Source organism: Macrococcoides bohemicum (genome assembly GCF_003259675.1).
GTDB lineage: Bacteria > Bacillota > Bacilli > Staphylococcales > Staphylococcaceae > Macrococcoides > Macrococcoides bohemicum.
Genome location: NZ_PZJG01000002.1, coordinates 57,672 through 173,014, shown reverse-complemented (window position 1 = coordinate 173,014; position 115,343 = coordinate 57,672). Strand labels below are relative to the sequence as shown.

The following is a 115,343-nucleotide window of genomic DNA, read 5'->3' as shown; positions in this document are numbered from 1 at the left end:
ATTAATGAAAGAAGGATATATATGAATCGATTAGAAGGTAAGAAGATTACCATTAATTATGGCGAAAGGGACATCATTAAAAATTTAGATGTTTCCATTCCTGATAAAAAAGTGACATCTATTATAGGGCCGAATGGATGCGGAAAATCAACGTTATTAAAAGCACTGTCAAGAATATTAAACGTAGCGCATGGTGAAGTGATATTAGACGGAAAGAATATTCATCAGCAACCAACTAAAGAAGTTGCTAAAAAGATTGCAATCCTACCACAATCACCTGATGTGGCAGATGGATTAAGTGTTTATGAACTGATCAGTTATGGCAGATTTCCTTATCAGAAAGGATTTGGTAGACTTACTCAGCTTGATCATCAGGAAATTGAATGGGCGATGCGTGTAACAGGTACAACAGATTTCAAAGATAAGAATGTTAATGATCTAAGTGGTGGACAAAGACAACGTGTATGGATTGCTATGGCTTTAGCCCAGAAGACTGATATTATTTTCCTTGATGAACCAACAACATATCTAGATATTTCGCATCAATTAGAAATTTTAGAACTTGTTAGAGATTTAAACGAACAGGAAAATTGTACGATTATAATGGTTCTCCATGATATTAATCAAGCAGTTCGATTTTCTGATCATATTATTGCAATGAAAGATGGGAATATCATTAAGCAAGGAGATACGATGAATGTTTTGACTAAGGATGTCTTAGAAGAAGTGTTTAATATAGATGCCGAGCTCAGCGTAGATCCACGAAATGGAAAGCCGATGCTTGTAACCTATGATTTATTATGCAAGCACTATAGCAGGGATACAGATGAATAAACAAAGTACATCTACAAATAAACGATATATATTTTCCGGGAAATTATACATCGTCATTCCATTGCTTCTTCTTTTATTGCTGACAATGTTAATTGTTTCATTTATGTTGGGAGTAAATAACTATAGTTTTAAAACAATTTATGATGCGCTATTTCATTATCGAGATATTTCTGAACATAATATTATTCGTGATATACGTATGCCTAGAGAAATAGCTGCCATGCTTGTTGGGATGAGTCTTGCTTGTACTGGTGCAGTCATGCAGGGAGTAACTAAGAATCCTTTGGCAGATCCTGCTTTAATCGGACTTAATTCAGGAGCAGCTTTAGGTATCAGTATATTATTTGCATTTACGAGTGGAGCGAACTTTTTTGCGATTATACTGGCTGGATTTATAGGTGCAATTGTTGGAGGAACCATTGTATTGGTGCTCGGTTTAAGTAAAAAAGGTGGCTTTAATACGATGCGTATTATATTAGCTGGAGCAGCTGTGAGTAGTTTGTTATTAGCAATTGCTGAAGGGATTTCGTTATATTTTAGAACGAATCAAAGTTCGATGCTTTGGTCTAGTGCTGGTGTTGCTGGTACGACCTGGACACAACTAAAATATGCATCCCCGATAATATTAATTGTTATCATCTTCGTACTGCTTATCGGTCATCAGCTTACTGTGTTATCTTTAGGTGATGAAATGGCACAAGGTTTAGGGGTCAATTTAACGTCGATAAGAATTATATTCTCATTATTAACGATGATTTTAGCCGGTGTCGCAGTGGCAATGGCAGGTTCCTTAGCATTTGTAGGATTGATGATTCCACATATTGCACGTCTTTTAGTTGGCGTAGATTATAGAAAGTTGCTACCTGTCGCAACACTTTTAGGTGGAATATTTCTTGTTTGCGCTGATATACTGGCACGCATGATGGGAGAGTCTCCTGTAGGTGCAATCATTTCAATTATAGGTGTGCCTTTCTTTATTTATCTCGTAAGAAAGGTAGGAATTTCATAATGCATACTAAAACTAAAAATGTGTTTATATCAACTATTTTAATTATTATTTTGTTTGCAATCATTACAGTGAGTATGACTGTTGGAGATTTTAAGATGTCACCATTACAATTTTTAAAAACATTATTTGGTATGGGAAAAGAAACAGATACGATGGTGCTCTATGAATTTCGTATGCCAAGATTACTTGTAACGATATTATGTGGTGCTGCACTTAGTTTAAGTGGTGCACTACTGCAAAGTATTACTAAAAATCCACTGGCAGATCCAGGTATTATAGGGATAAATGCAGGCAGTGGATTCTTTATCGCATTGCTTATGATATTCATGCCGGTCGACAGCAGTAATTTTGTATATGTACTGCCGCTATTTAGTTTGATTGGTGGTCTGATTACAGCAGCGACAGTATTTCTGTTGAGTAGTTCTAAACGTGGTTTAAATCCGATGCAAATGATTCTTATCGGGGTTGGGTTGTCTACTGCATTGAGTGGTGCGATGATTATGATGACATCGACATTTAATAAAGAAGATGTTGAATTTATCTCTAAATGGCTAGGTGGTAATATATGGGGTGATACATGGCCATTTGTTTGGATGATTATTACAGTGTTAATTATCACGATACCTATCCTTTTGCTGAAACTAGATATACTAAACATTCTTAATACACATGAACATATTTCAACAGGTCTTGGCATAAGGATTAATAGAGAAAGATTAGTAATTCTGATTATTTCTGTAATGTTGTGTGCAAGCGCGGTTTCAATTTGTGGTAGTATAGCATTCGTGGGTTTGATTGCACCTCACATTGCAAGACAATTAGTTGGCCCAAGACATCAGGTTTTTATTCCGATTACAATATTGTTAGGTGCGATACTTTTAAGTTTTGCTGATACTTTAGGTCGGCTTTTAATAGAACCTGCCGGCATGCCGGCAGGTATCATAGTTAGTATTATTGGAGCACCATATTTTCTTTATTTAATGCGTAGAGGATTGTAGTACAATGAAAGGTACATTTTCTGACTGGAAATGTGCCTTTTTATGCTTGCTATGAAAAGAAACGGGAATAAGAATAGAAATAATGTGGAAGGGTGACAGTTATGGAGAAGCATCCATTAATCAGAGCATACGAAACGTTTATTAGAAATAAATCGCTGAATAAAATAGGAATTATAGGACAACCCGATGCAGGGAAAAGCGCATTGATTAATGCGGTGTGTCCAGCTAAAGCACATACATCTGTGCATACAGATGCTACTTTAGAAACTACGACTTATCCATTTAATGATTATGGATTTTTGGTGGATTTCCCTGGTGTTGGAACAGAAGAAGTGACTGTTCAAAAATATAAAAAGATTATTCAGAATGAATCGGCAATAGAACATTACTTTTATATTTTTTCAAGTAAAATCAAAGAAGTAGATATTGAGATGATTAAATATCTAAGTAAACAAGATAAGATGATTACGTTTATCTACAACAAAGTAGATGCACTAATCGATGTGAACGGAAAAGATGACAAAGAAATATTAATGCGTGACAAAGACACTGAACTTAAAGTGACGCTAAAGCCTTATATTAAGACACCACTTAACTACCATTTTACAAGTGCTTTAGATGGTACTGGGATAGAAACGCTTAAATTACATATTGAAAGTATATTTGAAGAAGAACAAAAAGAATATTTTCAAAGATACAATGATGCTTCTTATCTCGATAGTTATTTGAATTACAAAGTAAACTCATCATTTCCTAAACTGTTCACACCGAGCTTTAAAAAGATTGTCTTAAAAGAAAATTTTAAAGTTATTGAACGTACTATAATGACACATTTTAAAATCCAGGAAGATGACATAATGGAGCGTCGAAAAGAATGGATTGATATAGATAAATATATCCGCGAATTTGAAGAGATGAAAGAAAAAGATAAAAATAATGGACTAACGCAACTTATGGAGTTTAGAAAAATTGTGCAATTAATTAGAACATCATTTAAAATGAAAAGTATCAATCCGGTAACAGTTGCAGTATCTTCAATCGTTGAAATGGGACTGAACAACACTTTCCCGATATTTCAAGCGATTGCTAAATATGTTGAAGAAATTAAACAGATTGCCCGTGAAGTGATAGAAGATGACAAAAACAAAATATGAATTCACATTAGGAGGTCACTATGACAATCGAAAGAAAATGGTGGAAAGAAGCAGTATGTTATCAAGTTTATCCAAGAAGTTTTAAAGATTCCGATGGTGATGGTATAGGTGATATTAATGGTATTACTGAGAAGTTGGATTATCTGAAAGACTTAGGTATCGATGTTATATGGGTGAGTCCTATATTTGAATCGCCAAATGATGATAATGGCTATGACATTAGTAATTACCAGGAAATTATGCGTGACTTTGGAACAATGGAAGACTTTGACCGATTATTATATGAAGTACACAAACGAGATATGAAGCTTATTTTAGACCTCGTCATCAATCATACAAGTGATGAACATCAATGGTTTGTTGAAGCGAAGAAGAGTAAGGACAACGAGTTTCGTGACTGGTACATCTGGAAAGATGGTTTAGAAGGTAAGGAACCGAATAACTGGGCAAGTATATTTGAAGGTTCGGCATGGGAATATGATGCGACAACTGATCAATACTACATGCACGTATTTAGCAGAAAACAACCTGATTTAAATTGGGAAAATAAAGATATGCGTCAAGCCATCTATAATATGGTGAACTGGTGGCTTGATAAAGGGATTGATGGCTTTAGAGTAGATGCTATCAGTCACATTAAAAAAAGTTTCGAAAAAGGTGACTTACCAGGTGCTGATAAGCTAGGTTATGCTGAATCATTTGAAGGACATATGAATCAACCGGGGATTCAAAAGTATTTACAGGAATTGAAAGAACATACATTTGATAAATATGACATTATGACTGTCGGTGAAGCAAATGGTGTTACAACGAAAGATGCTGATGAATGGGTAGGCAAAGACAATGGTAAGTTTAATATGGTCTTTCAATTTGAACATTTAAATCTATGGGATCATAATGTCGGAAAAAGTTTTGATATTTTAGGCTATAAAGAAGTATTGAATGCCTGGCAAAAAGGTTTAGAAGCAACTGGATGGAATGCATTATTCATTGAAAACCATGATCGACAACGTGTATCATCAACTTGGGGTGACGATGTAGATTATTGGTTTGAAAGTTCGACGAGCCATGGCGTTGTATATTTCTTACTGCAAGGTACGCCATTTATTTATCAAGGACAGGAAATTGGGATGACCAATTATCCTTTTGAAACTATAGATGATTTTGATGATGTACATGCTAAAAATATTTATAACCAGGAACTTAAAAAAGGAATGACAAAAGAAGCGGTGTTAGAAATGTTAGGACGTATTTCAAGAGATAATACGCGTACACCGATGCAATGGGATGATACAAAAAATGCTGGATTTACAACAGGGACCCCTTGGTTAAAAGTGAATCCAAATTATGAAGAGATTAATGTCTTCGTACAGGAAAGAAAAGAAGATTCGCTATTAAATTTCTATAAAAAATTGATTCAGTTAAAGAAGGATAACTTAACATTAACATATGGATCATTTGATTTGATTTATCCGGAAGATAAAAATGTTTTTGCATATACGCGTACATTAGAAGATGAACAATTTATTATTTTAGGAAATTTAAGTCACAACAAAGTTACTTTAAAGACAGATGATAAGCTCAATCTTGCTAAAGAAAAACAAGTATTGAACAACTATCCAATTGATAAACAATCAGCAGATGTATTTACACTGATGCCGTTTGAGGCGAGAGTTTATAAAGTGCAAAGATAAAGGTAATGACGAAGTAGATTCAGATATTATCAATGGGGAAGTCAAAGTAGAGATTAATGAACTTGATAAACAAAATATTTCAGCTGGATACACAAAACCGGTCCGAAAAATGAAGCATAAATAATATTGCTAAAGACAGGGTAATTACCTGTCTTTTTTATTTTTAAAAACCTCACACTTAACTTATCCTTTGATATAATAGCACCAATAGGGCATATCGGAGGAATGAATGTGGTAAGAATTGAAAAGAAGAAATTATATGAAGAGATTGCAGATCGCATTATTATGCAAATCAAAGAAGGTGAATTTGAAATCGATGAAAAACTGCCATCTATTCAAAAATTGGCTCAGGATTATGGCGTAGGACAAGCGTCTATTAGAGAAGCTTTAAATGCTTTGCGTGTAATGGAACTCGTTGAAATCCGTCATGGTGAAGGAACGTTTGTAAAGCATATTAAACCTAAAGTCTTTTCTAAAGAGATGTCAGTATATACTAAAAAAGATATTATTGATTTATTAGAAGTACGTAAAATTATAGAAGTTGGCGCTGCAGGTCGTGCTGCTGTGAAGCATTCAGAAGAGGATTTACAGAATATTAAAGATGCACTCGAGCAGATGAAACTAGCAGTACATAATAAAGCAATTGGTGAACAAAGTGACTTTACTTTCCATTTAGCGATTGCTAAAGCTACTAAGAATGAGTTGTTAGCTCAACTATTAGTAGAAGTATCAGATAAAGTGAAGACAACAATGAAAGAGACGCGTAAAATCTGGATTTATACAGAAACGAAATCTATCGAAAAGTTATATAAAGAGCATCTTGAGATTTATGAAGCAATCAAACAAAAAGATATAAAACTTTCTGAAGAAAAGATGCTTAAACATTTAGAAGAAGTGGAATATGTATTATTAGAACATTTAGAAACTAAGTAAGATAAATAAATTATGGAATTTTGTCACTTGCATTTAGATTATCATTCCAATAAAATAGTACTGTTAGAGATACAGTCATCCGATGACTGAAAATTTTATCAATATTGGGCGATATTGATAACTAGAGGGGTGTTTGATTATGAAAGTAAGTTTATTTAGTACATGTTTAGTAGACGTTTTTGAAAAAAGAGTAGGTATTGCAACTGTAGAATTACTTGAAAAATTAGGTTGTGAAGTGGACTTTCCTGCGGCACAAGTATGTTGTGGGCAACCGGCATATAATTCTGGATATCATGAAGAAACGAAAAAAGCCGCACAAAACATGATCAAAGCTTTTGAAAATTCAGAGTATGTTGTAGCACCGTCTGGTTCATGTATTACAATGTTTAAACATTATCCAGATTTATTTAAAGATGATATGGTGTGGCGTGATCGCGCACAACGTTTGGCGGATAAATCTTATGAAGTAACACAATTTATCGTTAATGTTCTTGGTGTTACGGATGTAGGTGCCAAGTTAGAAGGTAAAGCAACAATGCATCCATCATGCCATAATACACGTTTATTACATAACTCAGAGCCACCGAAGAAGTTATTATCTGCAGTAGAAGGATTAGAGATTGTAGAGCTACCTGAATATTACAATTGTTGTGGATTCGGTGGAACATTTGCTGTTAAGATGAATGATGTTTCAGGTGAAATGGTCGATGAAAAAGTAGATTGTATCGTAAAAAGTGGTGCCGATTATTTAGTTGGAGCAGATGCAAGTTGCTTAATGAATATTGAAGGACGTTTAAAACGTCGTGGTGAAAAAGTTAAGGTTTACCACATCGTAGAAATCCTGAATAATAATACAGAGGCGGTGACTGTATAATGAGTATGAAAATTGGTAATGAAACATTTAAGAAAGCTGTAAAAACAGAACTTAAAGATGATTTTATGCGTGGTGCGGTCTCTAGTGCCCAAGATAGATTGCGTGAACGAAAAATAAAGTCTCAGGAATCACTAGGTAACTGGGAAGAGTGGAGAAGTCACTCTGAAGAGATCCGTCAGCATACATTAGCGAATTTAGATTATTATTTAAATATGCTCGCAGAAAATGTCGCAGCAAAAGGCGGACATGTATTTTTTGCTGAAACTGCAGAAGAAGCAAATGAGTATGTTCAAAAAGTATTAGTAGAAAAAAAGGCGAAAAAAGTAGCAAAGTCAAAATCAATGGTTACAGAAGAGATTGATTTGAATAAGGCGATGGAAGCTGTTGGTTGTGAAGTAATCGAAACAGACTTAGGTGAATATATTTTACAAGTTGATGATCACAATCCACCATCACATATCGTTACACCAGCTTTACACATGAATAAAGATCAGATTCAAAAAGTTTTTACTGAAAAACTAGGTTACACTAAATCAAATAGTCCTGAAGATTTAGCTTTATTTGCACGTAAAAAGCTTCGAGAAGAATTCTTGTCAGCAGATGTCGGTATTACAGGTTGTAATTTCGGTGTTGCTGAAAGTGGTTCTTTCACATTAGTAACTAACGAAGGTAATGCACGTATGGTAACAACATTACCAAAAACACAGATTACTGTGATGGGTATGGAACGTATTGTGCCTACGCATGAAGAATTGGAAGTATTAGTTTCTATGTTAACGCGTGCCGCTGTCGGACAAAATTTAACAAGCTATGTGACAACTTTAACAGGTCCTCGTGCAGATGATGAAATCGATGGACCAGAAGAATTTCATCTGGTTATTGTTGATAATGGACGTTCTAAAATATTAGGAACACAATTCCAATCTATTTTACAATGTATTCGTTGTGCAGCATGTGTTAACGTTTGTCCTGTATATCGTCAGGTAGGAGGTCATTCTTATGGTTCTATCTATCCAGGACCAGTAGGTGCTGTATTGACGCCTTTATTAGGTGGTTATAAAGATTATAAAGAACTACCCTATGCATCTACGTTATGTGGTGCTTGTACGGAAGCATGTCCTGTTAAAATCCCGTTACATGACTTATTGTTAGAACATAGACGTGTCATAGTGGAAGAAGAACACATGTCTCCTGTAGCAGAACGATTAGTCATGAAAGGATTTAGTATGGGAGCTTCTCACTCTACTTTATTTAAATATGGTACTAAGATGGCTCCATCAATGATGGCTCCATTTGAAAATAAACAAGAACATATGATTACAAAAGGACCAAAACCTTTACATGCCTGGACAGATACACGTGATTTCCCAATGCCGGATGAAGAAAATTTCCGTGACTGGATGCAAAACAGATTGAAAAGAGGTGCGAAATAATGAAGGGAACAATCCAAAATAAAGATTCGTTTATTAGTAACATCTCAAAAAATCTTAATCGTGCAATGCCTGAAAAGGTAGAAATCCCTGAGTGGAAATTTAGACCACAAGATAAAACATTAACAGGACTTTCTCAAGATGAATTATTGGATGTTTTAAAACAGCAATGTGAATTTATCCATACTGATTTAGTTGTGACTAATTCAAATGAAGTAAATAAAACTTTATCAGATATTATTGCGAAATATGGGAATGGTGAAGTAATTGCTACAAATGATAAACGCTACGCGGAATATGGTATTGATTTAGCTGCTCAAGATGCTTTTATCTGGGATGAAGCAAAAGGCACTGAAAATTTACATGTAGCAGAACGTGCGAATGTCGGAATCACTATTAGTGAATCAACATTAGCTGAAAGCGGAACAGTTGTGTTATATGCAGATAAAGGGATTGGTAGAAGTGTCAGTCTTTTACCTGCAACGTATATTGCAATTGTACCGAAATCTACTATTGTACCAAGATTTACACAAGCTGCTCAAGAAATGAATGAAATGATGAAAGACGCAGCTAACTTTCCAACTTGCATTAACTTAATTACTGGACCATCTAACTCAGCAGATATAGAGATGAAACTTGTAGTAGGTGTTCACGGTCCAATTAAAGCAACATATATTGTTTTAGATGATAAATAAAATTGCAGCCTGGAGCAATAGCTCCAGGTTGTTTGTTTTGATACGGCTATTGCTTTAATAAATATTATGTTTTGTATAGAATGGTGTTAACGTTCATAAAATAAATTTTTATGGAGGCATGAAATGACGATATTTAATGATAAAGTTGCAAATAAGTATGATGCATATTTTGACACAAAAAAAGGGCGTTATGTTTGGCAAGTTGAAACTGATTTAATGAATCAATTGATTGATATTGAAAGTGGTATGCGTGTGCTTGAAATTGGTAGTGGTACAGGGATCTATAGCGTTCCTTTTGCACAACAGGGGTGTATTGTAACAGGTATCGATATATCAGATGAGATGTTAGAGATTTCACGTCAGAAAGTAATTGATCAGCAATTAAATTTAGATTTTATACATATGGATGCTAATGCGCTTCATTTTTCTGAGCATACTTTTGATCGTATTTATTCGATGGGTGTATTAGATTTTGTAGATGATTTAGAATATGCTTTTGAGCAAGCATATCGTGTGTTAAAACCAGGTGGTAAAATCTCCATTGCTGTTGTTAATCGAGATAGTGCTTGGGGGAAACGTTATATGGACCCGGAATATAATAAAGGCAAAGTGTATGAACATGCCCATTTTAAAAATTTAAATGAGCTGATGCGTATTCATCCGGAAGAAATAATAGGCTCAGGAGAGTGTTTATTCGTACCGCCCGATGCTGAGGAAAGTGAATTTACTTTAGAGAATGAAAGATTGATGAGTGACAATGTGGGTGGATGGATTAATGTAGTCTGGCAGAAGGAAGAAGGATAATTAATGAAAGAAAAAAATATAGATATTCAATTCGATCATATTATACATTATATAGATGGCATTGAAGACTTTCGTTTTCCGGGTAATAAATTAAATATTATCCCAGGAGGAAAACATTTGTCGTTAGGTACTAAAAATAGTTTAAGCAGAATAGATTTATCTTATATCGAATTTATCGATGTATTTGATAAACAATTAATTGAAGTTGCGATGAAAGATGATAAAGAATATTTAGGTTTCGCGAGTACATTAGGAAGAACTAATTATACTGAAGGATTTAAACGATTATGTTTTAGAACGCATGATATTAATGCCCTAAATCATCACTTTAAATCGTTAGGTTTAAAGACATTAGGACCATTAAAGATGGAAAGACTCACACCTCAAGGTAAACTGATACAATGGGAACTTTTATATATAGATGACGAACGTAATTTTGAGTTACCTTTCTTTATACAATGGGAAGAGTCGGATAAAGAAAGACAGAAAGTATTAGAAAGTGAAATGCAATTGCACCTTCATATCGACACGATTGTTATCGAAACGCATGACTTTGATAGCATTGCAGAAATATTTGTATCGTGGCTTGATTATGAAGTAGTAGGTGGGGTTATCAATACATATTTTCTATTAAAAAAGGAAGGATTACCTCATATTAAGTTAGTCCCTGGAAACGAAAACAAAATCAGAAGATTAGAAATAAAAACACAAGATGACAGCCTTAAAGACGAACATCTTGTGCATGATGCAGTATATGTATTTATTTAACGTAAACATAATTGTAGATTACCATAACGATTAAATAGATATGATAAGAAGTAATAATAATTGTTAAAGCTGCAAGTATTTTTGTAAATGATGTAACGCGCGTAATTAAAAATAATATAGACAAAATAACTGCAAAACCAGCAGAGATGATATGGACACTCAATAAATTAATAGAAGCATCGGTTGACAAAGTATATATAAAATATGCATTGATAACCGCAAGTAACACTAATAATATATTTTTCAGCATATAAAAAACCTCATTTTTTATAGAATAATGATAAAATAATAAAGTAACATTAACATTAGTTCAATTGTAACAATAAAATAATAAAAATTGTTGCGTGACGAATGAAAGGATTCTTATTATGACAATTTCAAAAATTAATATAAGTAATGAGGTACATGATCATTTCGTAAAAACACATGACAACGGAGATCTATTACAACTAACGGATTGGGCAGCTTCTAAATCTCGTTCAGATTGGTATGCACGCCGTATTGCTGTTGGTCGAGATGGTGAGGTTGTCGGGGTAGGACAATTACTATTCAAGAAAGTTCCGAAATTACCATACAAACTTTGCTATATCTCTAGAGGATTTATTGTTGATTACAAAGATAAAGAAGCGGTAGAAGCATTAGTAAAGGATGCAATCAAAGTTGCAAAATCAGAAAAAGCATATGCGATAAAAATCGATCCTGATGTTGAAGTAGAATCGATGGGTGATATGGTACAACAATTAGAAGCTTTAGGCTTTATCCATCGAGGATTTGGAGATGGCTTAAGTTCAGATTACATTCAACCTCGAATGACGATGGTTACAGATATTAGTGTTGACGATGAAACTTTGCTTAAATCATTTGAAAGAAACAATCGTTCAAAAGTGAAACGCAGTTTGAAGATGGGAACTGAATGTATTAAAGGTGATAGAACGGATTTAGGTACTTTCGCTGAATTGATGAAAGAAACAGGAAAGCGTGATGGCTTTCTAACGCGTGATGTTTCCTACTTTGAAAATATTTATGATGCATTGAATCCAAATGGTGATGCTGAATTATTTTTAGTGAAATTAGTACCAGACAAAGTCCTTCGAAACTTAAATCAGGAACTTGCTGATATTGAAGTACAGAAAGAAAAACTCACGCAAAAGAAAGATCAAAAGAAAGCGCAGAATCAGCTAAATGATTTAAATATTAAACGAGAGAAAATTCAAAAACAAATTGCAGCGTTAGAAACTTTAAAACAAACGCACCCTGAAGGAAAAGTATTATCAGGTGCTTTACTGACTTTTGCGGGTAAAAAGTCATACTACTTATATGGCGCTTCAAGCAATGAATTTAGAGATTACTTACCTAACCATAATATGCAATTTAGTATGATGCAATATGCACGTTCAGTAGGTGCTACAAGTTATGACTTTGGTGGAACGAGTAAAGAACCTGATAAAGACTCTAAGTATTTTGGACTATGGCAATTTAAGAAAGTCTGGGGTACTAGGTTAAGTGAAAAAGTTGGAGAATTTGACTATGTATTAAATCAACCAATTTATAATTTGATAGAAGTTGTTAAACCAAAAATGACAGATCTTAAGAAGAAGATTAAAATAAGAACAAAGTAAAAAGTTATTATAATTATTGAGGTGACAGCTTTTGAGAATAGCATTTATCGGTGGCGGTAAAATGGTCACAGAGATGGTTAAAGGATTAAACAGAAGTGGACTTACTAGAACTTATTTAGGTATTTGGATGAGAGATAAAGATAAGCTTCAAAATTTTAATGCCAAACATAATATTACACCACTTACAAAAATGAGCGATATTGTACAATATGACGTAATAGTGTTGGGTATAACACCTAACAATTATCGCGAAGTTACTTCAAAAATAGCCAGATATTTATGTGAACATCATATTCTAATTTCTATCGTTGGGGGATTATCTATTCAGGAGATTGATGATGAATTTGATGAACATCCAAAAATTATTCGACTTATGCCTAATACGCCGGTAGGGGTTAATGCTGGTGTGCTTGCGATGAGCAAGAATGAATTTGTGGAGAAAAAAGAAGCAAAGCAAATAGAAGAAATAATGAAGCGTTTAGGCTATACACACTGGATTGATGAATCATTAATGCATATCATGCCTGCTGTGACCGGATCAAGCCCGACGTTTATATATCTCCTCATTGAAGCGATGGCAGACAATGCTGTGAGTGAAGGTTTAAATCGTGAGCTTGCATATCAAATGGTTAGTGAGATGATTATTGGTGCAGGAACGATGGTACGTCAAACGAAAGAACATCCCGGTGTATTAAAAGATCAGGTAACAACACCAGGCGGATCAACGATACAAGGTGTAAAAATGTTAGAAGAAAAAGGTTTCAGAGATGCTATTTCAAAAGCGATGGATGCAATCAATGCTTTTAATAAAAGTTAAGAGGCTGACACGAAAGTGTGCAGTCTCTTAATTAGTTAAAGATGCTAAAAATTGATTGTTTTGTATTCATATATAGAAACGGATTTACAAATGTAACGTATAATATAAATAGGAAGTTAAAGACGCTAAATGAAGTTAAAAATATCGCAAGTAATCTGTAGGTAATATTTTTAGAAAGACTCGGATCATTAGAAAAATGATAATGTATGCCTATCAGAAAAGTAACGATACAAAATATTAACCAAAAATATATAGTTAAAAATATAATGCCACTATGTATAAAGTAACTCAAAAAAAATACGATATGCATGACAATTAACATGGTCATCATTACTCTTTGCATTGTTTAACCTCCATTCACTTATATTGTAATATATATCAACGGATAAAAATATAAAATTATAAAAATATTAAGGAGTTGTGATTATGAAAATAGGATTTATCGGAACAGGTGTTATGGGAACAAGTATGGCAAGACATTTAGGAGAAGTGTTATTTGTATATAACAGAACGAAAGAGAAAGCGGCGCCTTTATTAGAAGCTGGAGCTGTGTGGTGTGAATCATCAAAATCTGTAGCTGAACAAGCCGACATTGTTTTTACGATACTTGGCTATCCAAAAGATGTAGAAGAGACATATCTTGCTGAGAATGGATTAATTACAAACGGTAGCAGCGGTCAAATATTCATTGACTGCACTACGAGCAGTCCTGAACTTGCTAAGCAATTATTTGAAGCAGGACAAACAAAAGGAATTGAAGTGCTCGATGCTCCAGTCAGTGGAGGAGATATCGGTGCCAAAAATGCCACACTTTCTATTATGGTAGGTGGTAATGAAACAACGTTTGATCAAGTGTATCCACTATTTGAACGCATTGGTAAATCTATTTCATATTTTGGAGCTGCAGGAAGTGGACAGCATACGAAGATGGCGAATCAGATTGCAATTGCTTCTAACATGTTGGGTGTTGCAGAAAGTCTTTATTACGCAAAGTCAGCTGGGTTAGATGTTGAACGTGTACTTGAAACAATCTCGAAAGGTGCTGCAGGAAGCTGGTCGTTATCAAACCTTGCACCACGTATGTTAGTTGACGACTATGCGCCTGGATTTTATACGCATCATTTCTTAAAGGATATGAAGATTGCTTTAAATGAAGCAGAGAAACTGAATATTCAATTGCCAGGTTTAGCACTTGCATATGAAATGTATGACACATTGTCTGATGAGCTGAAGCAGACGACGGGCACACAGATTATCTATAAAAGATATTAATAAAAGATTTCAATAAAAAATATAAAGAAATAGCGAATATTAATATTTAATGAAGTTGTGTGATATTAGGTGCTTTATTTGAATAAATCATGTAAAATTGCCTATTGTTAAGAAGTTCATAAATGAATGGAGGAAAAGTCTTGATTAAGAAAATAATTGATTTTTCTTTGTATAATAAACTTGCTATCTGGTTGATGACATTAATTATTTTAGCAGCCGGGGTTTATAGTGCAACGAAGATGAAGATGGAAATGTTACCGAGCATGTCAACTCCGGTAATATCGATTACAACACCTTATCCAGGTGCTACACCTGAGGATGTTTTAGAAGGTATAACCGATCCGATTGAAAAGAAAGTTAAGAATTTATCTGGTGTAGAAAAAGTAACAAGTCAGTCTCTTGAAAACGCTTCTGCTGTAACGGTGCAATATAAATTTGGTACAGATATGGATGAAGCACAAAATGAACTGGAAAAGCAGATTGATAAAGTTGAGATGCCTGAAGGTGCTATGGATAAACAAGTATCTCAAATGTCGATGTACACTTTCCCGATTATCAGCTATTCAATATCTAGTGATAAATCAGATATCAAGACTTTAACAGAAAAGATTAAAAAAGATTTAGTACCTGAAATTGAAGGTATTGAAGGTGTAACAAACGTTACATTTTCAGGACAGGAAGTTGAACAGGTTGAACTTCAGTTTGATGACAAAAAGTTAAAAGCGAAAAAGTTAACTGAAGATAGTGTATTACAGTTTATTAAAGGTGCTACAATGGAGGCGCCACTTGGATTATATACTTTCGGTAATGATTTAAAGAGTATTATCGTAAATGGTCAGTTTACAAATGTGGAAGCATTAAAATCGCTTAAAATTCCGGTGACAGATAGTAGTGCTACTCAAAGGCAAACAGCCCAAAGTCAGTCGGCACAAATGCCACAAGATCCAGCGGCACAGAAGGCTATGATGGAAGCGATGAAAAATGCCAAAGTGCCAACTGTGAAGTTATCAGATGTAGCAGATATAAAAACAGTGCAAAGCCGTGAATCAATTTCTAAAACAAATGGTAAAGACTCATTAAGCGTGCAGGTTATCAAATCAGATGATGCGAACACTGTAACTTTGGCTAATGCAGTAAAAGAAAAAGTTAAACAATTTAAAAAAGACAATCCTGATATGAGTGCCGTACTTATGATGGATCAGGCAAAACCTATTGAAGATTCAGTTAAGACGATGGCGGAAAAAGCGATCATCGGTGCGATATTTGCGGTTATTATGATTTTGATCTTCCTAAGAAATATTCGTTCAACTTTAATTGCAGTTGTTTCTATTCCGATGTCTATTTTAATGGCGATGCTTGTTTTAAAACAGATGGACATTTCACTTAACATTATGACGTTAGGGGCAATGACGGTTGCAATTGGACGTGTTATTGATGATTCGATTGTTGTTATTGAGAATATATTCCGTCGTATGTCGCTTAAAGGTGAGAAGTTAACAGGATTTGAATTAATCAGCAGTGCAACGAAAGAAATGTTCATTCCAATCATGAGTTCTACGATGGTTACAATCGCTGTATTCTTACCATTAGCGTTAGTATCTGGGTCTATTGGTGAAATCTTCAGACCATTTGCATGGACCGTGGTATTTGCATTACTTGCCTCACTTTTAATCGCGATTACTATCGTGCCGATGTTGGCACATACATTCTTTAAGAATGGTATTAAAGGTCATCATGACGATGAAGAAAAGGTCGGAAAGATAGCTGGATTCTATCGCAAGATATTAGACTGGTCATTAAGTCATAAAGCGATTGTATCTGCATTAAGTGTGTTATTACTTGTAGGTAGTCTTTTCTTAACACCGTTCTTAGGTACGTCATTTATTTCTACAGGTGAAGATAAATTATTGGCATTAACATATAAACCGAAACCAGGTGAAAAAGAAGAAGACGTTGTGAAAAAAGGTGAAGCAGTTCAGAAAATATTAGCTAAAAATGATAACGTTGTGAATACGCAATTCTCTGTAGGAGGAGAAAACCCGTTTAACCCTATCGCATCTAATGATATGGCGATGATGGTCGAATATAAGAAAGATACTCCGAACTGGGAAGATGAAGCGGATAAAGTATTAGCTAAAATTGCTAAATTAAATCATGAAGGCGATTGGAAAAACCAGGACTTTGCAACAGGTGGTGCAACAAATGCGGTTACAGTAACCGTTAATGGGCCATCAACAGAAGCCATTCGACCAGTCGTTGAAAAGTTAGAAAAAGAATTGAAAGATGTTAAATCGTTAACAAATGTCAATACATCACTTTCAGATAGTTACGATGCTTATACTTTAAAAGTAAATCATAATAAATTGTCTGAATTAGGTTTAACAGCTGGACAAGTGGCAATGACGTTAAATCAACGCAGCGATGATAAAGTTGTGACGAAAGTCGGCGAAAAAGGTAAATCAACAGAAGTTATCTTAACGAAGAAAAAAGAAGATAACTGGACGAAAGAAAAGTTAGAAAACACAAAAATTACTTCACCACTAGGTAAAGTAGTGAAATTAAGTGAAGTTGTTAAGATCGAAGAAACAAAAACTTCTGACACGATTAAGCGTGAAGATGGTAATATTTCAGCCTCAGTCGAAGGAAAGATTAAAGGTAAAGATGTTAGTAAAGCTACACAAGATGTAACAGAAAAGGTTAATGCTTTAAAACACCCTGATAACGTTGATATTCACGTTGGTGGGACAAGTGAAGATATTGGAGAAAGTTTCTCACAACTCGGACTTGCAATGCTTGCAGCAGTAGGTATTGTTTATTTAATCCTGGTATTAACATTTAAAGGTGGACTCGCACCACTCGCAATCCTATTCTCATTACCATTTACAATTATCGGAGTAATATTAGGCCTGCTAGCTTTCAAAGAAACATTATCAGTACCATCTATGATCGGTATGTTAATGTTAATTGGTATCGTTGTAACAAATGCGATTGTATTAATTGACCGCGTCATTAACAAAGAAGCAGAAGGATTACCGACACGTGAAGCGATTTTAGAAGCTGCAACGACACGTGTACGTCCAATACTTATGACAGCACTTGCTACAGTTGGCGCATTAATGCCGTTATTATTTGGTGGAGACGGCTCAGTATTGATTTCTAAAGCACTTGCTGTAACGGTAATCGGTGGTTTAGTATCCTCTACGTTATTAACATTGATCGTCGTGCCGATTGTGTATGAATTATTGATGAAAATGCGTAATAAATTTACGAAAAGCAATGCAACAACAGAGCGGGTAACCGTTGTAAATAAATAAAAACTAAAGAGTTCATTGACAATTCATAATTTGAGTATTAATATAAATACCATATTAAAAATTAAATATCTTATCCAGAGAGACTGAGGGAATTGGCCCTATGATGTCTCAGCAGCGGGCTCTTACGAGTACTGTGCTAAATCCAACAAGCTATTATGCTTGATAGATAAGTGACTCATATAATACGTCATTGCTATTAAGCAATGACGTTTTTTTCTTTGGATAAGTAAGTGGAGGGAATAGATTGGCGATACAGTTTATGGATGTCAATAAGACATACAGAAGGAACGGTAAGACAACACAAGCGTTGAAAGATATTTACTTAACAATACCAACCGGAAAAATATTTGGGCTTATTGGTTATAGCGGTGCTGGTAAAAGTACGTTACTCAGAACAATTAATTTACTTGAGAAGCCTACGAGTGGTCAAGTGCTTGTGAATGATGTAGATATTACAAAATTAAACAAGCAGAAACTACAAAAAGAACGATTAAACATAGGGATGATATTCCAGCAGTTTAATTTAATCCAATCTAAGACAGTGGCGGAAAACATCGCATTCAGTTTAAAAGCAGCACATTTCCCTAAGAAACAGTATGATGCTCGCATTACCGAATTACTTGATCTTGTAGGACTAACACATCGCCGTGACAGTTATCCAAGAGAGTTATCAGGAGGACAAAAGCAACGCGTTGGAATTGCGCGTGCGCTTGCTAATAATCCTGAAATATTGTTGTGTGATGAAGCGACGAGTGCGCTAGATCCAGAGACAACAAAAAGTATATTAAACTTGATTCGCGATATTAATCAGAAATTAGGGATTACAGTCGTTGTAATTACGCATGAGATGGATGTCATAAAAGAAATTTGTGATGAAGTAGCCGTAATGGATAATGGAGAAATCGTAGAACATGCAGATGTATTTACTGTGTTTTCTAATCCACAAAGTGATTTAACAAGACATTTTGTAAATGAAATCTATCATCTGGAATTACCAGAGCAATATATGAAATTAAATAATGAAGACAAAGAAATTATTACGGTTAAGTTTATTGGAGATAGTGCAGAAAGTGCGTTCATCAATAATTTATATAAGAAATTTAACTGCGATATCTCGATTATTCAAGGCAGGATTGAATACATACAAAATCAACCGATAGGTATATTAACTTTCGAAGTTACAGGTGATATTCAAGAAAGAATCGCTATAAATGAATACATAAAGAAATCAAATGGAATCGAGAGGGTGGCATAAATGAGCGATAAATTTCAAACACTTCTACCAGAATTATATAAAGCATTTTTAGAAACGATTTTAATGTCTAGTATCGCAATTACACTCTCTGTTCTTATTGGATTGCCACTTGGTATCCTTCTTTATTTAACACGCAATCAATTGCTATTACCGAATGGACCACTTAACTCGATATTAGGATTTATCGTCAATATCATTCGTTCGTTTCCGTTTATCATTTTGATGGTAGCGATACTGCCATTTGCTACGAAGATTGTTGGGCAGTCCCATGGTCCTTATGTTGCAAGTGTCGCTTTAACGCTTGCCGCTGTCCCTTTATTTGCTAGACTTATTGAAACATCTTTAAAGGAAGTTGATAAAGGTGTCATTGAAGCATGTGTAGCTACTGGTGCATCTCTTAAACAAATTATTATGGACGTGTTAATTCCAGAAAGTATGTCAGGGATTTTTCAGGCAATTACTTTAGCGATTATTAGCATACTAGCTTATAGCGCAACAGCCGGTGTTATCGGTGGAGGAGGTATTGGTGACCTTGCCATTCGATATGGATATTATCGTTATGACAACGTTACGATGATAGTAACAGTCATTATACTCATCATCCTTGTACAACTGATTCAAATTACTGGTGACTTTATCAGTAAACGTGTAGATAAAAGATAATAGGTAAAACGAAAGAGTAAAATATAATTGAAAAATAATAAAAAGCGAAAAAATAAAAGAAACGAAAGAAGGAAAAATATGAAGAATATAGTTATTTTTATATTGTCTGGCATCATTGTTATATTGTTATCTGGGATATTATTAGATAAAGGTAATCCATTTGAACGTCAAAATGCGGATGTAAAAAGTACGCAAAGCAAAGATAAAGGTAAAGTTAGTATTGGGGCAACGAGTGGGCCTTATGCTGATATGGTAAAGAAAGCAATTCAGCCTGGTCTTGAAAAATTAGGCTATACAGTAGAGCGCGTTGAATACTCTGATTACATTCAGCCGAATAAATCATTAGCAAAAGGTGATTTAGATGCGAATTTATACCAGCATATTGAATTTATGAAACAGTTTAATGCTCAAAATAAGACCAATCTTGTTGCAACAGGACAAGTTCCAACTGCACCGATGGGTATTTATTCTGGTAAATATAAATCATTTGAAGAAGTACCTAATAGTGCTGAGATTGCAATTCCAAACGATCCGGTTAATGCAGCGCGTGCTTTTAAAACCTTAAAATTAGCACACCTTATTGATATTAAACCAGGGACAAATGAACTTACAATTTCAGAACGTGATGTTATTAATAATAAGAAAAATTTAAAGTTTGTAGCAGTAGAAGCAGCACAATTACCACGTAGCAAAGATAGTATAGGATTATCAGCTATTCCTGGTAACTTTGCATTAGCTTCTAAAATTGATTTGAAATCAGCATTACAGTTAGAGCAGATGGATGAACATTATCGAAATCGTATCGTTGTTAACAAGAAGAATGAAAATAGTCAATTAACAAAAGATATAAATAAAGTAATAACATCTAAAGCCTTTGATAAAGTAATAGATGAATCATTCGTTGGATTTGATAAACCATAGGAGGCAGTGTAATGGCATACACAAAAATATTAGAAACAATTCCGGAAAGTTATTTTGGCAAGACGATGGGACGAAAGCTTGAAGTAGGGAGTAAGTCGCTCATAAATATGGCGGTAGGGATACCTGATAAACCAGTACCTGATAGCGTAATTCAAGCACTGACTGAAAGTATTCAAAATCCACAAAATAATAAATACGGTGTATTTAGAGGGAAAGAAACATTTAAAGCTGCAATTAAAAAGTTCTATAAAGAAGTATATGATGTCGAATTAGAGCAGGACAAAGAAATTTGTATTTTATATGGTACGAAAAGTGGGTTAGTGCACCTACCGACATGTGTGATTGAGCCAGGAGATGGTGTATTGTTACCAAATCCGGGATACACAGATTATTTAGCGGGTGTGAAACTTGCTAGAGGAGAACATTATGAACTGAAACTGTATCCGGAAGATCATTATTTACCTGATTTCGATAAAATTGATGAAGCAGAACTTAACAATACAAAACTAATCTATTTAAATTATCCAAGTAACCCTACTGGTGCAGTTGCAACAAAAGAATTCTTTGATGCAACAATCAATCGTTTTAAAGACACAGATACAAAAATTGTGCATGACTTTGCCTATGCTGCATTTGGATTTGATGCAAAGAATCCTAGCATCTTGCAATCACCTGGCGCTAAAGATGTTGCGATAGAAATCTATTCATTATCTAAAGCGTTTAATATGTCAGGTGTACGCGTAGGCTTTGCTGTAGGTAATGCTGAAATTATCGAGAACTTAAACTATTTCCAGGATCACACGCAAGTGGGTATGTGGGGTGCTATTCAAGATGGTGCTGTAGCGGCATTAGAGCTTGGTGAACCGTTTTTAAATGAACAGAATGAATTATTTAAAAGACGTCGTGATAAAGTGACTAAAGCCTTAACTGAAGCAGATATTCCGTTTGAGCCGATGCAGGGTGGCATATTTATCTGGATAAAAGTACCGGATGAGTTTAACAGTGAAGAATATGTCGATTTCTTACTGAAGTCACAAAGCATGCTCACAACACCGGGACTGCCGTTTGGAAGTTTAGGTGATCGATACATTCGTGTTTCTCTTGCAGTAGATGATGCTCAAGTAGATGAATTTATTGAACGCATTAAAGAAACGAATGTTCTTTATGAATGATAAAAAAACAGGATGCTATTTTGGCATCCTGTTTAAATATATATCGCTGTAATTACAATAACCATTAAAGCGATAACAAGGGAAAAGATATCTAGAATTCTTTTTGCTTTTGAATCATTAAATTTATATTTATAAGCCGCAATTTCAATATTCATCAATAAACATATCGCAAGTAAAGTAATCCAGTACTTCATATTTCCCGGGATATGCATCACAGATGTATAGATAAAGAAGCAATACCCTAGTCCTAATATAATACGTAATATATTTAAAATATTCATTTTAAAGTGATAAATACTCGTGTAACTCACAATAAGATACATTATTGTGAACAATGCAATTAAAAAAATCATACTGTACGTCCTTTCTTAAAGTACATCATTAAGACGATTGTACCTATAACTGTCATTATTGCACCGAAATAAAACGGTGCATCAATTTGATTTGATAAAATTCCGGTAAAAGCAAGTGGACCAAGAATACGTCCTAAGCTATCCATACTATAACTGATTGAAGTGAGTTTACCCATATTATTACGGTTGCCTTCTTTTGTGAGCTGGCTTGTAAGCAACGTTCTAACTAGTGCGTTACCAGCCATTAGAAGTACTAAACATAGCCCGGCATACCATAAATTCATAGAGAATGGTAATAGGATAAATGCGATAACTGTTAATATCTGACCTGTAATAATAACGGGTTTTTCTTTCCCATCTTTTACTTTACGTAAATAACCACCTTGAAGACCGGCATTAATCAATCCACCGATCATAAAAAGAAGACCCATTTGAGTAGTAGTGATATTTATTTTCTCAATTTCAAAGAGCTGGAATGTACTTTCCATACCACTCATCGTAAACATCACGATAAATGTTGAAATTAAGATAAGTATAATTTGTGGTGTCATCATTTTTGAAGTACCTAGATCAGTTTCTTTCGCACTGTTGCCATGATAAGTTTCTTGTAAAGTTAGCATGGATAATACTGCAATAAGTACGAGGATGCCACTTGTGACAAAGTATGGTACTTGATAGCTGATACCTGATAATAAGCCGCCTACTGCAGGACCGAAGATGAAACCAAGTCCAATCATCATTCCCATGAGGCCCATATATTTATTACGTTCTTCTTCACTTGTCATATCACTCACCATGCTTGTTGTCGTTGAGAAGCAAGCACCGGAGAAGATACCGCCTACAATACGTGCAGTATAGAGCATTGCTAAGTTATCGATAAAAAGACCGAATAAAAAGAAGCTTAATGTAAAACCGATGAGTCCGATGAACAATATTTTTTTACGGCCAATTTTATCTGATAGATGTCCCCAGAATGGCGCTGCTAAAAACGAAAATATTGAATAACTGGCAAGTAATAATCCCATATGAAATGCATTTAAGTTCATACTATGCACAAGTGCCGGGATTACAGGAATAACGATACTGAAGCCAAAATATATAAAAAACTGAACTGCCATAAGTAATTTGATTTGTTTGTCCATAAAGTCACTCCAAAAAATTTAATACATATATTGTAACGAATAATAGTGGAAAAGAGTATAAAAAGTCACGGTTTTTTACCGTGACAGATAAAATTACATTTTATTGCGTGTTTCCTGTATGGCTTTTTCGATTTCAATAAGCTTTTGTTCTAACCTTGGTGAAGATTGACCGGTTGATTCAACTTTCTCTAAATCATTTTGTATTCTCATATATTCTTCTTTAAGTTCTAATAATTGTTGTTCTAAATTCATTATTTACTTCCTTTCTACAGGTATCCAGATTTCTACTTTTGGGTTTTCGGTTTCAAAATACATATCTAGCGGGTAGAACTCTAAATCAGTGGTTTGCAAAGGTCTGAATGGTGCATCTTTAAACCACGTACCGTAAATATATTCAAATGTTTCCTGAATGGCAGTTGGTATAGGACCAATGGCATCAAATACAACCCATTCAGATGCTGGGATATAAGCTGTTTCATATTTTTCATGCGGTTCTATAGTAGCAACTGAAATTAAGTAACTTAAATGTTCAGATGGTTCTGTTTTAATGCATGCCCCGATGTGACCTTTTAAAGTATCTACATCATTTAACGTTTGTAAGTCAGCAAGTGTGCCGTTCTGTTCAAGATCATCCCAAAGTGGTTTGATTTCTCCCATTGTTTCGGTAGTGAATTCTCTTTTTAAACCACTAAGATAAAATGCGCCGAGCGATACTACTTTATATGTCATTTAAAAACCCCCTTCTAAAAGAAATATACATGAAAAGTGGTATATTATAAAGTGACAAGAATATTGGAGGCATTTATATGAGTAAAAAAGTAAAAACAAACGCATTAAGAAAACTCGATCAAAAGAAAATCTCTTATGAAACGTTTACATATTCGATAGAAGATGATCAAGTTGATGGGATTACTGTAGCGAATAAAATTGGTCAACCGGTTGAAGAAGTATATAAAACATTAGTACTACAAGGTAAAAATAATTATTATGTTGCTGTTATTCCAGTAGAAGCAACACTTAATATTAAAGCCATCAGTAAAGTAGTTGGTGAGAAGAAGTTAGAAATGCTTGCAGTAAAAGATTTGGAAAAGACTACAGGTTATATTCGAGGAGGATGTTCACCAGTAGGTATGAAAAAGCAATTTCCGACTGTGATTGATGCATCTGCTCAATCGCTTGAAACGATTATCGTAAGTGCGGGACAAATAGGTATTCAGATGAAAGTTAATGTTGATGAACTCGTGCAATTAATCAATGCGAAAGTGAGTCCGATTACCGATGAAGATTAAAGATAACTACATGACAATGTCAATTACAGATAGACGTACAATCGTTGTCTCAGATGTTCATGGCAATATTAATTTATTTAAAGATCTGCTATTAAGCGTAGGATATACAGAAGATGATCGACTCATTATTTTAGGAGATATTATCGATAAAGGTCCTAATAGTATAGAACTCGTTGAATTCGTAGGAGAATTATTGGAAAATGAACATGTTCATATGCTTCTCGGGAATTGTGACTGTATCTTCGATGAATTGGAAGAAGATTATTTATACAATTATATGCAACGCCGCCACACACTTGTACATGAAGCGCTGGATAAACTCGGTAAGACATTGGATGATTATGAATCACAAAGTGATATGGCTAAGGACGTACGTAAGCATTTTAGTCACATTCATGATATCGTTCGTGATTTACCTTTGATGATTGAAACAGAAGATTTCATATTTGTACATGCAGGGCTTGATCAACATGATTATATGAATACATCACGTTATAACGCACTGAACATGCCATACTTTTATAATGCAACGCATGATGCTGAAAAAATGGTTGTGGTCGGTCATTTTCCGACATGTAACTATGTTGAAGATGGACTCATGAATAACAACATTAAGATAAATGAAGCGTCACGTATCATTGATATCGATGGTGGCAATCAAGTGAAATATAGTGGCCAACTTAACGCGTTGATCATTGAATATACAGATGATGAATACACATTAAAAACTTTGGCAGCAGATGATTATAAGAGACAAGTGGTGATTCAGGATTTTGAAGTGTCATATCAGGAGCCGCATACGTTTACTTATCCGCATTTTGAAATAGAAGTATTCGATGGTGATGAATATTTCACTCGGGCAAAACACATACATACAGGAATAGACTTTATGGTAAAGACAGAATTTATTAAAGAAATTGAAGATGGCTACCGTCTAAAAGATGATTATACTGACTATTTCATGGATGTATCAATTGGAGAAGAAGTGGCTATCATTGATGATTCATACTTAGGCTATACACTTATTATGAAAGATGGTATTACTGGTTGGGTACCTGAAGAAGTATTGTAACAAGCTATTAAGAGAGAAGGTTTAACATGACACAAAGCTTTATTATGATTATCGCTTTGATTATGCTTGGATATATTTTGAAAAAGCTAAAATATTTAAAAGAAGAAGATGGTAGAGTACTCGCTGTCTTAGTGATGAATGTAACATTACCTTCCCTTGTAATTGTAACTTTAAGCGGGGTAGAAATTGATGCATCATTGATTATGCTTCCTGTCATCATGATTATATATGCAGTCATTGCGAAATTTTTAGCAATACTTTTGTTTCTGAAATATAATAATCAAATTCGTGGCTCAGTTGGTATGATGGCTTCAGCTTTTAATATTGGATTATTTGCTTATCCACTTGTGGAGCAGATGTTTGGTGCTAAAGGATTACTGTACTTTGGAATGTTTGATATCGGTGGATCCATTATGATGTTTGGTGTAACTTACTTTGTCGGTAGTTACTTTAGTGAAGGTGGCGATACGTTTGATATTAGATATTTATTGATGAGTATGTTAAAGACCGTACCGTTAATGACTTATGTCATTATGCTGATATTTAATGTGATTCACTTTAAATTACCATCTCAAGTGCTGGATTTCTTTGAAATCATATCAAAAGCTAATTTACCGTTATCCATGATATTATTAGGTGTCTTTTTAAACTTTAAAATCGATAAGTATTACTTACCGATTGCAATGAAATACTTGGCGTTCCATTATGGATTAGGAGCGTTTGTCGGCGGGATTTGTTACTTCTTATTACCATTTAATGAGATGTTTAGAACGACTCTACTTATCGGTTGGCTATTACCGATAGGTGTAGCGATTATTCCGTACGCAATTGAGTTTAAATATAAGACCATTCCACTGATTAGTATGGTAACGAATATAACAATCGTAATATCTATAGTAATATTGTATATATTTCAGCTGGTAATGTTATAAAAAAGCGTAGGACAAATTATTTTGTCTTACGCTCTTAATTTTCTAACCTTTACCACCCATGAATGATGGATATTTTGTCATACCACCATCCACATAGATTGTTTCACCTGTAATATAACTTGCATTTTCACTTGCTAAGAATGTTGCCACATTTGCAACCTGATGAGGTTCACCGATAATTCCCATAGGAATCATTCGTTCTGTTTCTTCTCGTGTTTTATCATCGCTAAACTTTTCTTTTGTGTGCTCAGTTACAATGGCCCCTGGAGAAATGTTATTGATGCGAATGCTTTTAGGTGCAAACTCCATACTCATCGTTTCCATCATTAATTTCATGCCACCTTTACTTGATGCATAATTCACGTAGTTTGGCCAAGGAATGACATCATGTACACTAGAAATATTAATGATATTGCCTTTTTTACCGGTTTCGATAAAATGTTTACATGCTTCTCTACTACCGACAAATGCACCGGTTAAGTTAATGTGCATGACATTATTGAATGCTTCGGCTGACATTTCAACTGATGGTGTTGCTTTTTCGTATCCGGCATTATTAATCATGATATCTAAACCACCAAAGGTATCGATTGCGGTTTGTATAATGTTAACAACGTCTTCTTCTACGGAAACATCGCCTTGCACAGTAATTGCTTCTCCTCCATTCTTCTTAACGATTTCAGCAACGTCCTCTGCTTTATCTTTACTTGAGTTATAATTGATGACTACTTTACACTCTTCAATACCAAATGCTTCAGCCATAGCTTTACCGATACCACTAGAGGCACCAGTAATAACGACAACCTTATCTTTTAAATCTTTATACATCATAAAACCTCCAGTATTTATTTTTTAGCTAGTCCTAATAAAAATGCTGCTACAATAATAAGAATAATACCGATTGCAATACCGATATACTGTTTCTTTGTCTTCTTTTCTTTTAAAATAAAAATACCGCCCAATGTTGAAACTACAACTAGCATTTGTGAGAATGAGAAGCTAGTAGCAACACCAACTTTCGGTTGCGAATAGAATAAAGCCATATTACCAAGTGCCCATACAACACCAGGGATAATATTTTTTAAAACATTTTTCTTTTTAGGCTGGTGTTTGAAACTTAATAAAATACCACCAATCACCATACCGATAGCCTGTGGAAATAGAGCATCCCATCCTTCAACTCCGAAGAATTGTCCGATGACAACGTATGTAACATAACCGATTGTAGAAATTATAAGTATGGGCAAAGCTTTCTTATAGTTATTATTACCACCATCTTCATTGTCACCTTTTAATGAAGTTAAAATGACTCCGATAACAAGAAATAATAATGCGGCTATGCCTAGTACTACTGCTTTTGTAGTTGTCCATTCGTTAAAGAAAAGTACAGAAATTAACGTAGTACTCACAAGTTGTAAACCAGTTGAAATAGGCATTGTTTTTGAAACGCCTATCAGTTCAACACTTTTAAGCTGATTACCTTGACCAAGTGCCCAAAAAGCACCAGAAATAATACCTACTGCTAGTATTTTCAAATTTAATTCAGGTTGTACAATAAAGTATGTAATTGTACCGATAATGAATGCACCTAATACTGTACCCATAATTTGTTCATACGGAGAACCACCCACTTTAACGTTTATGAGTACAACACTTCCCCATAGTAATGCAGGGAGTAATGCAATTAATAAATCCATATATTCACTCCTTCTCTCTATATCGATAACTATCTTTTACCCTTAATTATTTTTACTAAAACAACAGCCTGTAATCGAAAAAATCGAGGTAACTTTATTAACTAAAAAATAGTTTATAAAATCTACCCCGATTTCAATATATTCATTTCAATGATTTGTTCTAATCCAGTGTATATTTAAAATGATTCATTTCATTGATTTTCTTAAATCCAATCGCTTCATAGAAAGCGATATTCTTTTCACGTTTGCTTTTCACGGAAATCTGTACGCGCTTTGCGTGATGTTTATTGAAGGCATGATCTACGGCAAAAGACACAAGCTCATGACCGATACCCTTATTTCGGTACTGTGGATGTGTCGCTAAATATTCGATATTACAAACATCATCGTCGTTGATTTGAATCCATATACAAGCTTTAACAAGTCCTTCATTTAAATAAAGGTAAAGTTCATGTGATTGTCCAACTGTAGATAATATCTTCTCGCATTTAGCTTTATAGTCTACCCGTAAATCTTTCATAAGACGAGTAAAACTTTTTTTATAAATAGGTTTATACTTGATGATTTGTGGTACGATAGCTGTCGTTTTATTTTCTTCAGCTTCCATCGTATATGTTGTACCTAAATATTGAGTGCGGAGATGTTTCATCACAGCCTGACCAAATCGATGTTCTTCATGGAAACTGAAATAATACGTTGTTGTACTTGGATGATTGCGTAAGAAATCCTGCCACATGACATCTATCATATTAAGGGTTTCTTTATCTGTTTTTGTAGTAATTGGACCAAGAATATTTGCTTCAGTTTCATTAATATGTTCCATACCAAATGCGGCGATGATTTCATCACCTTCAGTAATTAGCAACATATCTTCCGGATCAATATTATTAAGTTGATCGATAATACTTTGTTTTGTGACACGTATGTTTCCTACGTGGTGTTTACTATCCTGGTTTAATTGGAACAAGAAATCAGCTAATAATTGTATATCTTTCATTTGAGAAATGTACAAGTCTTTCACTCCTTGAAATAATGCTGTAGTCCTTCTAGTATGCCTCTATTATATGGTGAATTGGTATGGTGTTTATATTTAGATTTTGCTTCTTCAGTTGCGTTACTTACTAAATACCCATGTTTGACACTGTTTAGCATTAATAAGTCGTTCCCGCTATCGCCAAAAGCAAAGGTATGGTCTCTATCAATATTGAACTTATCCATTAAATATTGTACGACTGCATGTTTACCGGCAATTGATGGATAGAAATCCACATCATAATGATTTTCCGGATCACCAATTTTAGGATTACACTTACTAACGTTCACGATAAAATTATGTTTTTTACCAGTTGTCTTAATTATATCAATATTTTCTGCATCCAGTTCTCCTAATGAGCGGTAATAATAGTTACGAGAAAATGGTGCATTTTCAAAAGGGGTTTGTGTGATTAAGTCAATATTTTGTTGCTTAAGTTGTTCTTCTATATTGAGAATGACACTTTTATCAAAATTTAATTGCTGAAATTTGTTATGATAAGTTTCATCTCTAATCAGTTTATTATTTTTTACATAATATATCTCAGTTCCTGAATTAGTTGAAATAAAATGTGGATAGTGTCTGTAATTTCCTTTTTCAAAACAAGCTTCTATCATTTCTTTAGTGCTGGCAGAAATAATGCCGAAAAGAATACCTTTAGCTACAACATTTTGTTCTAAAAATGCGTCTAGTGCGAGTACATCTTCAGGATTACTTAAATCATGCGCGAAGAACGTTTCGTCAAAATCCGAACAGATTAAGTATTCAACATTTTCCGGGAAATGAAGTGACTTCAATACATCCCCTCCTTATTTTATTTAAGCATAACGGAGTCATTATTAAATAACAATTGTAAATATCAAAAAAAACAGGTGTTTCATAAAATCTGTTATAATTTAAGAAATCAATAGAGAATAGGACGGATAATATGAAATCAGTAGTACTTGCTGAAAAGCCATCAGTGGCACGTGATATTGCACGTGTATTGAATTGTAATCAAAAGAAAAATGGATATATGGAGAACAATCAGTATATCGTAACATGGGCATTGGGTCACTTAGTGACGAATGCAGATCCTGAACAATATGATAGTAAATATAAGACTTGGGATATGAAAGATCTTCCGATATTACCTGAACGTATGAAATCAGTAGTAATCGGTAAGACGCGTAAGCAGTTTAACATCGTGAAAAGTCAAATCGAACGTCAAGATGTGAACGAAGTGATTATCGCAACAGATGCTGGTCGTGAAGGAGAACTCGTAGCGCGTTTAATATTAGAGAAATGTAAAGGGAATAAACCCGTAAAACGTTTGTGGATTTCATCAGTGACCGATGGAGCAATCCGAGAAGGATTTAAAAAGTTAAAACCGGGGAGTGCCTATCGTGGTTTATATCAGGCAGCACTCGCGCGTAGTGAAGCGGACTGGATTGTTGGGATTAATGCAACACGTGCTTTGACGACGAAATATGATGCGCAACTTTCAACTGGACGTGTACAAACACCTACATTGCAAATGGTGAAAATCAGACAAGATGCCATCAATCAGTTTCAACCAAGAAAATATTATGGTTTAAATATTGTTATTGATGGGGTTACTTTTAACTGGCAGTCACCAAACCGTATCTTTGATGAATCTATTGTAGATAAGCTTATTAAAGATTTACAAACAGAGAAAGCGATAATAAGCGAGGTTGTTACTAACGAGAAGAAACGATATCCAGGTAAGCTATATGATTTAACTTCTTTGCAGCAAGACGCATATCGCAGATTCAAATATTCTGCTAAAGAAACGTTAAGCACAATGCAAAATTTATATGAATCTCATAAACTAGTAACTTATCCACGTACTGATTCGAACTATTTAACGACTGATATGATAAGCACGTTAAAAGATCGTGTAGCTTCACTATCAACAACTGAATATCGTACACAAGTTGTTGAATTGTTAAAGTCACCAATCAAAGGTGGTAGTCATTTTGTTAATAACGCTAAAGTAAGTGATCATCACGCGATTGTACCGACTGAAGTGCGTGTAAATCTTGATAGCTTAAGTGGACGAGAGCAAAATATCTATATGTTGATAGCGGAACGTTTTTTAAGCAATTTATTACCACCGAATGTCTACGCAGAACAAAAAGTCACTGTAAATATTAGAGAGTCTTCTTTTGTGGCGAAACAGGAACAAACTGTAACATTAGGATTTAAGGCATTAAATAATCAAGCATCTACTGAAAAACATCATCGATTTGTAAAAGGCACGACTTTAGAAAACATTAAAATTAATAAAACAGCGCATGAAACTGAGCCGCCTCCATATTTAAATGAAGGCACATTATTAAAAGCGATGGAAAATCCAAGCAGCATATTTGAGATTGATAAGACAGCACAATCAACCCTCAAATCCGCTGGTGGTATTGGTACCGTTGCGACACGTGCAGATATTATAGAGAAACTTTATAATTTAAATGCGATAGAGAACTTTAATGGCAATATAAAAGTGACGAATAAAGGCCGCCAATTGCTAGAACTTGCACCCAATGCATTGAAATCACCTGAGCTAACTGCCGATTGGGAATATAAGCTCACGTTAATTGAGAAAAATAAATATGACAAAAATAAATTTATAGGTGAGATGCGCAAATTCACGAAAGAGATTATCGATGAGATTAAATCGAGTGAAGATAAATTTAAACACGATAATATGACGACAACAGAATGTCCAACGTGTGGTAAATTCATGCTAGAGAAAAAGACACGTAATGGCAAGATGCTCGTATGTCAGGATCCAACGTGTGGTACTAAAAAGAATGTGCAACGCAAAACGAATGCACGCTGTCCTGAATGTAAAAAGAAATTAACGTTGCATGGTAAAGGTCCGAAAGCGATGTACAGTTGTACTTGTGGTTTCCGTGAGACACAGGAGCAAATGGATAAACGATTCAAATCACGTAAAACTGGTAAAGTATCGAAAAATGAAATGAAGAAGTATATGAAAAAAGAAGAAGAACCGATTAACAATCCATTTGCGGATGCCTTAAAAAACTTAAATCTTTAGTCGATTTTGTGAACATTGTTACCGTTTTCACAAAAAATGATACAATAATATTGAATAAAGTTAAGGGGGCTTCTACTATGGAAGAAGTTAAAAAGAAGTTGAATTTAAAGCCATATTGGATTATTTTAAGTTTTATCGTCTTAATTGCTATCGTATTACTCCCGACGCCGGCAGATTTACCGATTATGGCTAAGATGGCACTTGCTATTTTAGCGTTTGCGGTTATTATGTGGGTTACAGAAGCGGTGAGCTATCCAGTTTCAAGTACGATGATCGTAGCATTGATTATCATGCTAATAGGTTTTAGTCCGATTCAAAAATTAGGTGCAGCAATGGGTAATCCAATGGTAGCAGGGAAACCGTTAGCTGAAGATGAGATGTTCGGTACGCAAAATGCATTAAAAATAGCATTTAGTGGGTTCTCGAGTTCTGCAGTAGCACTAGTTGCAGCAGCGTTATTCTTAGCAACTGCAATGCAGGTAACCAACTTGCATAAACGTCTTGCGCTACTTGTCTTATCTGCAGTTGGTAATAAAACGAATGCGGTTGTAGCAGGTTCGATCATTGTTTCAATTATACTCGCATTCTTTGTGCCTTCAGCTACTGCAAGAGCAGGTGCTGTAGTACCAATTCTATTAGGTATGGTTACAGCATTCGGTGCAAAAAAAGAATCGCGACTCGCAGCCTTACTTGTTATCACTGCTGTTCAGGCAGTTTCTATCTGGAACGTAGGTATAAAGACTGGGGCAGCACAAAATATGGTCGCTATGGGATTTATCAATAAACAATTTAACCAGGATGTATCCTGGGGTGAGTGGTTTATGTATGCAGCACCCTGGTCGATTTTAATGTCAATTGCGTTATATTTCATTATGATCACAGTCATTAAGCCTGAAACAAAAGAAATTGAAGGTGGTAAAGAGTTAGTGAAAAAACAACTTGCTGAACTTGGTCCGGTTACAGCAAGAGAATGGCGATTAATCGCAATTTCAGTAGCATTATTATTCTTCTGGGCAACAGAAGCAAAGTTACATCCAATTGATTCTTCATCTATTACGCTAGTAGCATTAGCGATTATGTTAACACCTAAAATTGGTATATTTACGTGGAAAGATGTTGAGAAGTTAATTCCGTGGGGGACAATCATCGTATTTGCGATTGGTATCTCTTTAGGTAACTTATTACTGCAAACGACAGCAGCACAATGGCTAAGTGATAAAACGTTTGGATTAATGGGATTAGAACATATGCCGTTACTTGCAACAATTGCTTTAGTTACATTGTTCAACATTATCATTCACCTAGGCTTTGCGAGTGCGACAAGTTTGGCGAGTGCCTTAATTCCTGTGTTTATTGCCTTAACAGCAACACTAGGATTAAAAGAGAATGCCATCGGTTTTGTATTGATTCAGCAATTTGTCATCAGCTTTGGATTCTTGTTACCAGTATCAGCACCACAAAATATGCTGGCATACGGTACAGGTACATTCACGGTAAAAGACTTCTTGAAAACAGGTATTGCATTAACAATAATCGGTTACTTACTTATTCTATTATTTAGTGCGACGTATTGGCAGTGGATAGGATTATTATAAAAAATATAATGAAAAAGAACACAGTGAAAAATTCACTGTGCTCTTTTTATGTTATGCATCTTTAGATAAAATTTTCATATCTTTAGCATCAAGTTCAAATTCTTTAGATTTACCATCCTGACCTTTTAATTCAACGTTATATTTAAATTTACCATCATCGTGATCAAGTGACCACTCTTTAATATCTCCATTGTATACTTTTTGTGCAGCTTTTATGATTTTATCAGCAGGGACAAACGCACCATAATCGAATGTTTTTTCATTATCTTTATCATCTTCTACCTGGGTAGAGATGATTTGGTTTTGTTCGGCGTTAACTTTAATTTCATGTGTCTTCTTATTTGTATCAATTAAAGATATAGAATAGATCCATTGACCGTTATCACGATCGAATGAAATACTTTCTAAATCTCCAGGAATTTTCTTTTGAGCAGTCTTGATAGCATCTTCAGGCAATACTTTAATATCATCTAGTTTAATAGAGGCTTCATCTTTATCATTATCATCATCAGCTTCAGTAGCTTCATCTTGATTGTCTACGTCATCTTGTTCTTCCACACTACTGTCACCTTCTTCTTTTGCATCGTTCTTTTCGTCAGCATTATCATCTTTATCATTTGTGTCTGTTGCTTTCGTATCAGTAGTTTCTTCTTGTTGTTCCTGTTTAGTTTCATCTTTTGGAGATTTTTCAATATCCTTTGCGTCATTATTACATGCGGCAAGTGCTAGCGCTGATGATAGGATTAAACTTAATATTTTAAATTTCATAATTATAATTCCTCCTTTAATTATATATATATAGTTTATTCCCTAAACATATACAGAAAAAACATTCTAATAATTTATATGCATTTTTAATATGATTAAGACATAATGACTATAGAAAGTTTAAAAGATATGACTTTAGGATAAGAAAAATAACTAAAATACGAATATTAAAATTAATATTCATAAAATTGTATTGATTTTTCCGAACATTGAGATTAGACTATACAAGTATAAAATTTAAAAAGAGGGAAGTGCACAATGAGAAATTATTTTAAGTTTGATGAATTAGGCACAAACTATAAGAGAGAGATACTCGGTGGATTAACGACGTTCTTATCAATGGCTTACATATTAGCGGTTAACCCAGCGATGCTATCTTTAGCAGGTGTAAAAGGTATTCCTGAAAGCATGCGTATGGATGCTGGCGCTGTTTTCGTTGCTACAATTTTAGCTTCAATCGTAGGTTGTTTATTTATGGGGTTTATCGCGAGGTATCCGATTGCGTTAGCACCAGGTATGGGACTTAATGCGTTCTTTGCATTTACAGTTGTATTACAGTATAACATTCCATGGCAAACTGGGTTAACGGGTGTTTTATTCTCTGGTATCTTCTTTGCATTGCTAACAATGACCGGCCTTCGCGAAACGATTATCAATGCAATCCCTTTTGAACTTAAAATGGCAGTGTCAGCAGGTATTGGTCTATTCATTACTTTCGTTGGTTTAAAAGGTGCTGGTATCGTTCAGGCAAATGAAGCTACTTTAGTATCTTTAGGAAATTTACATGATCCGCATGTATTGCTTGCTGTAGCGGGTATCGTATTAACGATAATTTTAATGGCTAAACGTATTCCGGGTAGTATCTTTATCGGAATGATCATTACTGCTATTGCAGGTATGTTGTTCGGATTAATCGATGCACCGAAACAAATCGTTGGAGCAGTACCAAGTATTGAGCCGACTTTCGGTAAAGCATTCGATGCTTTTAGTAATCCTTCTGAATTATTAAACTGGAAATTCATTTCAATTGTACTTACATTCCTATTCATCGATTTCTTTGACACAGCTGGAACATTAGTTGCTGTTGCAACACAAGCCGGTTTAGTCAAAGATAATAAATTACCAAGAGCTGGCCGTTCGTTATTTGCAGATTCATTAGCGACAATCACAGGAGCAATATTTGGTACGTCTACTACAACATCTTATATCGAGTCATCTGCAGGTGTAGCAGTTGGAGCACGTACAGGATTTGCAAGTGTTGTTACAGCAATCTGTTTTGCATTGGCTTTATTCTTCTCACCATTAATGTCAGTAGTTACGAGTGCTGTAACAGCACCCGCATTAGTGATCGTAGGCGTATTGATGGTTAGTAATTTAAATAAGATAGAATGGCCGAAGTTCGAAATCGCAGTACCGGCATTTTTAACAATTATTATGATGCCGTTAACATATTCAATCGCTACAGGTATTGCTTGTGGATTTATCTTCTATCCTATTACGATGGTTATGGCGAAACGTCATAAAGAAGTGCATCCAATTATGTACTTCATGGCAGTAGTTTTTATTTGTTATTTTGCTTTTGTACAACATTCATAAAAAAATTGCGGATTCTACTATTAGAATCCGCAATTTTTTAATTTTTATATTCTCTTACTGTTTCACCGGCACGACGACTATTGTAATGCGTTGTATTGCCTCTATATTCGCGCGTATTTAACACGATTCCGATATAAACTAACATTAAGAAGAACATTAACCAGTGCATAAACATTCCTATAACCGGAATGAATGCTATGGCGTTTGCAATAATGCCTACTACAGCAATTGTAGAAAGTGAAAATCTCGCTTCATTTGAGCGATCAAGTGCGGTGATGAGTAACATGATGATGTAAATCGAAATATTACTACCGAGCGGTGCCCATCCTAAAGATAAGACATAAGTACCTCCTAAGAAAGGTAATCCCATAAACCCTTCAGAAAACAACATAATAAAACCAAGAATCAATAAAATAATACGTATTGGACTTTTCATTTTTATACCCTCCAAAATTTAAAAGTAACAAATGAAACTTTTTCTTTGTATATACATTATATCATGGTATAATCAAATTCTATGTAAAAACGCTCAGTTAGACATTTTAAAGTTTCTTCTATATTAAATACAGAATAATAAGCGCTTAATATATAAATAATTCATATATATCTATACCTTGAATTTTTGATATTTATTAATAATTAATAAAGATTTAGATAATCTTAAAAATATATTAACAAATATCATGAAAACTATTGCTTATTCATTTATATTCGTGTATTATATCTACTGTTGGACTTTAAAAAGCGATGAAGCGAGAGGTTACTGACACACCCGGCCGCTTTGCCATGGCGATGTGTTTGACAATTTTCGTGGAGAAGTCTATCAAACCAAAATAGACGTTACAAGAGGAGGTAAAATTATGGCAAAACAAAAAATTCGTATTCGTTTGAAAGCGTATGATCACCGCGTGATCGATCAATCAGCTGAGAAAATCGTAGAAACTGCAAAACGTTCAGGTGCAGAAGTATCAGGACCGATTCCGTTACCAACGGAAAAAACAGTTTATACAATTATCCGTGCCGTTCATAAGTACAAAGATTCTCGTGAACAGTTTGAACAACGCACACACAAACGTTTAATCGACATTGTTAACCCTACACCTAAAACAGTTGATGCTCTTATGGGCTTAAACTTACCATCAGGCGTAGACATCGAAATCAAATTATAATAATAAAGTAGGAGGTGCGACTTTCGATGACCAAAGGAATCTTAGGAAGAAAAGTTGGAATGACACAAGTATTCGCTGAAAACGGTGAATTAATTCCAGTAACAGTAGTAGAAGCAGCACAAAACGTAGTATTACAAAAGAAAACTGAAGAAGTTGATGGTTACTCATCAATCCAAATCGGTTTTGAAGACAAACAAGCTTACAAAGCAACGCGTAAATCAAACAAATTTGCGACGAAACCAGCTGAAGGCCATGCTAAAAAAGCAGGCACAGCACCTAAGCGCTTCATTCGTGAATTCAGAAACGTAGATGCTTCTGGATACGAAGTAGGTCAAGAAGTCACTGTGGACGCGTTCCAAGCTGGTGACATCGTTGACGTAACAGGAGTTTCTAAGGGTAAAGGTTTCCAAGGGGCTATTAAACGTCACGGTCAATCACGTGGACCTATGAGTCACGGTTCTCGTTACCACAGACGCCCAGGTTCAATGGGTATGGCATCTGACGCTTCTAAAGTATTTAAAGGTAAAGCATTACCAGGCCGTATGGGTGGTAATACAGTTACTATGCAAAACTTAGAAATCGTTAAAGTAGACGCTGAAGCGAACGTTATCTTAGTAAAAGGTAATGTACCAGGACCTAAAAAAGGTTTAGTAAAAATTCAAACTTCAATTAAAAAAGGTAATAAATAAGTAACCACGAAAGGAGGAAACAAACATAATGGCAAATTATGATGTATTAAAAGTAGATGGAACAAAAGCTGGTTCAATCGAATTAAACGAAAGTGTATTCGGAATCGAACCTAATCAACATGTATTATTCGAAGCAATTAACTTACAAAGAGCTTCTATGCGTCAAGGTACTCATGCAGTTAAAAACCGTTCAGCAGTACGCGGTGGCGGACGTAAACCTTGGAAGCAAAAAGGTACTGGACGTGCGCGTCAAGGTACTATCCGTGCTCCACAATGGCGTGGTGGTGGTATCGTATTCGGTCCAACACCAAGAAGTTATTCATACAAAATGCCTAAAAAAATGCGTCGCTTAGCTTTACGTTCAGCGTTATCAGCTAAAGTGAACGAAAACGCATTTACAGTTTTAGAATCATTAACTTTTGATGCTCCTAAAACAAAAGAATTCAAAAACATGACTACTACTTTAGAGTTACCAAGAAAAGTATTATTCATCGTTGAAGCTGAAGATGTAAACGTAGCATTATCTGCACGTAACATCCCAGGCGTAACTGTTATTACTGCAACTAGCTTAAACGTTTTAGATATCGTTCATGCTAATCAAGTAGTAATGACGAAAGGTGCAGTTGAAAAAGTAGAGGAGGTGCTTGGTTAATGGAAAATCGCGATATCATTAAGCGCCCCGTTATCACAGAACGTTCATCTGAACAAATGGCACAAGATAAATACACATTTGATGTAGATACTCGTGCAAACAAAACACAAATCAAAATTGCTATCGAAGATATCTTCGATGTAAAAGTTGATAAAGTAAACGTTATGAACTACAAAGCTAAGAAAAAACGTGTTGGCCGTCACAGCGGTTACACAAACAAAAGAAGAAAAGCGATCGTTACGTTAAAAGACGGTTCAATCGATTTCTTCAGCTAAAATTAAACTAAAAAATAAACATTTACCATTAAGGAGGTAAAACGACAATGGCAATTAAACATTATAAGCCAATAACAAACGGTCGTCGTAATATGACAGGTTCAGATTTCGCTGAAATTACGTCAACGTCACCTGAAAAGTCATTACTTGAGCCCCTTCCGAGAAAAGCGGGTCGTAATAACCAAGGTAAGTTAACAGTACGTCACAGAGGTGGCGGTCATAAACGTCAATACCGTGTAATTGATTTCAAACGTAACAAAGATGGTATTCCAGCGAAAGTGGCTACAATCGAATACGATCCAAACCGCTCAGCAAATATCGCTTTATTACATTACTTAGACGGAGAAAAACGTTACATTATCGCGCCTAAAGGATTAACAGTTGGTACACAAGTATTCAACGGTCCTGAAGCTGATATTAAAGTAGGTAACGCATTACCATTAGCAAACATCCCAGTAGGTACAGTAATTCATAACATCGAATTAAAACCTGGTAAGGGTGGCCAATTAGTACGTTCAGCTGGAGCTTCAGCTCAAGTACTAGGTAAAGAAGGTAAATACGTATTAGTTCGTTTAAAATCTGGTGAAGTTCGTATGATCTTAGCTACTTGCCGTGCTACAATCGGTCAAGTTGGTAACGAGCAACACGAATTAATCAACATTGGTAAAGCGGGTCGTTCTAGATGGAAAGGTATCCGTCCAACAGTTCGTGGTTCTGTAATGAACCCTAACGATCACCCACACGGTGGTGGTGAAGGTCGTACTTCAATCGGTCGTCCATCTCCAATGTCACCATGGGGTAAACCAACACTTGGTAAGAAAACTCGTAAGAAGAAAAACCGTTCTAACAAACTTATCGTTCGTGGACGTAAAAAATAATAATAACTTACTTAAGTTAGCGGCTTAGACCGCTAACGACAGGTAAGACATGAGGGAGGCGCCATAATGGCTCGTAGTCTTAAAAAAGGACCTTTCATCGATGATCACTTAATGAAAAAAGTTGAAGCATTAGAGGAAGGCGGCAAAAAAACAGTAATCAAAACTTGGTCTCGTCGCTCTACAATTTTCCCGAATTTTATCGGACACACTATCGCAGTATACGATGGTCGTAAACACGTACCTGTATACGTAACTGAAGATATGGTTGGACATAAATTAGGTGAATTCGCACCAACTCGTACTTACAAAGGTCACGGTGCAGACGACAAGAAAACTAAACGCTAATTTCAAATAAGGAGGAATAACCATGGAAGCAAAAGCGGTTGCAAGAACAATCAGAATCGCACCTCGTAAAGTGAGATTAGTTTTAGATCTTATCAGAGGTAAAGAAGTAGCGGAAGCTATTGCTATTTTAAAATTAACAAACAAAGCATCATCACCAGTAGTTGAAAAGTTATTAATGTCAGCATTAGCAAATGCGGAACATAACTATGATATGAATATTGATACTTTAATCGTTAAAGAAGCTTATGCAAACGAAGGACCAACTTTAAAACGTTTCCGTCCACGTGCACAAGGTCGTGCAAGTGCGATTAACAAACGTACAAGCCACATCACAATCGTTGTTGGCGACAAAGAAGTTAAAACTTCAAACGAAGCAGTAACTACAGAAGAAGCAAAATAATTTCAATCTCATTAAGGAGGGAATACAGTGGGTCAAAAAATTAATCCTATCGGACTTCGTGTCGGAATCATTCGTGACTGGGATGCGAAATGGTATGCAGAAAAAGATTTCGCTACTCTATTACATGAAGACTTAAAAGTTCGTAAATATATCGCAGAAAACTTAAAAGACGCTTCTGTTTCTCGTGTAGAAATCGAACGCGCAGCGAACCGTGTAAACATCGCTATCCACACTGGTAAACCTGGTATGGTTATCGGTAAAGGCGGATCAGAAATCGAAAAATTACGTAACGCATTAAACAGCTTAACTGGTAAACGTGTTCACATCAACGTTATTGAAATCAAAAAGGTTGATATGGATGCTACATTAGTTGCGGAAAACATTGCACGTCAATTAGAAAACCGTGTATCATTCCGTCGTGCTCAAAAACAAGCGATCCAACGTGCTATGAAGTTAGGTGCTAAAGGTATCAAAACTCAAGTATCAGGTCGTTTAGGCGGCGCAGACATCGCGCGTGCTGAACAATATTCAGAAGGAACTGTTCCACTTCATACATTACGTGCTGACATTGATTACGCACATGCAGAAGCAGACACTACTTATGGTAAATTAGGTGTTAAAGTATGGATCTATCGTGGTGAAGTTCTTCCTACAAAGAAGTCTAGTGAAGGAGGAAAATAGTAATGTTATTACCTAAACGTGTAAAATACCGTCGTCAACATAGACCTAAAACAACTGGTCGTTCTAAAGGCGGAAACGAAGTAACATTTGGTGAATATGGTTTACAAGCAACTACCGCTGCTTGGATTACATCTCGTCAAATTGAATCAGCTCGTATTGCAATGACTCGTTACATGAAACGTGGCGGGAAAGTTTGGATTAAAATCTTCCCTCACACACCATATACTAAAAAACCATTAGAAGTACGTATGGGATCTGGTAAAGGTGCAGTTGAAGGATGGGTAGCAGTAGTAAAACCTGGACGTATTATGTTTGAAATCGCAGGCGTACCTGAAGAAGTAGCACGCGAAGCATTACGTTTAGCATCTCACAAACTTCCAGTGAAAACTAAGTTTGTAAAACGTGAAGAATTGGGTGGTGACACAAATGAAAGCTAAGGAAATTAGAGATTTAACCACTTCAGAAATTGAAACTAAAGTAAAATCGCTTAAAGAGGAACTTTTCAACCTACGCTTTCAGTTAGCTACAGGTCAACTTGAAAATACAGCACGTATTCGCGAAGTGAAAAAATCAATCGCGCGTATGAAAACTGTTGTACGTGAAAGAGAAATCGAGCAACAAAAAACTGAACAAAAATAATTTTTAAGGAATAGGAGGGAACTCTTGTGAGCGAAAGAAACGATCGTAAAGTTTACACAGGTAAAGTTGTATCTGACAAAATGGATAAAACTATCACTGTTGTAGTTGAAACTTACAAAACACATTCTTTATACGGTAAACGTGTAAAGTACTCTAAAAAATATAAAGCACATGATGAAAACAACACAGCGAAAATGGGCGATATCGTAAAAATTATGGAAACACGTCCTTTATCAGCTACAAAACGCTTCCGTTTAGTAGAAGTTGTTGAAGAATCAATTATCATTTAATAAGTAAATTAGATAAAGGAGGTAACTCGAATGATCCAACAAGAATCACGCTTGAAAGTAGCAGATAACTCTGGTGCTCGTGAAGTATTAACTATTAAAGTATTAGGCGGATCTGGTCGTAAAACAGCTAACATCGGTGACGTAATCGTATGTACAGTTAAAAATGCTACACCAGGTGGCGTTGTTAAAAAAGGTGACGTTGTTAAAGCTGTTATCGTTCGTACTAAATCTGGTGTACGTCGTAACGACGGTTCATACATCAAATTTGACGAAAACGCTTGTGTTATCATCCGTGATGACAAAGGACCTCGTGGAACACGTATCTTTGGACCTGTTGCACGTGAATTACGTGAAGGTAACTTCATGAAAATCGTTTCATTAGCACCTGAAGTATTATAATAAACACTAATAAAGAGGAGGTGTCTACGACATGCATATTAAAAAAGGCGACAAAGTTATCGTTATCACAGGTAAAGATAAAGGTAAAACAGGAACAGTAATCGAAGCTCTTCCTAAAAAAGATCGCGTAGTTGTTGAAGGTGTAAACATTGTGAAAAAACACCAAAAACCTACTCAAATGAATCCTGAAGGCGGCATCGTTGAATTTGAAGCTGCAATTCACGTTTCAAATGTTATGTTAATTGACCCAAAAACAAACAAACCAACTCGTGTTGGTACGAAAATAGAAGATGGCAAGAAAGTACGTGTAGCTAAGAGATCTGGAGAAATCATTAAATAATTATCTGGAAGGAGGTTCTCACATTGACACAAACACGTTTAAAAGAAAAATTCATTAAAGAAATCTCACCTGAAATGATGAAGAAATTTAATTACGCATCAGTGATGGAAGTACCAAAAATCGAAAAAATCGTAGTAAACATGGGTATCGGTGACGCAGTTCAAAACTCTAAAGTCTTAGACTCAGCTGTTGAAGAATTACAAGCAATCACTGGTCAAAAACCAATGGTTACACGTGCTAAAAAATCAATCGCGACATTCCGTTTACGTGAAGGTATGCCTATCGGAGCTAAAGTTACTTTACGTGGCGAAAGAATGTACGAATTCTTTGATAAATTAGTAAACGTTTCATTACCTCGTGTACGTGACTTCCGTGGTATCTCAAACAAAGCGTTTGACGGTCGCGGTAACTACACATTAGGTGTAAAAGAACAATTAATTTTCCCTGAAATCGATTATGATAAAGTAAGTAAAACACGCGGAATGGATATCGTTATCGTAACTACTGCTAACACTGACGAGGAAGCTCGTGAATTGTTAACACAATTCGGTATGCCATTTCAAAAGTAATCTCTAATATAAAAGGAGGCTAAATTTAGTGGCTAAAAAATCAATGATCGCTAAACAACAGCGTAAACAAAAATTTAAAGTACAAGAATACACTCGTTGTGAACGTTGCGGACGTCCACATTCAGTATTACGCAAATTCAAACTTTGCCGTATTTGTTTCCGTGAATTAGCTTATAAAGGTCAGATTCCTGGCGTTAAAAAAGCAAGCTGGTAAAATTCAAACCTGAAAGGAGGATATTTTAAATGACTATGTCAGATCCAATCGCAGATATGCTAACTCGCGTACGTAACGCAAACATGGTACGTCACGAGAAATTAGAATTACCTGCATCAAACATTAAAAAAGAAATCGCTGAAATCCTTAAACGTGAAGGATTCGTTAAAAGTGTTGAATATATTGAAGATGATAAACAAGGTGTTATTCGTATGTTCTTAAAATACGGTTCTAACAACGAACGTGTTATCACTGGTTTAAAACGTATCTCTAAACCTGGTTTACGTGTATACGCAAAAGCTGATGAATTACCAAAAGTATTAAATGGTTTAGGTATTGCATTAGTTTCAACTTCTGAAGGTGTATTAACTGATAAAGAAGCGCGTCAACGTAACATCGGTGGAGAAGTATTAGCTTACATCTGGTAAGAATTATTAAAGAAGGAGGTGCCGACTAATGAGTCGTGTTGGTAAGAAGATTATTGAAATCCCGGCTGGGGTTGACATTAAAATCGACGGTAATACTGTAACGGTTAAAGGACCTAAAGGTGAATTAACTAATACATTTAATGAAGAAATGACATATAAATTAGAAGACAATACTTTAGAAGTAGTTCGTCCATCTGATTCTAAAGCTCATAAAACAATCCATGGAACTACACGTGCTTTAATCGCTAACATGGTTGAAGGTGTATCTAAAGGATTCGAAAAGAACCTAGAATTAATCGGGGTTGGTTACCGTGCTCAAATGCAAGGTAAAAACTTAATCCTTAATGTTGGATACTCTCACCCAATTGAAATCGTAGCTGAAGATGGTATTACATTATCAGTAGATAAAAATACGAAAGTAAAAGTTGAAGGTATTTCTAAAGAACGTGTTGGAGCAATCGCTTCAAATATCCGTGCTACTCGTCCTCCAGAGCCTTACAAAGGTAAAGGTGTACGTTACGAAGGCGAATATGTTCGTCGTAAAGAAGGTAAAACTGGTAAGTAATCTCTAAAATAGGAAAGGAGAATATTCATGATCACTAAAATCGATAAGAACAAAGTGCGTATGAAAAGACATGCTCGTGTACGTAGCAGATTAGCTGGTACTACTGAGCGTCCTCGTTTAAACGTATATCGTTCAAACAAACATATTTACGCACAAGTGATTGATGACGTTAAAGGTGTAACTTTAGCTCAAGCATCAACACAAGATAAAGGTTTAGGCTTAGAAGCGACTTCAAATGTTGAAGCAGCAGCTAAAGTCGGTGAAGCAGTTGCTAAATTAGCAGTAGAAAAAGGCGTTAAAGCAGTTGTATTCGACCGCGGAGGATATTTATTCCACGGACGTGTAAAAGCATTAGCTGATGCAGCACGCGAAAACGGTTTAGAATTTTAATAAAAGGAGGAACTCTTAATGCGTCGTGAAAAAGAAGTTAAAGAATTTGAAGAACGCGTAGTTACCATCAACCGTGTATCTAAAGTTGTTAAGGGTGGACGTCGTATGCGTTTCACTGCTTTAGTAGTTGTTGGAGATAAAAATGGTCGCGTTGGTTTCGGTACTGGTAAAGCACAAGAAGTACCAGAAGCGATTAAAAAAGCAATCGAAGATGCTAAGAAAAACTTAATCACTGTTCCTCGTGTTAAAGGTACAACACCTCACGAAGTTACAGGTAGATTTGGAGCAGGAAGCGTACTAATCAAACCTGCAGCACCTGGTACAGGAGTTATCGCTGGTGGTCCAGTCCGTGCCGTGTTAGAATTAGCTGGTATTACTGATATCTTAAGTAAATCATTAGGTTCAAATACACCGATCAACATGGTTCGTGCTACTGTTGAAGGTTTAAAAGAACTTAAAGTTGCAGAAGATGTTGCTAAATTACGTGGTAAATCAGTCGAAGAATTATACAATTAAGGAGGGCATAAACAATGGCTAAAATTAAAATTACCCTCACTCGTAGTATTATCGGTCGTCCTGAAACACAACGTAAAACTGTTAAAGCTTTAGGGCTTAACAAAATGCATCAAACAGTTGAAGTTGATGACAACCCTGCGATTCGTGGGCAAATTAACAAAGTAAGTCACTTAGTGACAATAACAGAAGCATAATATATTTTTAAGAATAAGGAGGTGCCGAAATGAAATTACATGAAATGAAACCAGTTGAAGGCGCTCGTAAAGAACGTAACCGTGTTGGTCGCGGTATGGCTTCAGGTAATGGTAAAACAAGTGGACGTGGTCATAAAGGTCAAAAAGCACGTTCAGGTGGTGGAGTACGTTTAGGCTTTGAAGGTGGACAATTACCTTTATTCCGTCGTTTACCAAAACGTGGATTTACAAACATTAACCGTAAAGACTACGCGATTGTTAACTTAGATCAATTAAACCGTTTTGAAGAAGGTACAGAAGTAACACCAGCTTTACTTATTGAATCAGGTGTAGTATCTAACGAAAAATCAGGTATTAAAATTCTTGGTAATGGTGAATTAACAGCAAAGTTAACAGTAAAAGCTCATAAATTTTCAGCTTCAGCGAAAGAAGCAATTGAAGGTAAGGGCGGAACAACTGAGGTGATCTAATGTTTGATACGCTTATTAGTTTCTTTAAAGTAAAAGAAATACGTAGCAAAATCATCTTTACACTCGCAATGTTAATTATCTTTAAAATTGGAACATATATTCCAGTTCCAGGTGTCAACCCAGCAGCGTTTGAGAGTCAGGCCGATAAAGGTATTACTGATTTGATGAATACGTTTGGTGGGGGAGCACTACAAAATTTCTCTATTCTTGCAATGGGGATTATGCCATACATTACAGCATCAATCGTAGTTCAGTTACTACAGATGGATGTTGTACCCAAGTTTACAGAATGGTCTAAACAAGGTGAAGTTGGACGTAAAAAGCTTACGCAATTTACGCGTTACTTCACAATTGTTCTTGCATTCATTCAAGGTTTTGGTATGAGTTATAGTTTCAATAACATGTTAGGTGGTCAATTGATCACGAATACAAGTATATGGAACTTTATTCTTATCGCTATCGTGTTAACAGCAGGTACTGCATTTTTGATGTGGTTAGGTGAACAAATTACACAATATGGTGTTGGTAATGGTATTTCTATTATCATCTTCGGTGGTATTTTATCTTCTATTCCACCAGCGTTAATTCAGTTCTATCAACAATCATTTGTTGGTGCGAACGATACAACAATGGCAGTTTTAGAAGCGATTGGTATTTTTATTGGTATGATACTTCTTACAGCTTTTGCAGTATTCGTACTTCAAGCAGTTCGTAAAATACCTATTCAATACGCAAAACGTACAACAGGCAACAGATTAGCACCACAAGCAACATTTTTGCCTTTAAAGGTTAATGCTGCCGGGGTTATTCCAGTTATCTTTGCAATGGCGTTTTTCATGCTTCCGAAGACGTTACAATTACTCTTCCCGAAAGCGGATTGGGCAAAAACTTTGGCAGCACATTCTGATCCGGCACAGCCGATTGGTATGATTGTATATGTAATATTAATTATTGCATTTGCTTACTTTTATGCATTTGTTCAGGTTAATCCAGAACAAATGGCTGACAATTTAAGAAAACAGGGTAGTTACGTACCGGGAATTCGTCCTGGTAAAAATACTCAAAACTATATTACAAAAGTTCTTTATCGTTTAACTTTTGTTGGAGCACTTTTCTTAGCAGGAATCGCCGTGTTACCATTAATCGTTTCTGATTTCTTAAACTTACCTCAATCATTACGTATTGGTGGAACGAGTTTATTAATCGTAATCGGGGTAGCATTAGAGACAATTGCTCAGTTAAAGGCTCAACTTGGTCAACGTGAATATAAAGGTTTTAAAAGACGTTAATGTCTGGAGGGCATTTTATGAATATCATTTTAATGGGCTTACCTGGCGCAGGTAAAGGGACTCAAGCGAGTGAAATTATTAAGAAATACCCAATTCCTCATATTTCTACTGGAGACATGTTCCGTGCAGCCATCAAAAATAATACTGAGCTTGGTCAAAAAGCAAAGTCATTTATGGATAACGGCGAACTTGTTCCAGATGAAGTTACGATTGGTATCGTTCGTGAAAGATTGTTAGAAGAAGATGCTAAACGCGGTTTCCTACTTGATGGTTTCCCAAGAACAGTTGAGCAGGCTGAAGCGCTGAATGAAATGTTAGCTGCTGTTGATCGTAAGATTGAAGGTGTGATTAACATTGATGTTCAGGAAGAAGAATTGATGAACCGTTTAACGGGACGTCGTATTTGCGAAACTTGTGGGACAACTTATCATTTAGTGTTCAATCCACCTAAAGTAGAAGGTATTTGTGATATTGATGGTGGAAAGTTATATCAACGTGCAGATGATAATCCTGAAACAGTTCGTACACGTTTAGACGTAAACATTAAACAAACGAAACCATTACTTGATTTCTATACAAATCAAGGTGTGCTTTTCAATGTTGATGGTTCGAAAGATATTAAGGATGTTACTACTGAAGTTGAGAAGGTATTAAATCAGCTTTAATCGTTTACCGAGATTCACCTCCTGGTGAGTTGCTTAAGTGGATGTGATCAGTTGAATCAAGTAAGTATTGGTCAAATTGTCACGAGTGGTCGTGGCAAAGATAAAGGGTTACCTGGAGTCATTATTGCTATTATCGATCATCGATTTGTACTTGTTGCAGACGGAGATAAACGGACTTATGAATATCCAAAGAAAAAGAACCTGTCGCATTTAATACTAAGTGATGAGCACTCACCTGAAATTAAATCGAGTATTTCTGAAGCAGGTTTTGTAACAGACGCTAAATTACGTTACGTTTTGCAAAAATATACCGCTCGAATTTCGGAATCTTGATAAAAAGGGGGAATTTGAAAATGGCTAAACAAGATGTAATTGAATTAGAAGGTACTGTATTAGATACTTTACCAAACGCAATGTTTAAAGTAGAATTAGAAAATGGTCATGAGATCTTAGCGCATGTTAGCGGTAAAATTCGTATGAACTACATCCGTATTCTACCTGGCGACAAAGTAACTGTTGAAATGAGTCCTTACGATTTAACTCGTGGACGCATTACGTATCGTTATAAATAATAAGAACTCCAATATTAAATTAGGAGGTAAGAAACATGAAAGTTAGACCATCAGTAAAACCCATTTGTGAAAAATGTAAAGTTATTCGCAGAAAAGGTAAAGTAATGGTAATTTGTGAAAATCCAAAACACAAACAAAAACAAGGATAAGAAAACAGGAGGTGCAATATAAATGGCACGTATCGCAGGTGTAGACGTACCACGTGAGAAACGCGTAGTTATCGCATTAACTTACGTTTATGGTATTGGAAAAACAACAGCTCAAAAAATCTTAGCAGCTGCTAATGTTAACGAGAGTACTCGTGTGCGCGACTTAACAGAAGATGAATTAAACAGAATCCGTGAACAAGTAGATGGATACAAAGTTGAAGGTGACTTACGTCGTGAAATCAACTTAAACATCAAACGTTTAATGGAAATTGCTTCATACAGAGGTATTCGTCACCGTCGTGGTTTACCAACACGTGGACAAAATACTAAAAACAATGCACGTACTCGTAAAGGTCCAGTTAAGACCGTTGCTAACAAGAAGAAATAAAAAGTAAAGGAGTGAGCTAAATGGCACGTAAACAAGTATCACGTAAGCGTAGAGTTAAAAAGAATATTGAGTCTGGTGTTGCACACATCCGTTCAACATTCAACAATACAATTGTAACAATTACTGATGATTTCGGTAATGCTTTATCATGGTCATCTGCTGGTGCGTTAGGTTTCAGAGGTTCTCGTAAATCTACACCATTCGCAGCTCAAATGGCATCAGAAACTGCATCTAAAGCAGCTATGGAACATGGTTTAAAAACTGTAGAAGTTACTGTTAAAGGACCTGGTCAAGGTCGTGAAGCAGCAATTCGTGCGTTACAATCAGCTGGTTTAGAAATTACAGCGATTAAAGACGTTACACCAGTACCACATAACGGTTGTCGTCCACCGAAACGTCGTCGCGTATAATTTTCAATTAGTATCAAAGACACTTATAATAGTATATAGAACTAAAATAAAATTATTCGACGTTGTTGAAGGAGGATTATTACATGATTGAAATCGAAAAACCTAGAATTGAGACAGTTGAAATTAGTGAAGATTCTAAATTCGGTAAATTCGTAGTTGAACCGTTAGAACGTGGTTATGGTACAACATTAGGAAACTCCTTACGTCGTATCCTATTATCTTCATTACCAGGTGCGGCTGTTAAGAATATTGAAATCGAAGGTATCTTACATGAATTCTCAGCTGTTGAGAATGTAGTGGAAGATGTTACAACAATGATCATGAACATCAAAAAGCTTGCGCTTAAAATCTACTCTGATGAAGATAAAACGCTTGAAATTGATGTGAAAGATGAAGGCGTTGTTACTGCGAAAGATATTATGCATGACAGTGATGTTGAAATTTTAAATCCTGATTTAAAAATCGCAACTGTATCTAAAGGTGGACACTTAAAAATGCGTTTGGTTGCAAATGCAGGACGTGGTTACACTTTGGCTGAAGATAATAACACAAGTGATTTACCAATTGGAGTAATTCCAGTTGATTCAATCTACACACCAGTTGAGCGTGTAAACTACACAGTAGAAAATACACGTGTTGGACAAAGTACTAACTTTGACAAATTAACTTTAGATGTATGGACTGACGGTTCATTAACACCACAAGAAGCGATTTCTTTAGGTGCTAAGATTATGACAGAACATTTAAACATCTTTGTTGACTTAACTGATGAAGCACAAAATGCTGAAATCATGATTGAAAAAGAAGAAGATCACAAAGAAAAAGCACTTGAAATGTCGATTGAAGAACTTGATTTATCAGTTCGTTCTTATAACTGTCTGAAACGTGCAGGTATTAATTCTGTTCAGGAATTAGCCGACAAATCAGAAGCTGATATGATGAAAGTTCGTAACTTAGGACGCAAGTCTTTAGAAGAAGTTAAATTTAAATTAGAAGACTTAGGTCTCGGATTAAGAAAAGAAGACTAGTTAAAGGAGGTTACGATTCATGGGTTACAGAAAATTAGGTCGTACATCAGATCAACGTAAAGCTATGTTACGCGATTTAGCAACTTCTTTAATCGTTAACGAGCGAATCGAAACGACTGAAGCACGCGCGAAAGAATTACGTAAAATCGTAGAAAAATTAATTACTTTAGGTAAACGTGGAGATTTACATGCTCGCCGTCAAGCAGCTGAAGTTTTACGTCGTGTTGAAATTTTAAACGAAGATGAAACTACACAATTCGCAATTCAAAAATTATTCTCTGACATTGCTCCTCGTTACACAGAGCGTCAAGGTGGATATACTAGAATTATGAAAGTTGGACCACGTCGTGGAGACGGTTCAGAAATGGTTATCATTGAATTAGTATAATAATAATTATCATGGATTTAGGGATCACTTATCTTACACATACACACATAAGCAAATGAGTGCAACGATAATGTTTGCCACACACAGATATTGTCTAGCTCAGAGTACTTCGCCATAATAGAATAACGTTTTGCGTGACCTCTAGGCGGAGTGCGCGCTTTTTTCATTATTAAATCCGGAATTCCGGGTTTTTTATTTATATACAGACATTTTGTTTTGTGTTAATGATTTATGGTATAAATAATTAACAGAACATGAAATATAATTTGTATACTATTTACCAGAAGGAAATAAACTACATATTCCTAATATTCAATAATCCAAATGAGAAAGCGAAAGGTGATTGTATGGAACCGATCATTACAATAAATAATTTATCATATACTTATGATGGTCAGAGTATTCCTGCAATTGACGATCTTTCTTTAACGATTAATAAAGGCGAATGGATTTGCATCGTCGGTCATAACGGTTCAGGTAAGTCGACTTTACTTAAACTGATTGGTGGTATTGAACCTATCCAAAAAGGTGACATTACAATTAATAAAATCAAACTCAGAGAAGATACAATCCAATCTGTACATGAACAGTTAGGCATAGTATTTCAAAATCCAGATAACCAATTTGTTGGTGCAACAGTTGAAGATGACATTGCCTTCGGATTAGAAAATTATGGTGTCCCTCATGATGAAATGCATGTACGTGTAAATCAGGCATTAGAGGCCGTTGAAATGTCACATATGAGAAGACATGAACCGCATCATTTATCTGGTGGTCAGAAGCAGCGTGTAGCGATAGCAAGCGTATTGGCGCTGCAACCTGAGGTCATCATTTTAGACGAAGCGACGTCAATGCTGGACCCTGAAGGACGTACTGAAATATTAAGAATAATAAAGCGTGTACAACAAACACATCGGCTTACAATTATACATATTACGCATCATCTTGAAGAAACGCTGGACAGTGATCGCATCTTTGTAATGAATAAAGGCAGTGTTGTGATGTCCGGAACACCGGAAACGATATATAAAAATGCAGATGAATTAGTCTCTATAGGACTTGATTTGCCATTTGAAATGAAAGTAAATCGACTATTATTTAATCAGAATGAATTTATAACAACAGAGGAGTTGCTTAAGAAACTATGAAGATACAATTAAACAACGTTGGTTTTCATTATTCTAAAAACACTCCTTTTGAAGTTCGTGCTTTAACAGACATTAATATGACCTTTATTGAGAATAAATTTTATGCGATTATCGGACATACTGGATCAGGTAAATCTACTGTGATTCAGCATTTAAATGCACTGATTAAACCGACAGAAGGTAACATCGATATTGATGGACAAGTTATTAGTCATAAAACGAAGAATAAACATCTTAAACCTATCCGTAAAAAAGTCGGGATGGTCTTTCAGTTTGCAGAGCAGCAATTATTTGAAGAAACTGTGCTAAAAGATATAATGTTTGGTCCTATGAACTATGGCATAGCTGAAAAAGATGCTGAGGCACGCGCACGTGAACTATTTAATTTATTTGGTATGGATGAATCTATACTTCATAAAAGCCCGTTTGAGCTCTCTGGAGGGCAAATGCGACGTGTTGCAATAATGGGTGTACTTGCGATGAAACCTGATGTACTAATCGTTGATGAACCAACAGCCGGGCTTGATCCGAGAGGACAACAAGAAATTATGTCTTTGTTTCATCAGCTGCAGCAAGAATTAGGGATCACTGTTATATTAGTTACACATCAAATGGACCAGGCAGCCCGTGCTGATTATTTATATGTGATGCATCAAGGGAAGGTAGTAAATCAAGGCACACCCCAAGAAATATTCAGTAAAGATTTAACACACTTTGATATTCATCCACCTGAAATTACACAGTTACAAAGAAAGTTTGAAACAAAATATAATATTAAATTGCCATACACTGCGCTTTCGATTGAAGCGTTTAATGCAATGTACCAAGAATGGAGGGAAAGCCATGCTTGATAAAATGATTCTTGGTAGATTTGTCCCAATTGAATCTTTCGTACATTCGTTAGATCCGAGAGCGAAGTTGATCTTTGTATTTGTTATGACGATACTCGTATTCTTTATGGATAACTGGTATGGTTATCTGTTTGGTTTTTTATTGGTATTTTTCATTATTAAGTTATCCAATCTTAAGTTTATGTTTGTTTTCAATGGCATTAAACCTATTCTCTTTTTAATCATTTTCACATTCTTAATGCATGTCTTTTTGACGAAAGGCGGAAGAACATTATTTGACTTTGGAATATTTAATATTCAATTGGATGGTGTATTGATGGGGATAATGATTTCATTTCGCTTTATTATTATTATCTTCTTATCGACAGTGATGACACTGACGACAAGTCCAATCGCTTTGACTGATGCAATTGAGTCAATATTAAATCCATTCAAGAAAATAAAGTTACCTGTACATGAACTTGCGCTAATGATGTCTATTGCTCTTCGGTTTATTCCAACATTGATGGATGAAACGCAGAAAGTAATGAAAGCACAAATGTCTCGCGGTAGTGATTTATCGAGTGGGAACGCATTGCAACGCTTCAAAGCAATTGGACCATTGCTTATTCCGTTATTTGTATCAGCATTTAAACGCGCAGATGATTTAGCGATTGCCATGGAAGTGAGAGGATATAAAGGAGATACTGGTCGCACAAAATATCGACAGCTTAAATGGCAGTTGAAAGATACAATGGCGATACTTTCAATTATACCGATTGGTATTATTATATTCATATTAAGGAGCATCACATAAATGGAACGCATATTGTTACAACTCTCATATAACGGTGCAGACTTTCAAGGATTTCAAATTCAGAATGAAGGACGCACCGTGCAGTATGAATTAGAACGTATATTAAAACGCATGCATAAAGATTTTATCAGAATTCATCCGTCATCTCGAACAGATAAGGGTGTACATGCATTGATGCAGTACGCCCATTTCGATACACCATTGTCACTACCTACAAATAAATGGCAACATGCCTTTAATTCTGCATTACCAGATGATATATATATCAATGAAGTAACAAAGATTAATGCAGATTTTCATTCACGTTATGACTGTGTAGGAAAAGCGTATCGCTATAAAGTATATAAAGCTCCTCATAGAGATGTGTTGAAAAGGGGCATTGAAACGCATATTACTGAAACATTAGATACGCGTAAGATGAATGAAGCGGCACAATTCTTCATTGGTATACATGACTTTACATCGTTTTGTTCAGCGAAGACAGAAATCGAGAATAAAGAACGCACGATGTATAAATTTGAAGTGATAGAAACTGATACAGGTTATGAATTCTTCGTCATTGGAAGCGGCTTTCTTTATAACATGGTCCGTATTATGGTGCATTTCTTAATGGACGTAGGACGAGGGAAAAGACAAGGCTCAGAAATACCCGAGATCATTGCAGCCAGTGATAGAACGAAAGCAGGAAAGACAGCGCCAGCTGCAGGATTATATTTAGAAAAGATCTATCTGTCACCGGAAGAACTCGCACAAGATATACCGAAAGGGTCAACCATTACACTTAAACCAACGCGTAGACAATTAATACAACAATCTTAAATCCGTTATAACGAATAGTAATAAAAATAAATAAAAAGAATTTGGGAATAAGATTGACAAACACCCTTAAAATGTTATAAGATAGACAACGGTATTGTTTAATATCAACCACGACAATAAGCCCCGGAAACTTATTGTGTTACAGATATATAAGCAGGATTCAGAGGGAATTTTTTTATTTTAGGAGGAAAATATAATGCGTCAAACATTCATGGCAAACGAAGCAAACATCGACCGCAAATGGTACGTAATTGATGCTGAAGGTAAGACTATGGGTCGCCTTTCATCAGAAGTTGCATCAATCTTACGCGGTAAACATAAACCAACATTCACACCACACGTAGATTGTGGAGATCACGTTATCTTAATTAACGCTGAAAAAATCTATTTATCAGGTAATAAAGCTGAAGACAAAATTTACTACCGTCACTCATTACACCCAGGTGGAATTAAATCAATCTCAGCTGGTGAATTACGTGAGAAAAACCCAGTTCGTTTAATGGAAACATCAATTAAAGGTATGTTACCAAAAGGTTCTTTAGGCGACAAAATGTTCAAAAAATTACATGTTTATGCTGGAGCAGAGCATCCACATGCAGCACAACAACCTGAAAACTACGAGTTACGTGGTTAATTAAGAGGAGGACAATACATTGGCACAAGTTGAATATAAAGGCACAGGCCGTCGTAAACATTCAGTAGCACGTGTTCGTTTAATTCCTGGAGAAGGAAACATCACAATCAACAACCGTGACGTACGTGACTACTTACCATTCGAATCATTAATCTTAGACTTAAACCAACCATTCGATATTACTGAAACTAAAGGTAACTATGACGTTTTAGTAAACGTTAAAGGTGGCGGTTTAACTGGACAAGCACAAGCAATCCGTCATGGTATTTCTCGTGCATTATTAGAAGCAGATCCTGAGTACCGTGGATCATTAAAACGCGCAGGCATGTTAACACGTGACCCACGTATGAAAGAACGTAAGAAGCCAGGTCTTAAAGGCGCTCGTCGTTCACCACAGTTCTCAAAACGTTAATTGCCAAAGCTGTTGCGAACTTGTTCGCTTACAGATTTGGTACGCAAATTGCGTCAGCAATTTGTGTTCAATTGAATCAACGTTTAAAGCACTCTTTGGATTATTCCAAAGAGTGCTTTTTTGTGGTTTTATTGATGTATTCAATTACCTTTTAGTTACCCCTAGGGGAACTATTTTGTGTGAAGCTTGCTTAAAAAATCAATGATATGAAACTGTTTGAAACTATATGAAATGACCTGGTTTTTCTCTGGTATTTATACATATTACATATTTTTTTAATGTGTATATATTTATTGAATATTAAATTAACTTCCTTCCTATAATTTCTGTACAAATTTAATAGATAATATTTCTCTATTATTTTATATGATGTATGTATGGAGCGATGGTATGAAATATTTTGGCGATGCATCATTGTGTTATAGTAATTCTTTGTTGATGTTATTGGAATCATATGGATATGAATACACTATTGAGTACATTGAAGCTATTATGTCTATGGGAAATGGAGCGACTTTAATTAACAATGACTCACAATATCCATTGGTATATTTTGATAATGGATTACCTGATAAATCAATTTCCAATACTCTGAATATTTTGGGGTATGGTTTTGAGGAATTTTATGTAGAAGATATTGAGGTAAATGTTTTAGAAGAAGTAATACACAAACTCAATAAATATTTGGAAAATGGAAGTGTAATTGCTGGGCCAATAGATATGGGGTATTTAAAATATAATCCAAATCATAGTAATTTATTAGGTGTCGATCACTTTGTATGTATAACGAAACTTGTAAAAAGTAATATCTATTTACATGATCCGGCAGGATTTCCATTTATGAAAGTGCCTCTTAAAGAGTTTATTAAATCTTGGGAAGCTAAAAATATTGAATATAAACGTGGATCTTTTTCAATGTGGGGCAACTTAAAAAAAGTATCAGAACCTTGTGATAGAAAGATATATAATTCGGTAATAAGTATTATCAAAACTAGATATATGCATAGTGAAGAAAATGTAATAGAAAATTATGCAGAAGCAATATTTCAAAATGGTCTAAATGAAATGCAAGAAGAAATGCATAAATACTTTAGTTTTAGATTGGCATCTGTTAGAAATCTTTATATAAGTAATTTTTTAAGAGAATTTGATAAAGAGAAGGCATTGATTAAAGAAAAGATAGCAATCAATTTTAGTAAAGCACATATTGAAAGTGTGAATAAAGAGTTCAAGAAATTATCAAATACTTTAAAAGAAATATCAATATTAGATAATAAGTTTAAACAGTTATGTATTAATTACGAGGAGGAAAAACTATGAATGAAATATTAAAAACAGAATTAGGTAATGTACAGAAAGTTCAAATAGATAAGCTTCATTTAATTTATTCAGAGATTGACAATAGCATAGAAGATCAGCAGAAAGGTTGGCCGGAATTTGAAGCGAAATTTCCATCTCTTACAGGGCGTAAGCTTTTAGGTTTAGATTATGATGAAAAAAACAAATATCGAATGTGTTCGATTGTTAGAGAAGAAGATAATGGAGATACATTTGGATTTGAAACTTTTATATTTGAAGGAGGTACTTTTATGAGATTACGTTTAAATTATGAGCCTCCTGAACTTTATGAGAAAATAGGTCCTGCATATAATTTGCTTATAAGTAACTATGATCAACAAATTGATTGGTCATTACCCTTCATTGAACAGTATAAAGCTAGAAATATTCTTGATATAATGGTACCAGTTAAGCAATAAAATAGATAAAGCAAGGAGATTGTTTATGGTAATCATTAAATCATTTAACGATACCATTCGTTATATTGAAAATGTTCTTGATGATAAAATTGATGAAGCTGAAATTACTCGATTATCAACTTATTCGTATGCAATGTTCAGTAGATTATTTTCAATTTTAACGAATATGACTTTATCGGAATATATACGATTAAGAAAATTGTCTAAAGCTGCAATAGAAATAAGGAGTTCAGATATAAAAATAATTGATGTAGCCCTAAAATATGGTTATGAATCTTCTGATGCTTTCACTCATGCGTTTAAATTATTTCATGGTGTTACACCGAGTGACGTTAGAAGAGGTTTAGCTTATAAAGTCATATCACCTATACAATTATCCCTCAGTGTTAGAGGTGGTAAAGACATGGAGGTTACTATCCAAAGAAAAAAATCAATTTATGTTTGTGGCGTTCTTTTAGAAAATATTGATGCTGAACAATGTTCAAATGCATGGTTAGAGCTATATAAAAGATATAGTCATAAAGAATTATCTCATTTTGGTAATGGAAAATCATATGGAGTATGCTTGATAACAAATGAAGCGAATAAATTAAATTATATGGCTTCATATGATATTAGAAAGAGTGAGATTGATAAAAAAATGAATTTAGATTTTATGGAAATTGAAGAAACAGAATATGCTATTATTAAATTAAAAGGCAAAGTTCCAGAATGTATACAAGAAGGCTGGAAATACGCAATGGAAGTTTTCTTTCCTGAAGAAGGATACCGTCATTCTGGCAAACCAGATTTAGAAGTATATTTTGAAGGAGATATGAAAAAAGAAAATTATAGTATGGAACTTTGGATTCCAGTTGAAAAAGAAAATTGAAATAACCACCGGCCAGCAGTTTATTTAGTTACCCTTTAGTTATCCCTGAGTGATATTTGATGCAATTCTATGAAATCGAAAAAATTAGAAATCCTTTAATATCAATGTGTACGACAGTCTATACAACTGTACCTAATCCTAAAGTTTTTTGAACGTAAGAACACAAAAGACTTTTATGATATATTCGGTGAGAACACAAATGAACGTAGATTTATGATGTTGCATGGTCTAGCTGTAAATGATCGAGCAGCGCGATACATAAAGATGAAATACAATAATGTTTTTGTGAATATATTATTTTTTATTCACAGTATTCCGCTGCTATTTATGGGATTTATGTATATTATATATTTAGAAATAATAGGTGCATTATATGGGAAATTAACTTCAACGGAATATATAATGAGACTCGAAAAGATCCGATGTATCCTGACCTTGAAAGTGATAAGTTAATACGTATAGAGAAATTACTGGCAGTGAAGACAAGAATCAGCGCCTCAGTTTGGCATTGGCACTCCACTTGGCGGTGGCGGTGCTGACCGAAGTTTTTAATAAGTATTTTAAATTAACAAAATTAAAGCCGATTGAGAATACACCATAAGGATGATACGCATTAATGTATAAAGAATAACGTAAACCACACTTTTATGAGTGTGGTTTATTCATTTTCTAATCGAATAATAAATTTTAGTTAAGTGTCATCCAAGACTCTGTATATTTGTAATTAATAAAATATTAAACAGCAGGTCTTTTTTGTTATTTAGATATAATAATTAAGAACGATTAAGAAAAGAGAATATAGATTGATATAGCAATTGTTATTTATAAATAATATAAAAATCAATCATTTAAATGGCGATTAAATTTGTATTTAATTGATTTTAGCTGTGTTTTTGACCGAAAAATATCAATTGATTTAAATGTAAAATGACTTTATGGAAGAAAAATACTGAAAAGTATGTTACAATAATTAAACTGAATTTATTATATTAAGATATATTAGGAGATAAATTATATGAAAAAGTATAAACTGACAAAAACAATTATTGCAGCTTGTTTAACCTTTTCGATTGCTGTTCCGTACTCAAAAGCGGATGCGAGTACTATCTCGGAGAAATTACAAAATGATGCTAGTCAACTGCATACTGAACTTGATACAAAGAGACAATCGATAAGACAAGAGATTGAGCGTACTAAGGCGGATATAAAACAAAATCGTGAAGTCATCAATAATGCAAAAGAAGATATAAATGTTCTGAAGGAGAAAAATGAGCATATAGAGAAACAGCATCAGGAAATTAAGGACAAAGCAGATCAAGTAATTGAGACGGTAAAACAGGATAAAGCTGAATATGAAAAAGTGAAGCAGGACGTTAAGAATCGAATTGATTCTAAAGTAGAGGATATTGATAACAAAGTGCAGCGTGTAGAGAGTGTAAAAGATAAAATTGTTATTAATACGCCGAGTTTACCTGATGTAACGATTAAAGATAAGTGGTTGACTGATGCTGACAACCAAGCACTTCAAGGATTATTGGATAAGCTTGAGCAAAAAGTGATTACTGATTTACAATATGAAAGAAAAGTGATTGATATTTTAAATAATACGTTAAAATCTTATTTAAAATTACATCAGTATGATTTTAATTTTAATCATCTATTAAATAGTGGGTTTGATATTTCTACATTATCAGAAAGAAATAAAGCTTTAATTGAAAGACTTCAAAATTTAAAGAGCCATAATAATATAAGTGATGATTCATTTAACATGCAATCACTAGATATCCTAAAAAATGATCTTAAAGAAAAAGCTGATAAATTAGAGCGACTCAATGCAAAATTGAAGTCAGAAGAATCGTCTGATTTAACAAGTGGTTTTGCTGATAGTTTTGTAGATAATATTGAAGCGGAACCTGCAACTCAAACAACCGCACCAGTTAAACAAATGAGTACAAGTAATTCGATGCATCAATCTAGTTTACCTGATTCAGGGGAACGACGTAATACTACTTTAGTTTCAGTTGCTATTTTACTGTTAGCTATAGCTATGATTAGTTTCCTTTTCTCAAGAAAACGCAAAAAATAATTTTATAATGCTTTTATAATCAAATGTCACATCACTGTCAAATTATGCTATTGTACAACTATTATTATAATTTAAGACTAAAATGTATATTATTGGATATAATAACTAGAAAGTATTATAATATAGATGAGTAAATAAATAAGGCAAAAGGAGAGATATAAATGTCAGAAGGTAAATTCGATCAAATTAAAGGCAATGTACAAGAAAATGTGGGTAATTTTACGGGAAACAAAGCATTAGAAAATGAAGGTAAAGAAAACAAGGCATTAGGTAAAGTGAAAGAAACTGTTGAAAATGTTTCAGATAATATTAAAGGTAAGATTGATGATTTAAAAAACAATAAAAATTAGTTTTGCTGAAACGTATGGGGCTTATGACCATACGTTTTTCATTTAAATCTAATGTTTTTAAAGTTATTTTTAAGGTTATAGTACTAATAAACTATTAATAATAAGGGAGCAGATACTATGTTAAATTATATTAATAACTTATTTATTGCTAAAGAAATGTTTAACGCAGGTAAGGGTAAGCTTCAGGAAGATGAAAACTTAGTTAAAATGTTTGAAGAGTTTGGTTACTCTAAAGAATTTATGAAATTAATCGGTGGCGTTGAAACGACTGGTGCGGCATTACTAGCTTTATCTATTTTTAATAAGAAATTTAATCAGGCAGGTTCATTGCTTGTTGGTGGCGTAATGTTAGGTGCCATCTATTCGCACTTAAAAGCCGGTCAAAGCTATGATGCTACGAAGAATGCAAGGAATATTTTGGCGTTGAATACTGCATCGTTACTTGCAAGTTTCAAAGATGAGAAATAGTTTAATTTAATATTTCTATTTAAATCAAATAAATAAACAACAAAACCACAAGTCTTCTTTTGAAGACTTGTGGTTTTGTTGTTTTCTATATGTTATTATTGATACTATTTTCTCATCAATAAAGCACTAACACCTAATGCTGCAGCACCTGCTACAACCCCGTAAAACTTAGCGTTTGATTGAGAAGTTTCTTTGTGTGAGATAGATTGTTGCTTTACGTCATCTTTCGCTACTTTACTTGGTAACTCAACATGATGCACATCTTTAACTTCTCCTACATTAGTATGCACAGGATCAACGACACCTTGTTCTTTCTTCAATTGATCAAATGACGTACCGAATCCTTTAACAAATTTCGTTAATACGATAGATCCTTCAATAAAGTCTTTATTTGTTAATACATTAAGTAATCCTAGCCAACCTAATGGTTTACTTTGGTTATACTCTGTTGAAAGTTTTAAACCTTTATTAAACTTTAAAATCATCGGTTCGATATCACTAAAGTTGAATTTTCCTAATCCTTGCACAAGTAATAGTGCATTTCTAATAGCCTGGTCTGTCTCAGTTTCATTAACGGCTTTTAGTATACGTGTCAGGATAGAATCACTTTGCGCTAATGCAGCATTTGCTGCATTTAACGCTTCATGATCATCAAGTTGCTCTAGCAATCTAAATAATTTATGGAGTGTATCTTTATGTTGAATTAACTGATCTTCTAGTTCACGTAATTCTTTTGCACGTACTGCTTCAACATCTACTTCCATCGGTTTAACTACTCTAGTAGGTTGCGCCATTATTTATCACCTCTTCTTGATTTAACGATATCTCCAGGGAATACGTAATCAGTTCTATTCCATTTACCTTGAACATTTACGCCCATTTGAGGTACACGTTTACCGAAGCGGAAGTTGTTTTCTGGTAATGGTGATTTTCTACTATTATCTAAGATGATTAATTTAGCTTTTGTCTCTTTATATGCTGGTGTTGATGTATCTTTATCTGCAATTGAACTAGATAATAGGTTAATTGCTGCATCGCCATTATCGTTCATTGGTAAGTATACTTCTTTACCGAATACACGGTCAGTAATTAATACGCGAACATCAACTTTACCATAAGGTGATTGAAGTCTTACTAAGTTACCAGTATGGAGTCCTTTTTCATCTGCTAATTCTTGAGATACTTCTAAGAATGCTTCAGGTGTCTCCATTGCAAGACCTTTAACTTGATAAGTCATATTACCTTCATGGAAGTGCTCAAGTATACGTCCGTTATTAACATGGATATCGTATTCTTCAGCATATTCAGTTGGTTCAGTCCAGTCAACAGGGAAGAATTTAGCTTTCTTATCTTCAAATGGGAAGCCATCTGTAAATAATAATGGTGAATCTGTACCATCTTCATGAACTGGCCATTGTAAACTGTTAAAGCCTTCAAGTCTATCGTATGATACACCAGAATAAATCGGTGTAAGTGATGCGATTTCATCCATGATTTCGCCTGGATGACTGTAGTGCCAATTAGCACCTAAGTGTTGTGCGATTTCCTGGATGATTCTCCAGTCTGGTTTCGTACCTTCTAAAGGTTCCATTACTTGATATAGACGTTGGATACGACGTTCTGTATTTGAGAATGTACCTTCTTTCTCAAAACTTGGAGATGCAGGTAAGATAACATCTGCATATTCTGCAGTTTTAGAGAAGAAGATATCTTGAACAACGAAGAATTTCAATTTCTCAAATCCTTCACGTACATAGTTGATATTAGAATCAACGATACCCATATCTTCACCTTTAAGGTATAACACATCTAATTCATCGGCATGCATTGCATCAACCATTTGATGGTTGTTTTGACCAACATTAGGATTCATTTCTACGCCCCATGCTTTGCCGAACTTATCAAGTACTGCTTTGTCTGAAATTTTTTGGTAACCAGGTAAATGCGTTGGCATACTACCCATATCTGATGCGCCTTGAACGTTATTGTGACCACGTAATGGGTATGATCCTGCACCTGGTTTCATGTAGTTACCAGTAACAAGTAACATATTAGAGATTGCAGTAGAAGTATCACTACCTCCACGTTGTTGCGTAACACCCATCGCCCACATAACTACAGTTGATTTTGCTTCGTGAATCATTTCAGCAATCTTGATGATTTCTGCTTCACTCATACCTGTATGTTTTGCAGCATATTCAATTGTATATTTTTGTAATCCTTCTACTAAAGCTTCGTAATTATTTACGTGTTTATCGATAAACTCCTGATCTTGCCAGTTGTTATCGATGATATATTTTGTAACAGCATTTAGCCATACTAAGTCACTTCCTGGGTTAGGACGAACAAACATATCAGCACGTTCAGCAAGTTCATGTTTACGAATATCTGCAACTAATAATTTTGCACCACGTAATTTTTGGGCACTCTTCACACGTGTTGCGATAACTGGATGTGCTTCAGCTGTGTTTGTACCTAAACCGATGATTAATCCAGCGCTTCCGATATCAGTAATTGAACCTGAGTCACCACCGTGACCTACTGTTCTCCATAATCCCATCGTTGCAGGTGATTGGCAATAGCGTGAACAGTTATCGACGTTATTTGTTCCTATTACTTGACGTGCTAATTTTTGCATTAAGTAAGATTCTTCATTTGTACATTTTGATGATGTGATAAACGCTAACCTTTCTGGTCCACGTGTATCGATTGTTTCTTTAAATTTACTTGAGATTAAGTTCAATGCTTCTTCCCAGGTTGCTTCTCTAAAGCCATCAGCTTCACGAATTAACGGCTTCGTTAAACGTTCACCAGAATTTACGAAATCCCAACCAAATTTACCTTTAACACATGTTGAAATTTGGTTTGCTGGACTTTCTGGCGATGGTTCAACTTTTAAGATTTCGCGGTCTTTTGTCCATACTTCAAATGAACATCCAACACCACAGTATGTACATACTGTTTTAGTCTTTTTAATTCTATCATTACGCATTTCTGCCTCAACATCTGAAATTGCCATTAACGGAGTATAACCAGTTTCAACAGCTTTTGTAACTTCTACTGCTGGGCGGAATGCATCTTTAAGCATACCTGTTAAGAAACCTGCTTCACCGACCATACCAACCTCCATCATTGCATTACATGGACATACTGTTGAACAGTGACCACAGTTTACACATGATGAATCATCGATATTTAGATCAGTATTGCCATCCCAAATAACACGTGGACGTTCTAATTCCCAGTCAATCATTAATGTTTCGTTTACCTGTACATTCTGACAAGCTTGAACACAGCGACCACAAAGAATACATTGATCTGGATCATAGCGATAGAATTTACCAACATTCTTTGGAGCACCTTTTGGTGACTGCGCAGTTGCCTGATGATCAATCTTTAAGTTTTTAACTGTATTATGTACTGTACAATTACCATTATTAAAATCACAAACAGTACAGTAAAGTTCATGATTTGCTAATATTCTATCCATAGCGATCATTTGTGCCTCAAATGCATCGCTTGAGCCTGTTCTAACAACGTCTCCGTCTTTTAATTCAGTACTACATGCACGAACGAGTTCCCCATTAACTTCAACGATACAAGCATCACAAGTTTCAATGGCACCTAAATCTGGATGATAACAAAGTGCTGGTACATCAATACCTTTATAACGCAAGTAATCTAAAATACTTACTTGAGTAGGGACATCCATTGGTTTGCCATTTAAAATAATGCTGACCATGTGAGATGTTGCCTCTTTCATATAAAAACCCCTTTTCATATTTAAGTTTTTAAAACAATATTTGTGCCCAATTTAATTATACGACTAATTGATAAATATTCAAAATAATGTTTAAAGAAAATACATAAAATTTAATAATACTTCTGAAGAATATTTTATGACAAATAATTCTTATTATAATCGCTTTCGAATTATATAACATGAATACTAAAATATACGGTATATACAATGATCCATACGATCATCCAAATCGTGAGTTTCTCTTTGTATTTTAAGTTTTTACATAAATAGTGAGAAAGATAGTGTGCAAGTAATGAAACAAGAATCAAACGTAATAAACGTAGATGTAACAAATCGATTAAACGCTTTAAGAGATGAAGGGCACATTAAAGAATGGTAGTCTATTAAATAAATAAATAATAGTTGTTAGGGGATGTTCTTATGTTTTTACCAAAATTATTTAAAGTAGAAGATTTCAATGCTTTGATTACTTTCTTACTTAGAAATCCATTTGCAACAGTTATATCATCACATAATGATGTGCCTTACGCATCCCAAGTACCAGTATTGGTTGATGTAGTTGATGATGAAATTGTGTTGTCATTTCATTTAGCAAGACCGAATCCACAAAATAAAACGCTTACAAACAATGATAATGTACTGATTCAATTTACCGGTGCACATGGTTATGTATCGTCTTCTTGGTATGAACAAGAAGAGGTATCAACATGGAATTATCAGGCAGCGCAGCTAAAAGGGGAATGTGCTGTACTCGATCAAGATGAGCTGATGAAGGACTTAAAACGTTTGACTGATCAATATGAAACAGGTGAAAATGCAAGAACGTTCGATACATTAAGTGAAGATGTATTAAAACAAGCAAAAGGTGTTATCGGATATAAAGTAAAGGTTCGTGAAGCGAGTCTTAAATATAAACTAAGTCAGAATAGAAGTGACAAAGATTATAAAAATATCGTCTTGAATTTACGTGATAGTGATAATCAGGATGATAACCGCTTAGCTGATGAGATGGAGAAGAGAAGAACGATATAAAGGATAAATAAATACAGGTTATTGATTATAAAATAAGCAAATAAAATGAATAAAAAAATAAAACGTAGTATGATGATACCACTTTGGAGGTGTGGTAATGGAACACATTAAGGATTATGACACATTGGTAGATAAAATGAATCAAGAGAAGTTTGTATTATATGTAATGAGTGAAGGATGTAGCGTTTGTCACGCAGACCTTCCGAAAGTAGAACGATTGTTAGAAAATTATGATATACCGAGCGCAAAGATTTTAGTTAATGAAATCCCGGAAGCGGCAGGACAGTTGTCTCTATTTACTGCACCGGTCATTATATTAAACGCACAAGGTAGAGAATTTCATAGACAAGCACGTATTATAGACTTTGAAGCATTGGAGCACCGTCTAAGTCAGTTGAATGATTTATAATAACGTCAAATAATATATAGTAAAGATATTAAAGTCGACATTAATAAAATAATAATATCGATAATTGATGATAAAAAAGTAATTATATAAAATAATATTAGGAGTGAAATACATGTCAGTAGACAAATTATTCGAACCACTTGTATTAAAAAATGGTGTAACGATAAAAAATAGATTATATAAAGGTGCGATGAGCGAAGGGATGGGTGACAAAACACATCGTCCGACTGAAGCGCTGGTTAATGCTTATGAACATTGGGCTGATGGTGGCATAGGGATGTCACTTACAGGAAATGTTATGGTAGATAGACGCTATCTTGGTGAGCCTGGCAACGTCGTCATTGAAGATGATAGAGATTTAGATATATTAACACGTTGGGCAGACGCTGGTAAACGCAATGGTAGTCATATTTGGATGCAAATCAATCATCCAGGTAAACAAAGCCCTAAATCCGTATCAAAGCAGCCAATCGCGCCAAGTGCGATCCCGATTGGAGGAGATGCAGGTAGTGCATTTAATCCACCGCGTGAAATGACAATCAATGAAATTAAAGAGACGATTGAACGCTTTGTTACAGCAGCAGTAGTAGCGAAGCAAGCAGGATTTACTGGTGTTCAGATTCATGGTGCACACGGTTATTTAGTAAGTCAGTTCTTATCATCAAGAGACAATCATCGCTTTGATGAATATGGCGGAACATTAGAGAAACGTATGCAATTCTTAATTGATATTTACACAGGAATGAGAGCAGCGTTAGGTGAAGATTTCCCGATCAGCCTGAAGATCAATTCAACAGACTTCAATGATAAAGGATTCTCGTTAGATGATTCAATTGCAGTCATTAAGAAAATGGCTGAATTAGGTATTGATCATATTGAAATTTCAGGTGGAGATTATGAGAAACCTGAAATGATGGGTGATGGGGAAGTATACTTTTTAGATTATGCAAAACAAATCAGTGAGATAGTAGATGTGCCAATCTCAGTTATCGGAGGATTCCGCAAACAAGAAAGTATGATTGATGCGATTACAAATACCAAAGTAGCGATGATCGGCATTGCACGCCCACTCGTATTAAACCCTGAATTACCAAATCAACTTCAGAATGGAACGTATGAAGATATGACGATTCCGAGACTGACAACTAAAGTAAAAGCGTTGGATAAAATGTTAGGCGGATTTATCGGCATTGCTTATTACGAGCAGCAAATTAGAAAGTTAGGTAATGATCAAATGCCGGTAGTACACACAAATGCATGGAGTCCATTATTTGACCTTGCTAAAACACATGGTGCAAGAGCATTCACGAAAAGAAGAAGATAATAATCATCCGGGTTGTTCACAGAGGTTGCTAAAGTACGGTAAAGTAATCTTTTAATTTCCTTTCTATTGGTACAGCAGCCCACCATTATTAAAACAATATTTTGATGAAGTGTTCTTATTTAATTATGCATATGGACCTAAAGGCACAAAACTAAATGGTAAGTTATTTGGGTTAGCTGTCACTGTAGGTAGTCCGGAATCGGATTACACTGCAGAAGGATTCAATAAGTTTACATTAAATGAATTACTTACACCATTTGAATCAACGTTCCATTATGTTGGAACAAATTATGTTGGACACTTTGCGCAGTACGGTACGGTCAATCATGCAACTGAGAGTGAATTGATAGAAGGTAAGAAGCAATATATTGAATTTATAAAAAAGTAATTGTGAGAGTAACTTAAATAGGTAAAATAAAGAGTAAGTGCTGGTAATTGATATTTATCAGCACTTACTCTTTATACTTTTCAAGTGATTCAATCCATACTCATAAGAAACACCTAGATTCTCACGTAATGTTTCACCTTCATATTCTGTATGGAATAATCCGCGTTCTTGCAATATAGGAACAACAAGTTCTACAAAGTCTTTAACACCATCATGAGAGGCGTCAGGTACGATTGAGAATCCATCTATTACGTGTGAAAAACAATGCAACGCTCTTAAAAAGAATAATGACTTTTTATTTGAAAAAAATGGTTAATACATTCGCTTTGGGGTATTGAAGAGTATTAGAAAAAAGGGGAGGAATATTCATGAAGATTTTACTTACAGGTGCTTCCGGTTATATTGGTGGCAACTTACTTAAACAACTTAAAGAAGACTATGAAATCATAGCTGCTTCACGCAGTATAGATAATAAAGAAAACGAAAAAAATGTAACATGGAAGAAGGTTGATCTCTTCTCTTTGAAAGATGTAGAAGAAGCGATGGAGGGCGTTCATACTGCGATCTATCTTGTACACTCTATGATGCCTTCAGCAAAGCTGACTCAAGCGTCATTTATGGACATGGATGCGATATTGGCGGATAACTTTGCCCGTGCTGCTAAAAATCAGGGCGTAAAACACATCATTTTTATGAGTGGTATTATGCCGGATGAAGACGATACGAATTTATCTGATCATTTATACAGTCGTAAGGAATGTGAAAAGATTCTTGGATCTTATGGAGTACCAGTATCAACATTACGAGCTGGACTTATTATCGGACCTAAAGGCTCGTCTTTCCCAATATTAAAGAAACTAACGAAACGTTTACCAGCACTTGTGCTACCAAAATGGGCTTACAGTAAAACAGCACCGGTAGCACTTAAAGATGTTGTAAAAGGTTTAGCTACTTTAGTAACGCGTAAACCCGAAACCAACGAAGTAATTGATATATATCATAATGTTACAGATTATAAAGGTATGTTTGAAGCTACAGCTAAAGTAATGGTCAAGAAACTCCCGATGTTAGATGTACCGTTTATTCCAGTATGGGCTACTAAATTACCGGTATCGTTAATAACTGGGGAGCCTAAGGAGTTAGTTTATCCATTAATTGATAGTCTCGTTCATGACATGACGCCATCTAAGAGGAATTATGTAGAAGGCATTTCGAATGCACCAACACCTTTAGATGAAAGTATAGCAATTGCACTTTCAGAAAGTAAAGATAAAGAGAAGAAGAAATCTGCACCATCTATTGCGACACAGTTAAAGAAAAATGATGTTAAATCTGTTCAACGTATTACAATTCCGTCAAGCTGGTCGATTGAACAGACTGCAAATTACTATGTCAATTGGTTATCTCGTATTGGTTACTCATTTATTAATACATCGATAGAAAATGGGGTTTTGAGTATTACATTACCGATCTTTAAAGATCCGATATTAGTACTAGAGAATTCAAAAGAACGCTCTTCAGAAAATAGAGTGCTATTCTTTATTAAAGGCGGTAAATTTGCTAAAGTGAGTGATAATAGTCGTGCACGCCTGGAATTCAGACGTATCCTTGATACAAATGAGTGTTTAATTGCTATCCATGAATATGAGCCGTCACTGCCATGGTTTATTTACTCTATTACACAGGCACGTATCCACCTTATTGTGATGTCATTATTTGGATTAGAAACTAAGATACTTGCTAAGACGTTAGATTCAAAATATCTTGAGGACAGAACGATGCGAATACAGGAAAAATAAAGCGCTAAAAGTTATTCCCATAAGATGAATATATAATATGATTAAAAGCACAAGAAAGGAGTTTAATTCCTTCCTTGTGCTTATTAAATTTCAAAATAATAGTGAAAGTGATTTTTACATCCTGGATTGAATGGATGCGTACAGTTTGGACATTGAGTAACATTTACATATTGATTAATTGGAATCTCTGTTTGGCAAACACCACATAAAACTGCTGGCACTTCAGAATGTATCGGATATTTTTCAGCTGGAGATTTATGATTAATCTCTTCATAACATAAATGACAGGGGTAATATGTATTGCTATCAGGAAATTTATAGCACACTATGTCTACTGGCGCGTTATAATGGGCACATCTTCCTTGTTCATCCACCGCTATACCTTCTATAAGGTGTTCCGTCATATATTTCACCTCTTACTGTTGTTCTAGTATCCCATCTTCCATATGGTACACTTTATCGAAATACTCAAGTAACCTCGTATCATGCGTTACAACAATCGCTGCTTTATTACTGTCTTTAACGATTGTACGAATCATTTGAATCACTTCAACTGCACGTTTCCCATCTAAACTTGCTGTCGGTTCATCAGCCAGAATAAGCGAAGGGTTAGTGTACATCGCTTTAAGAATTGCAACACGTTGACGTTGTCCGCCTGAGAGTTCAGCAGGGAATTGATTGAGCACATTTTCAAGGCCTAGTTGTTTTACCTGACTTTGAAATTCAGCTGTTTCAATATGATTTTTATTCACTTTGTCTAGTAGCTTAAACTGATCTTTCACCTTTAAGAAAGGGACTAAATTTGACGACTGTAATATAAAACCTATCTTTTTAAGACGTAGTTTCGCGCGTTGTTTCTCTGAAAGTTTACTTACATCATCATTATCGATTATTATTGTACCGTTTGTTGGTTGCTGAAGTAATCCGGCGATGGTTAAGAATGTACTTTTACCAGAACCTGATGGGCCGATGACAGCTACCATTTCTCCTGCATTGATATGGAAATCAACGGGTTTTAATGCTTCGACATAAGTTTGGTCTTTACCAAATGATTTGTTAACTTCTTTTAATGTTAATACCATATGCTCACCTTATCCTATCGTTTTTAATGGATCTACTTTTTGGATTGAACGGATAGAGAATAATCCACCGATAATCGCTGTTAATATAATAACGCCGGCATAAATTCCAATCATTGACCATACAAACTTTATTGGTACAACATCAGGTATAATGTTAGCAGTGATTATAGTAAGTATCAGTGCAATGACGACAGCGATAACTGATAAGATTAACGTCTGGATGATTAATGATCGCGCTAAGAAGCCATTGCTAATCCCTTGTGCTTTAAGTAGACCAAATACGGGTGCTTTTTGAATCGTTAATATATAAAGGAATATCCCGATAATAAATGTTGCAATCGTAAATAAGAAATAACTCATGACATCTAGCGTCAGCTTTTGTTCTGTGTAACCTGGCAACTTAGTAATAAACGTTTCTTTATCAATTGCTTCAAAGTCACTATCGATTTTTTGTGCTTTATAATTCGAATCTTTAATTAAAAATGCATTCGCTTTATCTTTCAAACGGTTCATAGAAAGTTTGTCTGCAGATGCATTATTACTGTACAACACATTCGCTGCATTATATTTTGCGTTATTGGTAAATCCAACAATCTTTAAATCTTCATCACTACCTGCAATATCAACAGTATCTCCGAGTTTAAAGCCTTTTTGTTTTAAACTATCGTTCGCAACCACTTCGTAATCATCGTTAAATGACTTACCTTCTGTAATATTAGGATTGATGAATGTGTCTTTATCTATCCCGAATAATAATGTATTTTGTTTTTTATCACCTTTTGCGATGATCACTGCAAGATTCTTAATTGGAGCAATTTTATCGAACTTATTATCTAATGCATCTTTCTCCATTAAAGATTGTGCTAAGTTTCTGTTAGATTCTTTCGTGACGACAATTGCATCTGGATTCCATTTATCAATTGCTTCTCTGTTCATTCCCATTAAGCCATTGGATAGTCCGGATATTAAAAATAATAAATATGAAATTAAAACAAGTACACCGATAATCAGTGAGAACTTGAGTTTGTTATGCATGATTTCTTTCCAGGCTAAGAACATCTGTTTTCCTCATTTCTATAAAATTTAATGTCTAGATATAGACTCAATTATAGATTAATTGCGACATAATAATGAGTAATATGTATTAAAAATAATCTTTCTATTAAAAGCCTACTCATTTTATTATACCAATAGTCAATTTATCATGTGAGGTATATGCAAAATGAATAGAAAAGTGTATTAAGGGTATTAAAAAGAATAAACATATTTTATAAGGGGTGAGATAATGATAAAAAAATACAAAGTTGTAATACTTGGAGCAGGTGCTGGTGGTATATCAACTGCAAGTAGATTAAAAAATGCAGGGGTAAAAGATATACTTATTATTGATCATGCGGATAAACATGCATATCAGCCAGCTTGGCCACTGGTAGGTTCTGGGGATGAAAAGAAGAAAGATACGGTTAAGCCGATGAAAAAAGTTATACCGAATGGAATTGATCACGAACAGCAAAAGGTGAAACTTATTCAGCCGGTTGAACGTAAAGTCCATTTGGATAATGGTGAATATGTGATGTATGAATATTTAGTTGTAGCGCTTGGCATCCAGCTTGACTTCAATAAGATAGAAGGTTTAGAAGATACTTTAGGGAAGAATGGTGTATGTACGAACTATCTTTATGATTATTTAGACTATACGTACAAGACGTTGAAACAGACAAATGAGGGCAATATTATTGTAACGAAACCGAAATCAGTAATTAAAGGCGGGGTCTCACCAGAAAATTCAATATTTACTTTTGATGAGTTTGTTCATGACAAGAAAAAGGATCAACCACATTTAATCTTTAAGACGGGAAGAGATACGCTATTTCCTGTAGAAAAGTATAGAGCATATATTGAAATGCATTTGAATAATAAGGATATTGAGTATGGATTGAATCAGGAACTAATCAAAGTTGATGGTAAGAACCAACGTGCTACTTTTAAAGATTTAGTTGCTTTGGAAACATATGAGGTGCCATTCTCGATGCTACTCGTTACACCGCCGATGAGTGCACCTGATGTAGTAAAGCAATCTACTTTAAGTGATGCTGAAGGATGGCTGGATGTAGATCCAAATACATTACAGCATGTGCGTCATCTAAATGTATTTGGTTTAGGTGATTGTACTAACTTGCCAACAGTAAAGATGGGAGCTGCAGTAAGGAAACAAGTGCCTATTCTTGTGAAAAACTTATTATCACAAATGAATAATAGACCGTTATCTAGCCATTATGATGGTGCAACGGCATGTCCTGTAGCAACTGAATACGGACAGGCATTTATCGCAGAATTCGGATATGATATGAAACCGAAAGAGTCGATGCCAATTGATCAAGGTAAGACAAATCCATTGCTATATCAAGTGAAGAAACGTGCGATTCCATTTATGTACTGGCATGCGATGTTAAAGGGCAAAGGTTAAGTGATGTTTTAAGTATTCGCAGTAGGGTAAAGTAATCGTATATGCGAGCCATTAGGAAATAGTTTATTAGGAGTGGTAAAAATGAAGAAACTTGCAAAAGTTTTAGGAGCAACAACATTAGTCGCAACAATGTCTCTAGGTGTAGTGCAGGGTGAAGATGCACTTGCTAAACAGAAGATGGTTAAGGTTCAAAAGCCTTATTATAATTATTCAGGATACACAAGTGGAAATGCTAAATTTGTATTAGATAAAGACTTTGTGCGTGCTGTAAAAGTCAATAATGTGAAGATTAATAAATATAAAGTTGATTTAAAGCGTATTGTCTCTGGTGTATCAGGTACAGGTTACACAAAAGAAGTATATGATCAGAACTATACGTTCTTTAAACAAGGGGACAAAAATCCATATACAGCTACTTTAGGCCTGAAGAACAAAGAGCTGAAAATCAGTAACGTAAAAAAAGTATATGGTAATGATTATCTGTTTAAAGGAAAACTCATATCAGATGGCAACAAAGCTATTCCATCAAAAGTTGATGGTGTATACATCTATAACCTGAATGGTAACGGTATACAGTTTGTTGTTGAAAAAGGATATGTACAGAAAATAATACTTGGTCATGTCGGAATGGCTTAATTAAGGGTGGAGATGAATCTCCGCTCTTTTTTCATGAAAAATAACAGTATTAAGGATGATAACATTGTAAGGGAGATTTCTATAGACGCCTTAATTACAGGATATGTTAATATTGATTTATATACTATATAATATATGTATTTTTGTTAATGAATTTAAGTAATTTAATTAAGGAGTATCGTATATGAAATCATTTTTCCAATATTATAAACCATATAAAGGTCTGTTTATGCTGGATTTCGGTTCTGCAGTGTTTGTTGGAGTTTTAGAACTTGTCTTTCCATTGATTACGAGTCTTTTCATCGATAAGCTGTTACCGACTAAGGATTGGGATATGATTGTACTTGGTGCAATAGGACTATTTCTTGTGTTTTCCTTTGTTACAGTTCTTAAGTTTATCGTCACGTATTGGGGACATAAACTTGGAACAAATATAGAACGTGATATTCGTAATGCGCTTTATCGTCATCTTCAGCGATTAAATTTCGGATTCTTCGATAACAATAAGACGGGGAAACTTATCGGTAGACTCACAAATGATTTGATGGATATCGGAGAACTCGCACATCATGGTCCAGAGGAAGTGTTTGTCGCTGTAATGACAGTTATCGGAGCACTTCTCATTATGCTCACGATTGATGTGAAGCTTGCGCTTATTACATTCTGTATCGTACCGGTAATATTTATCTTAACAATTTATTTCAACAAAAAAATGACTTCACAATTCCGCAGATTATTTGGCAACGTATCTCAATTTAATGATGTTATCAGTGAAAGTATCGGTGGTATTCGTCTTGTACAGGCATTTACTAACGAACGCTTTGAAGAGAAGCGCTTCCTGCAGACAAACGAAGATTTCCGTGCAACGAAATTAAAAGCATATAATTTTATGTCATGGAATAGTTCGATTGGTTATCTGGCACAGAAATTTACATTGATTATTGTATTGATTCTTGGATGTTATTTTGTATTGAATAACGCGATGAGTTATGGAGAATTTGTAGCGTTTATTATGATTACAGATATATTATTTAAGCCGCTTCAATCGATTAACTTAATTATTGAATTGTTTCCAAAAGGGATTGCAGGGTTTAATAACTTTCAGGAATTAATGAAGACAACAACAGATATTAAAGATGCACCGAATGCGATTAAGTTTGAAGACACACCTCAAGTGATTTCATACGAAAATGTAACATTCAAATTTGGTGATAAGACAATACTTGACGATTTATCGTTTACAATAAATCGTGGTGAAAAGATTGCTTTAGTTGGACCAAGTGGTGGAGGTAAAACGACAATTTGTTCGATGTTACCGAGATTTTATGATCCGGTTGATGGACGTATCGCAATTAACAATGTAGACATTAAACAGATGACACTTGAATCTTTACGCAGCAAAATTGGGCTTGTTCAACAAGATGTGTTCTTGTTCAGTGGTACGTTAAGAGACAACATTGCCTATGGTAATTTAGAAGCAACAGATGAGGAGATTATGGATGCAATAACTAAAGCGCAATTAAAACCATTTATTGATACACTTCCAGAAGGGATACATACAATTGTTGGTGAACGTGGAACGAAACTTTCAGGAGGACAGAAGCAGCGTGTGTCAATCGCGCGCATGTTCTTAAAGAATCCAGAAATTATCATACTTGACGAAGCAACGAGTGCTTTAGATGTTGAAACTGAGAATCGAATACAATCAGCATTTAAACAATTGTCTGAAGGAAGAACGACATTAACCATTGCGCATCGACTTTCAACGATAAGAGATGTAGATCGTATTTTTTATATAGAAGATGGACATATTGCAGAGATGGGTAGTCATGAGGAACTCATTAACCTGAAAGGAAGATACTACAAGCTACAACAAGCTCAATATGCACAAGTGCTGGGATAAATATTTTTTAAAGAGGGTGTGTCAATAGACACACTCTCTTTTCTTGATACCTATCAATGTTTAATATTATGAAACTTGTTACATTATAAGTAAGAACAGGAGGTAATTAAAATGCAACGTTTCATTATGAAAAGTAAAGATTACATTATGGTATTGTGCGGTACATTAATTGTTGTTGGATTGATAGCAGAATTTGTGCTTAAAGTTCAATTAATTTCTGAAATATTACTAGGTTTAGCATCGATTCTTGCTGTATCACCAATTTTGATACAAGGATATCATTCTTTACGTGTGAAGGTGATTAGCATTGATGTTTTGGTCTCTGTAGCTGTATTAGGTGCATTGTTAATTAGGAACTTTAAGGAGGCAGCAATTGTATCATTTCTATTTTTACTTGGTGCATTTTTGGAAAAACGCACGTTAAAAAAGACAAGGTCAGCTATACAGTCACTCGTTACACTTGTGCCTGAAAAAGTAGTAATCTTACGAGAACATGGCAAGACTGAAACTATCGATATTGATGATGTCGCAACTAATGATATTTTATTAGTAAAAACAGGAGACAAAGTGCCGGTAGATGGTCATGTGGTTTATGGAAGCGGTGCATTGAATGAAGCAAGTATTACAGGTGAATCAAAATGGGTTCAGAAGAGCTTAAATGATAAAGTATACGCTGGAACAATAGTTGAGAATGGAACCATTCGTATTCAAACTGAGACAGTTGGAGAAGATACATTATTCGGTAAAATAATTGAACTTGTTGAAGAAGCACAAGATTCAAAATCAGCAGCAGAAAAATTCATTGACCGTTTTTCAAAATATTATACACCATTTGTACTATTACTAGCTATAATCGTTGGTATGTTGACGAGAGATGTGGCATTAGCAATTACTATCCTGGTGTTAGGCTGTCCAGGAGCATTAGTAATTGGTGTACCAGTATCAAATGTAACCGGTATTGGAAATGGAGCCAAACATGGTGTACTTCTGAAAGGTAGTGAAATGATAAACGACTTTAGTAAAGTAGATACAATTGTTTTTGATAAAACAGGAACTTTAACTGAAGGCAATCCTACCGTTGCCTATAAAAAAATTATTGGTGAAAATAAACAATCTATATTATCTTACCTTTATAGTATTGAACATGAGTCGAATCATCCACTCGCAAAAGCAATTTTAAATGATATCGGAAGTCAGAAAATAGTTCGTTTTGATAAAGTTGATGTAATTAAAGGAAAAGGTATTGTGGCTTATAGCGGCGATAAGAAAATTATTCTAGGAAATTTAAGTTTAATGCATAATTATGATGTTGAAATCAATAATAATAATCGTGAAAAAATAAATAAATTAATTGAATCCGGTCAATCAATAGTGCTTATGGCAATTAATAAGGAGCTGGAAGTAATGATTGGTATTCAAGATCAATTAAGACACGATGTAAAACGAAATTTATTACAACTTAAACATCAAGGAGTAAAAAAATTAATCATTTTATCGGGAGATAATCAAGGAACAGTGAATCGTGTAGCTGAGCAACTACCGATTGATATTGCATTGGGTGGGATGTTACCCGAAGATAAAGCTGAATATATAAAGATGTTACAAGATAAAGGAGAAAAAGTTGCATTTGTAGGAGATGGTATTAATGACAGTCCGTCACTAGCAACTGCAAATATTGGTATTGCGATGGGCGGCGGAACAGATGTAGCAATTGAAACTTCAGATGTCGTACTTATGCATTCTGCAATGGAGCAATTATCCTATGCTCATGGGTTAACTAAAAAGATATCCAATAATATGAAGCAGAATATCATTATCGCACTCGGAGTTGTATTAGTATTATTGTTAAGTTTAATATTCGCTGAATGGATGAATATGACAATTGGAATGTTGGTTCACGAGGTGAGCATTATCGTTGTTATATTAAATGGTATGCGATTAATGCGCTATCGAAATAATACCAAACTTGATAACTATCAAGTTAATAATAAGCAAAAGGCGATATAATTGAATTAAATCACATAAAGGAGTGAACGGATATGAAAGCAACAATTCAACTAGAAACATTGTCTTGTCCATCATGTATTCAAAAGATAGAAGGTGCAGTTAAAAGTGTGTCAGGAGTAAACAAAGACTCTGTAAAGGTAATGTTTAATGCGAGTAAAGTAAAAGTAGATTTTGATGAACACATAACAGAAATCGAGTCAATCAATTCAGCAATTCAAAACATGGGTTATGAAGTAATTAGTTCGAAAGTGAAATAATAATATGTTATTTTAAACATAACAGTAATGGAGGTGAAAAGATGAAGTGTCATCATCATTTTTGTGTAGAAAGAGTGCCGCTATTTAACCATTTGTCGTATGAAGAACAGGAAATGATCAATAATTTAGTCACACATCACCACTTTAAAAAAGGAAATATCATCTTTTCACCAGAAACTGAACCACAACTATCATTAGTTGCACAAGGTGTAATGAAAGTCTATCGATTATCATCGAATGGTAAAGAACAATTGCTGCGCATTGCAGAAGTCGGAGATTTTGAAGGAGAAAATTTTGTGTTAGGTGTTAACAATGAAAGCCTATATGGTGAAGCAATCACTGATACAGAAATCTGTGTATTAAAACAGAGTGATTTTCAAAATTTACTTCTACAGTACCCTAACATATCACTGAAATTACTTACAATTAATGCTATGAAGATGGAAGAAGTTGAAAAACAAACACAATTCTTAACGATGGAAAAGATAGAAGAACGACTAGCATTATATTTGTCATATCTTCATAAAACATCAGCTTCATCCTACATCGAAATACCCATGAAAATGAAGGAACTTGCCGCTTTTTTAGGGACAAGTCCCGAAACAGTGTCTAGAAAATTTAAATTATTAGAAGATAAAAATATTATTGAAAGAGATAATAAACTGATTAAAGTAATTGATGAAAAAAAACTATATAATTTTCGATGACTATATTAAACATATAGTCATTTTTTGTTGTTCTTTTACAATGGATATTGTATGGTTATATTTTGGTTATAATAAATTCGGAGGTCTTTATGAATCAATATTTACAACGAGAATGGCTAGATAAACCATTTCAAAATATATTAGCGGGAATTGTTGTATCTCTCGCTTTAATTCCTGAAGTTATCGCATTTAGTGTCATTGCTGGGGTAGACCCTATGGTTGGTTTATATGCATCATTTATTATTGCAGTGACGATTGCTTTTACAGGTGGCCGATCTGCGATGATATCAGCAGCAGCTGGTGCGATTGCATTATTGGTATTCCCGCTTGTTAAAACCCACGGGGTGGATTATTTACTTGCAGCAACAATATTAATGGGTATCATTCAGGTAGTATTTGGCATGCTCAAAGTCGGTAAATTACTAAAATACATTCCAAATACAGTGATGATGGGATTTGTTGATTCACTAGCAATCTTAATATTTAGCTCTCAGTTACAACATATATTCGGACTGACAGGTGTTACTTATATATTTGCAATTGTTACAATTGCGATTGTTTATATCGTTCCGAGGTACTTTACGAAGATACCAGCGCCACTCATTGCAGTGTTATTATTAACGATCATTTCGATAATGACAAATGCCGATGTTAGAACTGTTGGTGATCTTGGAGAAATTAAACGTACTTTACCAGATTTCTTTATTCCAAATGTACCATTTAATCTGGAAACTTTATTGATTATATTGCCATATAGTTTGTCGATGGCTGTTGTGGGGCTTGTAGAAAGTTTACTTACTGCAAAGATTGTCGATGATGCACTGGAAAATGAAAGTGATAAAAATGTTGAATCTCGTGGACAAGGCATTGCCAATATCGTTGCAGGCTTTTTCGGTGGTATTGGAGGATGCGCAATGATCGGCCAATCTGTAATGAATTTGAAGTCAGGCGGCACAACAAGATTGTCATCGTTAGTTGCAGGTAGTTTTTTAATGTTTTTAATTATTGTGTTAGGGCATTATGTGATTCAGATTCCTATGTCTATTCTTGCAGGTATTATGGTTGTAGTATCATTTAGTACGTTTGACTGGGGAAGTTTCAAATTCTTACGCAATGCTAAAGTTACAGATATTATCGTAGTACTTGTTACAATTATACTTGTACTAGCAACGCATAATTTGGCGATTGGAGTTATTGTAGGTAGTATTATTAACTTTATCTTTAATAGAAATGATTATCTTAAGCAAACGAAAGAGGTGTAGAGATGTATCAGTCAGTAGTTATAGCGGTGGATGGTTCTGATAATAGCTTCAGAGCAGCAAAAGAAGTATTGAAGATAAATGCTATGAAATATACATTATTAAGTATCGTTTCACATGAAGATTCAAAAGATGCAGTACTGCATAGTGAAACAAGCAGTGTTGATCAAAGAAAATCTTTAATTCAACCCATTATAGAAGAATATGAGAATAATGATATAACATATGAAGTTCGCATAGAACACGGGGTACCGAAAGATAAGATTATTCAAATAGGAAATACGCATGAATATGATTTACTTGTGATAGGAACGCGTGGTCTTAACGCATTTCAGGAAATGGTGATGGGAAGCGTCAGTCATAAAGTAGTGAAAGAAGTACATATACCGGTGATGGTTGTGAAATAAATTGAGTAAGCTAACTTTTAAAGCGTTAGCTTATTTTTTTTATAATTTTTCAAATCTTATATATTGACACATACCCCTTATAGGTATAAAATAAAATTAAATTAATACCTGATAGGGGTATACGAGAGGATGATAGTATGGAACATCAACATACAGTAACACCAAGAACTGAAGAAGAAAAAGAAAAGATGGTAAAACGGTTAAAGCGTATTGAGGGACAAGTTCGTGGTATTCAGAAAATGATTGAAGAAGATCGTTATTGTGTTGATATATTGATTCAAATTAGCGCGATAGAAAGCGCGTTGAAGCAAGTTGGTTTCTCCGTAACTGAACGTCATATGAATCACTGTGTTAGTGATGCAATTAAAAAAGGTGAAGGTGCTGAATCAATTGATGAATTGATGAAAGTACTGCGCCAATTTGGAAAGTAGGTGGCAATATGAAAGACGTTACATTACCCATAGAGGGTATGACTTGTGCAGCGTGTTCTACTAGAATAGAGAAAGTACTCAATAAAATGGACGGTGTAGATGCAAAAGTTAATTTAACGACTGAAAAAGCAAGCGTTCAATATGATTCAGATAAAGTGAGTGTAGAAGATATATCAGAAAGAATTGATAAGTTAGGCTATAAAGTTAAGCCTGAACATATTGAACTGGATGTTATGGGCATGACTTGTGCAGCGTGTTCATCAAGAATTGAAAAGGTACTGAATAAACAGCCGGAAATTAAGAATGCTACTGTTAATCTTACGACAGAAGAAGCAACGATTGATTATTATCCAGGAAATATGGATGCACAAATGATTATCGAACGTATTCGTAAACTAGGTTACGATGCAAAACTTAAAAGTTCGGATGAAAATAAGGCTTCAGCGAAAGCGGATGAATTGAGGAAGAAAAAGATTAAACTCATTATTTCAGCTTTATTATCATTACCGTTATTACTAACAATGTTAACGCATCTGTTTGGTATCCATTTGCCGCATATATTTATGAACCCGTGGTTCCAGTTAGCGTTTGCTTTCCCGGTACAATTCATTATTGGCTGGCAGTTCTATGATGGAGCCTATAAAAATTTACGAAGTGGCGGAGCGAATATGGATGTGCTTGTTGCATTAGGTACAAGTGCTGCATTTTTCTATAGTGTTTATGAAGGATTGAAGACAATTAATAATCCAGATTACATGCCACATCTTTATTTTGAAACAAGTGCGGTATTAATTACATTAATATTGTTCGGTAAATATCTTGAGGCAAGAGCGAAGTCACAGACAACGCATGCACTATCTTCATTACTTAATTTACAGGCAAAAGAAGCAAGAGTGATAAGAGACAATAAAGAAATAATGATACCGGTTGAAGACGTTGTCGTTGGAGATACATTGATCATCAAGCCGGGTGAGAAAGTACCGGTTGATGGAGAAATTATTAAAGGTCATACATCTATAGATGAATCGATGCTTACAGGGGAATCGATTCCTGTTGAGAAAACTATCGGAGCAAACGTCTTTGGAGCAACGATGAATAATAACGGTAGTATTACGATACGTGCAACGAAAGTAGGTCGTGATACCGCATTGCAATCTATCGTGAAGATCGTTGAGCAGGCGCAAGGTTCAAAAGCGCCTATCCAGCGTCTTGCTGATATCATTGCAGGATACTTTGTACCAGTAGTGATAGGGATTGCGATTATAACATTTATTATCTGGATGATATTTGTGACGCCTGGTCAGTTTGAACCAGCATTAGTGGCTGCCATTGCGGTACTGGTTATTGCTTGTCCTTGTGCTTTAGGACTAGCTACACCAACATCTATTATGGTTGGTACCGGACGTGCAGCTGAAGCAGGAATTCTCTTTAAAGGCGGAGAACACTTAGAAAGAACACATGAAATTGATACGATTGTATTGGATAAAACAGGTACGATTACAAAAGGTGAACCTGAAGTAACTGATTTTACAGGCGATGAATTAACACTACAATATCTTGCAAGTAGTGAACAAGCTTCTGAACATCCATTAGCAACCGCCATCGTAAAATATGCAAAAGAAAAAAATATAGAATTATTAGAAACTAGTCAATTTAATGCAATACCTGGCCATGGTATTGAAACAGTTATCGATAACCATACCATACTCATCGGTAACAGAAAGCTAATGACAGATCATCACATTGATATTGATTCAAGTATCAATCGAATGGAGCAATTTGAAGCAGAGGGTAAAACGGCCATGCTAATTGCTATCGATAATGAGTTACGTGGTATTGTAGCAGTATTAGATACAGTGAAAGATACTGCAAAACAAGCTATTGAAGAAATGAAAGCAATGGGCTTACAAGTTGTGATGCTGACTGGAGATAATGCGATTACAGCTAACGCCATCGCGAAATCTGTTGGTATTACAGAAGTCATTGCTGAAGTGCTGCCAGAACAAAAGTCTAACAAGATTAAAGCGCTGCAGGATGAAGGAAGAAAAGTTGCTATGGTAGGAGATGGTGTGAATGATGCGCCAGCGCTTGCATTAGCGGATATCGGTATCGCAATTGGCACAGGTACAGAAGTCGCGATTGAAGCAGCTGATGTTACGATTCTAGGCGGAGAGCTTACACTAATACCTGAAGCGATTAAAATTAGTCACGCAACAATTAAAAATATAAAACAAAATTTAGGATTCGCATTTGGATATAATATTCTTGGTATACCAGTTGCAGCCTTAGGATTACTTGCACCATGGATTGCTGGTGCTGCTATGGCTTTATCATCAGTAAGTGTTGTGAGTAACGCCTTAAGACTAAAAACTGTTAAAATAAAATAGAACATATAAAATACTAAAAAGTGAGGGAATTATTATGGAAACAATTCTTAAAGTAGAAGGTATGACATGTGGACATTGTAAAGAAGCGGTAGAAGGTGCAGTAAATAAATTAAATGGTGTTAAATCAGCTGCGGTTGATTTAGAAGCAGCAAATGTAACAGTTGATCACGAAGAATCAGTAACTGTTGATGCAATGAAAGAAGCCATCGAAGATCAAGGATACGATGTAGTTAAATAATATATTTATAAGTATCATGTTCCGTTATGGAATGTGATACTTTTTTGTTTAGGAGAATAATATTTTATTTTTAAGTATTTTTACCGATTTATACTCGATATATACTTTATTTAATATCATTTTTATACATATCTTTTATCAATCTTTCATCAAAATTTGATATGCTAAATGTAAGTATAAAGAATGAGGATATCTACTATGATTGAATTTAAAAATATATCAATGCAATATAAAGATACAATAGCTGTCAATAATTTAAATCTTACCATTAGCTCAGGGGAGTTTGTTAGTATACTTGGGCCGTCAGGATGTGGCAAGAGTACTACCTTATTTATGCTTGCAGGATTACTACAACCTACAGCAGGAGAGATTATCATAGACGGTAAAGATGTAACGCATTTAAAGGTTGATGCACGCAATATTGGTATGGTATTTCAGGATTATGCACTTTATCCACATATGACTGTCTTCAATAATATCGCCTTTCCACTGAAGATGAAGCGATTATCGAAACGTGTGATAAAAGAACAAGTAGAATATGCTGCAAAGCTAGTAGAAATTGATACATATTTAAACCGTTTACCAAAAGAACTATCTGGTGGACAACAGCAACGTGTTGCAATAGCACGAGCTATTGTCAGAGAACCAGAAATATTATTATTAGATGAACCTTTATCAAATTTAGATGCAAGATTAAGAGTATCGATGCGTGAGGAAATCAGAGCAATACAACAACGCTTAAATATTACGACGCTATTCGTTACGCATGATCAGGAAGAAGCTTTAAGTATAAGTGATAAAATCGTCATGCTGAACGAAGGCAAAATGATGCAATATGATACACCATATGACATGTATCATCATCCAGAGAATATGTTTGTAGCAACTTTTATCGGACGTCCACCTATGAATTTATTGAAATTAGATGAGCAGCAATCAAAGCAGTTAAATCCAGCGTTAAATATAGATATTGATACAATAATCGGTATTCGCCCGGAACACATCATCATCTCAGAGCAAGGTTATCCAGTGATTATTAAACGTGCTGAACTTTTGGGGAAAGATATCGTTGTTACAGCTGAGGATGCACAAAACAGGCAGATAAAATATTATACAAATACTAATCCTTTAATAGGAAATAAAGTATATTTAACAGCTACTTTAGAAAGTATTCATCTATTTGATAGACATGGCAACGGTTAATAAAGCATCTCATCATCAGTAGTAACTTACACTAAATAATTATGAACAAACTCACGAAATTTATTCGTGAGTTTTAATTTATGTATTTAACTTTTTTAGTGTGGCAAGTGTGCTTTTAGCATCTTGATAGATATGTTCAGGATAATCATATATTCGCATTAATTCAATAGCATTTGAAGTCGTAGTAACTCCTTTACGGATTGTGTAATCAAATTCAATGTCGTTATTTTCAGTTAAATGTTCTCTGAAGTAATAGAAATCGAAAGTATCTTTCAATAATTCGGTTAATTCGATGTCGTGTGTAGCTGCAAATAAAGTTGTATTTTTATTACTATTAATATGATTAAGGATGGCAGTTGCAGAAGAAATTCTTTCTTTTGTATTAGTCCCTCTTAGAATTTCATCTATAAAGATATAAGTCATCGGGAAATCCTCGATAGCTCGTATAATCCGTTTGATTGATTTTATCTCTGCAATGAAGTAACTATCACCTTTTGATAAACTGTCTTCTAAGTTCATAGATGTTAAGACATGACCAGGTTGATAACGAAATACTTCACTAGTTGTTGTGTTGATGGCTTGAGCTAGAACGATGTTGAGTGCAATCGTCTTCATAAATGTTGACTTACCAGATGCATTTGATCCAGTCAATAAAATCCCTCTATTATGCGTATAGTCATTGGCAACTGGATGTGTGAGTAGGGGATGATAAATTTCTTCAGTATGTAACGGACCGATTTCAGGTAATTTGTAATAAGGTAAGGTACGGCGATACATGCCTACACTATAGCTTGAATCATATTGACCGACAACTTGATAATATTCAGCATATGATGCTTGATTCTTTCTTAGTATTCGCAGTGCATAGTGATAAATATGATAATCTGTCATGAATAACATCTTCAAGGCATTAATAATTTGTAAAGCAAAATTAGTTTCGTTATTATCGTCACTTAGCATTAAATAACTCAAGAACTTAATTGAACGTATGTTAGGTGGCTTTGTGTCTAAGTGACTTTCTTTCAGGTTGAGCAGATCTGAAGCAGTATCTATTATCTTAACAGCATAAAATATATCATCATAAAGCAATTCACTTTTAGACTTAAATCTCATCGATAATGACATAACGATGCTAATTGCAAGCATTACAGTAAAAATACCAACACTTATTCCAAAATAGAAAGAAAACAAGCTTAAAAAAGGAAGTAAACTTACAATGATTATCCAGGGATTATATTGTTCGTCAGACTTGTGCCTGAAAGCGAAGCGGCTCGCATTGTTATTTGTACTGCGTCCTAAATCAGCAAGTATAAAAGATACTCTTTCTCTAAATTTTTGGTCATTTGTTATTTTTTTAATAAGTAATTCATTGACAGTATGATTTGGGATGTTTCTGAGTGAAGCATACATATATTCCTCGCCAACCGTTGTGAAATTGTAATTTAATTTTGTAAAGATGCGATCTAAATCAAGATCATTCCAGGTGATGTCATCTATATAATGTTTATTATTTATTTGTAGATAATCAAAATATTGACGATATTTTATATGGTTTCCCTTAGGTCGATTGAGTGTATTTTGTTTATTCCAAAGTGTTTTAATGCGTTTCTTTCTTTTGATTTTATCCCAAATTGCTAAAATAATACCTATTAATAGTAAACCAATTGAAATAAGTATATATGTCCCCCACCAAGGCATATTAAACCAACTTTCTGTAAAATATTAGTATTTTTATAATAACAAACTCAAATATTATATTCAAAGAAAAAAAAGACAATCCACTTTATTGCGGATTGTCGATTTTTTTTAAACTTCTGTATTCTCAACTACAGCGTGTGTATCATTAAAAATATTTTTATTGAAGTTACCTAAGAATTTAGAAGTTAATGTTCCTGAAAGCATACTACCATTTACATTAAGCGCGGTACGTCCCATATCAATTAATGGTTCAACTGTGATTAATACACCTGCAAGTGCAATTGGTAATCCCATTGATGATAGAACGATGATAGCAGCAAATGTTGCACCACCACCAACACCGGCTACACCGAATGAACTGATCGCTGTGATAATCGCTAATTGTACGATAAATTCAGGTGAAAGTGGATTAATACCTGCAGTTGGTGCAATCATCACTGCAAGCATTGCAGGATAGATACCGGCACAACCGTTTTGACCCATCGTCGCACCAAATGATGCTGACATATTTGCTGTTGCATCATCAACACCTAAAGCATTTTTTTGTGCAGCGATATTTAAAGGAATTGTTCCAGCACTAGAACGAGATGTGAAAGCAAATGCTAATGTTGGGAAAACCTTTTTTAAATATTGAATTGGATTTAAACCAGTTAATGTAATGATAAGTAAATGAATGAGGAACATTGTTCCTAAAGCAACATAAGATGCTAATACGAATTTACCTAGTTCTACTATACCTGCAAAGTTCGTACTTGCAATCATATTTGCCATTAAAGCAAGTACCCCGTAAGGTGTTAAGCGTAAGATGATTGTTACAAGTCGCATTACAACAGCAAATACAGCATCAACCATGCTTGTAAACATTGCAGCTTGTTCAGGCTCTTTTCTTCGAACCCCAAGTACTGAAATTCCAACTAAGAATGAGAAGATAACGACAGCGATTGTTGAAGTAGGCCTTGCGCCTGTCATGTCCATAAATATATTGCTTGGAATAAAATTGACGATACGTTGTGGCATTGTCTTTTGTTCCATCATATCGAATTTCTCTTGAATTTCAGTACCACGTGTTTTTTCATCTTGGCCAATACTTATCTCTTCAGCACTTAAATCAAACAATAATGCGGAAGCAATACCGATAGTTGCTGCAATTAAAGTTGTAGTAATCAATATACCGATTACCCAGCTGGCCATCTTACCAACTTGATCCGTAGTATTTAAATTAATAATAGAACGGATGATAGATACCATTACAAGTGGCACAACAATTAACATTAAAAGTTGAACGTAACCACTACCGACAATACTATACCAGTCTAGCGTACCTAAAGTTACTTTAGAATCAGTGCCGTAAGCGAATTGAAGTCCGACGCCTAATAAAATCCCTAAAATCATACCTGTGAAGACACGTTTAGAGAAAGAAACATGTTTCTTGTTCATGAATACAAGTATTCCTATGAGAATACTAAGAATTAAGACATTTAAAAAAATAAACCCGTTATCCATTGGTTTATACCTCCATAAATAGTGAATTTAATTGAACTTTAGGATAACATTGAAATTAATGATAAACAATAGTATTTGCGAAATTTTCATAAATAGATAAAACAAAATTTTAGAAAATAGGTGTAAAGATATGAATGATATCCATAAAGTATATGCATTTGCAAGTGAGATTGAACAACTAAAAACGATTCAACGAAAAAGTGATACGTTAGATGGAAGATATGAAAATAGTGCTGAACATTCATGGCAGGCAGCACTTGTTGCGATGCAGTTTGAACAGTTCTACCCTGAACAAGTAGATATCAATCAGGTGATCAAGATGTTATTGGTTCACGATTTAGGTGAAATCTATGCAGGAGATACATGGGTATTTGATGATCAGGCGAAAAGTGATTCGTTTGATCGAGAACTTGAATCTCTGAAGAAAGTAGTTTCAATGTTGGATGAAGATGATCAGAAGGGCATAATAGATCTATGGACTAACTTTGAACGTGGTGATAATCATGAAGCAAGATATGCTCGGGTTATTGATGCATTAATCGCTTTGATTAATCTATATGAAGTAAGTGAAGAGGATTACAATCCATATAACCTGACTAAATCACAAGTGACAAGTAAAAAGATATTTATTAAAGATGATGCGCCAGCAATGTGGGAACTCGCTGAAGGAATTATTGAGAAATGTGTTAAGAAAGGATTGTTGAGGGATGAGTGATATGCTGAAAGGCTCTATACAATTCGCTATAGACAAACCAATTCCTTATTTTCAAGTCAGTGATGAACACAGAATTAGATTTGGTTATGAAAAGATGAAGGGTAGTTTAATTAAACAAATTATTACGGAAACTTATGCTAATGACAGTTTTAATATGGAGTTTTTATTGAGGGTCATTGAAGGTCATTATATTCAAACTGAAAAAACGAATTTAGGACGTTATTTTAAGATTACGAACTGGAAAGAAGTATTTCATAAAGGTGAAGAAGATGTTGACTACATCAATGTAATCGTAAAAAATATCGATCTTAAACCGTTAATTAAATATATTACGAATGTTGTTTGTGGAAATGAAAGAGAGTCATTTATAATATTTTATTCATCGGATAAAATAATTTATATATGTAATGATGTAATCGATATTGTCAGTCATGATACGAAGTTTATTGAGGATTTTAAATCAAAATATGAAGGTATTTATGACACGTATTGGGTAGGTAGACCTTACGTCGAATAAAATACTGGCAATGTACAAGTATAAATCGCGTTTACAAACATTTATAACCAAATTTAAGTCATTCCATAAGGGATGGCTTTTTGTTGACGTTTTTATAGATTTCCCATACGCTAATAAAAATCAAAAAATTTAGATAATAAGAAAAGAGGACGAACATGAACAGACTATCTATTAAAGTTGATGAGCGTATTGAACTGGTACAAGCAGAAATTTTTCATGGGGAAGATTTGTATAATGTGATTGATCAAAATAGAGAGCACTTAAGAGCGTTTTTGACTTTTATAGATATAATCACTGAACCTGCACATGAAACTGCATTTATTAAAAAGATGATGAATGAGTTTGCGCAAGGAACAGGGCGCTTATTTTTGATATTTGTTGATGGAGAATTATCCGGAACATTAGATTTACATGCGATTAATCAAGGTTTTAAGAAGGCGGAAATCGGTTACTGGTTGAAAAAAGATATAAATGGTCAAGGGATTATGACGAAATCAGTAATTGCTTTATGTGATTTTGCTTTCAATCAAATGGGTTTGAACAAACTATCGATCAGTGCTGATGTTGACAATATAGGTAGTAATAAAGTTGCCGAGAAAGCTGGATTTGAGTTTGTTGGTATGGATAAACAGGATGTTTTATTATACGGTGAATTTAGAGACATGAATCGTTATGCTTTATTGAAGGGAGATTATAAGCGATAGACTGACGATTTTGTGAATGTTTGTGAGAAAGGTCCCAGCATTACTTTGTAAGGTGTATATTAAATGTATCTTATATAGTGAGGTGTACTATGATAAATTTCGAGCTTACAAATGAAATAAAATCAATACTGACACATATTCAAAGCAATAAGGAAGATCATTCAGTTGCTATCTTAGAAAATTATTCGCTGGTGGATTTCTTAATCGCTATTATACAAATACACTACACGGAAGGAATTTCTTCAATAGAAGAAATTCATAAATTGATTGATATGTATAATTGTCATATGAACGAAATGATACAGGAAGTATATATTTCACTTGACGATGATCATCCGTTAAATATTATGAAAAGAGAAAATGAAACATTCATTACTGCTTTAGAACGTATGGAAGAGAAATTGACGATTGTAGCATCTAAAAAAGACAGTTCAATGCTTGAAGAAGATTTAAAAATAATAGGTGCATTATATGCACATTATAACCGTAAAGAAAAATTGATATTTCCGATATTAGAACGAAAACAAGTTTATACATTACCAAGAAAGATTTGGGCACTTGATGATGATAATCGCGCTACTTATCATCAATTCAAAAACCGTCTAAAACGAATGGATGAAATTGAATTTAAGCATATTAGAAAATCGTTCGATACGTTAAATAAAGGTATGAAGCAAATGATATTGCATGAGGAAGACATTCTTATTCCTTTAATTCAGGAATTATTTACAGCACAGGAATATGAAGCTATCGCCAATGAAAGTAAAGCATTTGGTTATGCAGTAGATGTTAAATCAGTATGGTCTGATAAAGAAAAAGTATATCAAACAAAAGAAACGGAAAGTGAAGATAAAAATCAAAACATTAAAATAGGTGGCGGTTATTTATCCTTGAAAGAAGCGGAATTAATACTTAATAATATTCCGCTAGAACTGACATTTGTTGATAAGAACGGATTATTTAAATACTTTAATGAAATTACTGAATCTGCGGATATGATGTTTATTCGCACACCAATTTCTATTGGTAGAAGTGTAGCGAATTGTCATCCACCGAAGAGTTTGAAGAAGATGATGCAAGTTATGCGTAAACTTAAAAATAGAGAGCAGGAAACTGTGACAATGTGGTTTAAGAAAGGTGAAGAATATATTTATGTAACATACAAAGGCGTCTTTGATGAAAAAGGTGAGTATCAAGGAATTCTTGAATACGTTCAGGATATTCAGCCGTTCCTGGATTTGCCTAGTGTCGTTAAACGTGATATTTAAAAGGGGTGTTAGTATGCTTGTTGAAATGATGTTTATCGGAAAACCAAAACAACTAGGTAGTGAAGAAGCTTCAGATAAATTAAATCAGTCATGGATTTCAGCTATCAATCGAGATGCCGTTTCACGTGGAAACTTAACTGAATTTGGCTTTGAAGATGACAAAGTTGCTGATAAAGTGCATCATGGTGGTGTAGACAAAGCTGTATTTTGCTATGCAAGCGAACATTATCCATTATTGCGAAATGAATTGAATAAAGATATGCAACCAGGGGGTTTTGGTGAAAATCTAAGTGTCGTCGATATGAATGAACAAACAGTATGTCTAGGTGATATTTATCAAATTGGCAATACACTTGTTCAAGTTACGCAACCACGTAAACCATGCTGGAAGCCGGCAAGAAAATATCGAGAAATAGAACTATCTAAGATCACTGAAGAAAATGGTAGAACTGGTTGGTACTTAAAAGTGCTTCGTCCTGGAGTAGTGAGTGTAAATGATAAAATAGAGTTACTGGAAAGATCAAATCCAGAGTGGACCATTGCAAAGTGTAACGAAGTGATGCATTTTTCTGCTGATTTAAGTCTAGTGAAGGAATTATCTGAAGTTGAAGTTTTGGCTGACTCATGGAAAGTCAGTTTAAAGAAAAAACTATCAGGAGAAATTGAAGACAAGACCCATAGATTATATGGACCGAATATTTAGTGGGTGATATGATGACAAAATTAATGATTCTTAGAGGTAATTCAGGAAGCGGTAAAACTTCAACTGCTAAATTACTGCAAGAAGCTCTGGGTGAAGGAACGATTCTTATTTCTCAAGATTTATTGAGAAGAGAAATGTTACATGTTAAAGATAAAGTCGGTAATGTGTCAACTGAATTGCTGAGAACAATGATTGAATTTGGTATGGAACACTGTAAATATGTTGTGGTGGAAGGGATATTAACACGTCGTAAACATGGAGATATGTTGATAGAAATGGTTAATAAATATAATGATACATCTTACGTCTATTACTTTGATATTCCGTTTGAAGAGACTTTGCGTCGTCATCAATATAAACAAAATGTTGAATTTGGTGAAGATGAAATGCGTCAATGGTTCCTGGATAAAGATTATTTAGAAGTAGAAGGTGAATATATTATTACTGAAGAATTGTCTCAAAAAGAAATAATTGAGATGATAAAAGGGCAAATGATGTAAGAAGCGGGTTATAGCGGTATTTGAAGACAACAATTAAAGATTCCGCTAAAATTAAGGAATAATAGTGGAATCTGTTCGAAGAAACTAAAGATACCGCTAAAACTAAGGAGGGATTACATGATTCGATTTGATAATGATTATTCAACTGGTGGGCATCCGCTAATCCTGGAACGTTTAGTCGAAACAAATGATGAGCAGCATCCGGGATATGGCGTTGATGACCACTGCACGCGCGCAGCAGAATTAATAAAAGAACAATGTAGTGGAGAAGTTGATGTTCACTTCTTAGTGGGTGGTACGCAAACTAACAAGACAGTGATTGCAGCAATGCTACGTCCTCATCAGGCAGTCATTGCAGCTGATTCTGGGCATATCGCAGTTCACGAAACAGGTGCAATCGAAGCAACGGGTCATAAAGTGATTACAATTCCCGGTATCGATGGGAAGTTACGTCTGGAAGATGTAGAAAATTATGTTGAAGATTATTGGAATGATGTGACATTCGAACATATTCCGCAACCGAAGATGGTTTATATATCGCAACCGACGGAATTTGGGACATTATATTCTAAGCAGGAGTTATCGGATTTATATGCTTTCTGTAAACAAAAAAATATGTACTTAATGGTTGATGGGGCACGTTTAGGTTATGCATTAGCGGCCAAAGAAAATGATGTAACGATTAAAGATATTTCTGAACTCAGTGATGTATTCTATATCGGTGGCACTAAAGTAGGAGCACTATTTGGAGAAGCGGTAGTATTTACAAATGATGCATTAAAACCCGATTTTAGATATTTCATTAAACAAAACGGTGGTATGCTTGCAAAAGGTAGATTACTCGGTATTCAATATGAGGTACTCTTTGAAGACGACTTGTATGAAGCAATTTCAAAGCATGCCGTTGAACTTGCCGATAAATTGACGAAGGCATTTGAAGAAAAGGGTATACAAATGAAATATCCATCACCAACAAATCAACGATTTCCGATATTAACGAAAGCGCAGATTGAAACACTTCGTGAGAAATATACATTTGCTGATTGGGAGAAGATTGATGACAATTTGTTTGCAGTTCGTTTCTGTACAAGCTGGTCAACAAAGTGTGAAGATGTGGATACATTAATTCAAGATATTAAAGCACTATAAACAGGAACAACTATAGATAAAGCGCAATTTGACAATGCTGTAATGATCTTTGCTCATTTACGATTTTAATCATTAAAACAATCGGGGTGTATTTATGAATATTGCAATTATTGGTTTAGGTGTAATCGGTGGGACTTTCGCCAAAGCAATTCGTGCAAGTTACGGACAAAAGCATCGTATTATGGCAATCGATGTGAATCAGGAGACATTGAATATGGCCATAGCTGATGAGGTCATAGATGTTGGTGAAACGAGTAATCAATCTATCCTGAGTGAAGCAGATCTGGTTGTTTTTGCGATATACCCTAATATGATAAAGGATTTTATTCTTTATCATCGAGATAATTTCAAAGATGGCGCAACGTTAACAGATACTGCTGGCGTAAAGTCTGTGGTAATGAAAGATGTGGAAGAAATACTACCTCATAATCTTTCTTTTATTTTCGGTCATCCAATGGCGGGCCGAGAAAAGAAAGGTTATGCTTACGCAGATGCTAGTGTATTTCAAGGCGCAAATTATGTCATCACGAAGTCAGATTTGAATTCAAATCAGGAGATAGAAGATTTTAAAGCATTTTTATATCCGCTCGGTTTTAAGCGTATCACAGTTACAAATGCTGTAATGCATGATGAGATGATTGCACATACGAGTCAGTTAACGCATGCAATTGCCGTGTCGTTAATCAACAGTGATGATAGATTGGATGAAACGATTAAATATATCGGTGATAGTTATCGTGATTTAACGCGAATTGCTAATATGAATGAATCCCTCTGGCCGGAATTATTTAGCCATAATAAAGAAGCTTTATTAGATAATATGGAGCGTTTTGAAGATGCATTTACTACTTTGAAAGAAGCGATTAAAAATGATGACTTGAAGGTGATGGAGAGCATTTTCAAAGCATCAAGTCATCGCAGAATTCGCTTGGAACAAAGTGATATGAAGAAGTGAATATCATAACTTTTTTAGTCTACCCTCTGTTTTTATATACACAATGATGACAGTGATGAACAATAAAATAACAGATACAATTGAACTTTGCTCTTCATAGCCTAGAGCTATTTCAATCACGAGTTGAATTATACCGATGATGAGTAAGATTGGACATAGTTTTTGGATAAGTTTCGTAGAATATTCCTGCGCAAATTGCCAGTGTTTTTCACTTTGCAAGGATCTTGGTGTACGGTATCCGGCAAAGTAATTTGGTTTTTCAGTAAGGTTTGTTTTATAGATCAAAGTGACGATAGCATATAATGCGATAGCTATAATAATTGTAATCATATTAGCACCTCCATTTTCTTGATAATAACAGTTTATAAAATTTATTTCTATTTTCTTTTTATTACAATCATGCTATTATATTAAATAATTTAATAACAATTTGTTTACACGAAGAGAGTAATATTGATTTGTTCATAAGTAGCGAGCTATAGTGGGTGGAAGTATAGCATGATAATTGATATGAAGCGCACTTCGTGAATGATATGTTGAACTTATAGTAGGGATATCCGGTGGAAACATCGTTAACAATCATTGAGTGTGTCTAATGACATGAACAAGAGTGGTACCGTGAATCTAGCATTCGCCTCTTTTTTTAGAGGTGGATGCTTTTTATTTTATAAATTTTTAGGAGGAGAACAGATGAAACATTTATTAGCTAATATTTTAAGAAAAGAAATTGAAGTATTGAGTGAAACAGAAATATTAAAGTTGATTGAATATCCGAAGCATGAGCATCAAGGAGATTTATCATTCCCATGTTTTACGTTAAGTAAGCATCTGAAGAAGAGTCCAATGATTATTGCACAGGAAATAAGCGAGCGTTTGAATGATGAACAAATTGATAAAGTTGAAGTTGTGAATGGCTATTTAAATGTATATTTTAATAAACAAACACTAGGAACAAATGTTATTCAGGAAGTATTGCGCGATAAAGAAAACTTTGGTGCTCAAAATATTGGTCAAGGTAAAGTGATAACGATGGATATTTCTTCACCGAATATCGCCAAACCTTTCTCGATGGGGCATTTAAGATCAACTGTTATCGGTAATGCAGTAGCCAATATTACAGAGAAATTAGGTTTTAAACCAGTAAGAATAAATCACCTTGGAGACTGGGGAACGCAGTTTGGTAAATTGATTGTAGCTTATAAAAAGTGGGGGAATGAAGCTGACGTTAAAGCAAACCCAATACCTGAATTATTCAAGCTATATGTTAAATTTCATGACGAAGCAGAACATGACGAAGCTTTAAATGAAGCGGGAAGAACGGCATTTCTAAAACTAGAGCAAGGTGAAGCTGAACATGTAAGACTCTGGACATGGTTCAGAGAAGTTTCGCTGCAATCGTTTAATGAGATATACGCACGTCTTGGTGTTTCTTTTGATTCGTATAATGGAGAAGCATTTTACAATGACAAGATGGATGCTGTCGTAGAAAAGTTAGAAGCATTAAACTTACTCGTTGAAGATCAAGGTGCAGAAATAGTGAAACTTGATGATATGCCGCCAGCGCTGATCAAGAAAACGAATGGTTCAACTTTGTATATTACAAGAGATTTAGCAACAGCAATCTATAGAAAAGAAACGTATGATTTTTCTGAGTCATATTATTTTGTAGGTAATGAACAGTCACTTCATTTTAAACAATTGATAGCAGTGTTAAAGATGATGGGTTACACGTGGGCAGAGCATATGGAGCACATATCGTTTGGTATGATCTTAAAAGATGGAAAAAAGATGTCTACTAGAAAAGGGAAAGTTATCTTTTTAGATGAAGTGCTGGATGAAGCGGTGAATATGGCGAAACAAAATATAATCGCGAAATCAAATGAGATTGAAGACATTGATAAAGTAGCTGAACAAATCGGTATTGGTGCTGTAATATTTAATGACCTGAAATATGATCGTCAAAATGATATTGAATTTGATTTAGAAGATATGTTAAAAGCTGAAGGCAATACGTGTTTATATCTTCAATATACAAACGCGAGAATTCATGCCATTATTAGAAAAAGTGGATTGGAGACAAGTCACATTAAAGTGAATGAAATAGATGATGTGGCATGGGATATTACTAAAGATTTAATGATGTTTGAGGAAGTAATTTTTAATGCATATGTAAAGCAATCTCCAGCAGAGATTGCTAAGTATTTACTGCAGCTTGCACGTCACTTCAATAGTTATTATGCGAGTGTAAGAATATTAGATGAGAGAGCAATGATGGGAAATAGAGTAGGTTTATTATTAGCAGTCTCTATCGTAATAGAAGAAGGACTAAGTTTACTAGGTATTGAAACGCCGAGAGCGCTTTAATATATATTTATAGCGTTGAATGAAACTTCACTAAAATGATATATCCACTTCAAACATTTCATCATGAATTTTAGTATAATATGGATATTATTATATTTAGGAGGATATCTCTTGAGGTTATTATTATTATCCGTCGGTGTTATTTCGACCATCCTCGGATTTGTTGGTGCATTTCTACCGCTCTTACCAACTACACCATTCTTATTGCTTGCAGTCTTTTGTTTTGCGAGAAGCTCTAATAAGTTTCACAATTGGTTAGTGCACACAAAAATTTATAAATCTTACGTTCAGGAATTTTATGAACGTGGTGGCTATACATTGAAGAAAAAGTTTCAGTTATTATTAAGTGTTGTTATTGTTGTAGGGATTTCAATTTATTTAGTGGATAACATTTATGTAAAAATTGGACTTAGTGTGATGTTGTTGATGCAGGCAATTGTTTTGTTTACGGTAGTAAAGACGTTAGATGAATAAAAGCTTATGATCAAATTTGTCATAAGCTAATTTTTTTACTTTAAGTTAATAACAGTTTCGCGTTCAATTAATTCATGTGGAACCACAATCTTAGTGTTAGAAATATCTTCGCCATTCAAATGTTTAATTAGCATATTGACAGATTCATGACCGAGCTTTGCAGTATCAATATCAATGGTAGTCAAGTATGGGTGTGTTAATGTCGAGAGTATCGAGTTATTAAAGCTGATAACAGAAAGATTATCAGGAACTTTATAGCCGTACATTTGTACAAGCTGCATTACACGCAATGCAAATATATCGTCAAGCACCACGATAGCAGTTGCTTTTGTTCGAATTAAAGTATCTTCAAAGTCCGCATAATCTGTATGTTCTATAATCGAAATACTATCAAATACTTTGAGTTGATTGAGCATCATTGCCTTCTGATAGCCGAAATATCTTTCGAAATAAATACCTTCTTTAATCGTATTAGTAACAAAAAGAATATTGCGATGCCCATTTTCAATTAAATGTTCTGTAGCATGGTGTCCTAATAATTGATTATCGTTGTCGATGTAACTAACTATATCGTGCTGTGTATAAGGTTGCCCAATGAGTGTGAATGCAATTTGCTTGTCAATCAAGTAATCAATTACAGGATCTCCTTGGTGTGCATACGCTAATATAAAGCCACCAACCTGCTTTTGAGTATGCATAACTTTAACATCTTCTAATAAATCTTCTAAGTTCTTAGCAATAGCTACTGCAGTAGTCATGTTATTTCTTCTTGATTCATCGTTAATAGCTTCGATTATTTCTAAGAAGAAAGGGTTAGCCATACGTTCTTTTGAGTTCAGAGGAGGAAGAATAATTCCTATTGCATTTGAAGTTTGCTTACCTAAATTTCTGGCAGCTATATTAGGAACATACCCCATTTCCTGCATAACTTTTTGAACGTTCTTACGGGTTGCTTCAGAAATAGAAGGATGATTATTAACAACGCGTGAAACGGTTGATGTAGCGACACCAGCTTTTAGTGCAACATCTTTAACTGTAATGGCCATAATAATCCTCCTTTAATCTTTTTATATATAATATATGCAACCGATTGCGTTGTCAATGATAGTTTTTGCACAAAATTTCATTGGTTTTTGCAAATAAATAGCAGAATTTTAGTATTTATTATTTACAAAATAAAAGTGTGATGATATATTTATCAAAAGCAATGCAACCGATTGCATAAAAAGGAGAAAAATTATGAAACAGTTATTAAGCTTTGAATTTTGGCAAAAGTTCGGTAAAGCACTGATGGTTGTTGTAGCAGTTATGCCAGCAGCAGGTCTTATGATAAGTATTGGGAAATCGATTCCATTAATTAGCCCAGACATGCAAATGTTAATCACAATTGGTGGAGTCATTGAAAGTATTGGTTGGGCGATTATCGGAAACTTACATCTACTCTTTGCGTTAGCTATTGGGGGAAGTTGGGCGAAAGAAAGAGCAGGCGGTGCGTTTGCAGCAGGTATCGCATTCGTATTGATTAACCGTATTACAGGGGCAGTATTTGGTGTTAACAGTGCAATGCTTGCAGATGATAAAGCATTCACGCATACATTATTCGGCACAAAAATCATGGTTAAAGGGTTCTTTACGAGTGTATTAGAATCACCAGCATTAAACATGGGGGTATTCGTTGGTATCATCGCAGGTTTCGTTGGTGCGAATGCATATAATAAATACTATAATTATAGAAAGTTACCTGATGCATTATCATTCTTTAATGGTAAACGTTTTGTACCATTCGTTGTTATTCTTTGGTCAACTATCGTTGCATTAATTCTCGCAATCGTATGGCCATACATTCAAGCAGGTATTAACAACTTTGGTTTATGGATTGCATCAAGTAAAGATACAGCACCAATCTTAGCGCCATTTTTATTTGGATTCTTAGAGCGTTTATTATTACCATTCGGTCTTCACCATATGTTAACGATTCCGATTAACTACACACAACTAGGTGGAACTTACGAAATATTATCAGGTTCACAAGCAGGTACAAAAGTATTCGGACAAGATCCACTTTGGTTAGCTTGGGCAACAGACTTAGTGAACCTAAGTCACGCTGGAGATACAAGTCAATACAATCAAGTACTAAACGACTTTACGCCAGCACGTTTCAAAGTAGGACAAATGATTGGTTCATCAGGTATTTTAATGGGTCTTGCATTAGCGATGTACCGCAATGTGGATAAAGACAAATTACCGAAATACAAATCAATGTATTTCTCAGCAGCTTTAGCAGTATTCTTAACAGGTGTAACTGAGCCTTTAGAATTCATGTTCATGTTCGTTGCAGTACCTTTGTATGTTGTTTATGCTTTCATTCAAGGTGCAGCATTTGCGATGGCAGATATTATTAACTTACGTGTGCACTCATTCGGTACGATCGAGTTATTAACGAGAACACCACTTGCAATTAAAGCAGGTTTAGGTGGAGATTTAATCAACTTTGTATTAACGACATTAGGATTTGCAGTTATAACTTACTTCTTAGCAAACTTCTTAATTAAGAAATTCAACTTTGCGACACCAGGACGTAACGGTAACTACGAAGCGGATGTGGTGGATGAAGCAGGGGCAACAGATGTTAAAGCAGATGATCAAGTGATTCAAATAATTCACTTATTAGGTGGCAAACAAAACATTAAAGACGTAGATGCTTGTATGACGCGTTTACGTGTAAGTGTTAACGATAGAGATTTAGTAGGTAATGAAGCAGCTTGGAAGAAAGCTGGTGCAATGGGCTTAATCGTTAAAGATAATGGTGTTCAAGCAGTTTACGGTCCGAAAGCTGATGTATTAAAATCAGATATCGAAGATTTATTACAATCAGGAGCGGATATTCCGGCACCGAAACAAGCAGTTGTACAACCGACAGTATTAGATAACACAGATACTAAAGGATTTACAGGTAATCAAAAATCATTGTATTCTGTCGCTGACGGTGAAGCAATGAATATTGAACAAGTTAATGATCCAGTATTCTCACAAAAAATGATGGGTGAAGGATTTGCGGTGAAACCAGCTGACGAAACAGTTGTAGCACCAGTTGATGGTGAAATCGTAAGCATCTTCCCAACGAAACACGCAATCGGTATTAAAACAGCAGACGGTATTGAAGTACTTGTACACATGGGTATTGAAACAGTCAGTATGACGAAACCAGCATCACGTGTAGTAGTGAACGATGGACAAAAAGTTAAAGCAGGCGATACGTTAGCGATTATGGATATCGAAGCAGTTCAATCTGAAGGTAAAGATACTACGATTATTGTAGTCATTACGAACAGTGAACGCGTTGAGTCGTTAACATTAGATAAATCAGGTCAAGTAGCGAAAGCTGAAAAAATCGGTTACATTGAAATATAATAAAGGGGTAGCTTCGGCTGCCTTTTTATTTTCACTAAAGGAGAGTGTATGATGAAGTTACTGACATTAAATGCGCATAGTTGGTTGGAAGCATTTCAAGAAGAAAAGATAGATCAAATCGTTGCACAAATTATTAAAGGTGATTATGACATCATCGCGTTACAAGAAGTGAATCAGTTGATTGAGAATGAGAGCATCGTTAATGATAAATATTATTGCTCAGGAAATGATGATATTCAAATAAAAGATGATAACTTTGCGTATATCATTGTTCAGAAACTTAAAGTACAAGGGTATGACTATTACTTTAGCTACGCGATGAGTCATATCGGTTATGACAAATATGAAGAAGGTAGTGCGATACTTTCAAAGTCACCAATCAAACCTTATTCAGAATTTGTTTCAACATATCAGTCTCCGGATAACTATCGCTCACGAAAAATATTATTTGGAGAGACGACAGTGAATGGAAAGTCGTTTGTAGTGGCAAGTTGTCATTTTTCGTGGTGGGTAAGTGAGAAGTATGGCTTTAGTCATGAATGGACGAATACGCAAAAGATTTTAGATCAATATGATCATCCGTTAATTGTTATGGGTGACTTTAATAATCCAGAAGGTACAGAAGGCTATAACTTCGTATTAGAAAACAGTGGTTTATTAGATGCGTATAATGAAGCAGAAGTAAAACATGGACATCATACGATAGAAAAGAATATTGCTGGATGGGAAAGCAATGGTGGGAAACTCCGAATAGATTTTATCTTTACGAGTAAAGGATTCAACGTTCTTTCAAGCAAGACAGTATTTGATGATGTTAACGCACCGATTGTCAGTGATCACTTTGGCGTTGAAGTTGAAATCACAGAATAGTCATATATTCTCTATATTTAAAGTTGTTTGCAGGTAGGAATTGCAATATGCTTTAAGTATAGAGATTTTTTATGAGGAGGATGGCTATGAAAAAACTAATGTTAATTACAGGTGCAATCTCAGTTGCAGTATTTATGGGATTTGCTTTATTTATGAATCAAAGTGGCGGAGAAGATAAGTTGAAACGTGACTTTACGCCGGCTGAAGAGAAGGTTATGAAAGACAACGTTTATGATGCAGAAAAGTTGAAAGCATTGGACGGTAAAGACGGCCATAAAGCATATGTCGCTGTTGATGGTGTTGTGTATGATGTCAGTGACGTTGAAATGTGGAAAGGCGGAAAGCATAACGGTCTTGAAGCGGGTAAAGATTTAACAGAAGGATTTAAATCATCACCTCATAGTGGAGGATTCCTAAAAGAACTTAAAGTTGTAGGATCTTATAAGTAAGTGCGTAACACCTCTGATGAGGTGTTTTTTTGTTTATGTAGTTTGGGGCGATTCAAGTAAGGAACCGGCCCAAAATAATACGTCATCATTCTAAATTCTCAACTTATACGCCACATTTATGTCATAATAATAAAAAACAACGGTGGTGGTGAGATGATGAAGGTTTTGATTGTAGAGGATGATTTGGTCATCGGGAAGATGCTCGCTGAGGAACTGAAGAAATGGCAGATAGAACCTATCTTAATAGAAGATTTTAATCACGTGATGGATGCCTTTAACGCAAATGCACCAGAACTTGTGCTACTCGATATTAATTTACCGGCATTCAATGGCTATCACTGGTGTCAGGAGATTCGTAAAGTTTCTACTGTTCCAATAATTTTCATTAGTTCTCGTAATGATAGTATGGATCAAGTGATGGCGATGCAGATGGGTGCTGATGATTTCATTGAAAAGCCGTTTAATATGACGGTCACGATTACTAAGATTCAGGCGCTATTACGCAGAACATATGATTTTACTACTCAAGTAAATAATTTAACTGTAAGTGGGTGTGAACTTCTACTGGAAGCGGCAAAACTCAAATATAATGGTGAAACAATTGACCTCACACACACAGAACTTCAACTCATACATGCTTTATTCCAGAATAAAGGGAAGTTTGTCAGCCGTAATACATTAATCGAAAAATGCTGGGAGTCAGAGCATTTCATTGATGATAATACCCTTGCAGTGAACATGACACGTTTACGCAAAAAGCTACAAAAAATCGGGCTTACTGATTTTATCGAAACGAAGAAAAATGTCGGATATCGTGTAGGTGATGTATGAGTTTCTTTAAAACGATTCAGCGAGAAATTTATATTATTGTATTAATCTGTGCATTATTTTTCTTTATTTTACTGATGTATAATGTACCATTTCGGGCGTATCTTTTAAGTGTATGTATCGTATTATTTATTTCATCGATTTACTGGATGATTCAATATATGAATTTTAAAAAAGAGCGAACGCTATTTGAAGAAAATGAACTGTTAAAGCAGGAAAATCATCGGCTGCGCAATGATTTTATCAACTATCAAAATGAAGTAGAGTCATATTTCTTAATGTGGGTGCATCAAATAAAGACACCGATTACGGCATCGAAACTATTACTTGAAGATCCGGATGAACAAGTGATATCTCAAGTACGTAATGAAGTGCTGCAAATTGATAACTACACCAATCTTGCACTCAATTATTTGAAACTAATGAACCAGAAGACGGATATGGTATTTATGGAAGTGAGTATCGATGAACTTGTTCGCCCGCTTATCAAACGTTATGCCATTCAGTTTATTTATTATCAAACAAAGTTGCATTACGACAAAAGTGAAGCATTAATCTTAACTGATGCAAAATGGACTTCTATCATGATAGAGCAAATTTTGAACAATGCTTTAAAATATGCACGTGGAAAAGAAGTATGGATTACGTTTGATGAAACGACAAAGACATTATCCATCCAAGATAACGGTATCGGTATTAATGCGAGTGACTTACCGAAAATATTTGATAAAGGTTTCTCTGGTTATAACGGTAGACTGAGTGAGAAATCAAGCGGTATTGGTCTTTATATCGTCAGCACAATCTCTAAGCGCTTAGGACACAAGGTCAAAGTTACTTCCGCATTAAACCAAGGTTCAGACTTCACCATTCAATTTAAATAACTCCAATCTTTCATTTTTGTAAGATTAACGGCTGTCTTTGTAAGAATAGATAAAGGCAGCCGTTTCAATTAGCACGTAAGATAAAGGTAACAACAAACAAGGAGTGAATGTAATGTTACTTAATATAAAAAACGTTAAAAAAGTATTCGGTAGAGGTGCAAACCAAACAGTTGCTTTAAAAGATATGAACTTTTCAATTAATGAAGGTGAGTTCGTTGCGATAATGGGTGAGTCAGGTTCCGGGAAATCGACATTGTTAAATATCATCGCTACATTCGATACACCGACTGAAGGAACTGTAACAATTGGTGGACAGGATTTAAGTATGCTGAAAAATAAAGAAGTTGCAAAGTTTCGTCGTGATACGTTAGGCTTCGTGTTCCAGGACTTCAATGTATTACACACGATGAGTAATAAAGATAATATTTTAATGCCGTTAGTATTATCTAATATGAAACCTAACGTCATGGAAGAAAGATTATCTCTCCTTGCACCAAGATTAGGTATTTCAGAACATCTGGAAAAGTTTCCGAATCAAATCTCTGGTGGTCAGCAACAGCGTGTAGCAATTGCCAGAGCTTTAATTTCAAACCCGAGTTTATTGCTGGCTGATGAACCAACAGGCGCGTTAGATTCTAAAACTTCAACAGATATCATGAACCTATTTCAGGATATTAATAAAGATAATCAAACGATTCTTATGGTAACACATTCTACGATTGATGCAGCATATGCGAGTCGTGTCGTATTTATTAAAGACGGTATTTTATATCATGAAATATATCGAGGAGATGAAACACAAAACGAATTCCAAAAACGCATTTCTGACAGTCTATCAATGCTATCAGAAAGAGGTGAGTAGGATGTTACAGTTACTTTCAAAACTCGTGATTAAGAACTTTAAATCACTCAGACAAATATTCATTCCATTCATACTCGCAACAAGTGTCATGCTCGGTCTTCAATATATTATGCTTTCGATGATCGCTAATGAATATATTCAGAAACGTCATGCGAATTTACCACAGTTATTAGTGTATTCAAATGTGCTAGTGGGTATCCTGACCGTCGTGTTTATTATTTATGCGAATCGTTTCGTAATGAAACAGCGTAAACAGGAATTTGCACTAAATATGGTGCTTGGTCTGGAAAAGAAACATATTCGATTTATTCTGTTATTAGAATCTTTCATACAGTTTATTGTTATCTCTATTTTAAGTGTATGTGGTGGTTATTTATTTGGAAACCTTGTGTTTTTATTAATGAATAAATTAGTCAAATCAAAAGGAATGTCACTGATGGATTATCCGTTTGATGTGAAGTCTGCACTTTTAACGATCGCAATTCTGGCAGGTGTTATGGTGATATTATTTATCTTTAATAACATCTCTTTAACCCTGCAAAGCCCAATTCAATTGATGCGATCACAATTTGCAGGAGAAAAGAAGACATCGAAGTGGTTACTAGCAGTGTTATTCATTATTGGTGCAATCGCTTTAGGTTATGGGTACTATATCGCACTCACTGCAACAGGTGTATTAGATTCACTTCAGAATATCTTTACTGCAGTGCTGTTAGTAATGATAGGGACTTACTTTTTATTCATGTCACTTACGATTATCGTATTACAGTTATTGAAACGTAATAAGAATATCTATTATAAACCGAACCAATTCTTCTCGATATCCGGTTTACTATCACGTATGAAAGCAAATGCAGTAGGGCTCGCTAGTATTACGTTGCTCATGACCTTCTTAATGGTGACTTTAGGAATGTCACTTTCTGCATATCGTGGTATTGAAGCACAAGTTGCAGGTAGTATGACTCAGGATTATGAAATTAATGTCTACGGTAACACAAGCAAGCAAGTGAAAAATATACAAAGAGATATTGAAAAGATAGCTGACGTTGATAAATTTAGAGTCAGTACAATAGCGTTCTTTCCGATTATTAAGGAAGGCAATGAGTTAATACCTTTAAACGATAAGATTGGTCCGAAGTTAAAAGGGAGAGATATGACTTATGTTGTACTTACAACAGAAAAAGACCACAACATTGCGCATGATGCAGCAGTGAAAGTCAACGACGGAGAAATCATCGTGAGTACAAACGCGGAACGCTACAGTCATGATAAGACATTAAAGATAATGGGTCAGGAAGTAAAAGTACAAAGAGAGCGTGCAAACTATATCGGGAATCAAATTGCAATTGATGCGATGTATATTATCGTTAAAGATCAAGTACAGTTTGAAACATATCGTAATTATTTCAAATCATTGAATAAAGAAACGAATAAACTGGAAGCACCTGAAGCAAGTGACACGTTAACCTTTAATGTAAACGCACATGAAGAGGCGTTTAAGAAAGCTATTCCAAAATTTCAGAAGAAATATGGCATACGTATTCAAAATAAAGATGATGTTCAAAAAACAATTTATGAGTTAAATGGAGGATTAATCTTTATCGGTATTGTCGTATCAATTACGTTACTTACAGGTGTGTTCTTAGTGCTATACTACAAACAACTATCTGAAGGATATGAAGACAAACGCAACTACGACATTATGCAAAAAGTAGGATTACCTCAAGAATTGATTAAAAAGACGATTAACAAACAGATTATCTGGATTTTCGGTTTACCAATTATTATTACGGTGATTCATACATTGTTTGCTACCAAAATTATATTTAATTTACTTGGTGTATTAGGTATTCGCGATAAAGCGATGTTCTTTTCAAGCTATAGTATTGTAATGCTCGTAATTATGATTGTCTACGGAATCATGTATCTGATTACATCGAGAACATATTATAAAATTGTTAATGAGAAATAAAAATTTGGCCCGATTCCACTAAGGAATCGGGCCATTTCTTATATTAAAATTACATTTTTATTCAAACGTCTTCACAAATGCTTCAGTACTTTCAGATTTCTGCCAAGCATCGACGTTCATCGGATCGATATGAATAATCGGTCCACCTTCAGTTGTGATGTATTCACCTTGTTCAGTGCCTAATCCATCAACGAAGACTGTCTTACCGTGCAATGTGTAGTAATCTTTCAATTCATCTTTCATCTTGTTACGTACAACGATGTACTCTTCAACATCACTATTTTCGTACATGTAACCTTCGATTAAAGTGTAGCCTGGAACAATACCTTCATGGTCTTTAATTGTTGCAACGTATGACCAATCAATAACGACAGTATGATCACCAGAGAATGAGTGACGCGTTAATGGATAGATGCTTCCACGCCATTCAATTTCTGCATAATCCGGAATATCCTTATATTCCATTGTATATTCTTTCTCAGATTCATACGCTGTGATGAATGGTACAACTGCTAACCATTCTTTTATCTCTTCAACTGTGTCGAACATTCCTACGATGTGATGTTTTTTACCATCAATAAACTTTAGTTGATACATATGAATCTCCCCTTAAAAAAGTTTTCTTAAAGATAAACTTTAAGTTACTTCGATTATAATAAAGCGTTTTCATTTCTGCTACTGAATGGTAAAACTTTTTCAACTTTTTTCTGACAAGTTCACAATACATTCATATTTAAACGGATATTTTTAAAAAAATTTATTAAATTATCTTTTTATGATTGTCATAAAAGTTTTAATGTGACATACTAATCATTATAATAGTATAACCTAATAGGTTAATTGGTATAACACAAAAAATGATGAGGTGACTAAATTTGAGTAAATTTGTATATGCATTTGAAGAAGGAAGTCAAAATATGAAAGACTTATTAGGTGGTAAAGGTGCGAACTTGTCAGAAATGATGCGCCTTGGTTTACCTGTTCCTAACGGATTTACAATCACGACTGAAGCTTGTATCGAATATTTAGATCGTGGTGAACAGTTATCAGACGAAGTACTTACACAATTAGATGAGAAGTTAAAAGAACTAGAAGATAAAACAAATAAAGCTTTCTCTTCAGATGAAAATTTACTATTAGTATCAGTGCGTAGTGGTGCGAAAATCTCTATGCCGGGTATGATGGATACGATTTTAAATTTAGGATTAAATGATGAAAATGTTGAAAAATTAGCAGCAAAAACAGAAGATGCACGTTTTGCATATGATTGTTATCGTCGTTTGTTACAAATGTTTGGTAGCGTCGTATACAACATTCCGATGCCAGCATTTGAAGAGTACTTTGAAGCGTTCAAAAAAGGTAAAGGGCATGCAACTGATGCTGATGTGCCGGCTGAAGATTTGAAAGAGATCGTTAAACAATATAAAGAAATCTATATCGAAGAAGCACATAAACCGTTCCCGCAAGAGCCGAAGAAACAGTTAACTGAAGCGATAGAAGCGGTATTTAAATCATGGAACAATGATCGTGCACGTATATATCGTGATTTAAACGAAATTCCTCATGATATCGGAACTGCTGTAAATGTTCAGGAAATGGTGTTTGGTAACAGTGGTGATCGTTCTGGTACAGGTGTTGCATTTACACGTAACCCAGCGACCGGTGAACATAAATTATATGGTGAGTACTTATTAAACGCGCAAGGAGAAGACGTTGTAGCAGGTATTCGTACACCAAAAGAAATCGAAACGTTAAACGAGCAAATGCCACATGCTTACGAGGAATTCGTAAATGTAACAAAGAAATTAGAAGCACATTACAAAGATATGCAGGATATCGAGTTTACGATTGAAAATGAAAAGTTATTTATCTTACAAACGCGTAACGGTAAACGTACTGCTAATGCTGCAATCAACATTGCTGTAGATATGGTACATGAAGGTGTCATTTCTAAAGAAGATGCAGTGGCAATGGTAGATGTTAAATCAATAGATCAGTTATTACATCCTAACTTTAATGAAGAGGCATTAAAATCTGCTGAATTAGTATCAGATAAAGGTTTGCCAGCTTCTCCTGGTGCTGCAACAGGTATTATCGTCTTCTCAGCATTAGATGCAAAAGCGAAAGCTGAAGCTGGTGAAAAGGTTATATTAGTTCGTCCGGAAACTTCTCCAGAGGATATTGAAGGTATGATAGCTGCTGAAGCGATTGTAACGACACATGGTGGTATGACGAGTCACGCAGCTGTAGTTGCACGTGGTATGGGGAAATGTTGTGTAACGGGATGTTCTGATCTTGAAATTAATACGAAAGAAAAGTACGTAAAATATGCAGGTAAAACTTTATCTGAAGGTGATGTTATCTCAGTTAATGGTTCAACAGGTGCTGTATATATCGGTGAAATTGAAACAACGAAAGCTGAAGCAAGTGATGTCTTTGAAGAATTTATGGGCTGGGCAGAAGACATCGCACGTTTATCTGTACGTATGAATGCGGAAACTGAAAGTGATATTAAATCAGGTTATTCATTTAACGCAAAAGGTATCGGTTTAGTACGTACTGAGCATATGTTCTTTGGTGAAGAACGCTTAATCGAAATGAGACGTTTCATCTTAGCATCTACTTACGAAGAACGTGTAGAAGCATTAAATAAAATCAAAATTTATCAAACGGAAGATTTCGAAGGCATCTTTAACTTATCTCAGGACCGTCCATCAATCGTACGTTTATTAGATCCACCATTACATGAGTTCTTACCGAAAGGTGGAGAAGAAGTTAAAGCAGTTGCCAATCAGTTAGGCGTTACTACAGATTTCTTAGAAAAACGTATTAGTGAATTACATGAATTTAATCCAATGTTAGGACATCGCGGTTGCCGATTAGCGATTACTTATCCTGAATTATATGAAATGCAGACTGAAGCAATCATTACAGCTGTGCTGAATTTAAAAGAAAAAGGTATCGAAACAAAGCCTGAAATTATGATTCCTTTAGTTTCAACAACACAAGAATTTGTTATCTTAAAAGATGTTGTTAAGAAAAAAGCACAGGAAATCATGGATGCAAAAGGTGTACAAGTCGACTACCTAATTGGTACAATGATTGAAACACCACGTGCATGTCTAGTTGCAGGAGAACTCGCTCAGCACTCTGAATTCTTTAGTTTTGGTACAAACGATTTAGCACAATTAACATATGGTTTCTCTCGTGATGATGCCGGTAAATTCATCAACGAATACATTAACCGTGAAATTCTTAATGTCGATCCGTTCCAAACATTAGATGTTGAAGGGATGGGACAACTTATTAAGATTGCAGTTGAAAGCGCAAAATCAGCAAACCCAGCCATTAAGATTGGTGTTTGCGGAGAGTTAGGTGGCGATCCTAAATCAATTCATTTCTTTAATGATTTAGCGATTGACTATGTATCATGTTCACCATTCCGTGTACCAGGTGCTACTTTAGCGACAGCACAAAGCCAGGTGAAAAAATAGCAGGAGGAACACTTTGAGTAAATATGAATCTAAAGATTTATTAATCTATATCGTATCTGATTCTATCGGTGAAACCGCTGATAGAATGCTTCATGCAACGTTATCTCAATTTCCGAAACTAACATCTGTAAGTGTGAAGAAATTTTCATTCATCAAAGATGAAGAAGAGTTTAAGAACATTTTAGAACTAGCAAAACAAAAAGAAGCAGTCGTAGTTACAACACTTGTAAATCCAGAATTTAATCGTCTGGGACAAGTATTTGCCAAAGAGACAGGCTTGTCATATATTGATTATATGACAGGCTTGATCAGAGTCATACAAAATCATACTGATATGGAACCGGTTGGTGAAAGTGGCGCGCTTAGAAAGATGGATGAAGAATACTTTAAACGTATTGAAGCGATTGAGTACTCAGTAAAATATGACGACGGTAAAAACTTTCATAATTTAGCTGAAGCTGACGCAGTTATTGTTGGTGTTTCTAGAACTTCTAAGACCCCGTTAAGTATGTATCTGGCAAATAAAGGATTTAAAGTTGCGAATATTCCTTTAGTGCCTGAATCACCTATTCCTGAAGAAGTATATCAACAAAAGAATTTAAAGGTATTTGGACTGACTGCAAGTCCGAATTATATTATGAATATACGTACAGAACGTATTAAAGTTTTAGGGCTTACAGGACCGGGACAATATAATGATTTGAAACGTATTAAAGAAGAATTAAGCTATGCTGAAGAAGTATTCAATCGATTAAATGCTACCGTTATTAATACAGAGTATAAGTCGATTGAAGAGTCGGCATTCTATATAGAACAATATTTAAAGAAACGTAAATAATAATACCCAGGATTGAGACGATTTGTCTCGATCCTTTTTTGTTTCGAAAAAATTTACTGAAAATTAATTTAGTAAAACAACATACGAGAATGACAGTTATATGATATTATGATTGAGGATTAAAAGGAGGTAATTATGGAAAAAGGAATGAATAAAGGTATAGGATTTTTTTCAGCTTTAGCACTTGTAATGGGGACTGTTATTGGTTCAGGTGTATTCTTTAAAATATCTAACATAACAGAAGTAACAGGAACACCAGGTATGACTTTGTTTGTATGGCTGTTAGGTGGTTTGATCACAATATGTGCTGGACTGACAGTAGCTGAACTTGCAGCAGCTATTCCGAGAAATGGTGGACTGACGACATATATTGAATTTACGTATGGTAAATTTTTTGGATTCTTAGCAGGATGGGCACAAAGTTTTATTTACTTTCCTGCGATGATTGCAGCACAATCGATTGTATTTTCACAGCAAATTGATAATTTATTTCACATCGGAAAGGGATGGCTATTTCCGATAGCTGTTATTGCGATGATTTCAATATTATTGATTAACTGTCTAGGCTCGAAGGCAGGTGGAATACTGCAATCCATTACTTTGGTCGTTAAGCTTATACCGATCATTGCTATCGTCGTGTTTGGTTTAATGCAGACGGGAGATGTTCAGGTATCTTTAATACCTACTACAGGTGATACAGGTATTAATTTCTTTGTAGCACTAGGTGCTGGATTGCTTGCGACAATGTTTGCATATGATGGATGGATTCATGTCGGTAATATTGCCGGGGAAATGAAAAATCCGAAAAGAGATTTACCCTTAGCAATCACATTGGGACTAGGTCTAGTTACAATTATTTATTTATTAGTAAACGCAGCATTTTTATTTACATCACCGATTGCTGAACTTAAAGGTAATTTAAATGCAGCAACTGATACAGCAGAAATTTTATTTGGACAATCTGGTGGAAAATTAATTACAATCGGAATAATGGTATCAGTGTATGGTGCATTAAATGGTTATACGATGACAGGAATGCGTGTACCAGAAGCGATGGCAAAAAAAAATTTACTGCCATTTAAAAATGTATTCACGAAACTCACAAATAGTGGTGCACCATGGATGAGCGGATTGATTCAGGTCGTTATTGCGATTATTATGGTTTCTCTTGGGGCTTTTGATTCAATCACAAATATGCTTGTATTTGTAATCTGGGCATTTTACTGTATGGCATTTTATGCAGTATTTGTATTACGTAAGAAAGAAAAAGAACTCGTGCGTCCATATAAAGTGCCATTGTATCCAGTCATTCCTATGATTGCTTTACTGGCAGGACTGTTCGTTATGCTAAATACATTGTTTACACAATTTGGGCTAGCGATAACAGGAACAATCATCACGCTTTTAGGAATACCCATCTATCTTTATCAGATGAAAAAAGAACAATATTAAAAAGCTCTCGAAAGAGAGATTTTTTTTGCGGATTTTATATATTATTCATTTTAAAATCCAGTATTAACTGATCGATATGTGCTACGATTTCTTTAAATAAACCTTGTGCATTGACTTTCTTGGCAAGTGTAGGTGCCTGACCGCACCACATATGAAGAAGACCGGTATCACCGTTCTTAGCTGCACTTTGACGAATACTCGTCGTTAAATCATTTTGAAGCGGATAAGGCAGTATACTGACGTCACTAGCTTCTAAATCATTAATAAAATTATTTTCTATACCACGCGCACTTTTTCCGCTGAATATTTTAGTTACTGTTGTATCTTCAGGTTGAGCATGAATGATTGCTTCTTTATGCACGTTTGGTGCTTTACTTTCATGTGTTGTTAAGAAAGCAGTCCCCATTTGCACACCGCTTGCGCCTAACATCAGTGACGCAAGTATACCGCGCGCATCCATTATTCCACCTGCTGCAATTACAGGGATAGACACGCTATCTACAATTTGAGGAATCAATGCCATTGTGCCGATTGAACGCGTTTTTGTAAACGCCCCTTTGTGGCCACCTGCTTCATATCCTTGCGCGACCACCATATCTAATCCACTTTGTTCGATCATTCTCGCTTCTTCAACTGAACTTGCGGTACCGATTGTAATAATACCTTTCTTTTTTAATTCGTTAATCAAGCTTTGGGAAGGTATGCCAAATGTAAAGCTTGCAACTGGAACTTCCATATCCATTAACAACTGAATTTTATCAAGAAAAGTTTGCTCAGAATGTGTTTTAACATCCGCTGTCTTTAAATCATATTTATCATAATAAGGTTTGAGTTCCTTTTGCATTTTTTCTATATCACTATCATTGTATCGTATATCTTCTGGCACAAACAAATTGACAGCGAATGATTTATTGGTAAGATTGCGAATAGTTTTAATTTCATCTCTTAAGTTATCAAGTGTCATATATCCTGCACCAATGGTTCCTAAACCACCCTCATTACTTATTGCTGCGACGAGTTCGGGTGTCGTGCTTCCTGCCATACCTGCCTGGACGATTGGATATACAATGCTTAATTGATCAGACAAACGCGTACTGTTCCACATATCATTCACCCCTTTGTTATCATACTGTTACTATAACATATTAGTAAATTGAAACTAAATTTTTCAATGTGACATTACTTAATTTATGCTATATTTAAATAAAAAATGGAAAAGAAGAGGAGAACATTATGCGTGCGATTCAATATTTAATGTTATCAGCAATGATACTCGTGGCTGGATGTACAAACGAAGAAAAGAAAACAACCGAGGAATCAACAAAAACAGAACAAACGACTAAAGAAAACAAAGCAGAAAAAGTGACGACTGAATCAAAAGATTCGTCTGAAGAAGATGTGACCGCAGATCAAATTGATAAAGATAGACCTGCATCTCATACAACAACGATGAAATTAATCGATACGATTAGCGAAGGACCAATTACCCCAAAATCAGTTGTCGCGAATAATAAAGGTCAAGTTATTGCAAACAATATGATGTATCAGCATACAATTACAGTTTATGATGCGAAATCACGTAAACTCATTAAAAAGTTATCTGATACCGTAGACTTTAAAAAGTTTGGTATAGAAGGTTTTGATAAACCTGTAAGTGGTGCACCAGTTGAAGCAGTTTGGACAGAAGATGGTAAGTATGCATATGTATCTCAATATCAATTAACAGACCATGGTGCAGAAGCAGAAGATATGTGTTCAGCAGGTAAAGCAATCGCAGAATCTGTAGTATATCGTTATAATGCTGAAAAGCAAGATTGGGATCAGGTCATTCAAGTTGGACGCGTACCAAAATATGTAGCACTTACTCAAGATAATTCAAAATTACTGGTATCTAACTGGTGTGATAAATCTTTATCAGTAGTAGATACTAAGACAGCTAAACAAACAGAACAAATCCCTTTAAATGCAATGCCACGTGGAATTGTATCACTTCCAGATAATAAAACAGCTTACGTTACAGCGATGTTCTCTAATGAAATTTATAAAGTGAATTTAGAAACAGGTAAAAGTGAAATGATTCTGCAGACAGGAC

The 115,343-nt window shown here is 34.9% G+C and carries 125 protein-coding genes, 4 pseudogenes, 1 riboswitch and 1 other annotated feature (1 of these 131 only partly in view); of the genes and pseudogenes, 106 read left to right on the top strand and 23 right to left on the bottom strand.

Going from position 1 to position 115,343, the window contains the following annotated elements:
* Nucleotides 1-21 precede the first annotated feature (21 nt).
* The 11 genes from BHX94_RS05420 to BHX94_RS05370 all read left to right on the top strand — a co-directional run bounded on the left by BHX94_RS05420 (nucleotide 22) and on the right by BHX94_RS05370 (nucleotide 11,193).
* Entirely contained in the window at nucleotides 22-834 is an 813-nt protein-coding gene (locus tag BHX94_RS05420; RefSeq protein WP_111745223.1) for an ABC transporter ATP-binding protein, read from the top strand.
* Nucleotides 827-1,843: a FecCD family ABC transporter permease gene (locus tag BHX94_RS05415; RefSeq protein WP_111745222.1), complete on the top strand. Its 1,017-nt coding sequence runs from the start codon at nucleotides 827-829 to the stop codon at nucleotides 1,841-1,843. Before BHX94_RS05420 ends, BHX94_RS05415 begins: the two co-directional genes overlap by 8 nt.
* A complete protein-coding gene (locus BHX94_RS05410; protein WP_111745221.1) occupies nucleotides 1,843-2,841 on the top strand; it encodes a FecCD family ABC transporter permease in 999 nt (332 codons plus the stop codon). The genes BHX94_RS05415 and BHX94_RS05410 overlap by 1 nt, the downstream gene beginning before the upstream one ends.
* A 101-nt stretch (nucleotides 2,842-2,942) precedes the next feature.
* Nucleotides 2,943-3,995, top strand: a complete 1,053-nt coding sequence (locus BHX94_RS05405) for a GTPase domain-containing protein (protein ID WP_111745220.1) — start codon at nucleotides 2,943-2,945, stop codon at nucleotides 3,993-3,995.
* A 26-nt stretch (nucleotides 3,996-4,021) separates the two neighbouring features.
* Nucleotides 4,022-5,689 (top strand): glycoside hydrolase family 13 protein, encoded by a 1,668-nt coding sequence (locus tag BHX94_RS05400; RefSeq protein ID WP_111745355.1) that lies wholly within the window; start codon nucleotides 4,022-4,024, stop codon nucleotides 5,687-5,689.
* A gap of 231 nt (nucleotides 5,690-5,920) precedes the next feature.
* Complete coding sequence (locus BHX94_RS05395; RefSeq protein WP_111745219.1) at nucleotides 5,921-6,622, top strand: FadR/GntR family transcriptional regulator; 702 nt, start codon at nucleotides 5,921-5,923, stop codon at nucleotides 6,620-6,622.
* Nucleotides 6,623-6,761: 139 nt separating this feature from the next.
* On the top strand, nucleotides 6,762-7,496 hold the full coding sequence (locus BHX94_RS05390; protein WP_096077532.1) for a (Fe-S)-binding protein: 735 nt from the start codon (nucleotides 6,762-6,764) through the stop codon (nucleotides 7,494-7,496).
* The gene (locus BHX94_RS05385; protein WP_111745218.1) at nucleotides 7,496-8,929 is read left to right on the top strand and encodes a LutB/LldF family L-lactate oxidation iron-sulfur protein; all 1,434 of its coding nucleotides are present in this window, start codon (nucleotides 7,496-7,498) and stop codon (nucleotides 8,927-8,929) included. The genes BHX94_RS05390 and BHX94_RS05385 overlap by 1 nt, the downstream gene beginning before the upstream one ends.
* Nucleotides 8,929-9,621, top strand: coding sequence for a LutC/YkgG family protein (locus BHX94_RS05380; RefSeq protein ID WP_188018021.1), 693 nt, complete (start codon nucleotides 8,929-8,931; stop codon nucleotides 9,619-9,621). The genes BHX94_RS05385 and BHX94_RS05380 overlap by 1 nt, the downstream gene beginning before the upstream one ends.
* A 123-nt stretch (nucleotides 9,622-9,744) precedes the next feature.
* Nucleotides 9,745-10,425: a class I SAM-dependent methyltransferase gene (locus BHX94_RS05375; RefSeq protein ID WP_111745217.1), complete on the top strand. Its 681-nt coding sequence runs from the start codon at nucleotides 9,745-9,747 to the stop codon at nucleotides 10,423-10,425.
* A gap of 3 nt (nucleotides 10,426-10,428) precedes the next feature.
* Nucleotides 10,429-11,193, top strand: coding sequence for a VOC family protein (locus BHX94_RS05370; RefSeq protein ID WP_111745216.1), 765 nt, complete (start codon nucleotides 10,429-10,431; stop codon nucleotides 11,191-11,193).
* Here the strand turns inward: BHX94_RS05370 and BHX94_RS05365 are convergent.
* Entirely contained in the window at nucleotides 11,186-11,443 is a 258-nt protein-coding gene (locus tag BHX94_RS05365; RefSeq protein WP_111745215.1) for a hypothetical protein, read from the bottom strand. The genes BHX94_RS05370 and BHX94_RS05365 overlap by 8 nt on opposite strands.
* Before the next feature lie 124 nt (nucleotides 11,444-11,567).
* Between BHX94_RS05365 and BHX94_RS05360 the strand changes: the two genes are divergently transcribed.
* The 8 genes from BHX94_RS05360 (at nucleotide 11,568) to BHX94_RS05325 (ending at nucleotide 22,226) form a co-directional block, all read left to right on the top strand.
* Nucleotides 11,568-12,812 carry a lipid II:glycine glycyltransferase FemX gene (locus BHX94_RS05360; protein ID WP_111745354.1) on the top strand — a complete coding sequence of 415 codons (1,245 nt, stop codon included), beginning with the start codon at nucleotides 11,568-11,570 and terminating at the stop codon, nucleotides 12,810-12,812.
* A gap of 31 nt (nucleotides 12,813-12,843) precedes the next feature.
* Nucleotides 12,844-13,629 (top strand): pyrroline-5-carboxylate reductase, encoded by a 786-nt coding sequence (gene proC / locus BHX94_RS05355; RefSeq protein WP_111745214.1) that lies wholly within the window; start codon nucleotides 12,844-12,846, stop codon nucleotides 13,627-13,629.
* A gap of 426 nt (nucleotides 13,630-14,055) precedes the next feature.
* Nucleotides 14,056-14,901, top strand: coding sequence for an NAD(P)-dependent oxidoreductase (locus BHX94_RS05350; RefSeq protein WP_111745213.1), 846 nt, complete (start codon nucleotides 14,056-14,058; stop codon nucleotides 14,899-14,901).
* A gap of 140 nt (nucleotides 14,902-15,041) precedes the next feature.
* Nucleotides 15,042-18,215 carry an efflux RND transporter permease subunit gene (locus BHX94_RS05345; protein WP_111745212.1) on the top strand — a complete coding sequence of 1,058 codons (3,174 nt, stop codon included), beginning with the start codon at nucleotides 15,042-15,044 and terminating at the stop codon, nucleotides 18,213-18,215.
* A 67-nt stretch (nucleotides 18,216-18,282) separates the two neighbouring features.
* Nucleotides 18,283-18,388, top strand: a riboswitch (SAM riboswitch).
* Between the two features lie 86 nt (nucleotides 18,389-18,474).
* The gene (locus BHX94_RS05340; protein WP_111745353.1) at nucleotides 18,475-19,470 is read left to right on the top strand and encodes a methionine ABC transporter ATP-binding protein; all 996 of its coding nucleotides are present in this window, start codon (nucleotides 18,475-18,477) and stop codon (nucleotides 19,468-19,470) included.
* A complete protein-coding gene (locus tag BHX94_RS05335) occupies nucleotides 19,471-20,133 on the top strand; it encodes a methionine ABC transporter permease (RefSeq protein WP_111716828.1) in 663 nt (220 codons plus the stop codon).
* 78 nt (nucleotides 20,134-20,211) lie between these two features.
* Complete coding sequence (locus BHX94_RS05330) at nucleotides 20,212-21,054, top strand: MetQ/NlpA family ABC transporter substrate-binding protein (protein WP_111745211.1); 843 nt, start codon at nucleotides 20,212-20,214, stop codon at nucleotides 21,052-21,054.
* An 11-nt stretch (nucleotides 21,055-21,065) separates the two neighbouring features.
* On the top strand, nucleotides 21,066-22,226 hold the full coding sequence (locus tag BHX94_RS05325; protein ID WP_111745210.1) for an aminotransferase class I/II-fold pyridoxal phosphate-dependent enzyme: 1,161 nt from the start codon (nucleotides 21,066-21,068) through the stop codon (nucleotides 22,224-22,226).
* Between the two features lie 32 nt (nucleotides 22,227-22,258).
* On the opposite strand, the gene mspA is transcribed toward BHX94_RS05325, so the two are convergent.
* From mspA to BHX94_RS05310, 4 genes are all read right to left on the bottom strand, one after another.
* Complete coding sequence (gene mspA, locus BHX94_RS05320) at nucleotides 22,259-22,579, bottom strand: membrane stabilizing protein MspA (protein WP_096077520.1); 321 nt, start codon at nucleotides 22,577-22,579, stop codon at nucleotides 22,259-22,261.
* Nucleotides 22,576-23,721 (bottom strand): MFS transporter, encoded by a 1,146-nt coding sequence (locus tag BHX94_RS05315; RefSeq protein ID WP_111745209.1) that lies wholly within the window; start codon nucleotides 23,719-23,721, stop codon nucleotides 22,576-22,578. The genes mspA and BHX94_RS05315 overlap by 4 nt, the downstream gene beginning before the upstream one ends.
* A 93-nt stretch (nucleotides 23,722-23,814) precedes the next feature.
* Nucleotides 23,815-23,973, bottom strand: coding sequence for an SE1832 family protein (locus tag BHX94_RS12815; RefSeq protein ID WP_096077518.1), 159 nt, complete (start codon nucleotides 23,971-23,973; stop codon nucleotides 23,815-23,817).
* A gap of 3 nt (nucleotides 23,974-23,976) precedes the next feature.
* Nucleotides 23,977-24,450: a GyrI-like domain-containing protein gene (locus tag BHX94_RS05310; protein WP_111745208.1), complete on the bottom strand. Its 474-nt coding sequence runs from the start codon at nucleotides 24,448-24,450 to the stop codon at nucleotides 23,977-23,979.
* A 77-nt stretch (nucleotides 24,451-24,527) separates the two neighbouring features.
* On the opposite strand from BHX94_RS05310, the gene ybaK reads away from it, so the two are divergent.
* Genes ybaK through BHX94_RS05295 form a run of 3 tightly spaced genes read left to right on the top strand, consistent with a single transcriptional unit; the run spans nucleotide 24,528 to nucleotide 27,014 of the window.
* The gene (ybaK, locus tag BHX94_RS05305; protein ID WP_096077516.1) at nucleotides 24,528-25,010 is read left to right on the top strand and encodes a Cys-tRNA(Pro) deacylase; all 483 of its coding nucleotides are present in this window, start codon (nucleotides 24,528-24,530) and stop codon (nucleotides 25,008-25,010) included.
* Nucleotides 25,000-26,082 (top strand): metallophosphoesterase, encoded by a 1,083-nt coding sequence (locus tag BHX94_RS05300; protein WP_111745207.1) that lies wholly within the window; start codon nucleotides 25,000-25,002, stop codon nucleotides 26,080-26,082. The genes ybaK and BHX94_RS05300 overlap by 11 nt, the downstream gene beginning before the upstream one ends.
* Before the next feature lie 26 nt (nucleotides 26,083-26,108).
* Complete coding sequence (locus tag BHX94_RS05295; protein WP_111745206.1) at nucleotides 26,109-27,014, top strand: AEC family transporter; 906 nt, start codon at nucleotides 26,109-26,111, stop codon at nucleotides 27,012-27,014.
* Between the two features lie 42 nt (nucleotides 27,015-27,056).
* Here the strand turns inward: BHX94_RS05295 and BHX94_RS05290 are convergent, their stop codons facing one another.
* The 4 genes from BHX94_RS05290 to BHX94_RS05275 form a co-directional block, all read right to left on the bottom strand.
* A complete protein-coding gene (locus BHX94_RS05290) occupies nucleotides 27,057-27,842 on the bottom strand; it encodes a glucose 1-dehydrogenase (protein ID WP_111745205.1) in 786 nt (261 codons plus the stop codon).
* A 17-nt stretch (nucleotides 27,843-27,859) separates the two neighbouring features.
* Nucleotides 27,860-28,711 (bottom strand): GRP family sugar transporter, encoded by an 852-nt coding sequence (locus tag BHX94_RS05285; protein ID WP_111745204.1) that lies wholly within the window; start codon nucleotides 28,709-28,711, stop codon nucleotides 27,860-27,862.
* A 160-nt stretch (nucleotides 28,712-28,871) separates the two neighbouring features.
* Entirely contained in the window at nucleotides 28,872-29,723 is an 852-nt protein-coding gene (locus BHX94_RS05280) for a GNAT family N-acetyltransferase (protein WP_111745203.1), read from the bottom strand.
* A gap of 5 nt (nucleotides 29,724-29,728) precedes the next feature.
* Entirely contained in the window at nucleotides 29,729-30,541 is an 813-nt protein-coding gene (locus BHX94_RS05275; protein ID WP_111745202.1) for an HAD-IIB family hydrolase, read from the bottom strand.
* 131 nt (nucleotides 30,542-30,672) lie between these two features.
* On the opposite strand from BHX94_RS05275, the gene BHX94_RS05270 reads away from it, so the two are divergent.
* Together BHX94_RS05270 and BHX94_RS05265 are read left to right on the top strand one after the other, a co-directional pair.
* Nucleotides 30,673-32,802: a DNA topoisomerase III gene (locus BHX94_RS05270; protein WP_111745201.1), complete on the top strand. Its 2,130-nt coding sequence runs from the start codon at nucleotides 30,673-30,675 to the stop codon at nucleotides 32,800-32,802.
* 77 nt (nucleotides 32,803-32,879) lie between these two features.
* Complete coding sequence (locus tag BHX94_RS05265) at nucleotides 32,880-34,397, top strand: SLC13 family permease (RefSeq protein WP_111745200.1); 1,518 nt, start codon at nucleotides 32,880-32,882, stop codon at nucleotides 34,395-34,397.
* A gap of 51 nt (nucleotides 34,398-34,448) precedes the next feature.
* Here BHX94_RS05265 and BHX94_RS05260 read toward each other — a convergent pair whose 3' ends face one another.
* Nucleotides 34,449-35,165 carry a PepSY domain-containing protein gene (locus tag BHX94_RS05260; RefSeq protein WP_111745199.1) on the bottom strand — a complete coding sequence of 239 codons (717 nt, stop codon included), beginning with the start codon at nucleotides 35,163-35,165 and terminating at the stop codon, nucleotides 34,449-34,451.
* 258 nt (nucleotides 35,166-35,423) lie between these two features.
* Here BHX94_RS05260 and BHX94_RS05255 point away from each other — a divergent pair, with 258 nt between their 5' ends.
* Nucleotides 35,424-36,761 carry an NCS2 family permease gene (locus tag BHX94_RS05255; RefSeq protein WP_096077505.1) on the top strand — a complete coding sequence of 446 codons (1,338 nt, stop codon included), beginning with the start codon at nucleotides 35,424-35,426 and terminating at the stop codon, nucleotides 36,759-36,761.
* Between the two features lie 37 nt (nucleotides 36,762-36,798).
* Here the strand turns inward: BHX94_RS05255 and BHX94_RS05250 are convergent, their stop codons facing one another.
* Nucleotides 36,799-37,197 carry a hypothetical protein gene (locus tag BHX94_RS05250; protein WP_111745198.1) on the bottom strand — a complete coding sequence of 133 codons (399 nt, stop codon included), beginning with the start codon at nucleotides 37,195-37,197 and terminating at the stop codon, nucleotides 36,799-36,801.
* A 424-nt stretch (nucleotides 37,198-37,621) separates the two neighbouring features.
* On the opposite strand from BHX94_RS05250, the gene rpsJ reads away from it, so the two are divergent.
* From rpsJ to BHX94_RS05040, 42 genes are all read left to right on the top strand, one after another.
* Nucleotides 37,622-37,930: a 30S ribosomal protein S10 gene (gene rpsJ / locus BHX94_RS05245; protein ID WP_096077503.1), complete on the top strand. Its 309-nt coding sequence runs from the start codon at nucleotides 37,622-37,624 to the stop codon at nucleotides 37,928-37,930.
* Between the two features lie 26 nt (nucleotides 37,931-37,956).
* Nucleotides 37,957-38,619: a 50S ribosomal protein L3 gene (rplC, locus tag BHX94_RS05240; protein ID WP_096077502.1), complete on the top strand. Its 663-nt coding sequence runs from the start codon at nucleotides 37,957-37,959 to the stop codon at nucleotides 38,617-38,619.
* A gap of 28 nt (nucleotides 38,620-38,647) precedes the next feature.
* Entirely contained in the window at nucleotides 38,648-39,271 is a 624-nt protein-coding gene (rplD, locus tag BHX94_RS05235) for a 50S ribosomal protein L4 (protein ID WP_096077501.1), read from the top strand.
* Nucleotides 39,271-39,546, top strand: coding sequence for a 50S ribosomal protein L23 (gene rplW, locus BHX94_RS05230; RefSeq protein ID WP_096077500.1), 276 nt, complete (start codon nucleotides 39,271-39,273; stop codon nucleotides 39,544-39,546). The genes rplD and rplW overlap by 1 nt, the downstream gene beginning before the upstream one ends.
* Before the next feature lie 47 nt (nucleotides 39,547-39,593).
* Nucleotides 39,594-40,424 (top strand): 50S ribosomal protein L2, encoded by an 831-nt coding sequence (gene rplB / locus BHX94_RS05225; RefSeq protein WP_096077499.1) that lies wholly within the window; start codon nucleotides 39,594-39,596, stop codon nucleotides 40,422-40,424.
* Nucleotides 40,425-40,490: 66 nt separating this feature from the next.
* The gene (gene rpsS, locus BHX94_RS05220) at nucleotides 40,491-40,769 is read left to right on the top strand and encodes a 30S ribosomal protein S19 (RefSeq protein ID WP_012656110.1); all 279 of its coding nucleotides are present in this window, start codon (nucleotides 40,491-40,493) and stop codon (nucleotides 40,767-40,769) included.
* Nucleotides 40,770-40,791: 22 nt separating this feature from the next.
* On the top strand, nucleotides 40,792-41,169 hold the full coding sequence (gene rplV / locus BHX94_RS05215) for a 50S ribosomal protein L22 (protein WP_096077497.1): 378 nt from the start codon (nucleotides 40,792-40,794) through the stop codon (nucleotides 41,167-41,169).
* A 27-nt stretch (nucleotides 41,170-41,196) separates the two neighbouring features.
* Complete coding sequence (gene rpsC, locus BHX94_RS05210; protein ID WP_096077496.1) at nucleotides 41,197-41,850, top strand: 30S ribosomal protein S3; 654 nt, start codon at nucleotides 41,197-41,199, stop codon at nucleotides 41,848-41,850.
* Between the two features lie 2 nt (nucleotides 41,851-41,852).
* Entirely contained in the window at nucleotides 41,853-42,287 is a 435-nt protein-coding gene (rplP, locus tag BHX94_RS05205) for a 50S ribosomal protein L16 (RefSeq protein WP_012656113.1), read from the top strand.
* Nucleotides 42,277-42,489, top strand: a complete 213-nt coding sequence (gene rpmC, locus BHX94_RS05200) for a 50S ribosomal protein L29 (protein ID WP_041635771.1) — start codon at nucleotides 42,277-42,279, stop codon at nucleotides 42,487-42,489. Before rplP ends, rpmC begins: the two co-directional genes overlap by 11 nt.
* A gap of 26 nt (nucleotides 42,490-42,515) precedes the next feature.
* Nucleotides 42,516-42,779 (top strand): 30S ribosomal protein S17, encoded by a 264-nt coding sequence (gene rpsQ / locus BHX94_RS05195; RefSeq protein WP_096077495.1) that lies wholly within the window; start codon nucleotides 42,516-42,518, stop codon nucleotides 42,777-42,779.
* 30 nt (nucleotides 42,780-42,809) lie between these two features.
* Nucleotides 42,810-43,178, top strand: coding sequence for a 50S ribosomal protein L14 (gene rplN, locus BHX94_RS05190; RefSeq protein ID WP_086041702.1), 369 nt, complete (start codon nucleotides 42,810-42,812; stop codon nucleotides 43,176-43,178).
* A gap of 31 nt (nucleotides 43,179-43,209) precedes the next feature.
* Nucleotides 43,210-43,518, top strand: coding sequence for a 50S ribosomal protein L24 (gene rplX / locus BHX94_RS05185; protein ID WP_111745197.1), 309 nt, complete (start codon nucleotides 43,210-43,212; stop codon nucleotides 43,516-43,518).
* Nucleotides 43,519-43,541: 23 nt separating this feature from the next.
* Entirely contained in the window at nucleotides 43,542-44,087 is a 546-nt protein-coding gene (gene rplE / locus BHX94_RS05180; RefSeq protein ID WP_096077493.1) for a 50S ribosomal protein L5, read from the top strand.
* A gap of 28 nt (nucleotides 44,088-44,115) precedes the next feature.
* The gene (gene rpsN, locus BHX94_RS05175; protein ID WP_036787751.1) at nucleotides 44,116-44,301 is read left to right on the top strand and encodes a 30S ribosomal protein S14; all 186 of its coding nucleotides are present in this window, start codon (nucleotides 44,116-44,118) and stop codon (nucleotides 44,299-44,301) included.
* 29 nt (nucleotides 44,302-44,330) lie between these two features.
* Nucleotides 44,331-44,729, top strand: coding sequence for a 30S ribosomal protein S8 (rpsH, locus tag BHX94_RS05170; protein WP_096077492.1), 399 nt, complete (start codon nucleotides 44,331-44,333; stop codon nucleotides 44,727-44,729).
* A gap of 28 nt (nucleotides 44,730-44,757) precedes the next feature.
* Nucleotides 44,758-45,294, top strand: coding sequence for a 50S ribosomal protein L6 (rplF, locus tag BHX94_RS05165; RefSeq protein ID WP_111745196.1), 537 nt, complete (start codon nucleotides 44,758-44,760; stop codon nucleotides 45,292-45,294).
* A 27-nt stretch (nucleotides 45,295-45,321) separates the two neighbouring features.
* On the top strand, nucleotides 45,322-45,684 hold the full coding sequence (gene rplR, locus BHX94_RS05160; RefSeq protein ID WP_096077490.1) for a 50S ribosomal protein L18: 363 nt from the start codon (nucleotides 45,322-45,324) through the stop codon (nucleotides 45,682-45,684).
* Between the two features lie 18 nt (nucleotides 45,685-45,702).
* Complete coding sequence (rpsE, locus tag BHX94_RS05155; RefSeq protein WP_012656122.1) at nucleotides 45,703-46,200, top strand: 30S ribosomal protein S5; 498 nt, start codon at nucleotides 45,703-45,705, stop codon at nucleotides 46,198-46,200.
* A gap of 14 nt (nucleotides 46,201-46,214) precedes the next feature.
* On the top strand, nucleotides 46,215-46,394 hold the full coding sequence (gene rpmD / locus BHX94_RS05150; RefSeq protein ID WP_096077489.1) for a 50S ribosomal protein L30: 180 nt from the start codon (nucleotides 46,215-46,217) through the stop codon (nucleotides 46,392-46,394).
* A gap of 29 nt (nucleotides 46,395-46,423) precedes the next feature.
* Complete coding sequence (rplO, locus tag BHX94_RS05145) at nucleotides 46,424-46,864, top strand: 50S ribosomal protein L15 (protein WP_096077488.1); 441 nt, start codon at nucleotides 46,424-46,426, stop codon at nucleotides 46,862-46,864.
* Entirely contained in the window at nucleotides 46,864-48,153 is a 1,290-nt protein-coding gene (gene secY, locus BHX94_RS05140) for a preprotein translocase subunit SecY (RefSeq protein WP_111745195.1), read from the top strand. The genes rplO and secY overlap by 1 nt, the downstream gene beginning before the upstream one ends.
* A 17-nt stretch (nucleotides 48,154-48,170) precedes the next feature.
* Nucleotides 48,171-48,818: an adenylate kinase gene (locus tag BHX94_RS05135; RefSeq protein WP_096077486.1), complete on the top strand. Its 648-nt coding sequence runs from the start codon at nucleotides 48,171-48,173 to the stop codon at nucleotides 48,816-48,818.
* Between the two features lie 51 nt (nucleotides 48,819-48,869).
* Nucleotides 48,870-49,151: a KOW domain-containing RNA-binding protein gene (locus BHX94_RS05130; protein ID WP_096077485.1), complete on the top strand. Its 282-nt coding sequence runs from the start codon at nucleotides 48,870-48,872 to the stop codon at nucleotides 49,149-49,151.
* A 20-nt stretch (nucleotides 49,152-49,171) separates the two neighbouring features.
* On the top strand, nucleotides 49,172-49,390 hold the full coding sequence (gene infA / locus BHX94_RS05125; protein ID WP_001118443.1) for a translation initiation factor IF-1: 219 nt from the start codon (nucleotides 49,172-49,174) through the stop codon (nucleotides 49,388-49,390).
* 35 nt (nucleotides 49,391-49,425) lie between these two features.
* Nucleotides 49,426-49,539, top strand: coding sequence for a 50S ribosomal protein L36 (gene rpmJ, locus BHX94_RS05120; protein ID WP_003156543.1), 114 nt, complete (start codon nucleotides 49,426-49,428; stop codon nucleotides 49,537-49,539).
* A gap of 22 nt (nucleotides 49,540-49,561) precedes the next feature.
* Nucleotides 49,562-49,927 carry a 30S ribosomal protein S13 gene (gene rpsM, locus BHX94_RS05115; protein ID WP_096077484.1) on the top strand — a complete coding sequence of 122 codons (366 nt, stop codon included), beginning with the start codon at nucleotides 49,562-49,564 and terminating at the stop codon, nucleotides 49,925-49,927.
* 20 nt (nucleotides 49,928-49,947) lie between these two features.
* Nucleotides 49,948-50,337, top strand: a complete 390-nt coding sequence (gene rpsK, locus BHX94_RS05110) for a 30S ribosomal protein S11 (protein WP_111745194.1) — start codon at nucleotides 49,948-49,950, stop codon at nucleotides 50,335-50,337.
* Between the two features lie 83 nt (nucleotides 50,338-50,420).
* The gene (locus BHX94_RS05105) at nucleotides 50,421-51,365 is read left to right on the top strand and encodes a DNA-directed RNA polymerase subunit alpha (protein WP_111745193.1); all 945 of its coding nucleotides are present in this window, start codon (nucleotides 50,421-50,423) and stop codon (nucleotides 51,363-51,365) included.
* A gap of 19 nt (nucleotides 51,366-51,384) precedes the next feature.
* Nucleotides 51,385-51,753, top strand: coding sequence for a 50S ribosomal protein L17 (gene rplQ, locus BHX94_RS05100; RefSeq protein ID WP_096077481.1), 369 nt, complete (start codon nucleotides 51,385-51,387; stop codon nucleotides 51,751-51,753).
* Nucleotides 51,754-52,100: 347 nt separating this feature from the next.
* Complete coding sequence (locus BHX94_RS05095) at nucleotides 52,101-52,901, top strand: energy-coupling factor transporter ATPase (protein WP_111745192.1); 801 nt, start codon at nucleotides 52,101-52,103, stop codon at nucleotides 52,899-52,901.
* Nucleotides 52,898-53,752, top strand: coding sequence for an energy-coupling factor transporter ATPase (locus BHX94_RS05090; RefSeq protein ID WP_111745191.1), 855 nt, complete (start codon nucleotides 52,898-52,900; stop codon nucleotides 53,750-53,752). Before BHX94_RS05095 ends, BHX94_RS05090 begins: the two co-directional genes overlap by 4 nt.
* Nucleotides 53,745-54,548, top strand: coding sequence for an energy-coupling factor transporter transmembrane component T family protein (locus tag BHX94_RS05085; RefSeq protein WP_111745190.1), 804 nt, complete (start codon nucleotides 53,745-53,747; stop codon nucleotides 54,546-54,548). Before BHX94_RS05090 ends, BHX94_RS05085 begins: the two co-directional genes overlap by 8 nt.
* Nucleotides 54,549-55,367, top strand: coding sequence for a tRNA pseudouridine(38-40) synthase TruA (gene truA / locus BHX94_RS05080; RefSeq protein WP_111745189.1), 819 nt, complete (start codon nucleotides 54,549-54,551; stop codon nucleotides 55,365-55,367).
* A 196-nt stretch (nucleotides 55,368-55,563) separates the two neighbouring features.
* Nucleotides 55,564-56,001 carry a 50S ribosomal protein L13 gene (gene rplM / locus BHX94_RS05075; protein WP_096077476.1) on the top strand — a complete coding sequence of 146 codons (438 nt, stop codon included), beginning with the start codon at nucleotides 55,564-55,566 and terminating at the stop codon, nucleotides 55,999-56,001.
* A 19-nt stretch (nucleotides 56,002-56,020) separates the two neighbouring features.
* Nucleotides 56,021-56,413 (top strand): 30S ribosomal protein S9, encoded by a 393-nt coding sequence (rpsI, locus tag BHX94_RS05070; RefSeq protein WP_096077475.1) that lies wholly within the window; start codon nucleotides 56,021-56,023, stop codon nucleotides 56,411-56,413.
* Between the two features lie 390 nt (nucleotides 56,414-56,803).
* Entirely contained in the window at nucleotides 56,804-57,733 is a 930-nt protein-coding gene (locus BHX94_RS05065) for a hypothetical protein (RefSeq protein ID WP_198337186.1), read from the top strand.
* Nucleotides 57,730-58,170: a hypothetical protein gene (locus tag BHX94_RS05060; protein WP_096077457.1), complete on the top strand. Its 441-nt coding sequence runs from the start codon at nucleotides 57,730-57,732 to the stop codon at nucleotides 58,168-58,170. Before BHX94_RS05065 ends, BHX94_RS05060 begins: the two co-directional genes overlap by 4 nt.
* A 25-nt stretch (nucleotides 58,171-58,195) precedes the next feature.
* Entirely contained in the window at nucleotides 58,196-59,041 is an 846-nt protein-coding gene (locus BHX94_RS05055) for an AraC family transcriptional regulator (RefSeq protein ID WP_096077456.1), read from the top strand.
* Nucleotides 59,042-60,056: 1,015 nt separating this feature from the next.
* Complete coding sequence (locus BHX94_RS05050) at nucleotides 60,057-61,127, top strand: LPXTG cell wall anchor domain-containing protein (RefSeq protein WP_111745188.1); 1,071 nt, start codon at nucleotides 60,057-60,059, stop codon at nucleotides 61,125-61,127.
* A 161-nt stretch (nucleotides 61,128-61,288) separates the two neighbouring features.
* Nucleotides 61,289-61,477: a CsbD family protein gene (locus tag BHX94_RS05045; protein ID WP_111745187.1), complete on the top strand. Its 189-nt coding sequence runs from the start codon at nucleotides 61,289-61,291 to the stop codon at nucleotides 61,475-61,477.
* 117 nt (nucleotides 61,478-61,594) lie between these two features.
* Nucleotides 61,595-61,945: a DoxX family protein gene (locus BHX94_RS05040; protein WP_111745186.1), complete on the top strand. Its 351-nt coding sequence runs from the start codon at nucleotides 61,595-61,597 to the stop codon at nucleotides 61,943-61,945.
* Between the two features lie 104 nt (nucleotides 61,946-62,049).
* Here BHX94_RS05040 and BHX94_RS05035 read toward each other — a convergent pair whose 3' ends face one another.
* Nucleotides 62,050-62,739, bottom strand: coding sequence for a helical membrane plugin domain-containing protein (locus tag BHX94_RS05035; RefSeq protein ID WP_111745185.1), 690 nt, complete (start codon nucleotides 62,737-62,739; stop codon nucleotides 62,050-62,052).
* The gene (fdhF, locus tag BHX94_RS05030; RefSeq protein ID WP_111745184.1) at nucleotides 62,739-65,708 is read right to left on the bottom strand and encodes a formate dehydrogenase subunit alpha; all 2,970 of its coding nucleotides are present in this window, start codon (nucleotides 65,706-65,708) and stop codon (nucleotides 62,739-62,741) included. Before fdhF ends, BHX94_RS05035 begins: the two co-directional genes overlap by 1 nt.
* A 420-nt stretch (nucleotides 65,709-66,128) precedes the next feature.
* Here fdhF and BHX94_RS05025 point away from each other — a divergent pair, with 420 nt between their 5' ends.
* The 4 genes and pseudogenes from BHX94_RS05025 to BHX94_RS05010 all read left to right on the top strand — a co-directional run.
* A complete protein-coding gene (locus BHX94_RS05025) occupies nucleotides 66,129-66,740 on the top strand; it encodes an FMN-binding negative transcriptional regulator (RefSeq protein WP_111745183.1) in 612 nt (203 codons plus the stop codon).
* 97 nt (nucleotides 66,741-66,837) lie between these two features.
* Entirely contained in the window at nucleotides 66,838-67,149 is a 312-nt protein-coding gene (locus BHX94_RS05020; protein WP_111745182.1) for a thioredoxin family protein, read from the top strand.
* Nucleotides 67,150-67,261: 112 nt separating this feature from the next.
* The gene (locus tag BHX94_RS05015; RefSeq protein ID WP_111745181.1) at nucleotides 67,262-68,473 is read left to right on the top strand and encodes an NADH:flavin oxidoreductase/NADH oxidase family protein; all 1,212 of its coding nucleotides are present in this window, start codon (nucleotides 67,262-67,264) and stop codon (nucleotides 68,471-68,473) included.
* A 67-nt stretch (nucleotides 68,474-68,540) separates the two neighbouring features.
* Nucleotides 68,541-68,861, top strand: a pseudogene (locus BHX94_RS05010) (NAD(P)H-dependent oxidoreductase); the annotation flags it as partial.
* A gap of 57 nt (nucleotides 68,862-68,918) precedes the next feature.
* Here BHX94_RS05010 and BHX94_RS05005 read toward each other — a convergent pair.
* Nucleotides 68,919-69,107, bottom strand: a pseudogene (locus BHX94_RS05005) (hypothetical protein); the annotation flags it as partial.
* 122 nt (nucleotides 69,108-69,229) lie between these two features.
* On the opposite strand from BHX94_RS05005, the gene BHX94_RS05000 reads away from it, so the two are divergent.
* On the top strand, nucleotides 69,230-70,660 hold the full coding sequence (locus BHX94_RS05000; protein ID WP_111745179.1) for an NAD(P)H-binding protein: 1,431 nt from the start codon (nucleotides 69,230-69,232) through the stop codon (nucleotides 70,658-70,660).
* A gap of 83 nt (nucleotides 70,661-70,743) precedes the next feature.
* Here the strand turns inward: BHX94_RS05000 and BHX94_RS04995 are convergent, their stop codons facing one another.
* From BHX94_RS04995 to BHX94_RS04985, 3 genes are read right to left on the bottom strand one after another with little or no spacing between them, the layout of a single operon-like run.
* On the bottom strand, nucleotides 70,744-71,064 hold the full coding sequence (locus tag BHX94_RS04995) for a CHY zinc finger protein (RefSeq protein ID WP_111745178.1): 321 nt from the start codon (nucleotides 71,062-71,064) through the stop codon (nucleotides 70,744-70,746).
* A gap of 12 nt (nucleotides 71,065-71,076) precedes the next feature.
* On the bottom strand, nucleotides 71,077-71,742 hold the full coding sequence (locus BHX94_RS04990) for an ABC transporter ATP-binding protein (protein ID WP_099578899.1): 666 nt from the start codon (nucleotides 71,740-71,742) through the stop codon (nucleotides 71,077-71,079).
* Nucleotides 71,743-71,751: 9 nt separating this feature from the next.
* On the bottom strand, nucleotides 71,752-72,801 hold the full coding sequence (locus tag BHX94_RS04985) for an ABC transporter permease (protein WP_111745177.1): 1,050 nt from the start codon (nucleotides 72,799-72,801) through the stop codon (nucleotides 71,752-71,754).
* Between the two features lie 226 nt (nucleotides 72,802-73,027).
* Here BHX94_RS04985 and BHX94_RS04980 point away from each other — a divergent pair, with 226 nt between their 5' ends.
* The 12 genes and pseudogenes from BHX94_RS04980 (at nucleotide 73,028) to BHX94_RS04925 (ending at nucleotide 85,644) form a co-directional block, all read left to right on the top strand.
* Nucleotides 73,028-74,209 carry an NAD(P)/FAD-dependent oxidoreductase gene (locus BHX94_RS04980; protein WP_111745176.1) on the top strand — a complete coding sequence of 394 codons (1,182 nt, stop codon included), beginning with the start codon at nucleotides 73,028-73,030 and terminating at the stop codon, nucleotides 74,207-74,209.
* 81 nt (nucleotides 74,210-74,290) lie between these two features.
* Complete coding sequence (gene isaB, locus BHX94_RS04975) at nucleotides 74,291-74,845, top strand: immunodominant staphylococcal antigen IsaB family protein (RefSeq protein WP_111745175.1); 555 nt, start codon at nucleotides 74,291-74,293, stop codon at nucleotides 74,843-74,845.
* 184 nt (nucleotides 74,846-75,029) lie between these two features.
* Nucleotides 75,030-76,748 carry an ABC transporter ATP-binding protein gene (locus tag BHX94_RS04970; RefSeq protein WP_111745174.1) on the top strand — a complete coding sequence of 573 codons (1,719 nt, stop codon included), beginning with the start codon at nucleotides 75,030-75,032 and terminating at the stop codon, nucleotides 76,746-76,748.
* A 111-nt stretch (nucleotides 76,749-76,859) separates the two neighbouring features.
* A complete protein-coding gene (locus BHX94_RS04965) occupies nucleotides 76,860-78,755 on the top strand; it encodes a heavy metal translocating P-type ATPase (RefSeq protein ID WP_111745173.1) in 1,896 nt (631 codons plus the stop codon).
* Between the two features lie 32 nt (nucleotides 78,756-78,787).
* Nucleotides 78,788-79,012 (top strand): heavy-metal-associated domain-containing protein, encoded by a 225-nt coding sequence (locus tag BHX94_RS04960; RefSeq protein WP_096077435.1) that lies wholly within the window; start codon nucleotides 78,788-78,790, stop codon nucleotides 79,010-79,012.
* Between the two features lie 41 nt (nucleotides 79,013-79,053).
* Nucleotides 79,054-79,719 (top strand): Crp/Fnr family transcriptional regulator, encoded by a 666-nt coding sequence (locus BHX94_RS04955; protein WP_111745172.1) that lies wholly within the window; start codon nucleotides 79,054-79,056, stop codon nucleotides 79,717-79,719.
* An 89-nt stretch (nucleotides 79,720-79,808) separates the two neighbouring features.
* A pseudogene (locus BHX94_RS04950) lies at nucleotides 79,809-80,942 on the top strand (SulP family inorganic anion transporter); the annotation flags it as partial.
* Nucleotides 80,943-80,983: 41 nt separating this feature from the next.
* Nucleotides 80,984-81,385, top strand: a complete 402-nt coding sequence (locus BHX94_RS04945) for a universal stress protein (RefSeq protein ID WP_111745170.1) — start codon at nucleotides 80,984-80,986, stop codon at nucleotides 81,383-81,385.
* 137 nt (nucleotides 81,386-81,522) lie between these two features.
* Complete coding sequence (locus tag BHX94_RS04940; RefSeq protein WP_096077431.1) at nucleotides 81,523-81,816, top strand: metal-sensing transcriptional repressor; 294 nt, start codon at nucleotides 81,523-81,525, stop codon at nucleotides 81,814-81,816.
* Nucleotides 81,817-81,824: 8 nt separating this feature from the next.
* Nucleotides 81,825-84,203: a heavy metal translocating P-type ATPase gene (locus BHX94_RS04935; RefSeq protein ID WP_111745169.1), complete on the top strand. Its 2,379-nt coding sequence runs from the start codon at nucleotides 81,825-81,827 to the stop codon at nucleotides 84,201-84,203.
* A 34-nt stretch (nucleotides 84,204-84,237) separates the two neighbouring features.
* Entirely contained in the window at nucleotides 84,238-84,441 is a 204-nt protein-coding gene (gene copZ, locus BHX94_RS04930) for a copper chaperone CopZ (protein WP_111745168.1), read from the top strand.
* A gap of 198 nt (nucleotides 84,442-84,639) precedes the next feature.
* A complete protein-coding gene (locus tag BHX94_RS04925; protein ID WP_111745167.1) occupies nucleotides 84,640-85,644 on the top strand; it encodes an ABC transporter ATP-binding protein in 1,005 nt (334 codons plus the stop codon).
* 78 nt (nucleotides 85,645-85,722) lie between these two features.
* On the opposite strand, the gene BHX94_RS04920 is transcribed toward BHX94_RS04925, so the two are convergent.
* Together BHX94_RS04920 and BHX94_RS04915 are read right to left on the bottom strand one after the other, a co-directional pair.
* Entirely contained in the window at nucleotides 85,723-87,342 is a 1,620-nt protein-coding gene (locus tag BHX94_RS04920) for a MutS-related protein (protein ID WP_111745166.1), read from the bottom strand.
* 108 nt (nucleotides 87,343-87,450) lie between these two features.
* Nucleotides 87,451-88,845 carry an L-cystine transporter gene (locus BHX94_RS04915; protein ID WP_111745165.1) on the bottom strand — a complete coding sequence of 465 codons (1,395 nt, stop codon included), beginning with the start codon at nucleotides 88,843-88,845 and terminating at the stop codon, nucleotides 87,451-87,453.
* 130 nt (nucleotides 88,846-88,975) lie between these two features.
* On the opposite strand from BHX94_RS04915, the gene BHX94_RS04910 reads away from it, so the two are divergent.
* From BHX94_RS04910 to BHX94_RS04875, 8 genes are all read left to right on the top strand, one after another.
* Nucleotides 88,976-89,560, top strand: a complete 585-nt coding sequence (locus tag BHX94_RS04910) for an HD domain-containing protein (protein ID WP_111745164.1) — start codon at nucleotides 88,976-88,978, stop codon at nucleotides 89,558-89,560.
* Nucleotide 89,561: 1 nt separating this feature from the next.
* Nucleotides 89,562-90,077: a hypothetical protein gene (locus BHX94_RS04905; protein ID WP_146606898.1), complete on the top strand. Its 516-nt coding sequence runs from the start codon at nucleotides 89,562-89,564 to the stop codon at nucleotides 90,075-90,077.
* A gap of 155 nt (nucleotides 90,078-90,232) precedes the next feature.
* On the top strand, nucleotides 90,233-90,781 hold the full coding sequence (locus BHX94_RS04900; RefSeq protein ID WP_111745162.1) for a GNAT family N-acetyltransferase: 549 nt from the start codon (nucleotides 90,233-90,235) through the stop codon (nucleotides 90,779-90,781).
* 89 nt (nucleotides 90,782-90,870) lie between these two features.
* The gene (locus tag BHX94_RS04895) at nucleotides 90,871-92,049 is read left to right on the top strand and encodes a PAS domain-containing protein (RefSeq protein ID WP_111745161.1); all 1,179 of its coding nucleotides are present in this window, start codon (nucleotides 90,871-90,873) and stop codon (nucleotides 92,047-92,049) included.
* A gap of 13 nt (nucleotides 92,050-92,062) precedes the next feature.
* On the top strand, nucleotides 92,063-92,752 hold the full coding sequence (locus tag BHX94_RS04890; RefSeq protein WP_170120767.1) for an MOSC domain-containing protein: 690 nt from the start codon (nucleotides 92,063-92,065) through the stop codon (nucleotides 92,750-92,752).
* Between the two features lie 8 nt (nucleotides 92,753-92,760).
* Nucleotides 92,761-93,252, top strand: coding sequence for a kinase (locus BHX94_RS04885; protein ID WP_111745159.1), 492 nt, complete (start codon nucleotides 92,761-92,763; stop codon nucleotides 93,250-93,252).
* Nucleotides 93,253-93,369: 117 nt separating this feature from the next.
* The gene (locus BHX94_RS04880; RefSeq protein WP_111745158.1) at nucleotides 93,370-94,401 is read left to right on the top strand and encodes a threonine aldolase family protein; all 1,032 of its coding nucleotides are present in this window, start codon (nucleotides 93,370-93,372) and stop codon (nucleotides 94,399-94,401) included.
* A gap of 94 nt (nucleotides 94,402-94,495) precedes the next feature.
* Complete coding sequence (locus BHX94_RS04875; RefSeq protein WP_111745157.1) at nucleotides 94,496-95,356, top strand: prephenate dehydrogenase; 861 nt, start codon at nucleotides 94,496-94,498, stop codon at nucleotides 95,354-95,356.
* Between the two features lie 3 nt (nucleotides 95,357-95,359).
* Here the strand turns inward: BHX94_RS04875 and BHX94_RS04870 are convergent, their stop codons facing one another.
* Complete coding sequence (locus BHX94_RS04870; protein ID WP_111745156.1) at nucleotides 95,360-95,686, bottom strand: SdpI family protein; 327 nt, start codon at nucleotides 95,684-95,686, stop codon at nucleotides 95,360-95,362.
* 94 nt (nucleotides 95,687-95,780) lie between these two features.
* Nucleotides 95,781-95,998: a binding site (T-box leader), on the top strand.
* A 48-nt stretch (nucleotides 95,999-96,046) separates the two neighbouring features.
* Between BHX94_RS04870 and argS the strand changes: the two genes are divergently transcribed.
* Together argS and BHX94_RS04860 are read left to right on the top strand one after the other, a co-directional pair.
* Nucleotides 96,047-97,720 carry an arginine--tRNA ligase gene (gene argS / locus BHX94_RS04865; RefSeq protein WP_111745155.1) on the top strand — a complete coding sequence of 558 codons (1,674 nt, stop codon included), beginning with the start codon at nucleotides 96,047-96,049 and terminating at the stop codon, nucleotides 97,718-97,720.
* A gap of 111 nt (nucleotides 97,721-97,831) precedes the next feature.
* Nucleotides 97,832-98,194, top strand: a complete 363-nt coding sequence (locus BHX94_RS04860) for a YbaN family protein (protein WP_111745154.1) — start codon at nucleotides 97,832-97,834, stop codon at nucleotides 98,192-98,194.
* A 35-nt stretch (nucleotides 98,195-98,229) separates the two neighbouring features.
* Here the strand turns inward: BHX94_RS04860 and BHX94_RS04855 are convergent, their stop codons facing one another.
* Nucleotides 98,230-99,240: a LacI family DNA-binding transcriptional regulator gene (locus BHX94_RS04855; RefSeq protein WP_111745153.1), complete on the bottom strand. Its 1,011-nt coding sequence runs from the start codon at nucleotides 99,238-99,240 to the stop codon at nucleotides 98,230-98,232.
* Nucleotides 99,241-99,433: 193 nt separating this feature from the next.
* Here BHX94_RS04855 and BHX94_RS04850 point away from each other — a divergent pair.
* The 8 genes and pseudogenes from BHX94_RS04850 to BHX94_RS04820 all read left to right on the top strand — a co-directional run.
* Nucleotides 99,434-101,062, top strand: a pseudogene (locus BHX94_RS04850) (PTS transporter subunit IIBC); the annotation flags it as partial.
* Between the two features lie 99 nt (nucleotides 101,063-101,161).
* Nucleotides 101,162-101,605 (top strand): PTS sugar transporter subunit IIA, encoded by a 444-nt coding sequence (locus BHX94_RS13090; RefSeq protein WP_275068265.1) that lies wholly within the window; start codon nucleotides 101,162-101,164, stop codon nucleotides 101,603-101,605.
* A gap of 51 nt (nucleotides 101,606-101,656) precedes the next feature.
* The gene (locus BHX94_RS04845) at nucleotides 101,657-102,475 is read left to right on the top strand and encodes an endonuclease/exonuclease/phosphatase family protein (RefSeq protein ID WP_170120766.1); all 819 of its coding nucleotides are present in this window, start codon (nucleotides 101,657-101,659) and stop codon (nucleotides 102,473-102,475) included.
* A gap of 86 nt (nucleotides 102,476-102,561) precedes the next feature.
* Nucleotides 102,562-102,924 (top strand): cytochrome b5 domain-containing protein, encoded by a 363-nt coding sequence (locus BHX94_RS12935; protein ID WP_199798140.1) that lies wholly within the window; start codon nucleotides 102,562-102,564, stop codon nucleotides 102,922-102,924.
* A gap of 156 nt (nucleotides 102,925-103,080) precedes the next feature.
* Nucleotides 103,081-103,755 (top strand): response regulator transcription factor, encoded by a 675-nt coding sequence (locus tag BHX94_RS04835; protein ID WP_111745150.1) that lies wholly within the window; start codon nucleotides 103,081-103,083, stop codon nucleotides 103,753-103,755.
* Nucleotides 103,752-104,633 (top strand): sensor histidine kinase, encoded by an 882-nt coding sequence (locus BHX94_RS04830; protein WP_111745149.1) that lies wholly within the window; start codon nucleotides 103,752-103,754, stop codon nucleotides 104,631-104,633. The genes BHX94_RS04835 and BHX94_RS04830 overlap by 4 nt, the downstream gene beginning before the upstream one ends.
* Before the next feature lie 112 nt (nucleotides 104,634-104,745).
* Complete coding sequence (locus BHX94_RS04825) at nucleotides 104,746-105,495, top strand: ABC transporter ATP-binding protein (protein ID WP_096077399.1); 750 nt, start codon at nucleotides 104,746-104,748, stop codon at nucleotides 105,493-105,495.
* Between the two features lies 1 nt (nucleotide 105,496).
* Nucleotides 105,497-107,467, top strand: coding sequence for an FtsX-like permease family protein (locus BHX94_RS04820; RefSeq protein ID WP_111745148.1), 1,971 nt, complete (start codon nucleotides 105,497-105,499; stop codon nucleotides 107,465-107,467).
* A gap of 57 nt (nucleotides 107,468-107,524) precedes the next feature.
* Here the strand turns inward: BHX94_RS04820 and BHX94_RS04815 are convergent, their stop codons facing one another.
* The gene (locus BHX94_RS04815) at nucleotides 107,525-108,064 is read right to left on the bottom strand and encodes a hypothetical protein (protein WP_111745147.1); all 540 of its coding nucleotides are present in this window, start codon (nucleotides 108,062-108,064) and stop codon (nucleotides 107,525-107,527) included.
* Between the two features lie 278 nt (nucleotides 108,065-108,342).
* Between BHX94_RS04815 and ppdK the strand changes: the two genes are divergently transcribed.
* The 3 genes from ppdK to BHX94_RS04800 all read left to right on the top strand — a co-directional run bounded on the left by ppdK (nucleotide 108,343) and on the right by BHX94_RS04800 (nucleotide 113,251).
* Nucleotides 108,343-110,961, top strand: a complete 2,619-nt coding sequence (ppdK, locus tag BHX94_RS04810; protein ID WP_111745146.1) for a pyruvate, phosphate dikinase — start codon at nucleotides 108,343-108,345, stop codon at nucleotides 110,959-110,961.
* Nucleotides 110,962-110,974: 13 nt separating this feature from the next.
* The gene (locus BHX94_RS04805; protein ID WP_096077395.1) at nucleotides 110,975-111,799 is read left to right on the top strand and encodes a pyruvate, water dikinase regulatory protein; all 825 of its coding nucleotides are present in this window, start codon (nucleotides 110,975-110,977) and stop codon (nucleotides 111,797-111,799) included.
* Nucleotides 111,800-111,934: 135 nt separating this feature from the next.
* Nucleotides 111,935-113,251 carry an APC family permease gene (locus BHX94_RS04800; protein ID WP_111745145.1) on the top strand — a complete coding sequence of 439 codons (1,317 nt, stop codon included), beginning with the start codon at nucleotides 111,935-111,937 and terminating at the stop codon, nucleotides 113,249-113,251.
* 34 nt (nucleotides 113,252-113,285) lie between these two features.
* Here BHX94_RS04800 and BHX94_RS04795 read toward each other — a convergent pair whose 3' ends face one another.
* Nucleotides 113,286-114,356, bottom strand: a complete 1,071-nt coding sequence (locus BHX94_RS04795) for an NAD(P)H-dependent flavin oxidoreductase (RefSeq protein ID WP_111745144.1) — start codon at nucleotides 114,354-114,356, stop codon at nucleotides 113,286-113,288.
* Between the two features lie 128 nt (nucleotides 114,357-114,484).
* Here BHX94_RS04795 and BHX94_RS04790 point away from each other — a divergent pair, with 128 nt between their 5' ends.
* Nucleotides 114,485-115,343 carry the 5' portion of a YncE family protein gene (locus BHX94_RS04790; protein WP_199798139.1) on the top strand. 359 nt of this gene lie beyond the right edge of the window, so the window shows 859 of its 1,218 coding nt (coding positions 1-859); it begins with the start codon at nucleotides 114,485-114,487; its stop codon lies off the right edge, out of view.

Excerpts from the sequence above, each read along its gene's own strand:
- BHX94_RS05420 (WP_111745223.1), top strand. The coding sequence starts at position 22 with ATGAATCGATTAGAAGGTAAGAAGATTACCATTAATTATGGCGAAAGG.
- BHX94_RS05415 (WP_111745222.1), top strand. The coding sequence starts at position 827 with ATGAATAAACAAAGTACATCTACAAATAAACGATATATATTTTCCGGG.
- BHX94_RS05410 (WP_111745221.1), top strand. The coding sequence starts at position 1,843 with ATGCATACTAAAACTAAAAATGTGTTTATATCAACTATTTTAATTATT.
- BHX94_RS05405 (WP_111745220.1), top strand. The coding sequence starts at position 2,943 with ATGGAGAAGCATCCATTAATCAGAGCATACGAAACGTTTATTAGAAAT.
- BHX94_RS05390 (WP_096077532.1), top strand. The coding sequence starts at position 6,762 with ATGAAAGTAAGTTTATTTAGTACATGTTTAGTAGACGTTTTTGAAAAA.
- BHX94_RS05385 (WP_111745218.1), top strand. The coding sequence starts at position 7,496 with ATGAGTATGAAAATTGGTAATGAAACATTTAAGAAAGCTGTAAAAACA.
- BHX94_RS05380 (WP_188018021.1), top strand. The coding sequence starts at position 8,929 with ATGAAGGGAACAATCCAAAATAAAGATTCGTTTATTAGTAACATCTCA.
- BHX94_RS05375 (WP_111745217.1), top strand. The coding sequence starts at position 9,745 with ATGACGATATTTAATGATAAAGTTGCAAATAAGTATGATGCATATTTT.
- BHX94_RS05370 (WP_111745216.1), top strand. The coding sequence starts at position 10,429 with ATGAAAGAAAAAAATATAGATATTCAATTCGATCATATTATACATTAT.
- BHX94_RS05365 (WP_111745215.1), bottom strand. The coding sequence starts at position 11,443 with ATGCTGAAAAATATATTATTAGTGTTACTTGCGGTTATCAATGCATAT.
- BHX94_RS05350 (WP_111745213.1), top strand. The coding sequence starts at position 14,056 with ATGAAAATAGGATTTATCGGAACAGGTGTTATGGGAACAAGTATGGCA.
- BHX94_RS05340 (WP_111745353.1), top strand. The coding sequence starts at position 18,475 with ATGGATGTCAATAAGACATACAGAAGGAACGGTAAGACAACACAAGCG.
- BHX94_RS05335 (WP_111716828.1), top strand. The coding sequence starts at position 19,471 with ATGAGCGATAAATTTCAAACACTTCTACCAGAATTATATAAAGCATTT.
- BHX94_RS05330 (WP_111745211.1), top strand. The coding sequence starts at position 20,212 with ATGAAGAATATAGTTATTTTTATATTGTCTGGCATCATTGTTATATTG.
- BHX94_RS05325 (WP_111745210.1), top strand. The coding sequence starts at position 21,066 with ATGGCATACACAAAAATATTAGAAACAATTCCGGAAAGTTATTTTGGC.
- mspA (WP_096077520.1), bottom strand. The coding sequence starts at position 22,579 with ATGATTTTTTTAATTGCATTGTTCACAATAATGTATCTTATTGTGAGT.
- BHX94_RS05315 (WP_111745209.1), bottom strand. The coding sequence starts at position 23,721 with ATGGACAAACAAATCAAATTACTTATGGCAGTTCAGTTTTTTATATAT.
- BHX94_RS12815 (WP_096077518.1), bottom strand. The coding sequence starts at position 23,973 with ATGAATTTAGAACAACAATTATTAGAACTTAAAGAAGAATATATGAGA.
- BHX94_RS05310 (WP_111745208.1), bottom strand. The coding sequence starts at position 24,450 with ATGACATATAAAGTAGTATCGCTCGGCGCATTTTATCTTAGTGGTTTA.
- ybaK (WP_096077516.1), top strand. The coding sequence starts at position 24,528 with ATGAGTAAAAAAGTAAAAACAAACGCATTAAGAAAACTCGATCAAAAG.
- BHX94_RS05300 (WP_111745207.1), top strand. The coding sequence starts at position 25,000 with ATGAAGATTAAAGATAACTACATGACAATGTCAATTACAGATAGACGT.
- BHX94_RS05295 (WP_111745206.1), top strand. The coding sequence starts at position 26,109 with ATGACACAAAGCTTTATTATGATTATCGCTTTGATTATGCTTGGATAT.
- BHX94_RS05290 (WP_111745205.1), bottom strand. The coding sequence starts at position 27,842 with ATGTATAAAGATTTAAAAGATAAGGTTGTCGTTATTACTGGTGCCTCT.
- BHX94_RS05285 (WP_111745204.1), bottom strand. The coding sequence starts at position 28,711 with ATGGATTTATTAATTGCATTACTCCCTGCATTACTATGGGGAAGTGTT.
- BHX94_RS05270 (WP_111745201.1), top strand. The coding sequence starts at position 30,673 with ATGAAATCAGTAGTACTTGCTGAAAAGCCATCAGTGGCACGTGATATT.
- BHX94_RS05265 (WP_111745200.1), top strand. The coding sequence starts at position 32,880 with ATGGAAGAAGTTAAAAAGAAGTTGAATTTAAAGCCATATTGGATTATT.
- BHX94_RS05260 (WP_111745199.1), bottom strand. The coding sequence starts at position 35,165 with ATGAAATTTAAAATATTAAGTTTAATCCTATCATCAGCGCTAGCACTT.
- BHX94_RS05255 (WP_096077505.1), top strand. The coding sequence starts at position 35,424 with ATGAGAAATTATTTTAAGTTTGATGAATTAGGCACAAACTATAAGAGA.
- BHX94_RS05250 (WP_111745198.1), bottom strand. The coding sequence starts at position 37,197 with ATGAAAAGTCCAATACGTATTATTTTATTGATTCTTGGTTTTATTATG.
- rpsJ (WP_096077503.1), top strand. The coding sequence starts at position 37,622 with ATGGCAAAACAAAAAATTCGTATTCGTTTGAAAGCGTATGATCACCGC.
- rplC (WP_096077502.1), top strand. The coding sequence starts at position 37,957 with ATGACCAAAGGAATCTTAGGAAGAAAAGTTGGAATGACACAAGTATTC.
- rplD (WP_096077501.1), top strand. The coding sequence starts at position 38,648 with ATGGCAAATTATGATGTATTAAAAGTAGATGGAACAAAAGCTGGTTCA.
- rplW (WP_096077500.1), top strand. The coding sequence starts at position 39,271 with ATGGAAAATCGCGATATCATTAAGCGCCCCGTTATCACAGAACGTTCA.
- rplB (WP_096077499.1), top strand. The coding sequence starts at position 39,594 with ATGGCAATTAAACATTATAAGCCAATAACAAACGGTCGTCGTAATATG.
- rpsS (WP_012656110.1), top strand. The coding sequence starts at position 40,491 with ATGGCTCGTAGTCTTAAAAAAGGACCTTTCATCGATGATCACTTAATG.
- rplV (WP_096077497.1), top strand. The coding sequence starts at position 40,792 with ATGGAAGCAAAAGCGGTTGCAAGAACAATCAGAATCGCACCTCGTAAA.
- rplP (WP_012656113.1), top strand. The coding sequence starts at position 41,853 with ATGTTATTACCTAAACGTGTAAAATACCGTCGTCAACATAGACCTAAA.
- rpmC (WP_041635771.1), top strand. The coding sequence starts at position 42,277 with ATGAAAGCTAAGGAAATTAGAGATTTAACCACTTCAGAAATTGAAACT.
- rplN (WP_086041702.1), top strand. The coding sequence starts at position 42,810 with ATGATCCAACAAGAATCACGCTTGAAAGTAGCAGATAACTCTGGTGCT.
- rplX (WP_111745197.1), top strand. The coding sequence starts at position 43,210 with ATGCATATTAAAAAAGGCGACAAAGTTATCGTTATCACAGGTAAAGAT.
- rpsH (WP_096077492.1), top strand. The coding sequence starts at position 44,331 with ATGACTATGTCAGATCCAATCGCAGATATGCTAACTCGCGTACGTAAC.
- rplF (WP_111745196.1), top strand. The coding sequence starts at position 44,758 with ATGAGTCGTGTTGGTAAGAAGATTATTGAAATCCCGGCTGGGGTTGAC.
- rplR (WP_096077490.1), top strand. The coding sequence starts at position 45,322 with ATGATCACTAAAATCGATAAGAACAAAGTGCGTATGAAAAGACATGCT.
- rpsE (WP_012656122.1), top strand. The coding sequence starts at position 45,703 with ATGCGTCGTGAAAAAGAAGTTAAAGAATTTGAAGAACGCGTAGTTACC.
- rpmD (WP_096077489.1), top strand. The coding sequence starts at position 46,215 with ATGGCTAAAATTAAAATTACCCTCACTCGTAGTATTATCGGTCGTCCT.
- rplO (WP_096077488.1), top strand. The coding sequence starts at position 46,424 with ATGAAATTACATGAAATGAAACCAGTTGAAGGCGCTCGTAAAGAACGT.
- secY (WP_111745195.1), top strand. The coding sequence starts at position 46,864 with ATGTTTGATACGCTTATTAGTTTCTTTAAAGTAAAAGAAATACGTAGC.
- BHX94_RS05135 (WP_096077486.1), top strand. The coding sequence starts at position 48,171 with ATGAATATCATTTTAATGGGCTTACCTGGCGCAGGTAAAGGGACTCAA.
- infA (WP_001118443.1), top strand. The coding sequence starts at position 49,172 with ATGGCTAAACAAGATGTAATTGAATTAGAAGGTACTGTATTAGATACT.
- rpmJ (WP_003156543.1), top strand. The coding sequence starts at position 49,426 with ATGAAAGTTAGACCATCAGTAAAACCCATTTGTGAAAAATGTAAAGTT.
- rpsM (WP_096077484.1), top strand. The coding sequence starts at position 49,562 with ATGGCACGTATCGCAGGTGTAGACGTACCACGTGAGAAACGCGTAGTT.
- rpsK (WP_111745194.1), top strand. The coding sequence starts at position 49,948 with ATGGCACGTAAACAAGTATCACGTAAGCGTAGAGTTAAAAAGAATATT.
- BHX94_RS05105 (WP_111745193.1), top strand. The coding sequence starts at position 50,421 with ATGATTGAAATCGAAAAACCTAGAATTGAGACAGTTGAAATTAGTGAA.
- rplQ (WP_096077481.1), top strand. The coding sequence starts at position 51,385 with ATGGGTTACAGAAAATTAGGTCGTACATCAGATCAACGTAAAGCTATG.
- BHX94_RS05095 (WP_111745192.1), top strand. The coding sequence starts at position 52,101 with ATGGAACCGATCATTACAATAAATAATTTATCATATACTTATGATGGT.
- BHX94_RS05090 (WP_111745191.1), top strand. The coding sequence starts at position 52,898 with ATGAAGATACAATTAAACAACGTTGGTTTTCATTATTCTAAAAACACT.
- BHX94_RS05085 (WP_111745190.1), top strand. The coding sequence starts at position 53,745 with ATGCTTGATAAAATGATTCTTGGTAGATTTGTCCCAATTGAATCTTTC.
- truA (WP_111745189.1), top strand. The coding sequence starts at position 54,549 with ATGGAACGCATATTGTTACAACTCTCATATAACGGTGCAGACTTTCAA.
- rplM (WP_096077476.1), top strand. The coding sequence starts at position 55,564 with ATGCGTCAAACATTCATGGCAAACGAAGCAAACATCGACCGCAAATGG.
- BHX94_RS05065 (WP_198337186.1), top strand. The coding sequence starts at position 56,804 with ATGAAATATTTTGGCGATGCATCATTGTGTTATAGTAATTCTTTGTTG.
- BHX94_RS05060 (WP_096077457.1), top strand. The coding sequence starts at position 57,730 with ATGAATGAAATATTAAAAACAGAATTAGGTAATGTACAGAAAGTTCAA.
- BHX94_RS05055 (WP_096077456.1), top strand. The coding sequence starts at position 58,196 with ATGGTAATCATTAAATCATTTAACGATACCATTCGTTATATTGAAAAT.
- BHX94_RS05050 (WP_111745188.1), top strand. The coding sequence starts at position 60,057 with ATGAAAAAGTATAAACTGACAAAAACAATTATTGCAGCTTGTTTAACC.
- BHX94_RS05045 (WP_111745187.1), top strand. The coding sequence starts at position 61,289 with ATGTCAGAAGGTAAATTCGATCAAATTAAAGGCAATGTACAAGAAAAT.
- BHX94_RS05040 (WP_111745186.1), top strand. The coding sequence starts at position 61,595 with ATGTTAAATTATATTAATAACTTATTTATTGCTAAAGAAATGTTTAAC.
- BHX94_RS05035 (WP_111745185.1), bottom strand. The coding sequence starts at position 62,739 with ATGGCGCAACCTACTAGAGTAGTTAAACCGATGGAAGTAGATGTTGAA.
- fdhF (WP_111745184.1), bottom strand. The coding sequence starts at position 65,708 with ATGAAAGAGGCAACATCTCACATGGTCAGCATTATTTTAAATGGCAAA.
- BHX94_RS05025 (WP_111745183.1), top strand. The coding sequence starts at position 66,129 with ATGTTTTTACCAAAATTATTTAAAGTAGAAGATTTCAATGCTTTGATT.
- BHX94_RS05020 (WP_111745182.1), top strand. The coding sequence starts at position 66,838 with ATGGAACACATTAAGGATTATGACACATTGGTAGATAAAATGAATCAA.
- BHX94_RS05015 (WP_111745181.1), top strand. The coding sequence starts at position 67,262 with ATGTCAGTAGACAAATTATTCGAACCACTTGTATTAAAAAATGGTGTA.
- BHX94_RS05000 (WP_111745179.1), top strand. The coding sequence starts at position 69,230 with ATGAAGATTTTACTTACAGGTGCTTCCGGTTATATTGGTGGCAACTTA.
- BHX94_RS04995 (WP_111745178.1), bottom strand. The coding sequence starts at position 71,064 with ATGACGGAACACCTTATAGAAGGTATAGCGGTGGATGAACAAGGAAGA.
- BHX94_RS04990 (WP_099578899.1), bottom strand. The coding sequence starts at position 71,742 with ATGGTATTAACATTAAAAGAAGTTAACAAATCATTTGGTAAAGACCAA.
- BHX94_RS04985 (WP_111745177.1), bottom strand. The coding sequence starts at position 72,801 with ATGTTCTTAGCCTGGAAAGAAATCATGCATAACAAACTCAAGTTCTCA.
- BHX94_RS04980 (WP_111745176.1), top strand. The coding sequence starts at position 73,028 with ATGATAAAAAAATACAAAGTTGTAATACTTGGAGCAGGTGCTGGTGGT.
- isaB (WP_111745175.1), top strand. The coding sequence starts at position 74,291 with ATGAAGAAACTTGCAAAAGTTTTAGGAGCAACAACATTAGTCGCAACA.
- BHX94_RS04970 (WP_111745174.1), top strand. The coding sequence starts at position 75,030 with ATGAAATCATTTTTCCAATATTATAAACCATATAAAGGTCTGTTTATG.
- BHX94_RS04965 (WP_111745173.1), top strand. The coding sequence starts at position 76,860 with ATGCAACGTTTCATTATGAAAAGTAAAGATTACATTATGGTATTGTGC.
- BHX94_RS04960 (WP_096077435.1), top strand. The coding sequence starts at position 78,788 with ATGAAAGCAACAATTCAACTAGAAACATTGTCTTGTCCATCATGTATT.
- BHX94_RS04955 (WP_111745172.1), top strand. The coding sequence starts at position 79,054 with ATGAAGTGTCATCATCATTTTTGTGTAGAAAGAGTGCCGCTATTTAAC.
- BHX94_RS04945 (WP_111745170.1), top strand. The coding sequence starts at position 80,984 with ATGTATCAGTCAGTAGTTATAGCGGTGGATGGTTCTGATAATAGCTTC.
- BHX94_RS04940 (WP_096077431.1), top strand. The coding sequence starts at position 81,523 with ATGGAACATCAACATACAGTAACACCAAGAACTGAAGAAGAAAAAGAA.
- BHX94_RS04935 (WP_111745169.1), top strand. The coding sequence starts at position 81,825 with ATGAAAGACGTTACATTACCCATAGAGGGTATGACTTGTGCAGCGTGT.
- copZ (WP_111745168.1), top strand. The coding sequence starts at position 84,238 with ATGGAAACAATTCTTAAAGTAGAAGGTATGACATGTGGACATTGTAAA.
- BHX94_RS04925 (WP_111745167.1), top strand. The coding sequence starts at position 84,640 with ATGATTGAATTTAAAAATATATCAATGCAATATAAAGATACAATAGCT.
- BHX94_RS04920 (WP_111745166.1), bottom strand. The coding sequence starts at position 87,342 with ATGCCTTGGTGGGGGACATATATACTTATTTCAATTGGTTTACTATTA.
- BHX94_RS04915 (WP_111745165.1), bottom strand. The coding sequence starts at position 88,845 with ATGGATAACGGGTTTATTTTTTTAAATGTCTTAATTCTTAGTATTCTC.
- BHX94_RS04910 (WP_111745164.1), top strand. The coding sequence starts at position 88,976 with ATGAATGATATCCATAAAGTATATGCATTTGCAAGTGAGATTGAACAA.
- BHX94_RS04905 (WP_146606898.1), top strand. The coding sequence starts at position 89,562 with ATGCTGAAAGGCTCTATACAATTCGCTATAGACAAACCAATTCCTTAT.
- BHX94_RS04900 (WP_111745162.1), top strand. The coding sequence starts at position 90,233 with ATGAACAGACTATCTATTAAAGTTGATGAGCGTATTGAACTGGTACAA.
- BHX94_RS04895 (WP_111745161.1), top strand. The coding sequence starts at position 90,871 with ATGATAAATTTCGAGCTTACAAATGAAATAAAATCAATACTGACACAT.
- BHX94_RS04890 (WP_170120767.1), top strand. The coding sequence starts at position 92,063 with ATGCTTGTTGAAATGATGTTTATCGGAAAACCAAAACAACTAGGTAGT.
- BHX94_RS04885 (WP_111745159.1), top strand. The coding sequence starts at position 92,761 with ATGATGACAAAATTAATGATTCTTAGAGGTAATTCAGGAAGCGGTAAA.
- BHX94_RS04880 (WP_111745158.1), top strand. The coding sequence starts at position 93,370 with ATGATTCGATTTGATAATGATTATTCAACTGGTGGGCATCCGCTAATC.
- BHX94_RS04875 (WP_111745157.1), top strand. The coding sequence starts at position 94,496 with ATGAATATTGCAATTATTGGTTTAGGTGTAATCGGTGGGACTTTCGCC.
- BHX94_RS04870 (WP_111745156.1), bottom strand. The coding sequence starts at position 95,686 with ATGATTACAATTATTATAGCTATCGCATTATATGCTATCGTCACTTTG.
- argS (WP_111745155.1), top strand. The coding sequence starts at position 96,047 with ATGAAACATTTATTAGCTAATATTTTAAGAAAAGAAATTGAAGTATTG.
- BHX94_RS04855 (WP_111745153.1), bottom strand. The coding sequence starts at position 99,240 with ATGGCCATTACAGTTAAAGATGTTGCACTAAAAGCTGGTGTCGCTACA.
- BHX94_RS04845 (WP_170120766.1), top strand. The coding sequence starts at position 101,657 with ATGAAGTTACTGACATTAAATGCGCATAGTTGGTTGGAAGCATTTCAA.
- BHX94_RS12935 (WP_199798140.1), top strand. The coding sequence starts at position 102,562 with ATGAAAAAACTAATGTTAATTACAGGTGCAATCTCAGTTGCAGTATTT.
- BHX94_RS04835 (WP_111745150.1), top strand. The coding sequence starts at position 103,081 with ATGAAGGTTTTGATTGTAGAGGATGATTTGGTCATCGGGAAGATGCTC.
- BHX94_RS04830 (WP_111745149.1), top strand. The coding sequence starts at position 103,752 with ATGAGTTTCTTTAAAACGATTCAGCGAGAAATTTATATTATTGTATTA.
- BHX94_RS04825 (WP_096077399.1), top strand. The coding sequence starts at position 104,746 with ATGTTACTTAATATAAAAAACGTTAAAAAAGTATTCGGTAGAGGTGCA.
- BHX94_RS04820 (WP_111745148.1), top strand. The coding sequence starts at position 105,497 with ATGTTACAGTTACTTTCAAAACTCGTGATTAAGAACTTTAAATCACTC.
- BHX94_RS04815 (WP_111745147.1), bottom strand. The coding sequence starts at position 108,064 with ATGTATCAACTAAAGTTTATTGATGGTAAAAAACATCACATCGTAGGA.
- BHX94_RS04800 (WP_111745145.1), top strand. The coding sequence starts at position 111,935 with ATGGAAAAAGGAATGAATAAAGGTATAGGATTTTTTTCAGCTTTAGCA.
- BHX94_RS04795 (WP_111745144.1), bottom strand. The coding sequence starts at position 114,356 with ATGTGGAACAGTACGCGTTTGTCTGATCAATTAAGCATTGTATATCCA.